The 113926-nt window shown below is 66.2% G+C and carries 105 protein-coding genes (2 of these 105 only partly in view); 47 read left to right on the top strand and 58 right to left on the bottom strand.

Annotated elements, in window-relative coordinates:
- Both BACI348_RS02080 and BACI348_RS02075 read left to right on the top strand, forming a co-directional pair.
- Positions 1 to 530: the final stretch of a putative bifunctional diguanylate cyclase/phosphodiesterase gene (locus BACI348_RS02080; protein ID WP_159823729.1), read on the top strand. It extends 1003 nt beyond the left edge of the window; only the last 530 of its 1533 coding nucleotides appear in the window; the start codon falls outside the window, past its left edge; its stop codon occupies positions 528 to 530.
- Positions 531 to 703: 173 nt separating this feature from the next.
- Positions 704 to 1768 (top strand): EAL domain-containing protein, encoded by a 1065-nt coding sequence (locus tag BACI348_RS02075; protein WP_159823728.1) that lies wholly within the window; start codon positions 704 to 706, stop codon positions 1766 to 1768.
- A gap of 32 nt (positions 1769 to 1800) precedes the next feature.
- On the opposite strand, the gene BACI348_RS02070 is transcribed toward BACI348_RS02075, so the two are convergent.
- Positions 1801 to 2004, bottom strand: coding sequence for a DUF6480 family protein (locus BACI348_RS02070; RefSeq protein ID WP_159823727.1), 204 nt, complete (start codon positions 2002 to 2004; stop codon positions 1801 to 1803).
- A gap of 140 nt (positions 2005 to 2144) precedes the next feature.
- On the opposite strand from BACI348_RS02070, the gene BACI348_RS02065 reads away from it, so the two are divergent.
- Complete coding sequence (locus BACI348_RS02065; protein ID WP_159823726.1) at positions 2145 to 2576, top strand: hypothetical protein; 432 nt, start codon at positions 2145 to 2147, stop codon at positions 2574 to 2576.
- An 81-nt stretch (positions 2577 to 2657) separates the two neighbouring features.
- Here BACI348_RS02065 and BACI348_RS02060 read toward each other — a convergent pair whose 3' ends face one another.
- The 6 genes from BACI348_RS02060 to BACI348_RS02035 all read right to left on the bottom strand — a co-directional run bounded on the left by BACI348_RS02060 (position 2658) and on the right by BACI348_RS02035 (position 8254).
- Complete coding sequence (locus tag BACI348_RS02060) at positions 2658 to 3470, bottom strand: glycerophosphodiester phosphodiesterase family protein (protein ID WP_236557360.1); 813 nt, start codon at positions 3468 to 3470, stop codon at positions 2658 to 2660.
- 47 nt (positions 3471 to 3517) lie between these two features.
- Entirely contained in the window at positions 3518 to 3766 is a 249-nt protein-coding gene (locus BACI348_RS02055; protein WP_159823725.1) for a hypothetical protein, read from the bottom strand.
- 96 nt (positions 3767 to 3862) lie between these two features.
- Positions 3863 to 4681, bottom strand: coding sequence for an HAD family hydrolase (locus BACI348_RS02050; protein ID WP_201298476.1), 819 nt, complete (start codon positions 4679 to 4681; stop codon positions 3863 to 3865).
- A 9-nt stretch (positions 4682 to 4690) separates the two neighbouring features.
- Positions 4691 to 5500 carry an IclR family transcriptional regulator gene (locus BACI348_RS02045; RefSeq protein WP_159823723.1) on the bottom strand — a complete coding sequence of 270 codons (810 nt, stop codon included), beginning with the start codon at positions 5498 to 5500 and terminating at the stop codon, positions 4691 to 4693.
- Between the two features lie 88 nt (positions 5501 to 5588).
- The gene (locus tag BACI348_RS02040) at positions 5589 to 6842 is read right to left on the bottom strand and encodes an aminopeptidase P family protein (protein ID WP_159823722.1); all 1254 of its coding nucleotides are present in this window, start codon (positions 6840 to 6842) and stop codon (positions 5589 to 5591) included.
- Positions 6843 to 6898: 56 nt separating this feature from the next.
- Positions 6899 to 8254 (bottom strand): MFS transporter, encoded by a 1356-nt coding sequence (locus BACI348_RS02035; RefSeq protein WP_159823721.1) that lies wholly within the window; start codon positions 8252 to 8254, stop codon positions 6899 to 6901.
- Positions 8255 to 8735: 481 nt separating this feature from the next.
- Here BACI348_RS02035 and BACI348_RS02030 point away from each other — a divergent pair, with 481 nt between their 5' ends.
- From BACI348_RS02030 to BACI348_RS02020, 3 genes are all read left to right on the top strand, one after another.
- Positions 8736 to 9821 carry an S-(hydroxymethyl)mycothiol dehydrogenase gene (locus BACI348_RS02030; protein WP_159823720.1) on the top strand — a complete coding sequence of 362 codons (1086 nt, stop codon included), beginning with the start codon at positions 8736 to 8738 and terminating at the stop codon, positions 9819 to 9821.
- Positions 9821 to 10441, top strand: a complete 621-nt coding sequence (locus tag BACI348_RS02025) for an MBL fold metallo-hydrolase (protein WP_159823719.1) — start codon at positions 9821 to 9823, stop codon at positions 10439 to 10441. The genes BACI348_RS02030 and BACI348_RS02025 overlap by 1 nt, the downstream gene beginning before the upstream one ends.
- 137 nt (positions 10442 to 10578) lie before the next feature.
- Positions 10579 to 12975, top strand: coding sequence for an FdhF/YdeP family oxidoreductase (locus BACI348_RS02020; RefSeq protein ID WP_159823718.1), 2397 nt, complete (start codon positions 10579 to 10581; stop codon positions 12973 to 12975).
- Here BACI348_RS02020 and BACI348_RS02015 read toward each other — a convergent pair.
- The 9 genes from BACI348_RS02015 to BACI348_RS01975 all read right to left on the bottom strand — a co-directional run bounded on the left by BACI348_RS02015 (position 12863) and on the right by BACI348_RS01975 (position 26940).
- Positions 12863 to 15007 carry an HNH endonuclease signature motif containing protein gene (locus tag BACI348_RS02015; protein WP_236557358.1) on the bottom strand — a complete coding sequence of 715 codons (2145 nt, stop codon included), beginning with the start codon at positions 15005 to 15007 and terminating at the stop codon, positions 12863 to 12865. The two genes, BACI348_RS02020 and BACI348_RS02015, sit on opposite strands and share 113 nt — an antisense overlap.
- A 286-nt stretch (positions 15008 to 15293) precedes the next feature.
- Positions 15294 to 17801, bottom strand: a complete 2508-nt coding sequence (locus BACI348_RS02010) for a GcvT family protein (protein WP_159823717.1) — start codon at positions 17799 to 17801, stop codon at positions 15294 to 15296.
- A 35-nt stretch (positions 17802 to 17836) separates the two neighbouring features.
- Positions 17837 to 18802, bottom strand: coding sequence for a formyltetrahydrofolate deformylase (gene purU / locus BACI348_RS02005; RefSeq protein WP_159823716.1), 966 nt, complete (start codon positions 18800 to 18802; stop codon positions 17837 to 17839).
- A 9-nt stretch (positions 18803 to 18811) separates the two neighbouring features.
- The gene (locus BACI348_RS02000; RefSeq protein WP_159823715.1) at positions 18812 to 20713 is read right to left on the bottom strand and encodes a BCCT family transporter; all 1902 of its coding nucleotides are present in this window, start codon (positions 20711 to 20713) and stop codon (positions 18812 to 18814) included.
- Entirely contained in the window at positions 20704 to 20964 is a 261-nt protein-coding gene (locus tag BACI348_RS01995; RefSeq protein WP_236557356.1) for a hypothetical protein, read from the bottom strand. Before BACI348_RS01995 ends, BACI348_RS02000 begins: the two co-directional genes overlap by 10 nt.
- Before the next feature lie 321 nt (positions 20965 to 21285).
- A complete protein-coding gene (locus tag BACI348_RS01990) occupies positions 21286 to 23049 on the bottom strand; it encodes an acetyl/propionyl/methylcrotonyl-CoA carboxylase subunit alpha (RefSeq protein WP_159829703.1) in 1764 nt (587 codons plus the stop codon).
- Between the two features lie 8 nt (positions 23050 to 23057).
- A complete protein-coding gene (locus BACI348_RS01985; RefSeq protein WP_159823714.1) occupies positions 23058 to 24752 on the bottom strand; it encodes a 5-oxoprolinase subunit B/C family protein in 1695 nt (564 codons plus the stop codon).
- Between the two features lie 19 nt (positions 24753 to 24771).
- Entirely contained in the window at positions 24772 to 26124 is a 1353-nt protein-coding gene (locus tag BACI348_RS01980) for an MFS transporter (RefSeq protein ID WP_159823713.1), read from the bottom strand.
- Positions 26125 to 26181: 57 nt separating this feature from the next.
- Entirely contained in the window at positions 26182 to 26940 is a 759-nt protein-coding gene (locus tag BACI348_RS01975) for a LamB/YcsF family protein (RefSeq protein ID WP_201298358.1), read from the bottom strand.
- A 106-nt stretch (positions 26941 to 27046) separates the two neighbouring features.
- Here BACI348_RS01975 and BACI348_RS01970 point away from each other — a divergent pair, with 106 nt between their 5' ends.
- Positions 27047 to 27760: a GntR family transcriptional regulator gene (locus tag BACI348_RS01970; protein ID WP_159823711.1), complete on the top strand. Its 714-nt coding sequence runs from the start codon at positions 27047 to 27049 to the stop codon at positions 27758 to 27760.
- A 36-nt stretch (positions 27761 to 27796) separates the two neighbouring features.
- On the top strand, positions 27797 to 28957 hold the full coding sequence (locus BACI348_RS01965; protein WP_159823710.1) for an MFS transporter: 1161 nt from the start codon (positions 27797 to 27799) through the stop codon (positions 28955 to 28957).
- On the opposite strand, the gene BACI348_RS01960 is transcribed toward BACI348_RS01965, so the two are convergent.
- The 3 genes from BACI348_RS01960 to BACI348_RS01950 form a co-directional block, all read right to left on the bottom strand.
- A complete protein-coding gene (locus tag BACI348_RS01960) occupies positions 28958 to 29764 on the bottom strand; it encodes an IclR family transcriptional regulator (RefSeq protein WP_159823709.1) in 807 nt (268 codons plus the stop codon).
- Between the two features lie 32 nt (positions 29765 to 29796).
- Entirely contained in the window at positions 29797 to 31068 is a 1272-nt protein-coding gene (locus tag BACI348_RS01955) for a helix-turn-helix domain-containing protein (RefSeq protein ID WP_236557354.1), read from the bottom strand.
- Positions 31069 to 31278: 210 nt separating this feature from the next.
- Complete coding sequence (locus tag BACI348_RS01950; protein WP_159823707.1) at positions 31279 to 32835, bottom strand: glycoside hydrolase family 32 protein; 1557 nt, start codon at positions 32833 to 32835, stop codon at positions 31279 to 31281.
- A gap of 270 nt (positions 32836 to 33105) precedes the next feature.
- Between BACI348_RS01950 and BACI348_RS01945 the strand changes: the two genes are divergently transcribed.
- The 5 genes from BACI348_RS01945 to BACI348_RS01925 all read left to right on the top strand — a co-directional run bounded on the left by BACI348_RS01945 (position 33106) and on the right by BACI348_RS01925 (position 38888).
- The gene (locus tag BACI348_RS01945; protein WP_159823706.1) at positions 33106 to 34557 is read left to right on the top strand and encodes a glycoside hydrolase family 32 protein; all 1452 of its coding nucleotides are present in this window, start codon (positions 33106 to 33108) and stop codon (positions 34555 to 34557) included.
- Positions 34558 to 34621: 64 nt separating this feature from the next.
- A complete protein-coding gene (locus BACI348_RS01940; RefSeq protein WP_159823705.1) occupies positions 34622 to 35956 on the top strand; it encodes an ABC transporter substrate-binding protein in 1335 nt (444 codons plus the stop codon).
- 24 nt (positions 35957 to 35980) lie between these two features.
- Positions 35981 to 36862, top strand: a complete 882-nt coding sequence (locus BACI348_RS01935) for a carbohydrate ABC transporter permease (RefSeq protein WP_159829701.1) — start codon at positions 35981 to 35983, stop codon at positions 36860 to 36862.
- Complete coding sequence (locus tag BACI348_RS01930; RefSeq protein ID WP_159823704.1) at positions 36859 to 37761, top strand: carbohydrate ABC transporter permease; 903 nt, start codon at positions 36859 to 36861, stop codon at positions 37759 to 37761. Before BACI348_RS01935 ends, BACI348_RS01930 begins: the two co-directional genes overlap by 4 nt.
- Before the next feature lie 38 nt (positions 37762 to 37799).
- Entirely contained in the window at positions 37800 to 38888 is a 1089-nt protein-coding gene (locus tag BACI348_RS01925) for a LacI family DNA-binding transcriptional regulator (protein WP_159823703.1), read from the top strand.
- A gap of 7 nt (positions 38889 to 38895) precedes the next feature.
- On the opposite strand, the gene BACI348_RS01920 is transcribed toward BACI348_RS01925, so the two are convergent.
- Positions 38896 to 40110, bottom strand: coding sequence for an MFS transporter (locus BACI348_RS01920; protein WP_236557353.1), 1215 nt, complete (start codon positions 40108 to 40110; stop codon positions 38896 to 38898).
- Positions 40111 to 40212: 102 nt separating this feature from the next.
- Complete coding sequence (locus BACI348_RS01915; RefSeq protein WP_159823702.1) at positions 40213 to 40884, bottom strand: GntR family transcriptional regulator; 672 nt, start codon at positions 40882 to 40884, stop codon at positions 40213 to 40215.
- Positions 40885 to 41038: 154 nt separating this feature from the next.
- Between BACI348_RS01915 and glyA the strand changes: the two genes are divergently transcribed.
- The 7 genes from glyA to purU (BACI348_RS01880) are packed head-to-tail and all read left to right on the top strand — an operon-like array spanning position 41039 to position 49885.
- On the top strand, positions 41039 to 42379 hold the full coding sequence (glyA, locus tag BACI348_RS01910) for a serine hydroxymethyltransferase (RefSeq protein WP_159823701.1): 1341 nt from the start codon (positions 41039 to 41041) through the stop codon (positions 42377 to 42379).
- Positions 42376 to 43596, top strand: coding sequence for a sarcosine oxidase subunit beta family protein (locus tag BACI348_RS01905; RefSeq protein WP_050056809.1), 1221 nt, complete (start codon positions 42376 to 42378; stop codon positions 43594 to 43596). Before glyA ends, BACI348_RS01905 begins: the two co-directional genes overlap by 4 nt.
- A gap of 31 nt (positions 43597 to 43627) precedes the next feature.
- On the top strand, positions 43628 to 44041 hold the full coding sequence (locus BACI348_RS01900) for a sarcosine oxidase subunit delta (RefSeq protein ID WP_159823700.1): 414 nt from the start codon (positions 43628 to 43630) through the stop codon (positions 44039 to 44041).
- The gene (locus BACI348_RS01895; protein WP_159823699.1) at positions 44038 to 46980 is read left to right on the top strand and encodes a sarcosine oxidase subunit alpha family protein; all 2943 of its coding nucleotides are present in this window, start codon (positions 44038 to 44040) and stop codon (positions 46978 to 46980) included. The genes BACI348_RS01900 and BACI348_RS01895 overlap by 4 nt, the downstream gene beginning before the upstream one ends.
- Entirely contained in the window at positions 46973 to 47611 is a 639-nt protein-coding gene (locus tag BACI348_RS01890; RefSeq protein ID WP_159823698.1) for a sarcosine oxidase subunit gamma, read from the top strand. The genes BACI348_RS01895 and BACI348_RS01890 overlap by 8 nt, the downstream gene beginning before the upstream one ends.
- The gene (locus BACI348_RS01885; RefSeq protein WP_159823697.1) at positions 47612 to 48985 is read left to right on the top strand and encodes an L-serine ammonia-lyase; all 1374 of its coding nucleotides are present in this window, start codon (positions 47612 to 47614) and stop codon (positions 48983 to 48985) included.
- 3 nt (positions 48986 to 48988) lie between these two features.
- Positions 48989 to 49885 (top strand): formyltetrahydrofolate deformylase, encoded by an 897-nt coding sequence (purU, locus tag BACI348_RS01880; RefSeq protein WP_159823696.1) that lies wholly within the window; start codon positions 48989 to 48991, stop codon positions 49883 to 49885.
- A gap of 142 nt (positions 49886 to 50027) precedes the next feature.
- On the opposite strand, the gene BACI348_RS01875 is transcribed toward purU (BACI348_RS01880), so the two are convergent.
- The 5 genes from BACI348_RS01875 to BACI348_RS01855 all read right to left on the bottom strand — a co-directional run bounded on the left by BACI348_RS01875 (position 50028) and on the right by BACI348_RS01855 (position 56576).
- A complete protein-coding gene (locus BACI348_RS01875) occupies positions 50028 to 50981 on the bottom strand; it encodes a DUF559 domain-containing protein (RefSeq protein ID WP_159823695.1) in 954 nt (317 codons plus the stop codon).
- Between the two features lie 221 nt (positions 50982 to 51202).
- Positions 51203 to 52693 (bottom strand): aldehyde dehydrogenase family protein, encoded by a 1491-nt coding sequence (locus BACI348_RS01870; protein WP_159823694.1) that lies wholly within the window; start codon positions 52691 to 52693, stop codon positions 51203 to 51205.
- Complete coding sequence (locus BACI348_RS01865; RefSeq protein ID WP_159823693.1) at positions 52690 to 54219, bottom strand: alanine/glycine:cation symporter family protein; 1530 nt, start codon at positions 54217 to 54219, stop codon at positions 52690 to 52692. The genes BACI348_RS01870 and BACI348_RS01865 overlap by 4 nt, the downstream gene beginning before the upstream one ends.
- 3 nt (positions 54220 to 54222) lie before the next feature.
- Positions 54223 to 55116 (bottom strand): 4-hydroxy-tetrahydrodipicolinate synthase, encoded by an 894-nt coding sequence (gene dapA / locus BACI348_RS01860; protein WP_159823692.1) that lies wholly within the window; start codon positions 55114 to 55116, stop codon positions 54223 to 54225.
- Between the two features lie 74 nt (positions 55117 to 55190).
- Positions 55191 to 56576 (bottom strand): protoporphyrinogen/coproporphyrinogen oxidase, encoded by a 1386-nt coding sequence (locus BACI348_RS01855; RefSeq protein WP_159823691.1) that lies wholly within the window; start codon positions 56574 to 56576, stop codon positions 55191 to 55193.
- Between the two features lie 329 nt (positions 56577 to 56905).
- Between BACI348_RS01855 and BACI348_RS01850 the strand changes: the two genes are divergently transcribed.
- The 7 genes from BACI348_RS01850 to BACI348_RS01820 all read left to right on the top strand — a co-directional run bounded on the left by BACI348_RS01850 (position 56906) and on the right by BACI348_RS01820 (position 62637).
- Positions 56906 to 57586, top strand: coding sequence for a GntR family transcriptional regulator (locus tag BACI348_RS01850; RefSeq protein ID WP_201298357.1), 681 nt, complete (start codon positions 56906 to 56908; stop codon positions 57584 to 57586).
- Positions 57587 to 57903: 317 nt separating this feature from the next.
- Positions 57904 to 58695, top strand: a complete 792-nt coding sequence (locus BACI348_RS01845) for an amino acid ABC transporter ATP-binding protein (protein WP_159823690.1) — start codon at positions 57904 to 57906, stop codon at positions 58693 to 58695.
- 7 nt (positions 58696 to 58702) lie between these two features.
- A complete protein-coding gene (locus BACI348_RS01840; RefSeq protein ID WP_159823689.1) occupies positions 58703 to 59350 on the top strand; it encodes an amino acid ABC transporter permease in 648 nt (215 codons plus the stop codon).
- A complete protein-coding gene (locus BACI348_RS01835) occupies positions 59350 to 60057 on the top strand; it encodes an amino acid ABC transporter permease (protein ID WP_159823688.1) in 708 nt (235 codons plus the stop codon). Before BACI348_RS01840 ends, BACI348_RS01835 begins: the two co-directional genes overlap by 1 nt.
- 13 nt (positions 60058 to 60070) lie before the next feature.
- Positions 60071 to 60937, top strand: a complete 867-nt coding sequence (locus BACI348_RS01830) for a substrate-binding periplasmic protein (protein ID WP_159823687.1) — start codon at positions 60071 to 60073, stop codon at positions 60935 to 60937.
- A 66-nt stretch (positions 60938 to 61003) separates the two neighbouring features.
- Positions 61004 to 61282 carry a universal stress protein gene (locus BACI348_RS01825; RefSeq protein ID WP_442858482.1) on the top strand — a complete coding sequence of 93 codons (279 nt, stop codon included), beginning with the start codon at positions 61004 to 61006 and terminating at the stop codon, positions 61280 to 61282.
- Positions 61283 to 61308: 26 nt separating this feature from the next.
- A complete protein-coding gene (locus tag BACI348_RS01820) occupies positions 61309 to 62637 on the top strand; it encodes a flavin monoamine oxidase family protein (RefSeq protein ID WP_159823686.1) in 1329 nt (442 codons plus the stop codon).
- A gap of 66 nt (positions 62638 to 62703) precedes the next feature.
- On the opposite strand, the gene BACI348_RS01815 is transcribed toward BACI348_RS01820, so the two are convergent.
- A complete protein-coding gene (locus tag BACI348_RS01815) occupies positions 62704 to 64263 on the bottom strand; it encodes a PucR family transcriptional regulator (protein ID WP_159823685.1) in 1560 nt (519 codons plus the stop codon).
- A gap of 109 nt (positions 64264 to 64372) precedes the next feature.
- Here BACI348_RS01815 and BACI348_RS01810 point away from each other — a divergent pair, with 109 nt between their 5' ends.
- The gene (locus BACI348_RS01810) at positions 64373 to 65887 is read left to right on the top strand and encodes a purine-cytosine permease family protein (RefSeq protein WP_159823684.1); all 1515 of its coding nucleotides are present in this window, start codon (positions 64373 to 64375) and stop codon (positions 65885 to 65887) included.
- Positions 65888 to 65922: 35 nt separating this feature from the next.
- Positions 65923 to 66876 (top strand): polysaccharide deacetylase family protein, encoded by a 954-nt coding sequence (locus BACI348_RS01805; RefSeq protein ID WP_159823683.1) that lies wholly within the window; start codon positions 65923 to 65925, stop codon positions 66874 to 66876.
- 105 nt (positions 66877 to 66981) lie between these two features.
- Here the strand turns inward: BACI348_RS01805 and BACI348_RS01800 are convergent, their stop codons facing one another.
- From BACI348_RS01800 to BACI348_RS01775, 6 genes are all read right to left on the bottom strand, one after another.
- Positions 66982 to 68613: an APC family permease gene (locus BACI348_RS01800; RefSeq protein ID WP_236557351.1), complete on the bottom strand. Its 1632-nt coding sequence runs from the start codon at positions 68611 to 68613 to the stop codon at positions 66982 to 66984.
- Positions 68614 to 68736: 123 nt separating this feature from the next.
- Complete coding sequence (locus BACI348_RS01795; protein WP_201298356.1) at positions 68737 to 70290, bottom strand: aldehyde dehydrogenase family protein; 1554 nt, start codon at positions 70288 to 70290, stop codon at positions 68737 to 68739.
- 72 nt (positions 70291 to 70362) lie between these two features.
- A complete protein-coding gene (gene betA, locus BACI348_RS01790) occupies positions 70363 to 72075 on the bottom strand; it encodes a choline dehydrogenase (protein ID WP_159823682.1) in 1713 nt (570 codons plus the stop codon).
- A 367-nt stretch (positions 72076 to 72442) separates the two neighbouring features.
- Positions 72443 to 73036 (bottom strand): TetR/AcrR family transcriptional regulator, encoded by a 594-nt coding sequence (locus tag BACI348_RS01785; RefSeq protein WP_201298355.1) that lies wholly within the window; start codon positions 73034 to 73036, stop codon positions 72443 to 72445.
- 73 nt (positions 73037 to 73109) lie between these two features.
- Positions 73110 to 73439: a DMT family transporter gene (locus tag BACI348_RS01780; RefSeq protein ID WP_159823681.1), complete on the bottom strand. Its 330-nt coding sequence runs from the start codon at positions 73437 to 73439 to the stop codon at positions 73110 to 73112.
- Positions 73436 to 73786, bottom strand: a complete 351-nt coding sequence (locus BACI348_RS01775; protein ID WP_159823680.1) for a DMT family transporter — start codon at positions 73784 to 73786, stop codon at positions 73436 to 73438. The genes BACI348_RS01780 and BACI348_RS01775 overlap by 4 nt, the downstream gene beginning before the upstream one ends.
- 261 nt (positions 73787 to 74047) lie before the next feature.
- Between BACI348_RS01775 and BACI348_RS01770 the strand changes: the two genes are divergently transcribed.
- Positions 74048 to 75232 carry an ABC transporter substrate-binding protein gene (locus tag BACI348_RS01770; protein ID WP_159823679.1) on the top strand — a complete coding sequence of 395 codons (1185 nt, stop codon included), beginning with the start codon at positions 74048 to 74050 and terminating at the stop codon, positions 75230 to 75232.
- A 218-nt stretch (positions 75233 to 75450) separates the two neighbouring features.
- On the opposite strand, the gene BACI348_RS01765 is transcribed toward BACI348_RS01770, so the two are convergent.
- Positions 75451 to 76014, bottom strand: coding sequence for a DoxX family protein (locus BACI348_RS01765; RefSeq protein ID WP_159823678.1), 564 nt, complete (start codon positions 76012 to 76014; stop codon positions 75451 to 75453).
- 207 nt (positions 76015 to 76221) lie between these two features.
- Here BACI348_RS01765 and BACI348_RS20575 point away from each other — a divergent pair, with 207 nt between their 5' ends.
- The gene (locus BACI348_RS20575) at positions 76222 to 76713 is read left to right on the top strand and encodes a ThuA domain-containing protein (RefSeq protein ID WP_236557350.1); all 492 of its coding nucleotides are present in this window, start codon (positions 76222 to 76224) and stop codon (positions 76711 to 76713) included.
- Positions 76714 to 76729: 16 nt separating this feature from the next.
- Here the strand turns inward: BACI348_RS20575 and BACI348_RS01755 are convergent, their stop codons facing one another.
- From BACI348_RS01755 to BACI348_RS01730, 6 genes are all read right to left on the bottom strand, one after another.
- Positions 76730 to 77671: a carbohydrate kinase family protein gene (locus BACI348_RS01755; RefSeq protein WP_159823677.1), complete on the bottom strand. Its 942-nt coding sequence runs from the start codon at positions 77669 to 77671 to the stop codon at positions 76730 to 76732.
- A gap of 79 nt (positions 77672 to 77750) precedes the next feature.
- Positions 77751 to 78551 carry an alpha/beta hydrolase gene (locus tag BACI348_RS01750; protein ID WP_159823676.1) on the bottom strand — a complete coding sequence of 267 codons (801 nt, stop codon included), beginning with the start codon at positions 78549 to 78551 and terminating at the stop codon, positions 77751 to 77753.
- A 26-nt stretch (positions 78552 to 78577) separates the two neighbouring features.
- A complete protein-coding gene (locus BACI348_RS01745) occupies positions 78578 to 79546 on the bottom strand; it encodes a ribokinase (protein WP_159823675.1) in 969 nt (322 codons plus the stop codon).
- Positions 79543 to 80970, bottom strand: a complete 1428-nt coding sequence (uriT, locus tag BACI348_RS01740; protein WP_159823674.1) for a uridine transporter UriT — start codon at positions 80968 to 80970, stop codon at positions 79543 to 79545. The genes BACI348_RS01745 and uriT overlap by 4 nt, the downstream gene beginning before the upstream one ends.
- The gene (gene uriH, locus BACI348_RS01735) at positions 80971 to 81948 is read right to left on the bottom strand and encodes a uridine-preferring nucleoside hydrolase UriH (RefSeq protein WP_442858481.1); all 978 of its coding nucleotides are present in this window, start codon (positions 81946 to 81948) and stop codon (positions 80971 to 80973) included.
- Between the two features lie 189 nt (positions 81949 to 82137).
- Complete coding sequence (locus BACI348_RS01730) at positions 82138 to 82353, bottom strand: hypothetical protein (RefSeq protein ID WP_159823672.1); 216 nt, start codon at positions 82351 to 82353, stop codon at positions 82138 to 82140.
- Between the two features lie 111 nt (positions 82354 to 82464).
- On the opposite strand from BACI348_RS01730, the gene BACI348_RS01725 reads away from it, so the two are divergent.
- From BACI348_RS01725 to BACI348_RS01715, 3 genes are all read left to right on the top strand, one after another.
- A complete protein-coding gene (locus tag BACI348_RS01725) occupies positions 82465 to 83067 on the top strand; it encodes a helix-turn-helix domain-containing protein (RefSeq protein ID WP_159823671.1) in 603 nt (200 codons plus the stop codon).
- Positions 83064 to 83963: an EamA family transporter gene (locus tag BACI348_RS01720; protein WP_159823670.1), complete on the top strand. Its 900-nt coding sequence runs from the start codon at positions 83064 to 83066 to the stop codon at positions 83961 to 83963. Before BACI348_RS01725 ends, BACI348_RS01720 begins: the two co-directional genes overlap by 4 nt.
- Before the next feature lie 87 nt (positions 83964 to 84050).
- Positions 84051 to 85040, top strand: a complete 990-nt coding sequence (locus tag BACI348_RS01715; RefSeq protein ID WP_201298474.1) for a LacI family DNA-binding transcriptional regulator — start codon at positions 84051 to 84053, stop codon at positions 85038 to 85040.
- Positions 85041 to 85082: 42 nt separating this feature from the next.
- On the opposite strand, the gene BACI348_RS01710 is transcribed toward BACI348_RS01715, so the two are convergent.
- Positions 85083 to 86546, bottom strand: a complete 1464-nt coding sequence (locus BACI348_RS01710) for a M1 family metallopeptidase (RefSeq protein ID WP_159823668.1) — start codon at positions 86544 to 86546, stop codon at positions 85083 to 85085.
- A 265-nt stretch (positions 86547 to 86811) separates the two neighbouring features.
- Between BACI348_RS01710 and BACI348_RS01705 the strand changes: the two genes are divergently transcribed.
- Entirely contained in the window at positions 86812 to 87918 is a 1107-nt protein-coding gene (locus tag BACI348_RS01705; protein WP_159823667.1) for a GTP pyrophosphokinase, read from the top strand.
- Positions 87919 to 87928: 10 nt separating this feature from the next.
- Here the strand turns inward: BACI348_RS01705 and BACI348_RS01700 are convergent, their stop codons facing one another.
- A complete protein-coding gene (locus tag BACI348_RS01700) occupies positions 87929 to 89458 on the bottom strand; it encodes a carboxylesterase/lipase family protein (protein WP_159823666.1) in 1530 nt (509 codons plus the stop codon).
- A gap of 169 nt (positions 89459 to 89627) precedes the next feature.
- Here BACI348_RS01700 and BACI348_RS01695 point away from each other — a divergent pair, with 169 nt between their 5' ends.
- A complete protein-coding gene (locus tag BACI348_RS01695) occupies positions 89628 to 90698 on the top strand; it encodes a quercetin 2,3-dioxygenase (protein WP_159823665.1) in 1071 nt (356 codons plus the stop codon).
- Positions 90699 to 90780: 82 nt separating this feature from the next.
- Here BACI348_RS01695 and BACI348_RS01690 read toward each other — a convergent pair whose 3' ends face one another.
- From BACI348_RS01690 to BACI348_RS01645, 10 genes are all read right to left on the bottom strand, one after another.
- Complete coding sequence (locus tag BACI348_RS01690) at positions 90781 to 92022, bottom strand: DUF3500 domain-containing protein (RefSeq protein WP_159823664.1); 1242 nt, start codon at positions 92020 to 92022, stop codon at positions 90781 to 90783.
- Positions 92000 to 93754 (bottom strand): FAD-dependent monooxygenase, encoded by a 1755-nt coding sequence (locus BACI348_RS01685; RefSeq protein ID WP_159823663.1) that lies wholly within the window; start codon positions 93752 to 93754, stop codon positions 92000 to 92002. Before BACI348_RS01685 ends, BACI348_RS01690 begins: the two co-directional genes overlap by 23 nt.
- The gene (locus BACI348_RS01680; RefSeq protein ID WP_159823662.1) at positions 93754 to 94611 is read right to left on the bottom strand and encodes a fumarylacetoacetate hydrolase family protein; all 858 of its coding nucleotides are present in this window, start codon (positions 94609 to 94611) and stop codon (positions 93754 to 93756) included. Before BACI348_RS01680 ends, BACI348_RS01685 begins: the two co-directional genes overlap by 1 nt.
- 16 nt (positions 94612 to 94627) lie before the next feature.
- Entirely contained in the window at positions 94628 to 95488 is an 861-nt protein-coding gene (locus BACI348_RS01675) for an alpha/beta hydrolase (RefSeq protein ID WP_159823661.1), read from the bottom strand.
- A 149-nt stretch (positions 95489 to 95637) separates the two neighbouring features.
- The gene (locus BACI348_RS01670; RefSeq protein WP_159823660.1) at positions 95638 to 96636 is read right to left on the bottom strand and encodes a bile acid:sodium symporter family protein; all 999 of its coding nucleotides are present in this window, start codon (positions 96634 to 96636) and stop codon (positions 95638 to 95640) included.
- A 77-nt stretch (positions 96637 to 96713) separates the two neighbouring features.
- On the bottom strand, positions 96714 to 97703 hold the full coding sequence (locus BACI348_RS01665; protein WP_236557348.1) for a sugar kinase: 990 nt from the start codon (positions 97701 to 97703) through the stop codon (positions 96714 to 96716).
- Positions 97700 to 98371 (bottom strand): bifunctional 4-hydroxy-2-oxoglutarate aldolase/2-dehydro-3-deoxy-phosphogluconate aldolase, encoded by a 672-nt coding sequence (locus BACI348_RS01660; RefSeq protein WP_159823659.1) that lies wholly within the window; start codon positions 98369 to 98371, stop codon positions 97700 to 97702. Before BACI348_RS01660 ends, BACI348_RS01665 begins: the two co-directional genes overlap by 4 nt.
- A 51-nt stretch (positions 98372 to 98422) precedes the next feature.
- Positions 98423 to 99571 (bottom strand): galactonate dehydratase, encoded by a 1149-nt coding sequence (gene dgoD, locus BACI348_RS01655; protein ID WP_159823658.1) that lies wholly within the window; start codon positions 99569 to 99571, stop codon positions 98423 to 98425.
- Positions 99572 to 99578: 7 nt separating this feature from the next.
- Entirely contained in the window at positions 99579 to 100460 is an 882-nt protein-coding gene (locus BACI348_RS01650; RefSeq protein WP_159823657.1) for a carbohydrate ABC transporter permease, read from the bottom strand.
- Entirely contained in the window at positions 100457 to 101350 is an 894-nt protein-coding gene (locus tag BACI348_RS01645) for a carbohydrate ABC transporter permease (RefSeq protein WP_236557346.1), read from the bottom strand. Before BACI348_RS01645 ends, BACI348_RS01650 begins: the two co-directional genes overlap by 4 nt.
- A gap of 224 nt (positions 101351 to 101574) precedes the next feature.
- On the opposite strand from BACI348_RS01645, the gene BACI348_RS01640 reads away from it, so the two are divergent.
- Genes BACI348_RS01640 through BACI348_RS20875 form a run of 3 tightly spaced genes read left to right on the top strand, consistent with a single transcriptional unit; the run spans position 101575 to position 102771 of the window.
- Positions 101575 to 101985: a phage holin family protein gene (locus BACI348_RS01640; protein WP_159829687.1), complete on the top strand. Its 411-nt coding sequence runs from the start codon at positions 101575 to 101577 to the stop codon at positions 101983 to 101985.
- Positions 101982 to 102644 (top strand): DUF3618 domain-containing protein, encoded by a 663-nt coding sequence (locus tag BACI348_RS01635; protein ID WP_159823656.1) that lies wholly within the window; start codon positions 101982 to 101984, stop codon positions 102642 to 102644. The genes BACI348_RS01640 and BACI348_RS01635 overlap by 4 nt, the downstream gene beginning before the upstream one ends.
- A gap of 4 nt (positions 102645 to 102648) precedes the next feature.
- Positions 102649 to 102771 (top strand): hypothetical protein, encoded by a 123-nt coding sequence (locus BACI348_RS20875; protein WP_268892324.1) that lies wholly within the window; start codon positions 102649 to 102651, stop codon positions 102769 to 102771.
- 80 nt (positions 102772 to 102851) lie between these two features.
- On the opposite strand, the gene BACI348_RS01630 is transcribed toward BACI348_RS20875, so the two are convergent.
- A complete protein-coding gene (locus BACI348_RS01630) occupies positions 102852 to 103688 on the bottom strand; it encodes a LysR substrate-binding domain-containing protein (RefSeq protein ID WP_236557345.1) in 837 nt (278 codons plus the stop codon).
- Between BACI348_RS01630 and BACI348_RS01625 the strand changes: the two genes are divergently transcribed.
- The 3 genes from BACI348_RS01625 to BACI348_RS01615 all read left to right on the top strand — a co-directional run bounded on the left by BACI348_RS01625 (position 103651) and on the right by BACI348_RS01615 (position 105449).
- Complete coding sequence (locus tag BACI348_RS01625; protein ID WP_159823655.1) at positions 103651 to 104046, top strand: DUF5997 family protein; 396 nt, start codon at positions 103651 to 103653, stop codon at positions 104044 to 104046. The genes BACI348_RS01630 and BACI348_RS01625 overlap by 38 nt on opposite strands.
- 131 nt (positions 104047 to 104177) lie before the next feature.
- A complete protein-coding gene (locus BACI348_RS01620) occupies positions 104178 to 104777 on the top strand; it encodes a hypothetical protein (RefSeq protein ID WP_159823654.1) in 600 nt (199 codons plus the stop codon).
- A gap of 72 nt (positions 104778 to 104849) precedes the next feature.
- Positions 104850 to 105449, top strand: a complete 600-nt coding sequence (locus BACI348_RS01615) for a DUF6919 domain-containing protein (protein ID WP_159823653.1) — start codon at positions 104850 to 104852, stop codon at positions 105447 to 105449.
- 5 nt (positions 105450 to 105454) lie between these two features.
- Here BACI348_RS01615 and BACI348_RS01610 read toward each other — a convergent pair whose 3' ends face one another.
- Together BACI348_RS01610 and BACI348_RS01605 are read right to left on the bottom strand one after the other, a co-directional pair.
- Positions 105455 to 105937 (bottom strand): pyridoxamine 5'-phosphate oxidase family protein, encoded by a 483-nt coding sequence (locus tag BACI348_RS01610; RefSeq protein ID WP_159823652.1) that lies wholly within the window; start codon positions 105935 to 105937, stop codon positions 105455 to 105457.
- Positions 105938 to 106028: 91 nt separating this feature from the next.
- Complete coding sequence (locus BACI348_RS01605) at positions 106029 to 107414, bottom strand: flavin monoamine oxidase family protein (RefSeq protein ID WP_159823651.1); 1386 nt, start codon at positions 107412 to 107414, stop codon at positions 106029 to 106031.
- Between the two features lie 138 nt (positions 107415 to 107552).
- Between BACI348_RS01605 and BACI348_RS01600 the strand changes: the two genes are divergently transcribed.
- A complete protein-coding gene (locus BACI348_RS01600; RefSeq protein ID WP_236557343.1) occupies positions 107553 to 108284 on the top strand; it encodes a TetR/AcrR family transcriptional regulator in 732 nt (243 codons plus the stop codon).
- Between the two features lie 110 nt (positions 108285 to 108394).
- Here BACI348_RS01600 and BACI348_RS01595 read toward each other — a convergent pair whose 3' ends face one another.
- Positions 108395 to 109024 (bottom strand): MBL fold metallo-hydrolase, encoded by a 630-nt coding sequence (locus tag BACI348_RS01595; protein ID WP_159823649.1) that lies wholly within the window; start codon positions 109022 to 109024, stop codon positions 108395 to 108397.
- Positions 109025 to 109257: 233 nt separating this feature from the next.
- Between BACI348_RS01595 and BACI348_RS01590 the strand changes: the two genes are divergently transcribed.
- Positions 109258 to 109404 carry a lmo0937 family membrane protein gene (locus BACI348_RS01590; RefSeq protein WP_159823648.1) on the top strand — a complete coding sequence of 49 codons (147 nt, stop codon included), beginning with the start codon at positions 109258 to 109260 and terminating at the stop codon, positions 109402 to 109404.
- A gap of 142 nt (positions 109405 to 109546) precedes the next feature.
- On the opposite strand, the gene BACI348_RS01585 is transcribed toward BACI348_RS01590, so the two are convergent.
- Both BACI348_RS01585 and BACI348_RS01580 read right to left on the bottom strand, forming a co-directional pair.
- Positions 109547 to 110773, bottom strand: coding sequence for a GAF domain-containing sensor histidine kinase (locus tag BACI348_RS01585; RefSeq protein ID WP_159823647.1), 1227 nt, complete (start codon positions 110771 to 110773; stop codon positions 109547 to 109549).
- Positions 110774 to 111081: 308 nt separating this feature from the next.
- The gene (locus tag BACI348_RS01580) at positions 111082 to 111879 is read right to left on the bottom strand and encodes an EAL domain-containing protein (protein WP_159823646.1); all 798 of its coding nucleotides are present in this window, start codon (positions 111877 to 111879) and stop codon (positions 111082 to 111084) included.
- 142 nt (positions 111880 to 112021) lie between these two features.
- Between BACI348_RS01580 and BACI348_RS01575 the strand changes: the two genes are divergently transcribed.
- The 3 genes from BACI348_RS01575 to BACI348_RS01565 all read left to right on the top strand — a co-directional run.
- The gene (locus BACI348_RS01575; protein ID WP_201298354.1) at positions 112022 to 112537 is read left to right on the top strand and encodes a hypothetical protein; all 516 of its coding nucleotides are present in this window, start codon (positions 112022 to 112024) and stop codon (positions 112535 to 112537) included.
- Between the two features lie 495 nt (positions 112538 to 113032).
- Positions 113033 to 113209, top strand: a complete 177-nt coding sequence (locus BACI348_RS01570; protein WP_159823645.1) for a CsbD family protein — start codon at positions 113033 to 113035, stop codon at positions 113207 to 113209.
- Positions 113210 to 113874: 665 nt separating this feature from the next.
- Positions 113875 to 113926, top strand: the 5' end (the start) of a protein-coding gene (locus BACI348_RS01565; protein WP_159823644.1) for a YceI family protein. 494 nt of this gene lie beyond the right edge of the window; the window shows 52 of its 546 coding nt (coding positions 1-52); the start codon lies at positions 113875 to 113877; its stop codon lies off the right edge, out of view.

Genomic DNA, 113926 nt, shown 5'->3' with positions numbered 1-113926 from the left:
TCGTGGACTCCCGGTTCTCCGTGCGCATCAATATCTCCGCCACGGACCTCCAAAGCCTGCAGTTCATCGAGGATGTGCGCAACGTCCTCAAGGAAACCGGCGTAAGGCCGGAACAGGTGGTGCTGGAACTGACGGAAGTGGCCATCGTCAAGGGCAACGAACTGGACCGTTATTCACTGGGCGGGCTGCGCGGCCTGGGCGTCGGAATCGAGATCGACGATTTCGGCACCGGCTATTCGTCCATCAGCTATCTCCGCCGGCTGCCGGTGGACCGGGTGAAGGTGGACCGCTCGCTGATCAACGGGCTGGGCACCGATCCCAGCCAGCCGGCGCTGGTGGCGGCCGTCCTCCAGCTCATCCGGGCGTGCGGCCTGGAGGCCGTGTGGGAGGGCGTGGAGACCGCTGAACAGGCCGCTATCCTCCAGGGCCTGGGCTGCCTGAGCGCCCAGGGCTACTACTTCAGCAGGCCGGTTCCGCCGGAGCAGGTTCCCGGGCTGTTGGGAGCCCAGCCGGAAAACGCCAACCAGTAAGGCGAAAACTACTGCACTTTTGCCCACCCCGATATACGATCATCGTGCTGGGTCTGTTTTCCGTCGCCGTGATATTTGCGGCTTCACCAGCAGCATTGGACTTTAAGAAGCGGTTGGAAATTGAACATCAAAGGGCCACAGGGTCATTACTTCGTCAACTGGGGGCGTAGCTAATGTCGGTTCGTGTACAGGCATGGGGAATCATCGCCGCTGTTTTGGCGGACCCGGATCCGTCCGGGGCGGCCGTCCGGCAACGCCTCAGCAAGAGCCTCGATGAGAATCCCGGCGTGCCCGAGCGGGCTTTGCTGGAGTATCTCCTGGAGACCCGACGCAGCGATGCCAATACCGTTGAAACGCTGGACAGTGCCAGGAAACTGCGCCTGGAGCCCAGCGCCATCCCGCCGCAGCTCGCGGAACGGATCGACGCCATCCGCAGCATGTCGCGCATCAGCGCGCTGCTTGAGAGCCAAATGCTGATGACGGCCTTCCAGCCCATTTACGGGCTGTCCGACGAGAACGTGGTGGGCGTTGAGGCGTTGTCACGCTTTGTCAGCGACGACGGCGCGGCCGCGGAACTGTGGTTCGCGGAAGCGGCCGCCGTGGGCCTGGGCGCCAACCTGGAGTTCTCCGCGCTGGGATCCGCCGCCGCCGCGGCCCGTGACCTGCCTGAAAACCTGTACGTTACGCTGAACATTTCGCCCACGTCATGCCTGGACCCGCGGCTGCCGGAACTGTTCGAGCACATCGACCTTCCCATCAACCGGGTGGTGCTCGAACTGACGGAATCAGTGAGCGACGAGGAATACCCGCAGTTCATTGCCGCCATCAACCCGCTGCGGGACCGCGGCCTGCGCATCGCCGTGGACGACACCCACTCCGGTGCCGGCGCGCTGAGCCGGATGGTGCACCTGCGCCCGGACTTCCTGAAGGTGGGCCGCAACGTCATCGCCGATGTGGACAACGACGGCATCCAGCGCGCCCTTGCCAGCTGCCTGGTGGACTTCGCGGAGCAGATCGGCACCACACTGATCGCGGAGGGCATTGAAACGGTTGGCGAACTGAGGGTCCTCACCGAGCTGGGCATCAGCGCCGGCCAGGGCTACCTCCTTGGCCGGCCATCCGTCCGGCCCCAGGACTGGGCCAGCTGGAACACTGACCTGGATATGGACGGCCTGAAGCGCCAGCTCGTCGGCCCGGAACAGGGAACCCACGTTTCACCGCCCAACCAGGCGCGCTGAGCCGAGGGACCGGCGCCGGCTGACCGGGGGGCTTATTCGTCGTGGCCCTGGTCCCCGCTCATCTGGTCCTCCGCAGGCGGAGTCTCACCGGGAGGCACTCCCCCTCCGGGCTCCAGCCCTGTGATGTTGCCTTCAGCGGGATCGGGATTGGCTGAACCGGCCGAGTCCCTGCCGGGCTGGTCCTTGCCCGGCCGGTCAGGGTTGGCGGGGTCGTTTTCCGGATGATAGCTGCTCACAGTGCGTATCCTTCCTGCCTGGCCGTGGCCTGCTGCCACGGCTCTGGACTAATTGTAAGCATGCTGATAATTCTGGGAGGGTAATGTTCCGGTCGTCCACTGGGGGCATCCGGAACGCAACGTCGAAAAGGAGCAGTCACATGGGTATCGGCGACAGCATCGGCAAGGCAGCAGAGAACGCCATGGAGGACCTCGCGGGGACAAGCGACCCCACGGAGAAACTGGATGTTCCTGAACCTTCGGACCCCAACAGCGACGTCGAAGTCCACTCCTCCCTCAGTGAGGGGTCCAATGCCATGGAAGCCGAGAAGCAGAAGGCTCCCGGGCTGAAGGCCGGCGCGGCGCCGGGACCGGTGTCGGAATCTCCCCTTGGCGGGGACGCGGACAACTCAGGCCGGTCGAACGACGACGGCGGGCCGGCCGGGAGCGCGGCAACAACTTCCGGCAGCACCACCGGCGCGCCGCGGGACGTTCCGGGTCCCGGCGGACTTCCGGACAGCGACCCTGATGAACTGCGGGCCGATCCCACCGAAGGCGACCAGGACCCCTCCACCAGCACCGGCCGCGGCTAGCGAAAACAGGCTAAACGGAAACAGGCTAACGGGACCGGGCCAACGGGACCAGGCGGACCAGAACAGGCTGGCCAGGAACGGTCAGGCGGGTGGCCCGGAAGGCCACTCGCCCCGGTCCCGCAGCACGTCCCGGAGCAGGTCCGCGCGGTCGGTGACGAGGCCGTCCACGCCGAGGTCCAGCAGGCGGCGCATCTCCGCCGGCTCGTTGATGGTCCAGACGTGGACCACCAGTCCCATAGCGTGGGCGCGCCGGACAAACCCGGGTGTGACCACTTCGATCCCGCCCCTGCGTGCGGGGACCTGAAGGGCCTGCACGTCGTGCAGGACCCGGCGCATGGTCCAGCGGAAGAGAGGTCCGGGCAACACGCGCCCCAGCACCGTGAACAAGGCCACCGGGACAACGCCGGCCGACGACGCCACCGGACTGCTCAGCAGCTTCAGCACCGCCCGCCGGCGTCGGTCCGAGAAGCTGGTCACCAGCACCCGGTGGTGTGCCTGGTGGCGTTCGATGGCGGCGGCGAGGCTGCGGACGGACTTCCAGTCCTTGACATCCACGTTGAGCCGGACGCCGGGCAGCCCGGTCACCAGGTCGTCAAAGGTGGGGACCGGCTCACGGCCGCCGATCTGCGCCCGGGCGACGTCCCCTGCCGTCAGGTCCGCGATCCGGCCGGCGCCGTCAGTCACCCGGTCCAGGGTCCGGTCGTGGAAAACGAGCACCACGCCGTCCGCGGTGGTGTGAACGTCAGTTTCCAGGTACTGGTAGCCGAGTTCGACGGCGGCGCGGAACGCGGCCATGGAGTTCTCCAGCCCTTCCCGCGAAAATCCGCGGTGGGCCATGGCCACCGGCGGCTGCAACCGGGCATCCCCGGAGTGGGTGAAGAACGGCAGGCTCACCCTGCGAGCGTACCCGAGCCACAGGCAAACAAGAACGTAAGCGGCAGTCAGTCCGCTTCCGGAATAATCTCCACGCCGTCGCTGCAGTGCAGCAGCGTACGCCCGCGGCCGCCGTCGAGGTTCACCCATACCGCAGAGTGGTCCCCGGTGATCGCGTCCACCGTGCCGCCGGTTTCAAACCCGGGCGTGAGGACCACCCGGACGCGGTCGCCCTGCCGCAGTTGCTTCCAGTGCGGAGCAGGCGTTGCCCTGCGCAGCGGCGCATCAACAGCGCCGTGTTTTACGTTTCGTGCCATCGTTACCCCTTGAGCCATAAAGGGGAGGTGTCGCCCCCTGCCTCCACGCTAGGGAACAAAGGTGAACGCAAGGTGAGCGCGCGCTGTGAAACAAGCTCAGGGAAGTTGGACACCCAGCGACGCCAGCCGTGCCTCCAGGACCTGGGCCACGCCGTCGTCGTCAAAATGCGGTGCCTGCTGACCCGCGGCAATGATCGCCTCGGGGTGGCCGCTGGCCATCGCATAGCCGTGGCCGGCCCAGCGGAGCATCTCGATATCGTTCGGCATGTCGCCGAAGGCCACCACATCGGCGGCGTCGATGCCCAGCGAGGACGCATATTCGGCCAGCGTCACCGCCTTGTTGACGCCGGGCAGGCACAGTTCCAGCATCGCCACGCCCGGCGAGGAGTGCGTCACGGCGGCGAGATGCCCGACGGCGGGCCGCACCTCCGCGAGAAAGTCGTCCGGGGTGCCCTCCCGGACAATAGCCAGGAACTTCACCACTGAATCATCTGTGGCGAGGGTCTCGGCGAGCGGCGCCGGGGTGAATTCGCTGAGCAGTTCGCTGGATTCGTTTTCGATGAAGCCGGGTTCCAGGTGGAAGCCGGTCAGCGTCTCCGCGGCGAACAGGGCGGCCGGGCGGAGATCCTTGATGATGCGCCGGACCTCCAGGACGGTGTTGATGGCCAGGGTGCGGGCGGACACCAGCTGCCCGGTTTCGAGGTCCCAGACCACCGCGCCGTTGGAACAGATGACGGTGCCGGTATGGCCCAGCTGTTCCTCCAGGGGGTGCAGCCAGCGGGGTGGCCGGCCGGTGACGAAAACGAGTTCGACGCCGGCGTCACGGCAGGCGTGGAAGGCGCGGACGGTGCGGTCACTGATTTTTCCATCGTGCCCAAGGATCGTTCCGTCTATATCGCTCGCTACCAACCGCATCATGCAAGTCTACGTGGCGGGCCCGCGGACCCTTCCGCCGAGCCGGGCCGTGACTTTGGCGGCAGCGGCAGCGCAGGCTTCGCCGAGCGCCTGCAGGCGGTCCTGTGAAACCCGGAACCGCGGCGCCGGGATCAGGACTGCTGCCACCACTTCGCCGCGGTGGTCATGGACAGGTGCCGCAAGCCCCACCTCGTCGATGGAGGTTTCGCCGTAGTTGATGGCCCAGCCTCGGCGGGCGTCGTCTTTCAGCCGGACCAGGTAGGCGTCCAGGCCGGGCTCATCCAGGCCGGGGTGGGTGATGGCGCCGCTGCTGAGGAGGGAACGGACACGGGGCTCGGGTTCCTGGGCAAGGAACACCTGCACCGAAGCGCTGAGGGCATCGTTGTAGCGGGCGCCCAGCGGGGTGGTGTGCTTGATCTGGTGCCGGCTGGCGATTTGTTCAACGCAGATTGACTCGTCACCGCTCCACACCATCAGGGCGCTGGTTTCGCCAGTCTGTTCGGACAGTTCACGCAGCACGGGGTAGGCCACGCGGCGTTCCTCCAGCTCTGCCAGCAGGGGGCCTGCCACGGCTATCAGCCCGAGTCCCAGCCGGAACCGGCGGGTTTCGGCGTCCCGCTCCACCAAGTGCTCCTGTTCAAAGGTGGCCAGGATCCTGGAGACGGTGCTTTTGTGCAGGCCTACACGGTTGGCGATCTCGGTAACCCCGAGGAGCGGCTCATCCGCCGTGAAGGTCCGGAGAACCGCGATGGCGTTGACGATGACGGAGGCGCCCTTGGTGTCGCCGTTGCCCGTGGTCTCGGATTCTGTTGAGCTCATGATGTAAACCATCATTCCCTAAGCGAGGCCGGAAGCGGCGCCAGTTGAGGGCTGGCGCCGCTTCCGGGCGGGACGGGGTTGAGGGCTCTTAGGCTCCGATGATGTTGTACTCGGGGCCGAACGGGAACTTGGTAATGTTTTCCGCGCCGTCTTCGCCCACCACCAGAATGTCGTGTTCGCGGTAGCCGCCCGCGCCCGGCTGGCCGTCGAGGACGGTGATCATTGGCTCCATGGAAACCACCATGCCCGGCTCCAGCACGGTGTCGATGTCCTCGCGCAGTTCCAGCCCGGCTTCGCGGCCGTAGTAGTGGCTGAGGACGCCGAAGGAGTGCCCGTAACCGAAGGTCCGGTTGGCCAGCAGGCCGTGGCTCACGTAGATCCCGTTCAGCTCAGCGGCGATGTCCTTGCAGACGGCCCCCGGCTTGATCAGTTCCAGGCCTCGCTTGTGGACCTCCACGTTGATGTTCCACAGCTCCAGGGAGCGGGCGTCCGGTTCGCCGTAGAACAGGGTGCGCTCCAATGCCGTGTAGTAGCCGGACGTCATGGGGAAGCAGTTCAGGGACAGGATGTCGTGTTCCTGGATCTTGCGGGTGGTGGCCCAGTTGTGTGCGCCGTCGGTGTTGATGCCGGACTGGAACCACACCCAGGTATCACGGATCTCGGAGTCGGGGAACGTCCGGGCGATTTCGTGGACCATGGCCTCGGTGCCGATCAGTGCCACTTCGTATTCGGTGATCCCGGCCGTGATGGCGTTGCGGATGGCCTCGCCGCCGAGGTCGCCGATGCGGGCGCCGTGCTTGATGACGTCAATTTCCTCGGCTGACTTGATCATCCGCTGGCGCATGGCGGCCTGTGCGACGTCCACCAGGGTGGCGGACGGGAACGCTGCCTGGATCTTGTTGCGGTTGTCCAGCGGCAGGGAATCGTCTTCGACGCCGAGCCGGCGGACGTTGATGCCGCGGGTGCGGAGCACCTCCTGGATGGCGAAGATGTAGTTGTCCCGGCGCCAGTCGGTGTAGACGATGTTGTCGCCGAAACTGCGGCGCCACGGCATGCCGGCGTCGATGTTGGCAGTGACGGTCACGGTGTCGTCCTGGGTGACCACCATGCCGTAGGAGCGGCCGAAGGTGGTGTAGAGGAAGTCGGAGTAGTACTTGATCGAGTGGTAGCTGGTGAGGACGACGGCGTCCAGTTCCTTCTCTGCCATGATGCGGCGGAGTCCCGCGACCCGGCGTTCAAACTCGGCGTCCGAGAAAGTGAGGCTGACCTTTTCGCCGTTCTTCAGGATTTTGGTGCGCTCGAGTTCGGTGACGGACGTTGCGTTCTCGGTGGTGATGGTCATCGCAGGGATGCCTTTCTGTTGGGTGCGTTTCTTGGGTGGGGTTGGTCTGGGGGAAGCTATTCGTGGCGCAGCGGTTCCCGGCAGGTTTCCCTGGACAGGGCCACAGCCACCAGGGAAACCAGGGAAGCGGCCACGAGGTACCAGGCCGGCGCCAGGTCATTGGCCGTGGCGGCGATCAGGAGGGTTGCCATAAAGGGGGCGGTGCCGCCGAACAGGGCATTGGAGAGGTTGAAGCTGACGGCGAAGCCGCTGTAGCGGACCCGGGTGGGGAACATCTCCGCCAGGAAACTGGGGAGCGTGCCGTCGTTGAGGGTGAGCATGGCCCCCAGCAGGATCTGGACCAGGACCACCACCAGGAAGTTGCCTGTTCCGAGCAGGGCGAACGCCGGCACGGTCAGCAGGATGAAGCTGATGGATGCTGCGAGCAGGACCTTCTTGCGGCCGTACCGGTCCGAGAGCATCCCGGTCAGGAAGATGAAGCCGATGTACGTCACCAGTGCCACGGTGGTGGCCAGGAACGATTCGGTGGCGCCCAGCCCCAGTTCGGAGGACAGGTACGTGGGCATGTAGCTGAGGATCACGTAGAAGCCGACGGCGTTGAGCAGCACTGCCCCGACGGCCTGGAGCAGCTGCCGCCAGTGGTTCTTGAAGAGGCTGGAGACGGGCGCCGCGGCAGCGTGGTCCCCGGCCTCCAGTTCCCGGAACACCGGGGTGTCTTCGAGTTTTGTGCGGATGTAGCGGCCGATAAGGCCCATGGGGGCGGCCAGCAGGAAGGGCAGCCGCCAGCCCCAGCTGTGCATTGCCTCTGGACTGAGCAGGGTGGTCAGCAGGCCGGCGAGCAGTGATCCAAGGAGCAGTCCTGCCGCCGTGCTGGCGGGAACGACGGCCGCATAGAGGCCGCGCCGGTTGGCGGGGGCGTACTCCACCAGGAACGCGGATGCGCCCGCATATTCGCCGGAGGCGGAGAAGCCCTGGACCACCCTGATGACCAGGAGCAGGACGGGTGCCCAGAGCCCGATCGCGTCGTATCCCGGGATCAGGGCAATGCAGAACGTGGCCCCGGACATGATCAGGATGGACAGCGAGAGGGCGGTTCGCCGGCCCACCCGGTCTCCGATATGCCCCCACACAAAGCCGCCAAGCGGGCGTACCAGGAACGAGATCGCAAACAGGGCGAACGTCAGGAGGAGCCCGGCCTGCGGATCGGAGTCGGGGAAAAAGACTGCCGCGATGGTGACAGCCAGGTAGCCGTACACGGCGTAGTCGAACCATTCGACAAAGTTTCCAATGAAGCTGGCCGCGATAACGCGGCGGCGCGTTTCCTTACTGACGGCGTTGTCAGCGAAAGGGCCTGCGCCGGACTCCGCAGCCAGCGACTGACTGTCCGGCACCGAGGAAGTTTCGTTACTCATGTCTCCACCAAAATTGTTGGGGTTGCATTCAGCGCAACGCTGTTGCAATAGCCTAAGCGTGATCTGGGCCACGGTCAATGGTCCTTTCCATACGCCCATTTTGCAGCTCTGGGGCAACATGGGATCCGCCGGCCCATGGCGCGGCATAGTGAAACAATGGGCAGGGGGTTGCACCAGAAGAACCCGCGTTGCGCCAAGAACTGCGAATTCAGCGGAATTCCGCGTGCTCGGCGGACGCAGCACAGGAGGTTCTCTTGACACCCCGCGTGACGGCTGACATATTCACGAGTACGCGCTATGTGAGTTGTGTTGTGCATTACGCAATAGAATCTGGCAGGGCGGGAGGATCGGGTGCCTGCCCGGACCATCCTTTGGGGTTGCCTGCCCACCCTTTTGGGTAGCCGCCCCGACGGGCCGCGGCTCCTAGAATTGTTAGTCGGGTCGGGATCCTCGTCCGGCCAACGAAAGGAACACAGGAATCATGGTTCACAAAGTCAAGGCAGTCATCGCCAAGGAAAAAAATGCTCCGGTGTCGTTGGAGACCATCCTGGTTCCGGACCCGGGCCCAGGCGAGGCTTTGGTGGATATCCTCACCTGCGGGGTGTGCCACACGGACCTGCATTACAAACAGGGCGGTATTGGCGATGACTTCCCGTACCTGCTCGGTCATGAAGCAACCGGCGTGGTATCTGCGGTGGGTGAGGGCGTGACGGAGGTAGCCCCCGGGGACCGCGTCATCCTGAACTGGCGCGCCGTGTGCGGGCAGTGCCGCGCCTGCGCCAAGGGGCAGCCGCAGTACTGTTTCAACACCGCCAACGCCACCCAGAAGATGACCCTGGAGGACGGCACCGAACTCTCCCCCGCACTGGGCATCGGCGCCTTCGCGGAGAAGACCCTCGTCGCGGCGGGCCAGTGCACCAAGGTTGACCCCGGGGCTGATGCTGCCGCCGTCGGGCTGCTGGGCTGCGGCGTGATGGCCGGCATCGGCGCCGCCATTAACACCGGTGAGGTCAAGCTCGGCGAGTCCGTGGCAGTCATCGGTTGCGGCGGCGTGGGCATCGCAGCGATCGCCGGCGCCAAGCTCGCCGGGGCCACCACCATCATCGCGGTGGACATCGACGCGAACAAGGTCGAAATGGCCAGGTCGCTGGGCGCCACGCACGGCATCGATTCCAGCAAAGAAGACCCCATCGAGGCTATCCGCGCCCTCACGGGAGGCAACGGAGCGGACGTGGTGATTGACGCCGTCGGCCGTCCCGAAACCTACAAGCAGGCGTTCTACGCCCGCGACCTCGCCGGCCGCGTGGTCCTGGTGGGCGTCCCCACGCCGGAGATGACGCTGGAACTGCCGCTGCTGGATGTCTTTGGCCGCGGCGGATCGCTGAAGTCCTCCTGGTACGGCGACTGCCTGCCCTCCCGGGACTTCCCCATGCTCGTCTCGCACTACAAGCAGGGGAACCTGGACCTGGACGCCTTCGTCACGGAGCGCATCACCATCGACCAGGTGGAGGAAGCCTTCGGGAAGATGCATGAAGGCAAGGTCCTGCGTTCGGTGGTGGAGCTCTAATGGCGCTCACCATCGAAAACCTCGTCACCTCGGGCACGTTTTCGCTCGACGGCGGCACCTGGGACGTGGACAACAATGTTTGGATCGTGGGCGACGACACCGAGTGCGTGATCATCGATTCCCCGCACGACGCTGCGGCGATCATCAACCAGGTCCGGGGCCGGAAGGTCCTGGCAATCCTGCAGACCCATGCGCACAACGACCACATCGGCGCCGCCCGTGAGGTCGCTGACGCCGTGGGCGCACCGATCTACCTCAACCCGGAAGACCTGGTCCTCTGGGAACAGGTCTACCCGGACGCCAAACCGGACCGGGATCTGCACGACGGCGACGTCTTCGAGGTGGGTGGGGCTGCCCTGCGGGCCATCCACACCCCAGGCCACTCCCCCGGTTCCACCTGCTTCTACCTGGAAAGCGAAGGAACGGTCTTCACCGGGGACACCCTGTTCAACGGGGGCCCCGGCGCCACCGGGCGGTCCTACAGCGACTACCCCACCATCCTCACCTCTATCCGCGAACGGCTGCTCACCCTCCCGGGCGAAACAGTGGTCCGCACCGGCCACGGCGACAACACCACCATCGCCGCGGAGCGAGAGACCCTGGCGAAGGTGGCTCAGTAGCAGCAGGTTCAACAGCAGTGCCGCCGGGGCGCGCCGGGAAAGCCCGGCGCGCCTTCTCGGTGGCATCAGCCGTGCAGCAGGACAACGAGCAGTGCAACAGGACGAGCAGGACGTATGCCGGTTAGGAAGTTGGAACGATGAAGTTCGGTAAGCAGCCCGCCCCCGTCGCGGATATCAACGAGGATGACCTCGAGGTCCATAAGCCCAAGAGCGAGGCCGCCGGCGTCAAGGCCGTGATGGTGGCGCTGGAACGCGCGGTGGCGCAGGCCGGCGTGGCCCGGACGGCCCATTCATTGCTGCGGTTGAACCAGCGGGGCGGTTTTGACTGCCCGGGCTGCGCGTGGCCCGAATCGGACAGGAAGCGCAAGGCGGCCGAGTTCTGCGAGAACGGCGCCAAGGCGGTGGCGGAGGAGAACACCCTGCGCACGGTTGGGTCGGAGTTCTGGGCCAAGCACTCGATCGCTGAGCTTTCGACGAAGACGGAGTACTGGCTGGGCAACCAGGGCCGGCTGAGCGAACCGGTGGTGATCCGGGCGGGCGAGACGCACTACTCGCCGATTTCCTGGGCTGAGGCGTTTGACCTGATCGGCGAACACGTCCGGGCGTCCACACCGGACCGGTGCGTCTTCTACACCTCCGGGCGGACCGCGAACGAGACCGCGTTTATGTACCAGCTCTATGCCCGGGCGATCGGCACCAACAACCTGCCGGACTGCTCCAACATGTGCCACGAGTCCTCCGGCTCGGCGCTGAACCCCACCATCGGCATCGGCAAGGGCACCGTGTCGCTGGACGATATCCACGACGCCGAGCTGATTTTTGTGGTGGGGCAGAACCCGGGCACCAACCACCCGCGCATGCTGTCGGCGTTGAAGGAGTGCAAGGACAAGGGCGGCAAGGTGGTGGCGGTCAACCCGCTGCCCGAGGCCGGCCTGTTCAACTTCAAGGACCCGCAGACCGTTTCCGGGGTCGTCGGCGGCGGCACGCCCCTCGCGGATGAGTACCTGCAGATCAAGGTGGGCGGTGACCTGGCACTGTTCCAGGCGCTTGGGCACCTGCTCCTGGCCGAGGAGGAGCGGAACCCGGGTTCCGTCGTCGACCATTCCTTCATCGACGCCCAGACCGACGGGTTCGACGCCTACCGCCAGGCGCGCGCCGAGCTGGACTGGGCCGAGACGGAGAAGGCCACCGGCCTCACCCGGGCCCAGATCGAGACCGTTGCCGGGATGCTGATCAAATCCAAGGCCAGTATTTTCTGCTGGGCCCTGGGCGTGACCCAGCAGCCGCACTCGGTGGACACCATCAAGGAAATGGTCAACGTCCTGCTGCTGCAGGGCAACTTCGGCAAGCCCGGTGCCGGCGCCTGCCCCGTCCGCGGACACTCCAACGTCCAGGGCGACCGGACCATGGGCATCTGGGAAAAGCCCAAGGAATGGCTCCTCGACGCGCTCGATACCGAGTTCGGGATCGCCTCCCCGCGGCACCACGGCTACGACGCCGTCGAGGCCATGGAAGCGTTCGAACGCGACGAGGTGGACGTGTTTGTCTCCATGGGCGGGAACTTCTCCCTGGCCTGCTCGGACACCGAAACGCTGGAAGCGGGCATGCAGCGGATCGGCCTGACCGTGCACATCTCCACCAAACCCAACCGCTCCCACATCGTCCACGGCCGCACCTCGCTGATCCTGCCCACGCTGGGCCGGACGGACAAGGACGACAAGCACCCCAAGGGAGCCCAGTTCCTGTCCGTGGAGGACTCCATGTCCGTGGTGCACTCCACGCAGGGCCGGCTGACCCCGGTCTCCGAGCACCTGCTCGCAGAGCCCGTCATTGTGGCGCGGATGGCTGAGGCTACGTTCGGCCCGGACCACTCGGTGGACTGGAAGGCGATGGCCGAGGACTACGACGTGATCCGCGACCACATCGCCCGTGTCCTGCCCGGCTTCGAGGACTTCAACACCCGGGTCCGGACCAAAAACGGGTTCGTCCTGCCCAACCCGCCACGCGACACCCGGTCCTTCAAAACGGACATCGGCCGCGGGCGCTTCACCGTCAGCCCGCTGGAGTACCTCACCCCGCCGGACGGGCACCTGGTCCTGCAGACCATCCGCAGCCACGACCAGTACAACACCACCTACTACGGCCTGGACGACCGCTACCGCGGCATCTCGGGCGGCCGTCGGGTGATCCTGATCCACCCCGAGGACCTGGTGGAGCTGGGTTTCAAGGACCGCGACCTCGTGGACGTGGTCAGCACCTTCCGCGGCCACGACAGGAAGGCGGACAAGTTCCGCCTCGTCGCCTACCCCACCGCCAAGGGCTGCGCGGCAGCGTACTTCCCCGAGGCCAACGCCCTGGTCCACAAGGAAAACGTGGCCCGCGAATCCAACACCCCCGGCTTCAAAGCCATGTTCGTCCGCTTCACCCCGCATGGTGCGGACGGCGCCGCGGAGGTTTCTTCGGAGGAACTGGAGCCTGCCACGGAGGGGCTAATCCCCGGGCGATCTTACAAGAGGGAGCCAGTAAGGACATGACGACGACGGCGACATGCGGCGAGTGCCCGCGTGTCGCCGTCGCCGGGTGGGTGAGCGCGCCCAACCCCAGAGCCGGTGGTTGAGCCTGTCGACCCGAAAACCCGTGGGTGACCAGGTCGAAACCCGGGCACGGTGAGCCGGTCGAAACCCAGAGCCGGTGGGTGAGCCGGTCGAAACCCCAGAGCCGGTGGTTGAGCCGGACGAAACCCGGAGCCCTGTGGGTGAGCCGGTCGAAACCCAGAGCCCTGTGGGTGAGCCCGTCCAAACCCAGAGCCGGTGGGTGAGCCCGTCGAAACCCGGGCACGGCGGGTGAGCCGGTCGAATCCCGGAGCCTGCTGGTGGGTGCTTCAGAGGGCGCAGGAGTGCGGTTGGTCAGGCGGGTGGGGCGTGCAGGAACCGCTCGAATCCCTCTTCGCCCGGGGAGAGCCTGGCGTAGATGAAGTCCGGAGGGCTGCCGGCGGTTTCCACGGTCCCGGACTGAAGGTGGTGGGGCCAGTGGGGTGGTTCCCAGTCGTGGTGTTCTGCTTTGTAATGCCTCTTCGCCCGGGGAGAGCCTGGCGTAGATGAAGTCCGGAGGGCTGCCGGCGGTTTCCACGGTCCCGGACTGAAGGTGGTGGGGCCAGTGGGGTGGTTCCCAGTCGTGGTGTTCTGCTTTGTAATGCCTGCCGGTGGGTGAGGTCCAGCCCGGCGGCGCGTTTTTCGTGGCTGGATCGGGTGTCCAGCCGCTGTTGTGTTTGAGCCGGTGATGTTTCGGGCAGAGCTGCGCCAGGTTGCTGATTCCGGTGGTTCCCCCGTGCTGCCAGGCCGTGAGGTGGTCGGCCTCGTTATCCAAGGAGGCGTTGCTGCAGCCGGGGAACGTGCATTTACCATCCCGAAGCTGCAAAGTCTTTTTCATGGCCCGGGTCAGCCGGTAGCTGGTGCGGCCGATCTCCAGCGGCGCCCCGTCACGCGGGTCCACGAGGACCCGGTAGAACGAGGTGGCCCCGTTGGCGACCAGCTGGCGGGCCATCGACGGCGGAATCGGCCCGTACCCGTCCAGGACCGCCGGCTCCTCGGTCAGGCCCAACAGGGAGAACACCGGCACGGTGACCAGCACCTGCGCCCGGACCTCCGAGAGACGGCCATCGGTTCCGGGACCGGTAACGTCACCGGCTCCGTGACTGGCTCCCGGACTGGTGGCTCCGGGACTGGTGGTTTCGGGAGCGGCGGTGGCTGGTCTGGTGGTGCCGCCGAGGAGCCACCCGGCATACAGGTCCGCCCGCAACTGCGTCAGGGTCCGGCCCGCCCCCGGCCCCTGCAGCCCCCGGCCGGCGGCGGTAAGCCGGTTCCAGACCGCCGTGGCCTGCCCCGCAGGCAAGTACGCCGAAAGCGAGGCCATCCCGTCCGGCTCCGGCCGGAACTCCACCCGCCGATCCGCCACACCCCTGGCATGGCGCTTCTCAATCGACGCCGCATGGTGGCGTTCCCGCCACGTCCGGGCCCTGGCCCTGAACCGGTACGCCGGCATCTCCCCCACCAACGCTGCCGTGGCCGGCCTCGGTACGTCCGGGTCCAGGAACTGCGCCTCCAGAGCCGCCGCACCGGCCCGGTCCAGGCCGACCGCCTCATCCACCATCACCAGCGCGTGCTGCCAGGTGATCGCCCCGTCCTGCAACGCCGACACCGTCAACGGCAACTCCCCTACCAGCGCATGCGACGCGGACAGAAACGCACCCGCGGCCCGGGAACCCAACGACAGCAGGGCCCCGATCTCCGCCGCGACAGCCATCTCCAAAGCCTGCACCGGAGCGTCCGGCGGCGCCGCAGCGTAGGCGGTCTCCGCGTACGCCGCGGCAGCCCGGGCCTTCAACCATGCGAACCCGGCCTCCGCCTCACGCGCCACCGCAAGAATATCCAAGCACCCATCCCCCAGCCCCGCCAACGGATCAACCTCCGAAAACGGCACCGCACCACGCTCAACCACCTCGGCATGAAGCACGGCAAGAGCAGCCCTGACATCACTCCTCGCCTTCACCACCGCCGCTTTCCCCATAAAACAATCATCACAAGGGGGTCTGACAAAACAGGGCCTGTAACCGGGTCCCCGGGAATTTTTCCTGAAATTTTTAGGGTCCGGTTCCACGACCCCCGCGGAGCGCCAGCGATTGCGCTCTTCAGGGTCACATCCGCTCCACCCCGCGAGCTGGCGGTTACCGGCAATCTTCGACGCCCGGACGGCCGCTAAGTTCCATCTCGCGGTGACACGAAAAACCGGGGGCCGCCAGTTGGCAGCCCCCGGTTTCCCGATGGGGTTTAGACAGGTTCAACCAGCGGGCTGGTCAGCCGCGGAGGCGCTCCATGCCGGGGTCGAAGAGCGGTTCGGGAGTGACAGTAGCGGCCACCCGGCGCCCGAAGTACTCGATTTCCACCGAGTCGCCCTCGGACACCGAGGCCGGCAGCCAGGCGTAAGCAATGGGCTTGCGCACCGTGTAGCCGTAGGCGGCACTGGTGACGTAACCGGCAGCCGAGCCGTTCACGTACACCGGTTCCTTGCCCAGCACGATGGACGTGCCGTCGTCGACCGTCAGGCACCGCAGTGCCCGCGTGGCAGGCTGCTCCTTGCGGGCGGCGAGAGCCTCGGCACCCACAAAACCGGTCTTGTCCTTGGCCACGGAGAAACCCAGGCCGGACTCGTACGGGTGGTGCTCGGACGTCATGTCCGTACCCCAGAGCCGGTAGCCCTTTTCGAGCCGCATGCTGTTGAAGGCGCCGCGGCCGGCCGCGATGATGCCGTGCTCCCGGCCCGCCTCGAACAGCAGGTCCCAGAGCTTGAGCCCGTGCTCGGCGGTGGTGTAAAGCTCCCAGCCCAGCTCGCCCACGTAGGAGAGCCGCATGGCTGTGACGGGAATGCCGCCCACGGAGATTTCCTTGGTCCGGAAGTACTTCAGGCCGTCATTGGTGAGGTCGTCGGCGCTGACCTTGCCGATCACCTCGCGGGCCAGCGGGCCCCACAGCCCGATGCAGCAGGTGCTGCCGGTGATGTCGGAGACATGCACCCACTGGGAAGGATCGGTGGCCGACTGCTTCCGCGCCTCCACCCGCAGGTAGTCAAAGTCCACGTTGCTGTTGACACCCAGCTGGAAGTCTTCCTCCGCCAGCCGTGCAACGGTCACGTCACTGCGGATGCCGCCGTCGTGCTCCAGCAGCAGGCAGTACGTCACGGCACCGGGCTTCTTGGCGATGTTGCCCGTGCTGAGCCGGTGCAGCAACGCCTGCGCGCCCGGGCCCACCACGGACAGCCGCTTCAGCGGCGTCATGTCGAAAAGTCCGACGGCGGTACGCGTCTTCCACGCCTCGGCGGCAGAGATGGGGGAAGAGAACATGGCGGACCAGGGGTCACGCTCCGGCGTCTGCCATTCGGCCGGCAGCTCCTCGAGCAGGCCGCGGTTGGCCTCGAACCAGTGCGGCCGCTCCCAGCCGGCGGACTCCAGGAAGAACGCCCCCAGTTCCTTCTGCCGGACGTTGAACGGGCTGACGCGCAGGTCCCGCGGGGATTCCTTGGGCTGCAGCGGGTGCAGGACATCGTAGATTTCCACGAAGTTCTGCTGGGACGTTTCGCTGACGTACGCATCGGAGGTCTGCACCTTCTCGAAGCGGGTGAGCTCACAGCCGTGCAGGTCGGTGTGCGGGTGGCCCTCGATCAGGAGCTCGGCCATGGCCTTGGCCACACCGGCGGAGTGCGTTACCCAGACCGCTTCGGCCACAAAAAGGCCCTCGACGTCCGGGGCCTCGCCGATGAGCGGGCCGCCGTCCGGGGTGAAGGAGAAAATGCCGTTGAAGCCGTCGTTGATCTGCGTGCCGTGCAGGGCCGGCAGCAGGTCCTGGCAGTCCTCCCAGGCCGGGGCGAAGTCCTCGAGGGTGAAGTCCAGGCGGGACGGCATGTGGTGGTCGGACATTTCCTCGGCGCCCACGCGCGGCAGGTTGGCCATGTCCACAGGCATGGGCTTGTGCGCGTAGCTGCCGATCCCGATCCGGTCCCCGTGCTCGCGGAAGTACAGGTCGCGGTCCTGGTAGCGCAGGATGGGCTTGCTGGCACCGTTGGGCAGTTCGTTGACACCGCGCAGCGCGTCCAGCGGTGTGGTCTTGACGTACTGGTGCGCCAGCGGCAGCAGCGGCACGCTGAGCCCGGCAAGCTTGCCGAGCTCACGGCCCCAGAATCCTGCACAGGAGACCACGATGTCCGCCGGGATGACACCGGATGAGGTCTCCACCCCGGTCACCTTGCCCCCCCACTGGGCGATGCCGGTGACGGCGGTGGAACCGAGGTAGGTAACCCCGGCGGCGCGGGTCTTGGCGATGAGCAGTTGCACGGCGCGGGCGGCGGATGCCAGGCCGTCGCTGGGCACGAGGAGGCCGCCCAGGATGCGGCGTCCGTCGGCAAGGGCACCCTTGTTCAGCAGCGGGTAGTGCTTCTCGCACTCGTCGGCGTCGATGATCCGGCCTTCAACGCCCCAGGAGGTGGCGTAGCCGAGCTTGCGCTTCAGGTCCTCCAGCCGGGTTTCCGTGGTGGCCAGTTCCAGCCCGCCCACCTGGTTGAAGCAGGAAACGCCGTCCGCGCTGAGCGAGAGCAGCTTTTCCACCGTGTAGCTGGCAAATTCGGTCATGGTCTTGGACGGGTTGGTCTGGAAGACCAGGCCCGGGGCGTGCGATGTGGAACCGCCCGCCAGCTCCAGGGGCCCCTGTTCCACCACCGTGATGTTGGTCCAGCCGCGGGTGGCGAGTTCGTCGGCAAGGTTGGTACCAACGATGCCGGCGCCGATGATGACAACGCGTGGTGATGCGCTCATAGATAGTTCTCCTGTTTGCTTTGCGGGCGTTCGCGTTAGCGGAATACGACAGTGCGGGTGTTGTTGAGCAGGACGCGGTGCTGGCAGTGCCACTTCACGGCACGGGCCAGCGCCTGCGTTTCGGCGTCCCGGCCCACGGTCACCAGCGCGTCTGCGTCCAGGCTGTGGTCCACGCGGAACACCTCCTGCTCGATGATGGGTCCCTCATCCAGGTCAGCCGTGACGTAGTGCGCGGTGGCGCCCACCAGCTTCACGCCGCGGTCGTAGGCCTGGTGGTAGGGCTTGGCACCCTTGAAGCCGGGCAGGAATGAGTGGTGGATGTTGATGGCCCGGCCGCGGAGGCTGGCGCAGAGGTCGTTGGACAGGACCTGCATGTAGCGGGCCAGGACCACCAGGTCCGCGTTGTACTCGGCCACGAGCTCCAGCAGCCGGGCTTCCGCCTCGGGCTTGGTGGCTGCAGTCACCGGGACGTGGATGAAGGTCAGCCCGGCGGCCTCCGCCATGGGGCGGAGGTCCTCGTGATTGGAAACCACGACGGCGATCTCCGCACCCAGGCTGCCGGCCTGCCACCGGAAGATGAGGTCGTTGAGGCAGTGCCCGAACTTCGAGACCATCACCAGCAGCCGCTGGGGCCTGCCGTCGTTGAAGGTGTAGTCCATGCCGAACTCACCGGCGATGGGCGCGAAGGCGGCTGAGAGGCTGTCCACGTCCTGGTAATTGAGCCCGTTCTCATGGTGGATGTCCGCGCCCAGGGTGAACGCGGTCCGCAGGTAAAGCTTTGCGCTGACGTGGTCGTCGAACTGCTGGTGCTCCACGATGTCGAAGCCGCGGTCTGCCAGGAAGGCGGTGACAGCACGGACGATCCCGGGCTGTTCGGGGCAGGACAAGGTGAGGACGAACTGGGCCCGGCGGGTGGTGGCACCTGCGGTCGCCGCGCCTGCTGCCGCGGTGGCGCCGGCAGTGGTGCTTCCTGACGGGATGTTCTCAAGAAGGATCGTCATGGTGTGCTCCTAAAGGTGTTGGGGGGAAGGCTTGCTGGCATCGGCGCCGGGGGCGTCGCCCGGACAGGTGCCGTCCGGGCAGCGTTCCCCGCACTCATGTTTGGTGACGAAGTCGAACTGGACGCCGCCGTGCTGGTCCACCCCTGTACGGATGGCGCGCTCCACGACGGAGTCAGCCAGCCGCCGTCGGAGGGAGAGCGGGTCCCGGCGCAGGTCCTTGACCAGGGCGAAACAGAGCAGCAGCATCACCAGCACGAACGGCAGGGCGGCCACGATGGTGATCCGTTGCAGTCCGGACAGCGCCTCGGAGGGCTCATCGCCGCCTGCCAGCATCATCACCGCGGCTACTGCGCCGGTGAGCAGGCCCCAGAAGATGACCAGCCCGCGCTTCGGGTCAGCGGATCCGTTGGAGCTCAGGGACGCCATGATGATCGACGCCGAGTCGGCACCGGTGATGAAGAAGATGGCTACCAGGACCATGGCCAGGACAATGACGGACGCGGTCAGCCACTCCGGCATGGACATGTTGCGGACCAGGTCGAACAGGGCTCCGTCGAAGTCGATGGACGGTGAACCGCTGGCCATGGACACCAGGCCGGGGGTACCCGCCTTGTCAGCTTCCTGCTGGACGTGGAAGGCGGTTCCGCCGAAGATGCCGAACCAGATGACGCTGACGATGCTGGGGACCAGCAGGACGCCGGTGACGAACTGGCGGATGGTGCGGCCGCGGCTGATGCGGGCAATGAACATGCCCACGAACGGCGTCCAGGATACCCACCAGGCCCAGTAAAAGATGGTCCAGCCGGACATCCAGGTCCGCAGCGCCTCGTCACCGACGGCCTCGGTGCGGGAGGACATCTCAGCCAGATCCCTGGCGTAGTCGCCCACTGCCGCGGGAATGAGGTTGAGGATAAACAGGGTGGGCCCGGCGATGAAGACGATGAGCGCCAGGACAACGGCAAGGACCATGTTGATGTTGGACAGCCACTGGATGCCGCGGCTGATGCCGGACACGGCCGAGGCCACGAAGCAGGCTGTCAGGACGGCGACGATGGCCACCAGGACGGGCGTGCCCACCTCGCCGATCCAGCCGTTGGAGGTAAGCCCGCTGCCGATCTGGAGGGCGCCAAGGCCCAAGGAGGCTGCCGTGCCGAAGAGGGTGGCGAAGATCGCCAGGATGTTGATGAACTTGCCCACCGGGCCTTCCACCGTCCTGATGCCGAACAGCGAAGTGAATGCTGCGGAGATCAACTGTCGGCGGCCCAGCCGGTAGGTGCCGTAGGCCATGGCGATGCCGACGACGGCGTACATGGCCCAGGGGTGCAGGGTCCAGTGGAAGATGGAGGTGGCCATCGCGGTCTGGATGGCCGCCGGAGTGCGTCCGTCCACCGTTCCGGGCGGCGGGGAGATGTAGTGGTAGAGCGGCTCTGCCACGCCGTAGAACATCAGGCCGATGCCCATGCCGGCGGCAAACATCATGGCGATCCAGGAGACCGTTTTGAATTCTGGCTTTTCGCCGTCCTTGCCGAGGGGGATGTTGCCCCACTTGCCGAGGGCAAGCCACAGGATAAAAACGACAAACAACGAGGCCAGGACCATAAAGAGCCAGCCCGTGTATTCCATCACCCAGTTGAGGGCGGTTGTTGACGTGGCCGCCAGGCTGTCCCGGCCCAGGAAGCCCCAGGCCACAAAGGCCAGGGCCACTGCACCGGTGATGCCGAAGGTGGCTTTGTCCAGGGTGAGCTTTCGGTTCCGGCGCTCCGCCACGGCCTGTTCGGCCTTGGTCTGGCGGAGTTCCTGCATGATCTGTTCGGTGTCTTCGGCCTCGGACGCGGGACCGTGGGAGGCGGGAAGGTTTTCGGCTTCGGGCCAGACGTCGTTGTCCGGACGGGTTTCACTGTTTAGAGCCATGAGCAGGTCCTTTGGTTCGGATTCACGGGCTGGCGCTTAGACTTGGCCGCCCATCCGCCGTGGGGGACGTTGGGGACGTCCGTCGATTCGGTGATCATGATGCGGCCTTCGATCACTGTTGTTTGGTGGTGGCGTACCGGCATTTTGGCCGGTGGCGCGTCGACGCTTACGTCACGGAGGCTGAACCCGGAGGTGTCCAGCTGCAGGGCTTCCCCGGGTGCCGGTTCGCTGAGCGGGCCTGCCTTGTGCACGATGGTCCTTTTTCTTTGTTCCAGGTTCCTCGGGGACAATTCGTGAGTTCCGTCATGAACAACAGCACTCGCAATAAGCAACAGAGTGCGCCACCTCACACCGCTTGTCAAGGGTTTTTGCTTCTATTGCGACCCCTCCGGCGCTTATTGCGGAGGCCTTGACAGCGGGCACAGCAAAGATCATCCTGTTTCAGATGACGGGGCCTGTTGCGTCAGCAGCAATCGATGACTGTGCACGAAAAAGGCCCCGGACGTTTTAGTCCAGGGCCTTTCCCCATAAGGCGGGCGCGGCACACCAGCCGACGGCCGCGCGATTCGGCTTCAGCCCGCGATCGTCGCCAGCACCGCCCCTGCCTTCACTACTCCGCCGGCTTGGGCCCGGACATCCGTGACGGTTCCCCCGCGGTGGGCGGCAACCTGCGTCTCCATCTTCATCGCCTCAAGCACCACCACAGGGTCCCCCGCCGACACCTCGGCGCCCGGCTCCACCAGCCACTTCACCACCGTCCCAGCCATCTCAGCCCGCAGCTCTCCGGGGGCGGCAGCTGCAGCCGCAGCGCCGCCGTCGTACTCCGCGTCGAGGGAAACCCCTGCGGGGACGGGGGCGCCCGAACGTGCCCAGCCGTCCAGCAGCGCTGCGGGAAGGCCGACGGCGAGGCGCCGGCCATCGACGTCCACGGTGATGGTGCGCCGCGCGCCTTCCGGAACGGTGGTGCCGAAGCCGGGATCTGCAGGGATGAATCCGGCAAAGTCGGTTTCGATCCAGCTGGTGTGGACGAGCAGCGCAGTCTCTGACGTGAAGTCCGGCGCCTCGACGACGGCGCGGTGGAACGGCAGGACGGTTGCCACGCCGGTGATCTCCATTTCGGCCAGGGCGCGGCGGGCGCGGCGCAGCGCCTGCTGCCGGTCCGCCCCGGTAACAATGAGTTTGGCCAGCAGGGAGTCGAACTGCGGCGCCACGATGGACCCTGCACGCACCCCGGAATCCAGCCGGATGCCCGGACCGGTGGGGCCGCTGAACGTGGCGATGGTTCCCGGCGAGGGCAGGAATCCGCGGCCCACGTCCTCGGCGTTGAGCCGGAATTCAAAGGAGTGGCCGCGGGGCTCGGGATCAGAGGCGAAGCGCAGGGTTTCACCGGCGGCGATCCGCAACTGCTCCTGGACCAGGTCCACGCCCGTTGTTTCCTCCGTGATGGGGTGCTCCACCTGGAGTCGGGTGTTCACCTCAAGGAAGGCCACCGTGCCGTCGGCGGCCACCAGGAACTCCACCGTCCCGGCCCCCGTATAGGCGGCTTCGCGGCAGACGGCTTTGGCGCCATCATAAATCTGCCGGGTCTGCTGCTCGGTGAGGAAGGGCGCCGGCGCCTCTTCCACCAGCTTCTGGTGCCGACGCTGGAGCGAGCAGTCGCGCGTTCCCACCACCACCACGTTCCCGTGCCGGTCCGCCAGGATCTGCGCCTCCACATGCCGGGGCCGGTCCAGGTACCGCTCCACAAAGCACTCGCCGCGGCCGAACGCCACTACGGCTTCGCGGACGGCGGAGTCGAATGCTTCCTCGATCTGATCCATCTCACGGACCACCTTGAGCCCCCGCCCGCCGCCGCCAAACGCGGCCTTGATGGCAATCGGAAGGCCGTGCTCTTCGGCAAAAGCCCTCGCCTCCGCAGCCGAGGCAACCGGCCCGTCGCTGCCAGCCACCAGGGGAGCGCCTGCGCGGACGGCGATCTCGCGGGCCGTAATCTTGTTGCCGAGCAGACGGATGGCTTCCGGGCCGGGTCCGATCCAGGTCAACCCGGCATCGAGGACAGCCTGGGCAAAGTCGGCGTTCTCGGACAGGAACCCGTACCCGGGGTGCACTGCGTCCGCTCCGGAGTCCGCGGCGACCCGCAGCAGCCTGGGGATATCAAGGTAGGTATCCGACGGCGCGTTGCCGGCCAGGCTGTAGGCCTCGGTGGCCGCCCCCACGTGCATGGCGTCGGCGTCCACGTCCGCATACACGGCGACAGACTCCAGGCCGGCGTCCTCGCAGGCGCGGGCGATGCGGACGGCGATTTCTCCGCGGTTGGCAATCAGGACCTTGCGCATTGTGCTGCTCACTTTTTCTTGGAAACGTTGGGGGAAGTGCTGGACAGCCCAAGGGGCGGGGCATACCCGGGGGCCCAGCGGAACCTGATGCGGCCGCCGATGGGGACCTGGGCGGCAAGGTCCAGCTGGTGGTCCACCACCACGCCCACCACGGGATAGCCACCGGTGATGGGATGGTCCGCCAGGAACAGCACGGGCTGCCCCTCCGGGGGGACCTGGATGGCGCCGGACATCGTTCCCTCGCTGGCCAGTTCCCCGTCCCGGCACCTCTTGAGGGGCTCGCCGTCCAAGCGCATCCCCACGCGGTTGGAGCGCGGGGTCACCGTCCAGTCCTGCGTGCAGAGTGATTCCAGCGCGGCGGCGTCGAACCACTCATCCCGGGGACCGGGGACGACGTCCAGGACGGTCACCCCGGCATCCGGATACTCCGGCTGGAGCTCCGGATTGCCCACCACGTTGGAGGACGTTGCGGCTCCGGCGGCAAGCAGCTGGCCCGCGGCCAACGGTGCCGGCCCAAGGCCGGCGAGCGTGTCGGTAGACCGGCTGCCCAGCACGCTTTCGGCGTCCGCGCCACCGCGGATGGCGAGGTAGCTGCGGCAGCCTCGTTCCGGCGCGCCAAGGGTCAGGATTTCGCCGTCCAGCAGGGCAAACGCCGTGGCCATGGGCACCTCGCGCACCTGCTCCGGCAGGCCGGCGTCATCTGTGTCACCGGCATTGACGTTCGACGGCGTGAGCACAGTAAGTGCCGCGGGCGCGCCTGTCACAGCAAGCACCTGGTCACCCACGGCCTGCACGCGCAGCCCGCCGGCGACGGTCTCCACGACGGCGGCGGAGGGCTGGTTGCCCACCACGCGGTTGGCGCGGCGCAGGGAAGAACGGTCAAGGGCGCCGGCCGCCGAGACTCCCAGCCCGCCGTGGCCGGGACGGCCGAGGTCCTGGACCAGGCTTTGAAGCCCGGGCGAGAGGATCCGCAGCCCGGCAGCTGTGCCGGCCTCACGCGCAACCGCAGCACCGGATTCCGCCGTGCCGGCGGACCCCGCGGAAACCTCCACCAGCTCCCGCACGGCCCGGAACTGCACCCGGTCCCCGGGCGCGGCCAAGGCAGGCTGCTCCCGGCTGAGGTCCCACATAGGTGCTGCGGTGCGGCCGATCAGTTGCCAGCCGCCCGGGGATTTGCGCGGGTATACGGCCGAGTAGTTGCCGGCCAGCGCCACCGAGCCCGCCGGAACAGCCGTCCGCGGCGAGCTCCGGCGCGGCACTTCCAGGACTTGGTTTTCGCCCACCATGTACCCGAAACCGGGTGCGAAACCGCCAAAGGCAACAGTCCAGACCTGCCCGGTATGGGCGGCCACCACTCCCTCGGCCCCCAGGCCGGTGAGCCGCCCCACTTCGGCGAGGTCCTCGCCGTTGTACACGGTCTCGATGGTGACCAGCATGCCCTCGGTGTGGGGCCGGACGGTCAGGTCCATCGCCATCAGGCGCTGGGCCATGCGGCGGGCGGCAGCAGGCGAATCCGCCGTGACCATCACGGTTTCGGCGGCGGCCAGGACGTCCACCTGGCCGTCCAGCGGTTCCTCCAGGAGGAGGGCCTGCAGTGCCAGGACGTCCTGGAGCCCGGAGAGTTGGGCGAGCACCGCCGTGGTGCCCACCGGCCGGACGGCGCGGACCCGGGCAGCAGTGCCGGGATTGGTGACAGTTTCCATGGGAATCAGGCCGCGCCGCTCAGGCGTGGCTGCCCTGCGCGGTGCCGTTGTGGAGCAGGTTGAGGTCCGCTTCCGGCTGCGGGTCTCGGCCCAGGCGCATGCCCACGATGGTGATGACGGCGGTCAGGGCGATGTAGCCGGCGATCAGGTACCAGCCGCCGGATGCCGCGCCGTAGAGAGCGGTGAAGATCAGCGGAGCCACGGCACCTCCGATGACACCGGCCAGGGTGTAGGCCAGCGAGCTGCCCGCGTAGCGGAGGCGGGCCGGGAACTGCTCGGTGATGAAGGCGGCCTGCGGGCCGTACATAAAGGCGTGCAGGGCCAGGCCGATCACCACGCCGATGGTCAGCATCGCCACGGACCTGCCCTGGATCATCAGGAAGAACAACGGGATGTAGGCGGCCGTTGCCGCGGCGGCAATGCCGTAGAGCCAGCGGCGGTTGAAACGGTCCGTCAGGGCGCCGGCGGCCGGGATGAGGAACAGCTGGAAAGCAGAGCCGATGAGGATGGCGGCAAGCACGTTGCCCGTGGTCATTCCCAGTTCCTTGGTGGCGTAGACGGCAACAAACACCGTGAACAGCGAATAGAGCACGTCGGGGCAAACCCGTGAGAGGGCAGCCGAGACCAGGGCCCGGGGTTCGGTGGTGAAGACTTCCTTGATGGGCGCCTTGGGACGGTCCCCCTTGGCCTGGATGGCTTTGAAGACCGGGGTTTCCTCCAGCTTGAGGCGGATCAGCAGGCCGAAGACCACCAGGACGGCCGAGGCGAGGAAGGCTACGCGCCAGCCCCAGGAGAGGAACGCCTCGGTGCTGAGCGAGGCCGCCAGGACGGCAAGGACGCCGTTGGCCATGAGGTTGCCGGCCGGCGGGCCGATCTGGGCCGCCGAGGACCAAAAGCCACGCTTGTTGGGGTCGCCGAATTCGCTGGACAGCAGTACCGCACCGCCCCATTCACCGCCGACGCCGATGCCTTGGGCCAGGCGCAGGAGCACCAGGATGGTGGGGGCTGCGACGCCGATGACCGAGTAGTCAGGCAGCGCACCGATGAGGACGGTGGCGATGCCGATCAGCACCAGGGTGAAAACGAGGACATACTTGCGGCCGATCTTGTCACCGAGGCGGCCGAAAATGACGCCGCCGATGGGGCGGGCCAGGTAGCCCACCGCGAAGGCCGAGAAGGAGAGGAGCAGCCCCACAAACTCGTCATCGGAGGGAAAGAAAATCTTGGGGAACACCAGCGCCGAGGCGACGGAGTAGATGGCGAAGTCGTAGTACTCGAGCGACGTGCCGGTGAGGCTGGCGATATACGCCTTGAGCGCGCCGGCCGGCGGCTTCCTTGCCGCAGTCCTTGCTGCCTTGTTGGTGCTGGTCATGTTTTCCTCCGGGGGTGAGGGGTGGTGCGAAAGGCCGGGAAGCGGCCGGGGATGGGTTTAGAGGAACGAGCCGATGGTGACACCGGCGTCCCCCAGAGCGGACTTCACCGCGGCGGCCATGGCTACGGCCCCCGGCGAGTCACCGTGCACGCAGATGCTTTCTGCGTGGATGTCCAGGATGGAACCGTCGATGGCCCGGACGGACCCTTCGGTGGCCATCCGCAGTACATGTTCCGCCACTTCCGCGGGATCGTGAAGGACCGCTCCGGGCTGCGACCGGGACACGAGTGTTCCGTCCGGGTTGTAGGCGCGGTCTGCGAACGCTTCTGTCACCGGCCGGAGCCCGGCTTCCGCCGCAAGCCGGAGGACTTCGGAACCGGGCAGGCCCATGATCGGCAGGCCGGGGTCAACGGCTTTCACGGCGTCGACGACGGCCTGGGCCTGGGCGGTGTGGTGGATGATGGCGTTGTAGAGGCCGCCGTGCGGCTTCACGTAACGCACTTCGGCTCCCTCAGCGGCCGCCAGCGCCTGCAGGGCACCGATCTGGTACACCACGTCGTCCGCGAGCTCGTTCGGTTGGATATCAAGGAAACGGCGGCCGAAGCCGGCGAGGTCCCGGTAGCCCACGTGCGCGCCGATGACCACACCGGCGGCAACAGCTTCACGGCAGGTCCGGCGGATGACGCTGGGGTCACCCGCATGGAAGCCGCAGGCCACATTCGCGCTGCTGACCGAGCGGAACATGGCGACATCGTCACCGAGCGTCCAGTTGCCGAACGATTCGCCGACGTCGCTGTTGAGGTCGATAAGTGCCACTTGTGATCTCCATCTCATGGGGCGGTTCATCTAGGATGCACTAAAACCAGCGATTGTTCAACAATCCTTCGATTCAACGATGTGACGATCATGTAAATTCATCCGTATGGCCACCGACCGCACCGACCGCACCGCTCCCGGCCGCCTCTCCGCCAGCCGCCTTCGCGTGGTTGTCCCGTCCGTGGCGGAACGGGTGGCCGACGAACTCCGCCTCCAGCTGGCCGAGGGGGCCCTGGTCCCGGGAGCCCGCCTCACCGAATCCACCATTGCCGAGGATTTGGGCGTATCGCGCAATACGGTCCGCGAGGCGTTCGCCGAGCTCGCGAGCGAACGGCTGGTGGTCCGCCACCCCAACCGGGGAGTCTTTGTGGCGAGCCTCGGTGCCGAGGACATCCACGATGTCTATACGGTCCGACGGGCGATCGAGGTCAGTGCCCTGCGCGCGGGCGGGAGTCCGGAAGACGTGGCCGCCGTCCGGGCCGCCGTCGAGGAAGGCAAACGGGCTGCTGCTGCCGGTGACGATGAGGCGGGGGGCACCGCCAACCAGCATTTCCACGGCGCGATCGTTGCCATGGCCAAAAGCCAGCGCCTGAACACCATCATGGCCCAGGTGCTGGCCGAGATGCGCCTGTTCTTCCACAAAGCCACCGCTGACGCCCTGTTCTACCAGCGTTACCTGCCGGACAACGAAGCGATCTGCGAGGCCCTGGAAGCCGGCCAACTGGACCGCGCCGCGGATCTCCTGCTGGCGTACCTGGACCGCTCCGAGGACAACCTCACCGAGGTGCACGGTGACGACGGCGGCGCCGATGCCGGGTGAGCGCATGACGCCACATCAGCGGCAGGGCACGGGCGGATGAGCGCTGCCGGATACCTTGCGGCTTCGGTGCCGCCCAGGCTGGCGATGGCCGGTTCCTCCGTCGCCATCCCCATCCTCGCCGTCCAGGAACTGAACGACGTCGGCATCGGCGGCGCGCTGGTGGCTGTCTCGCTCGGTCCCAGCGTCGTAGCGGCGCCAATGGTGGGTGCGGCCCTGGACCGCTCACGCCGGCCAGGGGCCCTGATCGCGGTGTCGGGTTTCCTGACCGCGGCCGCACTTATTACGGCGTCCTTCCTCGGCCAGGTCCCGCTGCCCTTGGTCTTTGTGTTGCTGGCCGTGGCCGGGGCAGTTTCGCCTTTTTACATGGGCGGACTCTCCAGCTTTGTGGCCGAGGAGATCCCGGACCAGCGGCGCGCCTTCGCCTACGACGCCCTCTCCTACAACATCTCCGCCGTCGCCGGGCCCGCACTCGTCGCCGTGATGGCCACCTTCCTTCCGGGCGGTGCCGCGCTCTGGGTGCTGTCCGCCGCTGCGCTCATTGGAGCCGTCAGCGCCGCAGCCACCGGACTCAAAGCCCGTGGCCGGACAGCAGGCTCCGTGTGGCAAACGGTCAAGTCCGGGCTGCACCGTATCCTCAGCCACCGGCCCCTCGCAGTGGTGACCGGAGCATCCACCCTGAGCCAGCTCGGCCAGGGCGGGCTGGCGGTGGCGGCCGTGGCACTGTCCATCGAACGGATCGGAAGCCCCGGCGAAGGCGCACTCCTGGTGACCGCGTTCGCCGTCGGCAGCCTCGCAGGGGCGCTGTTCGAAACCATCCGGCCCAGCCGTGCCCGCCCGCAGGCTGTGATGATGTTGGGCTTCCTGGCCACGGGACTGCTGACCATTGGCGCCGCCTTCGATTTCGGCACCGCCTGGACGGTGGCTGCCATCGGCCTGTCCGGAGTGTTCACTGCGTCCACTTCCGCGGCCATGCTCTTCCTCCGCAGCCACCTGAGCCCGCCGCACCTGCGGTCACAGATCTTCACCGTGGGTGCCGGCTTCCGTGCCACTGCGTCCGCTGCAGGCGCCGGCCTCGCGGCTTCGGCAACAGGCCTGGGCGGAGGAGCCGCCGTGGCAGGCATTGGCATGATCTGGGTGGTTTCGGCCGCGCTGATGGCCGGGTACCCGGCCGGCCCGGCCGCAACCAGCGCCCCGTAGCTAACGCCGGGTGTAGCCCATCCTGGCGCTGACCTGCAGTCCGGCCTGCTTTATGCCCTCGATGAGTCCGGGGATCTCCTCAGGCTCAAAGCGGAAGGCCGGCCCGGAGATGCTGATGGCCCCGATCACCGCGCCCAGGTGGTTATAGACCGGCGCTGCTACGGCGGTCAGGCCGATCTCGAATTCCTCCCGCACCACGCCGTACCCGTCGCGGGCGACGGCGAGCAGCTGGGTTTCGAGTTCCTTGCGGTTGGTGATGGTCCTGGGAGTCCGTGCCGGCAGCCCGGTCTCCTTCAGGATGCGGTCCCGGTCCTCTGCCGGCAGCGCAGCCAGCAGGACCTTACCGCTTGAGGTAGCGTGCAGCGGCGTCAGGTTGCCCACCCAGTCATAGGTGGCAAGGGTGGACGGGCCCATCGCCTGGTCCACGTTGACGGCATAATTGGAGCGGAGGACGGCCAGGTTCACCGTTTCCTTGAATTCCTCCGCGAGGGCCTCCAGCACGGGCCGGGCCTCGCGGACCAGGCTGAGCCGGCCTGGGATGGAACTGGCCAGCCGCAGGATGCCAAAACCCAGCTGGTACTTTCCTCGGTCGCTGTTCTGGTGGACCATTTCCCTGCTCACCAGCGAACCGAGCAGCCGGGAGACGGTGGATTTGTGGATGCCCATTTCCTCGGCGATGTCGCTGACGCCGGCATGGCCGTCCCGCGCCAGGATCTCCAGGACCGCGAGGGCACGGTCCACGGACTGCACGCCGCCATGGCCCGCCTCCGCCTCGACGTCGGGTTCGCGGTCAATGTTGGAAGCCATGCTCCATACTCTCAGGTAGGTGGCGGCTGATGTTAACGCCGGCCGTTGCTGTGGGCGAGCGCCATCGCTTCAGTGCGCGAGGTGGCGCCGATCTTCCGGTAGAGGTTGCGGAGGTGGAACTTCACTGTGTTTTCGCTGATGTGCAGTTTCGCGGCGATTCCCCGGTTCCGCTGGCCGGCGGCGAGCAGCTGCAGCACTTCGACTTCCCGTTCCCCCAGGTTCCAGTCAGCCACTTCGGCCAGCGGGCGGGCAGGCGGATCGAGCGGAATCACCACGGCGATATCGGAACCCCAGCCGGGCATCACGTCCACGCCCATGCTGCCGTTGAGCACCTCGACGCGCTGGACGAGGCGTGCCATGGCGGGCGATGACGCGGACAGTTCTCCGTGGCCGTCGTCGCGCACGTTGATCAGGAGGTTCACGCCGTCGCAATCCCACTGCGTCCGGACCCGGCGGACACCCTCCTGGTCCACCATGGCGAGGACCAAACCGCGCACGATCGCCCTGGCGGCGTGCGCCACCTCGCCGGGAAGCGCCCGGCCGTTGACCGGCGGCTCGATGAACTGGACGTCGATGCCGCTGAAGTTCATCAGCGGGCGCAGGTCCTCGCGGAGGCGCTGGAACGCGGAAGCAACGGGCTCCTCCACCAGGTCTGTGGTGCGGTCGCTGAGCGTGCGCAGCCCCACCAGGGCTTTGGCCGCGACGTCGGTGGCGGCCGTGCGGGCGGCGGCGGCGGTCAGTGCAGGTGACCGAAGTGCAGCCAGCAGGGCTTCGAGGGTGGTGGAGTGCTGGTCCACGAGTTCGGCAGTCACGCGCAGGCGCTCCGCGGAGGCGGCGCGGGATTCGATGAGGTACGACGGCGGTGCGTCCGCCACCTTTTCGCGGATCCGTTCAGCGGCCAGCGTCCAGAGGTAGTGGAGGATCCACTGCCCGTCCGGCCCGCCATGGGAGGCCGGGGCGGGCTGCGGGTCGGAGAGGACCAACAACGCGTTGCTGGGCGAAGTGACGGCAAGGAGCGGTCGCTTCTCACCGCCGAAAGCTGCTTCGCCGCGCCAGATGCCGGCGTTGGCGTCGAGGAGTGCCGCCCGGATGGCGTCGAGTTCGGCGATGGAGACCCGGCTGATGATGGCTTCATCCCCGGCTTTCTTCTGCGGCCGGCCGGTGCAGTCCTCGGTGAAAATCACCAGGGAACTTGAGGCCCAATAGGGGCTGAGGGCGGCCCGCAGGCGGTGGGCGATGTCCGGGAGGGGAGCAGTGGCCAGCGCGGCGACAGCTTCCAGCAGGGCAGTGTTGGGGCGGTCCACCTGCCCAGTGTACGGGCAGGCGGTGCTACCCGACCTGCCCCTTTGGGCGGCGGGGACCGCCCCTTCCCGGCGTTGGACCCATCTAGCGGACGGGTGGGCAAGCATTAATGCAGCCAGGCGGTGGGTGATTGAGCCTGTCGAAATCCGCGCCTGTCGAAATCACAATGGCGGCCCCACCTTTGCGTGCGGGCCGCCGTTGTGGCTTTTGGGCTATTCGAAGGACCGGATGGTGATACCGGAGAAGGTGGCGGGGCCGCCATCGGTGTAGAACGAAATCCCGGTGTCGCCGTCCGCGAAGTGCACCTGCTGCGAGAGCACGGTGTGGCCGGCGTTCACAAAAACTTCCACGCTCTGCGTGTCAACGAAAATCCGCAGGTGCACCGAGCGTGCCGCGGCGTCGATGGGCGCGGCCGCCCGCGTGAACGGCACCAGGGAGAAGCCGGCCAGGTCCGACGGCGCACGGTCCACGTAAAGTTCGTTGCCGTACTTGCCGATGTTCGTGTGGCGGGCGCCGTCGGCCGAGAGTCCCACCGAAACGCCGACGTTCGCTGCGGCATCCCAAGCGATGTCCAGCTCCAGTTCGTAGGCCCGCCCGCTCCACGGCAGCACCAAGCTTCCATTGACCGTGCGGTCCGGAAACGCGGTGGTGGAGGTGGCGTGCTGTGCCAGCGCGCCGATCGGGCTGCTGAGCAGCGAATACCAGCCGCCTGCCTGGCGTTCCAGGCGCAGCTCCCGCACGATCGAGTTCTGGCCGTTGTACCCGTCGGTGGCATCGGTGGGGAGATCGCGGGCGGCGTACTTCCAATTGTTCATCCAGCCGATCGCGTACCGGCGCGCTTCGGGGGCTTCCACCGCGGGCCAGGTCACGCCGCCGTACCAGTCCCAGCCCCAGTCGAGCCACTGCGGGTTGCTGACATCGTCGGCGAGGAACTGCTCGCCATTCCACGTTCCGGTCCAGTAGGCGTAGGTCATGGGAAGCCCGATGCTGTAGGCATCCATGCTGGCCCCGAGCACCCAGTGGCGGGTGCCGTCGTCCGCTGTCATTTCGAACAGGTCGGGACACTCGATCCCGCCGAGGGCGTGATTCGGAAAGTCGAAGTTGCGTTTGAGCTGCCAGTCGCGCAGGTTCGGGGACGTGTAGAAGGCGGCATAGCGGGCCCGGCCGATCACGCACACCCACTCGCCGCGGGCCGCATCCCAATGGATCTTGGGGTCGCGGAACCACTCCGCGTTCCCGATCTGCGCCTGGGTGCTGGCGGCCCTGCCGTCGGTGTTGACGATCACCGGCCCGGGCAGCGCGGTGAAGGTGTAGCCGCCGTCGGTGGACCAATACAGGTACTGCTCCTGGTATTTTCGGATGCCGCCCGTGGGCTGCGACGCGAGTGCCACAACGGCACCGGCACCGAAGCCAGCGGTGTTCGCGACGTCCACAACGGCTGAGCCCGACCACACGGGAAAGTCCGTCTGCAGCGGCAGTGCCACACCATGGTGGGTGAAGGCGACGCCGTCGGTGGTGGTGGCGTGGTCCCAGCCGCCTTGGCCGTTGTTTTGCGTGGAGTGCAGGTAGTACAGGTGGTAGGCGCCATCCAGGTAGACCGGGCGCTGCGGGTCGCAGAGCCAGCCGGACGGCGGCGTCATGTGGAAGACGGCCCGCAGGGAACCCTGGGCGAGGGCGGGATTGGCTGGCACGGTACTGCTCATCAACAGGGCGAGGGCTCCCGCCCCGGTTCCCTGCAGGACACGGCGACGCGAAATGGCATGAGTCATCATTGACTTCCTCTCGAGGGCTGCTTTGCCCAGCGCCCGGGTGCCGGAACCTTCGTTGATCCACGTCAGAGCACCATTTGATTAAGCGCTTTAGCACGAGAAGATACTCCGCCGCAAGCGAGTTGGTCAAGCGTTTAGGCAAGGAAACCCGAACAAGTAATTTGAGCGGCCAAGCAGGGAAATTTATATTGCTAAAACGCTTGATCATCAGCCATTTTGCGACTAGCTTCGAGGTGATCAAACGCTTTAGCAGAATGGACATCAGCGCCGATGAATCACCAGGTATTTTTCCAGCCCTCCGATGCATGGGTTGGTGACCTGATCCCCTTCCAGCACAACGGGGAGTTCTGGCTCTTCTACCTCCACGAGATCCGCGCAGACCCGAAACCGGGAACCGCCTGGAACCTCGTGACCACCAAGGACCTCATCCAGTTCCAGGACCAGGGAGTTGCCCTCCCCCACGGAACGGACACTGACCCGGACTTCAATGCCTACACCGGCAGCATCATCGCCGACGAATCAGGCGTCCACCACCTGTTCTACACCGGGCAGAATCCATCCAACCTGGGCACCGACGGCCTGCCCCTGCAGCTGGTCATGCACGCCACCAGCGCTGACGGGATGCGTACATGGGCCAAGCACCCGGAGCTCACGTTCGGCGCACCGTCCGGTTACGAGTCCGGCGACTGGCGGGACCCCTTCGTGTTCCGCGACGAACCGGCAGGCCTGTGGCGGATGCTTATTGCCGCCCGTCACTCCGAGGGACCGGAGCGGCGCCGCGGCGTCATCGCCCAGTGCACTTCCAGGGACCTGATGACCTGGGAGTACACGGACCCGTTCTGGGACCCCCGCCGCTACATCACCCACGAATGCCCGGACGTGTTCTCCTGGGGTGACTGGTGGTACCTGGTCTACTCCGAGTTCTCGGAAAACTTCACCACCAGGTACCGCATGGCCAAAAGCCCTGACGGCCCCTGGACTGTCCCGGCCCGGGACTCCATCGATGGGCGCGCCTTCTATGCCTCCAAAACGGCGGAACGGGACGGGCGGCGGTTCTTCTTCGGCTGGATCGCCAGCAAGGAAGGAAATTCCGACGACGGCGCCTGGCAGTGGGCGGGCACCATGGCAGTGCTGGAGGCCCGGCAGAACGCCGACGGGACATTGGCATTTGGCTTCGCCGACGAGTTGGTGGACAGCTTCTGGGACGAGGTGCCCCTGGAGCTGGACGGTGCCGCGCCTTTCCCTCCGCTGCCCCTCCGGCTGGACGTGCCGGACGGCTACCAGGCCGCCGTCACCGGCAACCGGATGCCCGCCCAGTTCCATGCCAGGGCGGTGTTCGACATCCAGGCCGGCACCACCGAATGCGGGCTGCTGCTGCGCTCCACCCCGGACGGCGACCACTCCTACGTCCTCCGCCTCGAACCGAAGCGTGGACGCCTGGTCTTCGACCGCTGGCCGCGGACGATTACCGGCGACGCGCAGTGGCAGGTCTCCGGCGATGTTCCTTTCGCCATCGAACTCGAGCGTCCCTGCAACCTCGTACCTGGAAGCCACACGCTGGAAGTCATCGTCGACGGCGACCTGTGCGTCGCCGTCGTGGACCGGCAGGTGGCGCTCAGCACGCGCATCTACGACCTGGGCGCCGGCGGAATCGGCGTCTTCGCCGGCGAAGGGTCCGTCACCGTCACCGATTTCGAAGTACGCAAGCGCACCGACACCTGAACACACCCTTTCATTCCACCCGACCCACCCAACCGATCCGCTCCAATCAAGGGAGATTGCCGCAATGAAAAACCTGCTCCGCGCTGCCGCCGTCGCAGCAGTCACCGCCCTCGCCCTCACCGGCTGCGGGGGCGGAGCCTCCACCAGTCCCACCAACGTCGCCCCCACCGGCGAGATCAAACCGCGGGAAATCTCGTGGCTCCTCTCCCGTCCCGCCGACGGGGCCGTCATCAACATCATGAAGAAGCTGGCCGACGACTACGGCAAGGACCACCCCGGCTTCAAGCTGAACCTGATCACCACCCCGGACCGGCCCTCGTACATCCAGAAGCTCGAGACCCTCGCCGCCGCCAACAAGCTGCCCGAGCTGTTTGATACCGACGCGACGCCCTTCGCCCAGCAGCTGGCCAAGCAAGGCAAGATGGTGGACGCCGAGAAGCTGTTGAAGACGCTGGACATCTACGACGACTACCGCCCCGGGGCCCTGGACTACCAGCGCTTCGACGACGGTTCCCTGTTCATGATTCCGTTCCAGTTCGAGCTGGAATTCATCTGGTACAACAAGGCCCTGCTGGAAAAGGCAGGTGTGGCTGTTCCGACGTCGCTGGATGACATCCCCACCATGTGCACCGCCCTGCGCAACGCGGGCATCACCCCCATCGCCATCGACGGCCAGGACCAGTGGCCGCTGGAGCGTTACATCGCCTACCAGCCGTTCCGGGCCGCCGGACCGGACTTCGTCCAAAAGCTGAAGAAGGGCGAAGCGAAGTTCGCCGATGCAGCGGGCCAGAAGACCGTGAACTGGATGGCGGACCTGGGCAAGGCCAAGTGTTTCCAGGACGGTTTCTCCGCCCAGGGCTACTCGGACGCGCAAAACCAGTTCACCTCAGGCCAGGCCGCCATGTACAACATCGGAACCTGGGAACTGCCCAGCCTGGCCACCGACAAACTGAACCCGGATGTCCGCGACGATATCGACTTCTTCACCCTGCCCACCACGGCGGGCTCCGCGACGTCGGCAAACGAGTTCGTCTCGCCGTCGGGCATTGGCATGGCGGTCAACGCGAAAACCTATGACCCGCTGGTCAGCGACTTCCTGAAGTTCGCCCTGCAGAAGTACCCCGCCGAATACGCGGCCACCGGCGCGCTCTCCCCCACCACCACCGTGGAAACCACCCTCCCGGCCAACGCCACGCCGCTCTACCGGAAAGCGCTGGACCAGGCCAAGGACCTGGGCTCGAAGCAGGCCATGCCCTGGGACACCCAGCTCGACCCCACCACCAACGGACGGCTGCAGCAGGAACTCGTCCTGCTGGTGCAGGGCAACATCTCGCCCGAGCAGTTCACCGCCACCATGGACAACACGATCGCCCAGAACGCGCCCAAGTTCTTCAAGTAAAGGCACTCCATGCAACCCAACAGGATGCTTCCCAACAGGTCGCGGACCTCGGTCCTGGTCTTCCTGCTTCCGCCGCTGCTGCTCTATGGCGCAGCCGTACTCTTCCCGATCCTCCAATCACTGTTCCTGAGCTTTTTCTCCTGGAACGGCATCAGCGACATGGAGTTTGTGGGGCTGGACAACTACGTCCGCATGTTTGTTGCCGACGACATCTTCTGGCGCGCGTTCCTGAACGCCCTGCTCTACCTGGCCATCTGCCTGGTCCTGCAGCTCGGCGGAGCGCTGCTGGTGGCCAGCCTGCTCACGTCCCTCCACCGGGGGCGGGAGCTCATCAAGACCCTTTACCTGTTGCCGGCAGTGATCTCCACCGTCGCCATCGCCTTCCTGTTCGTCCGGATCTACTCCATCGATCCGGTGGGCCTGCTCAACCAACTCCTGCACTGGATGGGACTGGGCAGCCTGGAACGCCCCTGGCTCTCGGACGTCAACACTGTCCTCGCCGCAGTATCGGCACCGGAGGGCTGGCGGTTCACCGGGCTGTACATGCTCATCATCTACGCGGCGCTGATCGCCGTGCCCAAGGAACTCGAGGAAGCGGCAGTCCTGGACGGCGCGTCCCGGTGGACCCTGTTCACAAAAATCCGCTTCCCGTACATCCGCCCGGTGTGGATCACCACCACCATCATGGCCACGACGTACGGCCTGCGCGGCTTCGACATCCCTTATCTGATGACCAACGGCGGGCCGGGACAGTCCTCCGAACTGCTGACCACCTACATGTACAAAACAGCGTTCACCAGCACCGATTTCGGCTACGCCAGCACCATCTCCGTTTTCATCGTTATTGAGTGCCTCGTCGCCGTCGGCCTCATCCTGTTCCTGCTCAAGCGGAAGGCAGACTCATGATTACCCAGGCCGCCCCAGCCAGCCCGCCCGAAGTGGTTCCGCCGCGGCCGGAAGTCTCCCGCCGCCGTCGTAAGCCCAACCTGTTCCGGACCCTGTCACGCGTGCTGATCATGCTCATCGTGATTGTGCAGGTGTACCCGCTCGCGTGGCTGTTCCTGACGAGCCTGCGCACCGAAGAGGACTTTGCCACCGGCGATCCCTTCGCCCTGCCCGGCTCCCTGACCTGGGAGAACTACGCCAGGGCCTTCGAAACGGGAGACCTGGGCCGGAACATCCTGAACAGCTTTGTGGTGACCATGGGCGCGAACGTCTTGATCGTCCTGCTGGGCATGATGGCCGCCTACGCCATCCAGGTGCTCGGGTTCCGGCTCAGCAAGCTGGTGCGCGGGCTGTTCCTGATCGGCATCATCGTCCCGGTGCAGATCGCGCTGGTCCCGCTCTTTATCGATTACTCGGCCGTGAACCTGCTGGACACCTACCAGTCGATGATCATTCCGCTGGCCGGCTTCTCCCTGCCGATGTCGGTGTACCTTTTTTGCTCGTTCTACGAGTACATCCCCAAGGAAACGTACGAGGCCGCGTCACTGGACGGGGCCGGGCCCTACCGGATTTTCGGGCTGATCACCCTGCCGTTGTCCCTCAACACGGTGGTGACGGTTGTGCTGGTGAACAGCATCTTCATCTGGAACGACTTCATCTTCGCCAACACCTTTGTGCTGTCCGAGGACCTGAAGACCATTCCACTGGGCCTGCAGAACTACATCGGCGCCATGGGCAAGGTGGACTGGACGGCCACCTTCGCCGCCGTGTGCGTCACCATCACGCCGCTGCTGCTGGTGTTCCTGGTGCTGAACAAAGCCATGATCCAGGGAATGGAGAGCGGGGCGACGAAGGGATGACGGCCGCAGCAGCCGGATATACTCCTGACGGAGGACAGATGAGTTCAATGGAGAAAAGCCCCGGGAAGCCGGCCCCGGCAGCCCCTTCCCCGCGGACCCCGGACCGGGCGCACCCTGTCACCCTCCGCGACGTAGCAGAGGCGGCAGGGGTTTCCACCGCCACCGTCTCCTTGATCGTCAACAAGAAAAAGAGCGCCCGAATCGCCGAAGAAACCCGGCAGCGGGTCAAGGACGCCATCCGGACCCTCGGCTACCGGCCCAACGCCATGGCCAAGACCCTGGTCAGCGGAACGTCGCGGTTTATCGGGCTGGTGGCCGACGGCGTTGCCACCACACCCTTCGCGGGCCAGATTATCCATGGCGCCCAGGATGAGGCGTGGAAGCACGGCTATGCGCTCCTGATCGCCAACACCGAGGGCGACGGCGAACTGGAGCAGGATGCCATCCAGATGATGCTCGAGTACAAAGTGCGCGGCATCCTCTACTCCACCTGGTTTCACCGGCAAACCGATATCCCGGCGCCGCTGCGGGAAGCGGACTTCGTGCTGGTGAACTGCTTCTCCCATGAGCCCGGAACCCGGGCCGTTGTGCCGGACGAAGTCCAGGGCGGGCGTTCAGCCACCGAGATTCTCCTACGGCAGGGCCACCGCCGCATCGCCTTCATTAATGCGACCATTCCCGCGCCGGCCAAGGACGGCCGCCTTCGCGGGTACCGTGACGCGCTGGAGGAGGCCGGCGTTCCGTTCGATCCCGCACTGGTGCTGGAGGCCTATCCGGACCAGGAGGGCGGGTACGGGGCCACGGCGGCCCTCCTCAAGCGCGACGTGACGGCGGTGTACTGCTACAACGACCGGATGGCCATGGGCCTCTACGACGGGCTGCGCGAGCGCGGCCTGTCCATCCCGGACGACATGGCCGTAGTGGGATTCGACAACCAGGAAGTCATTGCGGCGCACCTGCGCCCACCGCTGTCCACCGTCTCCCTGCCCCACTACGAACTCGGCGCGGCAGGGGTGCGGATGCTGCTGGAACTCGAAGGAGCACCCGAGGTAGCGGCGGACGGGGTGGCGAAGATGCACTGTCCCGCCGTGGAACGGACCTCAGTCAAAGCCCAGGCGCGGGCCTGACAGGGGTCTACGCCGAAGGGCTGATCACCCGGTTCCGCCCCGCGAGCAGGCCCGTCACGGCGAGGACCGCCATGATCCCCGCGGTGACCAGGAGCGGAAGCGTCCAATCTCCGCTCAGATCGCGAAGCCCGCCGAACATCACCGGCCCAACGGCAGCGAGGCCATAACCAACGGATTGGGCCATGCCGGACAACGATGCCGCCTGCGGATGGTTCACGGTCCTGAGGCTGAACAGCGACAGGGCAATGACAATGAGGCTTCCGCACCCGATTGCGCCCAGAACAACCCACATCAGAATAAGGTCCGGCGCGATCGCCAGGCCCAGGAACGTCACAACCATCACCGCTCCGCTGGCGAAGGAAACAAGCCGCTGGTCCGAACCGCGATGCAGAATTCCGCCTGCCCCGAGACTTGCGAAAACACTGACGAGCAGGAAAAGGGACAGATGGATTCCGGCGGTAGCGGCGGGGACCCCGCGGCTTTGTTCGATAGTTGGCAGCCAGGCCATCAGGACGTAGAAGGCGATCGACTGAAGTCCCATGAAGATGGTCACCTGCCAGCCCAAGGCTGATGCCCAAGGCGACCGGTACGAGGCCGCCGGCTTGGCGGAGTTCACAGTGCCGTAGCTGTGCCGGCGGAGCCATGGCAGGAGCACCGCCATGGCGATGAGGGCAAGTCCCACCCAGATACCGAGGGCAAGCCGCCACCCCCCGGGGGACGCTTGCGCCACGGGCACGACGACGGCGGCCCCCATGGCGGCGACGGCGGCCTGGGTGGCGGTGTAGCTCCCAGTCAATTGACTGACCCTCGTGGAAAAGTCGCGCTTGACGAAGGAGGGCAGCAGGACGTTGAGGAACGCGATGGCCAGGCCGATCAATGCTGTGCCCGCCCAGACCAGCCCGGGCACAGGCAGGGAGCGGAGCACAATGCCCGAGGCCAGGATCAGCAGGGACATCCACAGCGCACGGTCGAGGCCCAGGCGGGAAGCGAAGGCGGGCGCCACGGGTGAGAAGACTGCGAAAGCAATGAGCGGAAGCCCCGTCAGGAACCCTGCTGCAGCACTTGTCAGGTCAAGATCCCCGCTGATGTTGGCGAGCACCGGACCCACGCTGACAAAGGACACCCGAAGGTTGACGGCGATGAGCAAAACGCCGATGAAGGCGAAGCCGAACCTTACGGTGTGGTCCTGTGCGTTCCGGGTGGCAGCGGGCATGGTGCGCATTCCATCCTTTCAAGGGTGAGAGAGCGTCCCGGTTTATGCGGCGTTAGGTGAGAGAGCGTCGCGGTTTAGGCGACGTTAAGTGAGAGAGCGTCCCGGGGCGGGCTAGAGGATTTTGCGGATGGTTTCCTCGAAGCTGGTGACGTGGTGCAGGGCGAGCTCTCCCGCCTTGTCCGCGTCGCCGGCCGCCACCGCTTTCAGCAGGTCCACGTGTTCGGTGATGTGGCCTGTCACGGAAGGAACCTTGTCCAACACCACGCACCAGATGCGGGTGGCCAGGTTGTCATAGCGGATCAGGGTGTCTTCCAGGTGCGGGTTGGCCGCAGCCTTGTAGATCAGCCGGTGCACCATGAGGTCGTAGCGCATCAACTCGCGAGACTCCCCCGTCCCGGGATCGATGCCGGCAATGGCGTCCGCCACCTGCAGCAGTTCCCGGCGCATGCTTTCGTTGGCCCGGCCCGCAGCACGGCGGGCGGCAAGGGGCTCCAGCAACTCCCGGACCTCTGACACATCGGCCAACTCCGTGAAGTCCACAGTGGTGGCAAAGGTACCGCGGCGCGGATACGACACCACCAGGTGGTCCACCTCCAGCCGCTTGATCGCCTCGCGCACGGGGGTGCGGCTGAAGCCGAGTTCGGCCGCCAACTGGCCGTCATTAATGGGCTCGCCCGGGCGGATTTCCAACATGATCAGCTTGTCGCGCAGCTGCCGGTACGCCGCCTCAGCCTGCGAGGGGGCTTCCCCCTCCACCGGGCTCAGGGCAAGAAGTGCATTCAAGGCAACGCTCCATCCTTCGATACCCGCAGGATCCCAAGCGGTAGTTCTCCACCGCTTTCAGTCCGGCTATTGACTCTGCTGTGATCGCAATCATACCATTGTTCCCACACTGATATATCAGTAGTTGAACAAGTGGTATTTCAAAGGAGCATCCGTGGTTGAGCAGTTGAACGAGCGACTTTCCGCAGTCGATCCCGAGGTCCAGCAGGCAATTGCCCAGGAGCTGGTGCGCCAGCAGTCCACGCTGGAAATGATTGCCTCCGAGAATTTCGCCCCGTCCGCCGTTATGGAGGCGCAGGGTTCGGTCCTCACCAACAAGTACGCCGAGGGATACCCGGGCAAGCGCTACTACGGCGGCTGCGAGCACGTCGACGTGGTGGAGCAGCTGGCCATCGACCGCGTGAAGGCACTGTTCGGTGCCGAGTTCGCCAACGTCCAGCCGCACTCCGGGGCCCAGGCCAATGCCGCCGCCATGTTCGCCCTGCTCAACCCGGGCGACACCATCATGGGCCTGGACCTGGCCCACGGCGGCCACCTCACCCACGGCATGCGCATCAACTTCTCCGGCAAGCTCTACAACGTGGTCCCGTACCACGTCCGCGAATCCGATCTCCGGATCGACATGGCAGAGGTGGAAGCCCTGGCCCTCGAGCACCGCCCGCGCCTGATCGTGGCCGGCTGGTCCGCCTACTCCCGCCAGCTGGACTTCGCCGAGTTCCGCCGGATCGCCGACTCCGTGGGCGCCTACCTCATGGTGGACATGGCGCACTTCGCCGGACTGGTCGCAGCGGGCCTGCACCCCAACCCGGTCCCCTACGCGGACGTTGTTACCACCACCACGCACAAGACCCTCGGCGGCCCGCGCGGCGGCGTGATCCTCGCCAAGGAGCAGTACGGCAAGAAGATCAACAGCGCCGTTTTCCCCGGCCAGCAGGGCGGCCCGCTGGAACACGTCATCGCCGCCAAGGCCGTGGCCTTCAAGCTCGCCGGCAGCCCTGAATTCAAGGAACGCCAGGAACGCGTCCTGCAGGGCTCCAAGCTCCTGGCCGAACGGCTCCTCCAGGACGACGTGGCCGCAGCAGGAATCTCCGTGGTCAACGGCGGCACCGACGTCCACCTGGTCCTCGTGGACCTCCGCAACTCCGAGCTGGACGGACAGCAGGCCGAAGACGCCCTGCACAAGATCGGCATCACCGTGAACCGCAACGCCGTCCCCTTCGACCCCCGCCCGCCGATGGTCTCCTCCGGCCTCCGGATCGGCACCCCGGCGCTGGCCACCCGCGGCTTCGGCGCCACCGAGTTCGCCGAGGTTGCGGACATCATCGCGACGGCGCTCATCGCCGCTGCAGGCAGCGGCACCATTGGCGAGGCAACCGTCGCCGGACTCCGCGGCCGCGTCACGGCCCTTGCCGAACAGTTCCCCCTCTACCCCCACCTCAACGAAGGCACCACCGTTACCGCCTTTGAAGCAGACCTGATCGGAGCCACCAAGTGAGCACCCACCAGCTCCCCGAGCACCCCGACTTCCTCTGGCGCAACCCCGAGCCCAAGTCCTCCTACGACGCCGTGATCGTCGGCGGCGGCGGGCATGGCCTGGCCACCGCGTACTTCCTGGCGAAGAACCACGGAATGACCAACATCGCCGTCCTGGAAAAGGGCTGGCTGGCCGGCGGCAACATGGCCCGGAACACCACCATCATCCGCTCCAACTACCTCTGGGACGAGAGCGCGGCCATCTACGAGCACGCCCTCAAGCTCTGGGAAATCCTGCCCGAGGAGCTCGAGTACGACTTCCTCTTCAGCCAGCGCGGCGTGATGAACCTTGCCCACACCCTGGGCGACGTCCGCGAAAGCATGCGGCGCGTCGGCGCGAACAAGCTCAACGGTGTGGACGCCGAGTGGCTGGACCCGCAGCAGGTCAAGGAACTCTGCCCCATCCTGAACATCAGCGACAACATCCGCTACCCCGTGATGGGTGCCACCTACCAGCCGCGGGCCGGCATCGCCAAGCACGACCACGTGGCCTGGGCCTTCGCCCGCAAGTGCGACGAAATGGGCGTGGACATCATCCAGAACTGCGAAGTCACCGGCTTCGTCAAGGACGGCAACCGCGTGGTGGGCGTCAAGACCAACCGCGGCACCATCAACACCGAAAAGGTGGGCCTCGCCGCAGCCGGCCACAGCTCGGTGCTGGCCGAAATGGCCGGCTTCCGGCTCCCCATCCAGTCCCACCCGCTGCAGGCGCTGGTGTCCGAACTGCACGAACCGGTCCACCCCACCGTGGTGATGTCCAACCACGTGCATGTCTACGTTTCCCAGGCCCACAAGGGCGAACTGGTGATGGGCGCCGGCGTGGACTCCTACAACGGGTACGGCCAGCGCGGTTCGTTCCACGTGATCGAGCACCAGATGGCGGCCGCCGTCGAACTCTTCCCCATCTTCGCCCGGGCCCACGTGCTCCGGACCTGGGGCGGCATCGTGGACACCACGCTGGACGCCTCGCCGATTGTGGGCAACACCCCGGTGGAGAACATGTTTGTGAACTGCGGCTGGGGCACCGGCGGCTTCAAGGCCACCCCCGCCGCGGGCATGACCTTCGCCCACAACATCGCCACCGGTGAACCGCACAGGCTGAACAAGCCGTTCGCGCTGGAGCGCTTCGAGACCGGCGCCCTGATCGACGAACACGGCGCTGCCGCCGTCGCCCACTAGCCGCCCGACGCACTTTAGAAAGAAGACGCACATGCTGCTCATCTCCTGCCCCAACTGCGGCTCGCGCGACGAGACCGAGTTCCACTACGGCGGCCAGGCCCACGTGGCCTACCCGGAAAACCCGAACGAACTGACCGACCGCGAATGGGCCGAGTACCTGTTCTACCGGGACAACACCAAGGGCGCCTTCGCCGAGCGTTGGCTGCACAGCACGGGCTGCCGCCAGTGGTTCAACATGCTCCGCGACACCGTCACCTACGAGATCCAGGCGATCTACCCGATGGGCTCGCCCCGGCCGGATGCAGTGGGCAAGGTAACCGCCGAAACGGGCACCGCCAGCACCGCCGCCGACAGCACCACCACCGGAAGCGCGGCACCCAGCATCGCCGCAACCAGCGCCTCCCCCACTTCCAGCACCACCGCCCCGGAAGGAGCAACCAAGTGACTTCCCAGAACGCCCGGCTCGCCGCCGGCGGACGCATCGACCGCACCATCTCCTGGCGCTTCACCGTGGACGGCGAGGAGTTCACCGGTCACCCGGGAGACACCCTCGCCTCTGCCCTGCTGGCCAACGGGCGCGTCGCTGCCGGCAACTCGCTCTATGAGGACCGGCCTCGCGGCATTATGTCCGCCGGCGTGGAGGAAGCCAACGCGCTGGTCAAGGTGCAGCCCCGCTTCCCCGGGCACGTGGCCGAATCCATGCTCCCCGCCACCACCGTCACCCTGGTGGACGGGCTCAAGGCGGAGTACCTCAACGGCCTCGGCAAGCTGGATCCGGCTGATGACCGCGCCGAATACGACAAGAAGTACGTCCACACCGATGTCCTGGTGATCGGCGGCGGCCCCGCAGGCCTGGCAGCAGCCCGCGAGGCCGTCCGCAGCGGCGCCCGCGTGATGCTGCTGGACGACCAGCCCGAACTGGGCGGTTCCCTCCTCTCCGGTTCCACCGCACCGGGACTGGCTGAGACCATCGAAGGCAAGCCCGCCCTTGAATGGGTGGCTGACGTCGAGGCCGAGCTTGTCTCCGGCTCCGAGTCCACCGTCCTGAACCGCACCACGGCCTTCGGCGCCTACGACGCCAACTACGTCATCGCTGTCCAGAACCGGACCGATCACCTGTCCTCCCCTGCCGCTGCCGGAGTTTCCCGACAGCGTATTTGGCACATCCGTGCCAACCAGGTGGTCCTTGCTCCCGGCGCGCACGAACGCCCGCTGGTGTTCGAAAACAACGACCGGCCCGGCATCATGCTGGCCTCCGCCGTTCGCAGCTACCTCAACCGCTACGCCGTGGCAGCCGGGCAGCGCGTTGTCATCAGCACCACCAATGACAGCGCCTACGCCCTGGCCGCTGACCTGCGCGCCGCCGGCGTCAAGATCGCCGCCGTGGTGGACGCACGTCCGCAGCTGACCGACGTGGCAGCCGCCGCCGTCGACGCCGGCACCCGCGTGCTGATCGGCAGCGCGGTAGCCAACACCTCCGGTGATACCGACGGCCGCCTGGATGGCGTCACCGTCCGCAGCATCAACGGCGACGGCGAACTCACCTCGGGCATCGAAAAGATTACCTGCGACCTGCTGGCTGTGTCCGGCGGCTGGAGCCCGCTGGTGCACCTGCACTCACAGCGGCAGGGCAAGCTGCGCTGGGATGAAGACCTGGCCGCGTTTGTGCCCAGCACCGTAGTCCCCAACCAGCAGACCATCGGCTCGGGCCGCGGCTCCTTCACTACGGCAGACTGCCTGGCCGAGGGAACCTCCGCCGGCGCGAAGGCGGCCATCGCCGCGGGCTTCAGTTCCGCCGTCGAACCTTCCCCGCTGGGTGAGCCGAAGGTCTCCGCCCCCACCCGCCAGCTGTGGCTGGTCCCTGGTGAACAGGGCACCCCGGACGACTGGCACCACCACTTCGTGGACTTCCAGCGCGACCAGTCCGTGGCTGACGTGCTGCGTTCCACCGGAGCCGGCATGCGGTCCGTCGAGCACATCAAGCGGTACACCTCCATTTCCACCGCCAACGACCAGGGCAAGACCTCCGGCGTCAACGCGATCGGCGTCATTGCCGCCGCACTCCGTACCGCAGGAGAAGCCTCCCGCGGCATCGGCGACATCGGCACCACCACCTACCGGGCACCGTTCACCCCGGTGGCATTCGCGGCACTCGCCGGACGCCAGCGCGGCGAACTGTTCGACCCCGCCCGCGTCACCTCCATCCACCCCTGGCACGTCGCCAAGGGCGCCCTGTTCGAGGACGTGGGACAGTGGAAGCGGCCCTGGTACTACCCGCAGGCCGGCGAGGACATGGACACCGCCGTGCTCCGCGAATGCGCAGCCGTCCGCGAATCCGTGGGCTTTATGGATGCCACCACCCTGGGCAAGATCGAAATCCGGGGCAAGGACGCCGGCGAGTTCCTGAACCGGATCTACACCAACGCGTTCAAGAAGCTCGCCCCGGGTTCCGCCCGCTACGGCGTGATGTGCACCCCTGACGGCATGATCTTCGACGACGGCGTGACCCTGCGCCTTGACGAGGAAACCTTCTTCATGACCACCACCACCGGCGGTGCCGCCAAGGTGCTGGACTGGCTGGAGGAATGGCTGCAGACCGAGTGGCCGGAGCTGGACGTGCACTGCACCTCGGTAACCGAACAGTGGAGCACCATCGCCGTCGTCGGGCCCAAGTCCCGTGAGGTCCTGGCCAAGGTGGCACCGGAACTGGCCGTGAACGGCGGGCTGGAAGCCGAAGCCTTCCCCTTCATGACCTTCCGCGAAATCACCCTCGCCTCCGGTGTCCGTGCCCGGGTCTGCCGCATCTCCTTCTCCGGCGAACTCGCCTACGAGATCAACGTGCCGTCCTGGTACGGGCTCAACACATGGGAAGCCGTGGCAGCCGCCGGCGCCGAATTCAACATCACCCCTTACGGCACCGAAACCATGCACGTGCTCCGCGCCGAAAAGGGCTACCCGATCGTTGGCCAGGACACCGACGGCACCGTCACGCCGCAGGACGCGGGGATGGAATGGATTGTCTCCAAGGCCAAGGACTTCATCGGCAAGCGGTCCTACGCCCGGGTTGACGGACAGCGTGAGGACCGCAAGCACCTGGTGAGCGTCCTGCCGGTGGACGGCGGCATCAGGCTCCCCGAAGGCACCCAGCTCGTGGAGAAGGGCCGTTCCACCAACCCCGCCTACGGGCCGGTTCCGATGGAAGGCTTCGTCACCTCCAGCTACCACAGCGCAGCACTGGGCAGGTCATTCGGCCTGGCCCTGATCAAGAACGGCCGCAACCGGATCGGCGAAACCCTCGTGGCAGCCGCCGGCGACCAGCTGGTGGACGTTGTTGTCGCAGAAACCGTACTTTTTGACCCCGAAGGAGCCCGCAAAGATGGCTGAAACAGCAGCACCCGCAAACTCCGCCCAGAAGAACCTCTCCCTGCGCGTCAGCCCGGCCGCCCCGCTCGGCGAAGCTTTTGAATCCGGCTCCGTCCAGGGTGTGGTGGAACTGCACGAAGTCTCCTTCCTGACCATGGTGGGCCTCCGGGTTGACCGGAAGAGCGACGCCGGACAGCGCATAGCCGCCGTCACCGGCGGACTGCCCGCAGCATGCGGCGGCGTCAGTGGCACGGGCGATACCTCCGTCCTGTGGCTCGGCACCGAAGAATTCCTGGTGGTGGCACCGACGGAAGCCCACGAGTCCCTCGGCGGCGACCTGATCCAGGCACTGCACGAAGCCCTCGCGGACGGCGCAGGGCAGGTGGTTGATCTCTCCGCCAACCGCACCACGTTTGAGCTCACCGGCCCGCGGGCCGGTGCAGTCCTGGAAAAGGGCTGCTCGCTGGACCTGCACCCCCGCGTCCTGTCGGCCGGAACGGCGCTGTCCACCGAAATCGGCAACATCCCCGTGGTGCTGTGGAAGACCGGGGAGGAGTCCTTCCGGATCTTCCCCCGCGCCTCGTTCGCCGATTTCCTGGGCCGCTGGCTCCTGGACGCAATGCGGGAGTACGCCTCCCCCGAGGTCCCCTAAATGGCGCTCAGCGTCCTGGACCTGTTCTCCGTTGGCATCGGGCCGTCGTCCTCACACACGGTCGGCCCGATGCGGGCAGCGAAGCTGTTCGCCGACGGGCTCAAAGGCGAAGGACACCTGAGCTCCACCACCCGCGTCCAGGCCGAACTGTTCGGCTCGCTCGGCGCTACCGGGCGTGGCCACGGCTCGGACAAGGCCGTAGTCCTGGGCTTCAAGGGCCTGGACCCCGAAACCGTGGACACCTTCACCGCCGATGACCAGGTGGCCGCCGCGGCGCTCGACGCCGAACTGTTGATCTGCGGCGACCACCGGGTGGACTTTAACTGGGACGAGGACGTTGTCCTGCACCGGCGCAAGACCCTCCCGGCCCACCCGAACGGGATGACGTTCCGGGCGCTGGACCATACCGGCGCCGTGCTCAGCGAGCGGAGCTTCTACTCGATCGGCGGCGGCTTCGTGGTGGACGGGGACGCCGACGCCGGCGACCGCGTGGTGGCAGATTCGACTGTCCTCCCGTACCCGTTCAGCACGGCTGACGGGCTCCTTGAGACCTGCCGGCGCGAAGGCATGTCCATCTCCGACGTGATGCTCGCCAACGAGCTGGTGTGGCGGACCGAGGCGGAACTGCGGCAAGAACTGCTGAAGCTGTGGGCGGTGATGCGCGAATGCGTGGACAACGGCTGCGCCGCGGAAGGAATCCTTCCTGGCGGGCTCAACGTCCGCCGCCGCGCGCCGTCGTTATTCCAGACCCTGACAGCGGACACCGGCGAGACGGACCCGCTGCGGGCCATGGAGTGGGTGAACCTGTTCGCGCTGGCCGTAAACGAGGAGAACGCGGCCGGCGGGCGAATCGTCACGGCGCCCACCAACGGCGCCGCGGGCATCGTCCCGGCGGTGTTGCACTACTACGTGAAATTCGTCCCGGGAGCCAACGACGACGGCGTGGTCCGCTTCCTGCTGGCCGCGGCCGCCGTCGGAATCCTGTTCAAGATCAACGCCTCCATCTCCGGTGCCGAGGTGGGCTGCCAGGGTGAAGTGGGCTCGGCCTGCTCCATGGCCGCCGCCGGGCTCTGCGAGGTGCTGGGCGGGACGCCTGGCCAGGTGGAGAACGCCGCCGAGGTAGGCATTGAACACAACCTGGGCCTGACGTGCGACCCGGTGGGCGGGCTGGTGCAGATCCCCTGCATCGAGCGCAACGCCATCGCCAGCGTCAAGGCCATCAACGCCGCCCGCCTTGCCCTGCACGGCGACGGCAGCCACAAGGTATCCCTCGACAAAGCCATCAAAACGATGCGCGAAACAGGAGCCGACATGAAAACCAAGTACAAGGAAACCTCCCGCGGAGGCCTTGCCGTCAACGTAATCGAGTGCTGAGCCATGACTGCCATTGAGACTGAAACTGTCCCTGCCGCCACCCCCACCACCGTCGATCATGTCCTGACGCTGGACTGCTCTGAGTCACCCGGCATTGTCCATGCCGTGTCCGGGTTCCTGCTGGAGCACGGCTGCGACATCATCGACAACCAGCAGTTCGGCGAACGCTCCGAAGGACACTTCTTCATGCGGGTGCATTTCGCGTCCGACGGCGATGCCTCCACCGCGGACACGCTGCGGGCAGCTTTTGGTCCGGTTGCGGAAAAGTTTGGGATGCGCTGGCGGCTGGAACGGCACGGTTTCAAGCGGAAAGTCCTGATTATGGTGTCCAAGTTCGGGCATTGCCTCAATGACCTGCTGTTCCGTGCCCGGATCGGTGAACTGCCGGTGGACGTGGTGGCCGTGGTTTCCAACCATACCGACCACCAGGCCCTGGTGGAATGGCACGGGATTCCGTTCTTCCACGTACCCGTGACCCCTGACACCAAGCCCGCGGCGGAGGCCCGGCTGCTGGAACTGGTGGACGAGTTCGATGTGGAGCTTGTGGTGTTGGCCCGGTACATGCAGGTGCTCAGCGACAACCTGACCCGCACGCTGGACGGCAAGGCGATCAACATCCACCACTCGTTCCTGCCCAGCTTCAAGGGCGCCAAGCCGTACCACCAGGCGTACGCGCGCGGTGTGAAGACCGTGGGTGCCACCGCGCACTACGTGAACGCCGAACTGGACGAGGGACCGATCATCGCCCAGCAGACCGTGGAAGTGAACCACACCTACGGGCCCGAGGACCTGGTGGCTGCCGGCCGCGATACCGAGTGCAAGGCCCTGTCCAACGCGGTCCGCTGGCACTGCGAAGGCCGGGTCATCCTGCAGGGCAACCGCACGGTGGTCCTCCGGTAACCCCCCCCGGACGCTCTCTCACTTGATGCGGGTTTTGGCCGCACGCTCTCTCACTTGATGCGGGTTTTGGCCGGACGCTCTCTCACCGGGTGGGAGAGCGTCACGGCTTTAGGGGCTGCTGCAGTGCACGTTCCCGTATTGTCTAACCGTTGGCAAATCCTGACCCTTGGGGATGGTCAAGCCAGCCGTTCCGCAGCGCGCGTTTAACGAGTTTTACTGCGCCTTGGAAGTCGTCAGCAAGGTCCTCTTTGTCGAAGACCAGGACGGCCCAGCCGGCCGATTCGAAGGCCTTGTCCCGCCTCCTGTCGCTAAGGTTCCGGGCCTCACTCAGGTGATGGCCGCCGTCGTACTGGATCGCACGGCGACGATGGCGGTAACCGAGATCGGCCGACGGCGACCTCGCGTCTCTGGCGCGCAGCGGCACCTGTAGCTCCGGCTCGGGTAGGCCGGCGTCGGTAATAGCCAGCCGGAGCAGTGACTCCGGCACGGAGTCGGAACCCACCCGCATCAGATCCAGTGCTTCACGCGCCCTGACGATGCCTTGGAGATTCGAGTGACGGCCCACCAAAGTCCGAAGGCCGGGCACGGTGTCATAGGGCTGAAACCGGCCCTCAAAATCCATGCGCGGGATGCGGATCAGCTGGTCCCCCATGCACACCAAATCATTGAGCGGCAGGATCCGTGCCAGATCGAGCCAGGTGCGGGACCGGGTGCTCAGGCGGATGCCGTCCACCAGTTCAATCTCGTCGTCAAAAGCAGTGACGGTGTGGCCGAAAATGCCCTTCCTGCGAACCGACGGCAGCGAGCGCGGTTTGCTGAGATGCAACTCTGTAGAATCTGCAAGCCACGGGGGCAGCACTTGGCAGCGGAGCCGGGCCGCGGTCACATGGGATATCCAGGCGCCCGGCGATACTTGTGACAAGGCTCTGGCCGCCCCCTCCACATCAAAGTCCCAGTCTGCAGGCCGGTAAAGGCCGCGGCCGACGTTGATCGTGTCCTTGCGCCGGAGCCGATTGACCGTGACACCGGAAGCCCTGGCCGAGCTGAAGGTGAAGGGAGCTTCCGCCAATGAAGTGGGTAAGAGTTGCTTTCGCATGCTGGCATTGTGCCCCGATACAGCTGGATGCCGCAGAAGTTATCCACAGGCCTGCCGACGCTGCAGCGGAGGTGAGAGAGGGATGCCCAAAATGCGACATCGGGTGAGAGAGGATCATCGGAAAACGCACATCAAGTGCGGGAGGGTGGCAATTCCCCGGAACGACGAAGTGTGCACCCCGATACATTCCCGGGGTGCACACCGATGCCTGAAGGCACCGCTCAGCCGCGGTTGTACATCACGTGCTTGGTGCGGGAGAAGTCGTCCAGGGCGTAGCTGGAGAGGTCGCGGCCGTAGCCGGATCCCTTGAAGCCGCCCCACGGCATTTCGGTGGCGATGACCAGGTGGGAGTTGACCCAGACGGTGCCGAAGTCCAGCCGCCGGGGCGCGGTGAGCGAGCGGGCGGAATCCTTGGTCCATACCGAGGCTGCCAGCCCGTACATGGTTTCGTTGGCCCGGCTGAGGGCTTCCTCATCCGTGGTGAAGGTTTCCACGGAAACCACCGGGCCGAAGATTTCGTTGCAGGTGATCGGGGCTCCGGCGGGGACGTTGGTGACAACGGTGGGTTCGATGAAGTAGCCGGGCCCTTCGATGGCGTGGCCGCCGACGGCGATCGTCAGCCCGTCCTTGCGGACGTCGTCGAGTGCGGCGAGGACGCGCTCGTAGTGGGCTTTGGAGATCATGGAGCCGATCTCGACGTCGCCGGCACCGGGAGTGCCCACGGAGATTTCGTTGATCTCCCGGACCAGCAGCTCCGTGAACTCTTCAGCCACCGATTCGTGGACCAGGACACGGCATGCTGCTCCGCATTCCTGGCCACCGTTCCAGAACCCGGCACTGCGGACGCCCTTGGCAGCGGCCTCGAGGTCGGCGTCGGCAAAGATGACCACCGGCGCCTTGCCGCCGAGCTCAAGGTGGACCCGCTTGACGGACGCGGCTGCGCTGGCGGCGACTTTCTGGCCGCTGCCCACGCTCCCGGTGATGGCCACCAGATCCACGTCAGGGTGTTCCGAGAGCCTGTTCCCCACCACCCGTCCCGGGCCGGTAACGATGTTGACGACGCCGGCCGGAACCTCGCCGGCGATGAGTTCGGCCAGCTTCAGGGTGGTGAGCGGCGTCTGCTCCGAAGGCTTGAGGACCAGGGTGTTCCCAGCGCCCAGGACCGGGGCGATCTTCCAGGCGGCCATCAGCAGCGGGTAGTTCCACGGCGTGATGACACCGACCACGCCAACGGGCTCGCGGTGGATCACCGAGGTGTGGTTTTCGGCGTAGTCGTCCGCGCCGAGGGTGCTGTAGGCGCGGGCCGCGCCGGCGGAGAACCGGAAGGTGTCGATGGTGCTGGAGATGTCGTCTTCGGCCACCGCTGCCGGTTTGCCCGTGTTGGCGGCTTCCAGGGTTTCGAACACGTCCCGGTTCGCCTCGACGATGTCCGCGATGCGCAGCAGCACTGCGGCACGGTCCTTCGGCGTCTTCGCTGCCCAGGCCTCCTTGGCGGCGACGGCCGCAGCAACGGCCGCGTCCACGTCTTCAACCGAACCGGCGGGGACCTGCGTCAGGACTTCCTCCGTGGCCGGGTTGACGATATCGACGGTCGACGACGAAGTGGACGCTACGAATTCCCCGCCGATGAACTGGCCGAAGGGAGGAAGCGAGGGTGCTGGGGCGGTGTCCGCCCGGCGGACGGTGAACAGGGTCTTCTCTGCGGTTGTCATGGTTTGCCCGGTGTCCTTTCAGAGGGGTGGCTGGTGTGAAGGAGGTGATGGTGGTGGTGTTCGACGGGGACCGGTTTCTCCCAGAAGTCGGCTCCTTCGATGCCCAGGGCCTCGGGGTCGAAGGTGGGGTCCAGCCCGAGTTTCCGCTGCCGTTCGTAGTCGCGGTAGATCTTGCGGACCAACGGGAACAGGAAGACGAGGCAGATGAGGTTGACCCAGGCGATCAGGCCCAGCCCGATGTCGCCGGCGGCCCACATCAACTGGGCGTTGACGATGGATCCGAAGAACACGATGGCCATGGTGCCGAGCTTGAGGACCGTTTTCCAGCCGTGTCCGGGCCGTCCGTCCAGCAGGTAGAGGAGGTTGGAGTTGGCCACGTAGAAGTAGGCCAGCAGGCAAGTAAAACCGAAGAGGAGCACGGCGACGGCGACGAACCCGGCGCCCCAGCCGGGAACGAGGGTGTCGATGGCTTCCTGTGCCCAGTTGGCGCCGACCGGGACGCCCGGAAGGTTGTTGACGAGGTAGCCGCCGGACCCGTCCGAAACGTTGTACTTGCCGGAGACCACCATCATGAGCCCGGTGGCCATGCAGATCAGCAGCACATCGATGTAAATGCTGAAGGTCTGGACCAGGCCTTGCTTGCCCGGGTGGGAGGTGCGGGCCGCGGCTGCGGCGAAGGTGGCCTCGCCCAAGCCGTTGGATGATGCAAACACCGCACGGCGCACACCCCACGCGACGGCTGCACCGGCGATGCCGCCAAGGACCGGGTGCATGCCAATGGCGGACTGGAAGATCAGTGCCACGGCGGCGGGGACGCTGCCGATGTTGATGCCGATGACGGCCAGTGCCAGGAGCAGGTAGCCGATGGCCAGGACGGGAACGAGGGCCTGGGTTACTTTGACCAGGCGGGTGGTGCCGCCGAAGATGACCAGGGCGATCAGGACCGTGACCAGGATGGCCGGGATCCAGCTGTCCAGGCCGAAAGCGAGCTTGGCGCTGGCCGCGATCGTGTTGACCTGGAGTCCGGGGAAGATGAAGCCGTAGCCGACGACGCCGAGCACCGCGACGAGCGCTCCGACTTTGGGAAGTTTCAGGCCGTACTTGATGTAGTAGGGCATACCGCCGATGTCCTCGTTGGCGTCGCGGCGGTCCTCATCCTGGACCTGGCGCTTGAAGGTCTGGGACAGCGTTGCCTCGGCGTAGCCCACCGTGCAGCCCACCAGGCCGGTGATGGCCATCCAGACCAGGGCTCCCGGACCGCCGGCCCCCACGGCGGTGGCCACACCGGCGATGCTGCCCACGCCAACCCGGCTGGCCAGTGCCAGCACGAGGGCCTGGAAGGAGGAAAGGCCACCTTCCCCGCCTTCGCTGTCCTTCAGCTGGCGGAGCATGTCCGGAATCCGGCGGAACTGCACCCCCTTGGTAGCCACGGAGTAGATGACACCGAGGCCCAGGACCACGTAGGCCATGGGCGCCCAGATGGCATCGGAAACGCTGGAAAGAAATGCTTCGAAATCGCTGCCCATGGGTTATCCGACAGTCTGGTACAGGGCGGACAGGGCGCGCTTTATGCGCTCCTGATCTGCGGCATCGAGGTCAGCTGTGGGGCGCTTGGGCGAGCCGGCCGGCAGGCCCAGCAGGGTGAGGCCGGCCTTGACGGCCGGGATGAACGGCACCGAGAGCAGGGCGTCGATGACGGGGTAGACCTTCTTCCACTGCTCCAGAGCACCGGAGAGGTCACCTTCGGCGATTCGGCGGCTCACCGCGACAATCTCGTTGGGGACCACGTTGGCCGTGCCCGCCATGACGCCGGCGGCTCCCTCGACGAGAGCGCTGTAGAGGTAGACGTCCCAGCCGATGAAGGTGCCGATGACGTCGGGGTGGTGGTGGATCAGCTGGAGTGCCTGCTCCCAGTTGGCGCTGGAGTCCTTGATGTAGCGGATGTTCTCCACTTCTTCAGCCAGGGCACGGACGGTTGCCGGGTCCAGGTTGACGCCCGTGACGGCCGGGATGTTGTAGAGCATCACCGGGATCTTCACGGACCGGGCTACGTCCTTGATGTACGTGACCGTTTCTTCCAGCGACAGCGGCTCGTAGTAGGGGGTGATCAGCATGAGCACGTCCGCGCCCAGCTTCTCGGCGGCCTGTGACAGCCGGATGGCTTCGGCCGTGGAGGTGGCGCCGGTGTTGGCGATGACCGGCACGCGGCCGTTGGCCTGCTTGATGACGGTTTCGATGAGGAGCAGCCGCTCCTCCGAGGACAGTGCTCCCACCTCGCCGGTGGAACCCGCGGCGACGACGCCGTCGACGCCGGCGTCAATGGAGCGGTCCACGATCTTGCGCAGGGTGTCGACGTCGATCGTCTCGTCCTGGTTGAAGGGGGTGGACAGTGCGGTGAGGACACCGCGCAGGTTGTTGGCCATGAAAGATTCCTCTGCTGTGGGTACGTGGGGCTGTGAGTACGTGGGGACGGTCGGTCAGGTGGGGTCAGGTGGGGTCAGGCGACGACGGACAAGCCGGCGTGGGGCGGTGCCTGGCGGTGGGTGGCCAGTACGCTGGCGGCCTCCTGGGCTGCGGAAAACCCGGTGGTGATGGAGCTTTCCGTGTACAGGGTTCCCATGTAGTCGCCGGCCAGGAAGACGCGGTCAGTTCCACGCATCAGGGTGGACTGGATCTTGGCCCGGCCCGGGAAGCAGTAAGGCGATGCGTTCTTCCAGCGGTCCACCTTGGCCTCAACGACGCTGTCCGCGAAGCCGTGGCCGAGGACCTGGCCGAGGTCGGTGAGGTGCGTTTTGATGACTTCCTCCTCGCTCTTCTCCAGCAGGGCACGGCCCAGGCTGGCCGGGGAGAAGGTCATGAAGCTGCCGCCGGGCTTGCGCACGGACTCGGTGCCGCGGACAATGCTTGCCTGGTTCAGGGCGATCGCGAACGAGCGCTTGGGGGCAGCGATCGCGTAGATGTCATCCCAGGGACGGCCTGTGGTCTCGTTGGTCAGGAATGCGGTGCTGACGTGCGGGCCGTACTTGATCTGGCTCAGTGCCCCGCGCAGGTCCCCGGGAAGGTCCACGCCGATCTTGTGCGACACGTCTGCGGTGGTAGCCAGGACCACCGTGCGGGCCTCCACTTCGTGTTCCGCTCCGTTTTGGCGGTAGCGGACCACCACGGAATCCTTCTTGTGCACCACTTCGTGGACGGTGGCACCGAGTTGGATCCGGTGGCCCAGTGCGGCGGCGATGGATTCGGTCAGGGTGGACGGGCCGCCCACGATGCCCTGGCTGAGCCCCTGGCCAAACCCAAGGACCAGGCTGAAGTAGCCGATGCCGGCGCCGGCGGAGATCTCGTCCATGTCGCCGGCGGACCGGGTGACTGTGGTTTTGAACAGCGCTGCAGCATCCTCGGACAGGTTCCCGATGAAGTCCTGGAAGGAGGTGTCATTAGCAAAGTCATAGATGCGCTGCTGCCGCATGGCACCGGACTCCCCTACGCGCTTGCGTACCACGCCGGTGTACTTGGCCACCCCGCTCACCACTTTCATGCCGGCACGAAGGGTGTCCACACGGGAGGCCAGGGACATCGGAATACGGAACGGATATGTGGCGATGTGCCCCTTCTTGATGAACTTGCCGTTCATGGACAGGCCCTGCAGGGAGCCCGGGATCTGGACCGCCATGACGCCCACCTCATTGAGCAAAGCATCCGTGGAGGATCCGGCACCGGCGAAGACGTGCCCGCCCCAGTTCAGCCAGTAATCGCCGCGGCGTTCCGAGCGAATCCGTCCACCCACGCGGTCGCCGGACTCCAGGACAACCGTGTCCCAGTGCCGAAGCCGCCAGGCTGCCGAAAGTCCGGCGAGCCCGCCGCCGACGATTACTGCGTCTTTCATCTTCTCTATTCCTTGCTGTTGTTGCTTGTCTCTTGGTGTCGAAGGCGCCACCACGGGGGCGGTCCCCCGGAAGTTCATGGGGCTGAACTGACGCGTGCTTCCTGGACGTGCCCGCCTGCGCGGCCGCGCCGCCGTCGGGCGTTGCCGCTCCACCGGGCGCCCTGCCCCGGGGGCCAGGCTGGAAAGATCCGCTTGCGTCGGTGTGACACAAACCACCCTAAAATGTGATCACAGATCACACAACCCCTTTTCCGGAAATTTCTTCCTTCCCCGGAAGCGTTACTGCCCTCGGCGAATGGGCGCGGTCCTCCCGGCCGTATATTTGACTCGTGGTCATATCCAAGCGCGCTGAACCCACCCTGCTGACGGACCAGGTTTATGCGGTGATTCACGCCGCGATCCTCAGTGGGGACCTCCCTGCCGGCTCCCGGCTTAAGGTGCGGGACCTCGCCGAGCAGGTCGGAACCAGCGTGATGCCCGTGCGGGAGGCGATCCGCAGGCTCGAAGAGACGGGCCTCGCGGAGCGCCAACCCCACAAGGGTGCAGTGGTCAAGAGCCTGAGCTTCGAGGAACTGATCCACGTCTATGACGTCCGCCGCCTCCTGGAAACCGAAGCGGCGAGGCTGGGCAGCGAAAACGTCACGCCCCAGGACTGCGACCGGATGCAGTCCGAGTACGAATTGATGCGCAAGGCCATTGATGAACGCCAGGTCATTGCCCTGCTGGATCACGACGAAGCCATGCTGGCCATCCTTTACGAGGCCGCCGGCAACCCGGTCCTGCTCCAGATGATCAGGGCACTCTGGCAGCAATGCCGCGCTTACAAGATTGTTGGCGCCCAGGGGTCCCTCGATGCGGAAAATGACGATTCCTTGTGGCGGTACCAGCAGGATCTGGTGACCGCGGCCCGGAACGGCGACCCCGCAGCCGCCGCAGCCGTGAACGAGGCTTCCCTCCTTGATGCGAGCGAGCGGATCAAGAGCCGGCTCGCCGAACAGGGCGCGCCCTAAGCGGCCCATCAACCCGCAACTGGCCAGTCGGGAACACGGGCCCTGAGCTGGGCCTTCCCCTCTTCATCCCCGCCGTCCTCAACAGCACCCCACAACGTTGCTTCCCCGTGCCCTCATTGCGCCAAAAAATATTCTGTGATTTGTGATCACAGATCTAGACAAGGTCTCGTGTGACTGTCTAGGGTGATGTGCAGCACATGCGGTGACGCAAGCCACAGCCTGTTTCAACTCTGAGCAAGTCTTCAGCCCCCAGGCACGAAACCGCCGGCGGGCCCAATCTCAGGGTTATCTGCCTCATTTATCCAAAGGAACCAAAAATGAGCTTCAGTTTTGGCACTAAGACTCCCTCCATCGCGCTCTCGGGCGAAGTTGTGGTTTCCGGCCTCGGCAAGAGTTACGGAGCGGCCCGCGTCCTGTCGGATGTGAATCTGGTGATGAGCGAGGGCGAGGTGGTGTCGGTTATCGGGCCGTCGGGAGCGGGTAAGAGCACGTTCCTGCGCTGCCTCAACTACTTGGAGACACCAACGGAAGGCATCATCGAAATCGGCGGGGCGAAAGTTGTTGCCGGCGGGAAGCTGCCGGACAAGGCGAGCCTGGACCACCTCCGGCGCGTCACCGGGATGGTCTTCCAGAGCTTCAACCTGTTTCCCCACCTGACCGTCATGGAGAACATCACCCTGCCGCAGAGGAAAGTGCTCGGTGCGAGCAAGGAGCAAGCACAGGAGACCGCCAACAGGCTGCTCAAGCACGTTGGACTTCCCGACAAGGCCAACGCGTATCCCGCCCGGCTCTCAGGCGGCCAGCAGCAGCGCATCGCCATTGCGCGGGCCCTGGCACTGTCGCCCAAGGTCATGCTTTTCGACGAGCCGACGTCAGCCCTCGACCCTGAAATCGGCCTCGAGGTCCTCGCCGTGATGCGCGACCTCGCCGACGAGGGCATGACCATGCTCGTGGTCACCCATGAAATGCACTTCGCACGCGACGTCTCGGACCGCATCATGGTGATGGGCAACGGGGGCGTGCTGGAGATCGGACCGAGCAAGCAGGTGATGTCGGATCCGCAGAATGACCGCACCCGGCAGTTCCTCAAAGCCGTACTGGACAGGTGAGACTGCGATGATTGCAGAACTCCTGCCCGCGATCGCCCGCGGCGTCGGACTAACGCTTTACGTCACGGGCGCCTCGCTCGTTATCGGTGGCATCATCGGCCTGTCACTCGTCGGGGCCGCACGCTCACCGTTCGCCTTCGTCCGGGGTATCGCCACCTTGTACATCAACGTGGTCCGCGTCATCCCGCCGATTACGTGGCTGTTCCTGATCTACTTTGGCTTGCCCCAGTTCGCCCTGCGGCTGTCGACGATCCAGGCCGCAATCATCGGATTCTCGGTCATTGCCTCCGCGTTCATGGCCGAGATCTACCGGTCCGGCCTACTCAGCATCCCCGACGGGCCACGCGAGGCGGCCCACGCACTCGGACTCAGTGCTGCCACCACCGTCCGGCACATCATCACCCCGCAGGCATTCCGTGTGGCGCTGCCCGCCATCGCAACGTACGGCATCGGGCTGTTGAAGGACTCCGCCCTGGCCTCAACCATCGGGGTCCGTGAAATCACCTACTACGCCCAGCAAAGTGCGAAGCAGACGCATGAGGGGCTTCTCTCCTTCATCGTGGCCGGCGCGCTGTACATCGTGATCAGCCTCGTCGTCGCCCTCGTCTCACGGCAGGTCGACCTCGGGCTGCGCAAGAAGATCGGAGTGGCGTGATGGACATGCTGACCCAATGGCTCGGCTGGTTGCCGAGCCTCGCTCCAGGACTTCTTGTCAGCCTCCAACTGACCGGACTCTCGCTCCTTTTCGGATTCCCGCTCGGCTTGCTGTTCGCTGTCATGGCGGCGGCCAAATTCGCACCGCTGCAGTGGATTTCGTTCCTGTTCGTGGAGGTCGGCCGTGGCCTGCCGGCCCTGGTGCTGCTGTACCTGCTGTACTTCAGCCTCCCCGATGCCGGCATCACCCTGACATCCCTGACCACAGCCATCATCGCTTTGACCTGGAACACCGGCGCCTACGCCTCGGAGTACTTCCGCGCCGGGCTGGCCGCAGTACCTCTCGGGCAGAAAGAAGCAGCACTCACCTCCGGCCTCCGTGGCTGGACAGGGTTCCGGATCATCATCCTGCCGCAGGCACTGCGGATCTCCACCCCGCCCCTGGCCGGACTCGCCGTCCTCGTCTTCCAGGGCAGCGCCCTCGCTTTCGTGATCGCCGTGCCGGAACTGATGTCCAAGGGCTTCGAAATTGCATCCATCACCTTCGAATACCTCAGCGTCTACTTGCTCACCGCCGTGCTACGGGTCACTCACTCTCATTTTCCTGGGTCTGGTCCGGGTGCTGGAACGCCGCCTCGGCCGCCACCTGCAACGCAACTGACCTTCGCTCCACCCATCCAGGGCAATCCCGCCCCGCAACCTCAGTAAAGAAAGAAAAACCATGTCACGAACTCCCCGCACCCTGGTGCGCACACTGTCCGCCTGCGCCGCGGCCGGCCTGCTCACGGTCTCCCTCACCGCCTGCGGAGGCAACGACACCGCCGGCAGCGCCTCTGACTGCACACCGGCACACAGCGACCTCAACACCATCACCGAAGGCGAGCTGACAGTCGCCAGCTACGACTATGCACCCGCCACAATCCTGGAAGGCGAAGGCGTCACCGGGATGGAGGGTGACCTGATCAACGAGATCGCCAGGCTTGAGTGCCTCAAAGTCACGGTGAGCACCTCCGGCGGCGCAGGAGCGGTTATCCCGTCAGTGCAGTCAAAGCGCGTTGACATCGGCTCGGGAAACTGGCTGCGCACCAAGGAACGGACCAAGATCGTCTACATGAGCACGCCGCTTTGGAGCGACCCGCAGGCCATCGTCTCCACCACGGGGCTGACCAGCGACAATCTTGAAGGCAAGGTGATCGGCTCCGTGGCCGGCAACCTCTGGAACGACAGCATGCAGAAGTGGCTGGGAGATAAGTTCAAGATCTACCAGGACGACGAATCCATCTACGGCGATCTCAAGGCGGGCCGCATCGACGCACTGGTGGCATCCTCCGCATCCGCCAACTACCGGTTCAAAACAGCCCCCATCGAGGGTTCCACGGTGGTCGACGTGAAGCCGAACGCGAACGTCCCGCAGTTCGCGGCGGTGGGCCAGGTCATGTTGCCGTCCAGCCTCGATAATGACGCACTCGGAAAGGCACTGGACGAGGACATCAAGAAACTCCGGGAAGACGGCACTATCAAGAAGCTCCTTGAGAAGTATGCGATCGACCCCTCCGTCGGGGAGCCGGGCGCACCCAGCGAGCTCTGACCGCAGCGTCCTTCCACGTTGTTTCAGCCTTCGACGCTGAGCGTTCGGACGTCTTCAGCAGCGGCCGTGACAAATGGCTGGTCGTCGGACGCCGACAAGGCAGAACACGTCGCGAGGACCGTGGCTGACACCTTGGGCGGGGACATCAACATCACCTACTCCGTAGCCGGCGGCAGGCGGGCGGATGCCCGCATCAGAGAAGCGATCCGCAAGGAGGCCCGCGTCATCGTGGTGGGCAACCGCAGGATGCGGGGCATCGGACGCGTCCTGGGCAGCGCGGCCAACAGCGTGGCGCACAGTGCGCCCTGCGACGTCTACATTGCCAGCACGTACGACGCCGACTAAGCAGATTTTTCCAGAAGGAGCCACCAGTGCATGACGTGATTATTGTTGGAGCCGGCGCCGCAGGACTTGGTACTGCGTACTATCTGCGGGACACGGGCCTGGATGTCCTTGTCCTGGAGGTCGGTCCGGACATCGGCGGCCGGTCACGCACCGTCCAGTTGGCCGGAACGTCGGCGAACTCCGGCGCGATGTTCGTCTACAAGGGAACGAAATCAGAAGAGCTTGTAAACCAACTGGGCATCCAAACTGTGCCCTTCCTGCCCGAAACGTACGGTATCCACGTCAACGGCAAAACCGTAGTGGCGCATACCAACGAGGACCTGGTGGCCGGCCTTAGTCTCACGGAGTCCGAAAAGACGGAGCTGGTCAAGTTCATTGAAACCTCCCTTACGGAGTACCAGGACTACGTCAATGACCGGACAACAGCCGGCGGGCTCGACAAGCTGACAAGCGAGACCGTGGCGGAAAGAATCCGTGACCTGCAGCCGGCGGTCCGGGACATTATCGCCACCGCAATCCGCGGCGGCGCCGTGGGCGATCCGGCCAACCTCTCGGCGAAATACGCGCTGCGGTATTTCGCCAGCTACCTGGCACGGGAAAAGAACAACCGCCTGTTCGCGCTCGAAGGAATGCAGGCCATTCCACGCGCCATCCTGGAACGCCTGCCTGAGCACACCGTCCGCTGCAACACCCGGGTGACCGATGTTGCCTGGCTGGAGCAAGAGGGCGTCTACGAGGTGGCCGTTCAGGGCGAAAGCGGCACAGGCAACCTGACGGCAAAGCACGTAGTCCTGGCAGTTCCCGGGCCGGTGGTCCCGGATATCATCGGGGACCTGCCGGAATGGAAGAAGTCCGCGCTCACTAAGGTGGCCAGCCCCGGCAGCACCACGCTCAACATCGTGGCCGATATTGAAGGGCTCCCGGAGTTCAAGGACTGGGCGTTCATCGTCACCGTCGGCATGCCCTTCGACGCCATCATCAACCCTGTCCCGGGCGGTACAGAGGAGACCTCCCAGGCAAACATCCTGCAGCTGACCTGCTACGGAAACTCCTCGGGCTACCTGCCGGGGTTTGCCGACGACGAGCCGCGGGTCGCACAGTGGATGGAGGACGTCTACAGGGTGGCACCCCAGCTTCGCGGCCGCGTCCTCGGGGTGCACGCCCAGACCTGGCAGCACTGCTTCGCCCTGCTCAGTCCCGGGCGGGCGGCAGCTCTTCCGGAGCTTCAACGTTCGGTGGGGACACTGCACTTCGCGGGCGACTACACCTCCGAGACCGCAGGGACCCACGGGGCCTACACCGAGGCCGAACGCGTTGCAGCGCTGATCAAGGCGTCCCTGAAACCCACGGATTAGGCGGGAAGTGAAGGGCATCGGTCCAAAACCCGCGTCAGGTGGGAGAGGGTTGCCCGAAAACCCGCATCAAGTGAGAGAGCGTCCGGGCCGGGTAGCCTGGAGCGCGGCCATCCGGGCTGCGAGGTGCAGTGCCGGGAGCCGGCCGGTGCCGCGGGGATCACCGCCGCACAGGGAGAAAATCCGCTGCAGCCGCTGATGCATGGACTGCCGCTCCACATGCAGCTCCCTGGCGGTCTGCGCGGTGTTGCATCCCGAATCCAGCCAGACGCGCAGCGTCACTGCCAGCTGGGAGTGACGCTGCGCGTCGTGCTCCAGGACGGCGGCCAGCTGCTGGTTGACGAAGTCCCGCCGCCGGGCTTCGTCCATCACCTGGACCGCCAGCCGTTCCACGGCGAACGCCTGGGCGTCAAGCACCCGCCCCGGTGCGGTGGCCGCTGACCTGGAAGGGCCGACGTCGGAAGCCAGTTCCAGCGTGAGCCTCGCCTCGGACAGGGACCACGGAGCGGACGCTATCCCTGGCGCCACAGGCCCCACTGCACTCACCGTCCCCTCGGGCACCTCCAGCGACTGCAGGCCGTCCACAATCTTTTGCCGTTCATCCTGGACATTCCCCGAGCGGAGGACACCCAGCGCCAGGAGTTCCGCGTTGTCCGCATAGCTGGCGCCGTGCTGGCCGCCCGGATCGAGCAGGCGCTCCACATCCTTGCGGAGCTGCTTGGAGGCAGGGGAACGGACCACCACGGCCACTACCTGTGCGGTCACCGCAATGCCCGCCGCAGGAGCCAGTTCCTGGAGTCGCCAGTTCTGTTTTCCCGAATCCATCGCCCGGATCAGCGCCGCGCCTGCCATCTCCTTCAACCCCGGAGGCATGCGCTGCAGCAGGGCAAGAGCCAGGATGTCCACAGAACGGTTCGCGGCAATCCTGGCAAGGTTCACGTCAGCGTCACCGCGGACGTACACCGTCAACCGGGCAGACGGAATGCCCCGCACCGGCACCTCCACGTGGATGGTGTTTCCGTCTTCACCGGAGGACGCCGGGCCCGGTTCATTCAGGTGCCCGTTGGGCTCGGCGCTGGCCAGCGCCGCACCGGCCGTGGAGGTCAGCACCACCTCCGAACGCGTTGCCGCAGCCAGGACCGCCAGGATGCGGTCAAGGCTTCCGCCGTGGGCCAGTTCCACCGCCATGGCATGGCTGGCCTGGTCCGCCTGCTGCAAGTGCGCCGCGGACTCGCTGACCAGCTGTGAGTTGATGGCCTCCATAACCCCCACGAACGGGACCACCTTGCGCAGCTCGATCAGGGGAAGTCCGGCCTCCTCAGCGGCCAGGATCATCGAGGACGGAATGGACGGCAGCACACTTCCCGTCTCCACGGCGAGCGCCGCCACCCCACGCTCCGCAAGATCCCGGATGTACACGGTGCGGCGCTCATCGGAAGCGGACACAAGGGCCTGTCCCCCCGTCAGCAGTAGCTCACCGCCCCCGAGCAGCGACGCAATATCCAGGACCTCGCTGGAGTGGATCCACCGGAGCTGGGTCTGCGGTACCACTCCCGCGGCTGCGCGGACCACCGGATCGGCGGCCCGGACAGTGGAATGCCGAAGGACATCTTCCAAACGAACCGGCATGACACTCCGTCATATAGAAGGGGAAAGCTTAGGACACATTGTAGCTAGTCGATGTGTCCCCCGACACATAACCTTGAAGAATCCCCATCCCCTCAAAGAAGAGGCCCCGATGCAACAACAACCCACTCCAGGAGTCGAGCAATCCGCCCACGCGGAAGACGTCGAAGCCTGGCTCCAGCCCATCCCCGAGTCCCGGCGCACCCACAAAGTTTCGGGCCAGTTCTGGATCTGGGCGGGCGCCAACCTGGCACCGATCAACTGGGTCCTGGGCGCCCTCGGAATCCATCTGGGGCTGGGTTTCGCGGACACCGTGACAGTCCTGGTCCTGGGCAACCTGATCGGTATGCTGCTGTTCGGCTGCTTTGTCCTGCTGGGCCAGAAGACCGGCGCCACCGGCATGGTGCTCGCCCGGGCTGCCTTCGGCCGCCGCGGCAACTACCTCCCGGCAGCCATCCAGGCGCTCCTGGTGATCGGCTGGTGCGCCGTCAACACCTGGATCATTCTGGACCTGGTGATGGCGCTGTTCGGCACCCTCGGCTGGGTGGATCCCACCGCCCACAACTACGGCTGGAAGATCGGCGTGGCCACGGTCATCATGGCCGCGCAGGTGGCCATCGCCTGGTTCGGCTACAGGGCGATCGCCGCCTTCGAGAAGTGGACCGTTCCGCCCACCATCATCATCCTCGCCGTGATGTCCGCTGTGGCCTGGATCGGAATGAAGATCGACTGGTCCTACGCCGGGCCTGCGGGCAACATCCTTGAAGGATCGGAGCGGATCGCGGCAATGAGCGCCGTGATGACCGCCATCGGCATCGGCTGGGGCATCACCTGGTTCACGTACGCGGCGGACTACTCCCGCTTTGTCAGCACCGAAGTCCCCAGGAAGAAGGTCTACCTGGCCTCCGTCCTGGGCCAGTTCATCCCCGTGGTCTGGCTCGGCGTCCTCGGCGCAAGCCTTGCCACCAACAGCGGCGAGATCGATCCCGGGAAGCTCATCGTCCAGAACTTCGGCGTGATGGCGCTGCCGGTCCTCCTGATGGTGCTGCACGGCCCCATCGCCACCAACATCCTGAACATCTACACCTTCTCGGTGGCCACGCAGGCGCTGGACATCACCATCAGCCGCCGCAAGCTCAACCTGTTCGTCGGGGTCTTCTCGCTCGGCGCCGTCGTCTTCTTCATCTTCCAGGAAGACTTCGCCGCCGTCCTGGACGCCTGGCTCATCGGCCTCGTGGCCTGGGTGGCCGCCTGGGGCGGCGTGATGCTGGTGCACTACTTCTGGATTGACAAGCGTTGGCCCGGGAATCCGGACAGGCTGTTCGACGGCGTCGGCACCAGCCGGCTTCCGGGCGTCAACTGGGCGGGCGTCACCTCCCTCCTGGTGGGCATCTTCGCCACCTGGCTGTTTATGTACGGTCTCGTCCCCGCCATGCAGGGCCCCATCGCCGTGGCCCTGGGCGGCTGGGACTTGTCCTGGCTCGCCGGCGGCCTGGCCAGCGCCGCCAGCTACGCCATCCTGGGCCCGAAAGTGCACCGCAGATTCCTCTCCGCTTCGGCCCCGGCCCCGCAGGGGCCCACCGAGCTGACCGGAGCGTCCGCTCCCGGTGCGCCGGCCGCCTCCTGACCCGCTTCCGAACTTCCAAAGATCCTAGGAACACCGTGAACCTTGAAGCCTTCCCCGATTCCGCCCACCCCATCACCTGGCCCGAAGGAAAGCGCGCCGCAGCGTCCTTCACCTTCGATGTGGACGCCGAATCCTGCACCATCGCCCACGATCCCAAGAGCACCGGCCGAATGTCGCTGATGACGCACCAGTCCTACGGGCCCAAGGTGGCCGTTCCCCGGCTGCTGCAGATCCTCCGGCGGCAGGACATCCGCGCCACGTTCTTTGTTCCCGGCTTCACAGCCGAGTGCTACCCGGACACCGTCCGCCGGATCGTGGACGCCGGACACGAGGTGGCCCACCACGGCTACCTGCACGAGCCCATGCAGGGCATTGACGCCGACACCGAGGCCCGCTACATGGACCGTGGACTCGAGGCGCTGGCCAAGGCCGCCGGGGTTCAGCCGGCAGGCTACCGGGCACCCTGGTGGGAGCTGAACTGGCACTCCGCGGGGCTCCTCGCGGACCGCGGCTTCCTCTACGACTCCAGCCTGCTCGACGGCGATGCCCCCTACCGCTTCAGCGTCGCCCCGGGTGACTCCCGGGACATCGTGGAGATTCCCGTGGACTGGGCCCTCGACGACTGGGAGCAGTACGCCTTCTACCCGGGCGTGACCGGCAGCGGAGTCATCGAAAGCCCCGCGAAGGTCCTCGAAATGTGGACGCTCGAGGCCGAGGCGCACCTCGCGCAGGGCAGCTGCTTCGTCCTGACCAACCACCCCTTCATCTCCGGCCGGCCCTCCAAGGCGGTGGCGCTGGAACGGCTGATCGAGCGGGTGAAGGGGATGGACGGCATGTGGGTGGCCACCATGGAGGAGATCGCCGGGCATACCCGGCGGACAGTCCGTGAGGTGCACACGCACGCCCGGATCGACGTGCCTGCCTTCCCGGATACGGGAGCCCGGTTCACGCCGTCGCTCATTCGCGAACCATCGGCCGCCGCAGGCTGACGTTCGAGAGCCGGCCCCCGGCCCAGGACATCCCGTGGTACACGACGACGGGCATCCCTCCGCCGCCCGGGGTTGGCGGAGGGATGCCCGTCAAGGCCGCAGGTGCTACCTGGCCGCGTCCAGCACGGACGGCGCGTCCGCGGCACCGGCCGGCGCAGAAACCGGCCCGGGATGAACCCCAACGGGCGCTTCTAAGGGCGCCGGTGTGGAGTTACCCGGGGCGGCCGCGGCGTGCTCGGCGAGGACGCGGGTCTGGTGCCTGAGCTTCGTGCGGTACAGCAGGGCCCCGCCCACGGTGACGGCACCGACGAACAGCACGCCGCCCCACTGGAGGTACCACTCAAACGGCGGTACCGAGTTGTAGATTTCCTGCCGCGGCCAGATGAGGTTCAGCGTCATGGCACCGCCCCACAGGACCGCGAGGATGTTCACGGGCAGGCCCCACTTGCCCATGCTGAACCCGACGTCGGAATCCTCTCCCGGCCACTTCCCGAGGAGCCGCTTCTTGAGCAGGGGCACGGTGACCAGCAGGTAGGACAGGTAGATCAGGACGATGCTGATGCTGGACATGATGGTAAAGATCGCCGGCTGCATGACGTTCACCAGGAGCGGTATGACGGCAAGGACACCGATGACGATGGCCGCCACCGTGGGCGTTTTCCGCACCGGGTCCACCTTGCTCAGCTGGCGGCTGAACGGCAGATTGTTGTCCCGTGCCATCGCGAACATCATCCGGATGGCAGCGGCGTGGACGGCCAGGGTGCAGACCACCACGGCCACCACGATGCACGCCAGGAATGCCTTACCGAAAGGCCCGCCAAGGACACTGAGCACGATGTACTGCAGGCCACCGTCGGCAGATCCCACCTTGGGGTCGGACAGGTCAGGCGCGGCCAGGATGCCGAAGAGCAGGATCAGGCCGCCCAGCAGGAAGGACGCGGTGACCGCGCGGAGGATCGCCTTCGGCGCGGTCCGCTTGGGGTCCTTGGTTTCCTCGCCGAGGGAACTGGCGGTGTCGAAGCCGTACATCACGTAGCCGGAGGCCATGGCGCCGATCAGGAAGACGCCGAAGAAGCCAAGGTCGTGCCCTTCGCCGAAGCCGGCGGTGTCGAAGAAGACCTCGGGGCCGCGCACCACGTGGAAGCCGAGGGCGAGGATCAGCAGCACGGCGGCGATCAGTTCCACAAAGACGCCGATGCTGTTGATCCTGGTCATCAGCTTCACCCCGAAGGCGTTGATCAGCGTGGAGATGCCGATCATGATGCTCGCCAGCAGGACGCCGTTGAGGGCGAAGTCATACGTGCCAGTGCCGTCCCCGATGATCTGGAACCCCGACCAGAGCTGAGGCAGCGTGATTTGCAGCGCCAGGGCGACGGCGCCAAGCGCCACCATGGAGGAGATCAGCAGCAGCCAGCCTGCCAGCCACGAAAACGTGCCGGAGGTGAGCCGTTTGGCCCAGTTGTAGACGGACCCGGCCACGGGATAGCGGCCGGCCAGCTCGGCGAAGCAGAGCGCCACCATCAGCTGGCCGACGAACACGATGGGCCAGGACCACGCGTACGCGGGGCCGGCCATGGAGAAACCAAAGTAGAACAGTTGAAAAACGCCGGTGAGGATGGAAATGTAGCTGACTCCGGCCGCGAAGCTGGCGAACTTGCCGATACTGCGGTCCAAAGTCTGGGCATAGCCGAATTCGTCCATGCCGCTTGAATCAGTACTCTTGCTGGGTTCCAACATCTGAACTCCTAAGTCAGAAAAGCACAGTGGTGTTGACCTGCGGCCGCCGTTGGACGCAGGTGATGCAACCGGCGGGGCACCGCGTGCGCACTGCCCCGCCGTTCCCCCGTTGCTGTTTGATGCCTACTCGGCAGCGGCAGCCCCCGGTTCCTGCGGAGGCGAGCCGAACCAGCCACTGGGTGCGGGCTGGATGTTCTGCCAGATATGTTTTGCCTCGCGGTACTCGTTGAGGCCTGCGCTGCCGAGCTCGCGGCCGATCCCCGACTTTCCGAAACCGCCCCACTCCGCCTGCGGGACATACGGGTGGTAGTCGTTGATCCACACCGTTCCGTGCCGGAGCCCGGAAGCGACCCGCTGCGCCTTCGAGGCGTCCGAGGTCCAGACAGCACCGGCCAGGCCGTACTCCGTGTCGTTCGCGATCGCCACAGCCTCGTCCTCCGTGCGGAACGTTTCCACCGTGAGTACGGGTCCGAACGACTCCTCCCGCAGCACGCTCATGCCCGAACGGCAGTTGCCGAGGACGGTGGGCGGGTAGAAGAAGCCGTCGGCGAGCGGGCCAACGTCCGGGATGTACCCGCCGCAGAGCAGTTCCGCACCTTCCGAAATGCCGGCCTGGACGTAGGCGTGGACCTGGTCACGGTGCTTTGCGGAGATGAGCGGCCCCGTCTCCGCTTGCGGATCGAACGGTCCGCCCATCCGGATCTTCTTGGCCCGTTCCACCACTTCGGCCACAAAGCGCCCGGCGATCGTCTCCTCGACAACGAGCCGCGCTCCTGCCGAGCACACCTGGCCGGAGTGCAGGAAGACCGCTGTCAGGGCATTGTCGACGGCGGCGTCCCAGTCCGCGTCTGCGAAGACGACGTTGGGGTTCTTCCCGCCAAGTTCGAAGGCGACGCGCTTCACGGTTTCTGCGGCGGCGGCCATGATGGTCTGGCCGGTGGCCAGGCTCCCGGTCAGGGAAACCAGGTCGACGCGCGGGTCCGAGCTGAGCGGGCCGCCCACCCTGGATCCGGAGCCGGCAACGAGGTTCGCGACGCCGGCAGGAACGCCGGCCTCCGCGAGGGTCTCCATGAGCAGGATAGAGGTCGACGGCGTCAGCTCGCTGGGCTTGAGCACAAACGCGTTCCCCGCCACGAGGGCCGGAGCCACCTTCCATGCCGCCTGCAGGAGCGGGTAGTTCCAGGGGGCGATGAGGGCGCACACGCCGAGCGGTTCGTACACCACGCGGCTGATGGCGTTCGGCCGGCCCGTATCGATCACCCTCCCGGCGTCCAGGCCCGCGATCTTTCCGTAGTAACGGAAGCAGGCGGCAATGTCGTCGATGTCATACTCGGCCTCGACGAGCCGCTTGCCGGTGTCCAGCGCCTCGGCCCGGGCGTAGGCAGCTTTATCCCGTTCCAGCAGGTCCGCTATGCGCAGGAGGACCGCGCCGCGCTCGAGGTCGGTCAGCCGCCGCCAGGGGCCGCTGTCAAAAGCCGAGCGCGCAGCCGCGATCGCCCGTTCTGCGTCATCCGCCGTCGCGGATGCCACCACCGCCACCTCCTGCCCGTCCGCAGGGCAGCGCACAACTGTTGTGCCGCCGTCGGACGCTTCCTGCCAGGCGCCGCCGATGTAGAGGCCCTTGATCACGTCCCCGGCCGTCCCGGCCTGGTGACGCCGCTCAGCGGTGGCGGTCATGGTGTCTCCTATGTGTTGTGGTGCCTGTGTGTTGTGGTGCCTGGTCCAGGGAGTCCTTTATACCCAGCATGCCTAGGCCTTTGCTGCCGCGGCTACGGTTCCCCGGGCACTGTTACGCTCGAGCGGGCTGGCGCCGTGCCGGTAGAACTCCGAATGCTGCGGCGCCAGGGGTGCCTTGCCGGCGATGAGGTCGGCGGCCTTTTCGGCAAGCATCATGACGGGCGCGTAGATGTTCCCGTTGGTGACATATGGCATGGCGGAGGCGTCTACCACGCGCAGGCCGGTGGTGCCGTGGACTGTCATGTCCAGCGGGTTGACCACGGCCATGGGGTCGGAGTCCGGGCCCATCTTCGCTGTGCAGGATGGGTGAAGCGCCGTCTCGGCGTCGCGGGCAACCCAGTCAAGGATCTCGGCGTCCGTCTGTACGGCGCGGCCCGGGGAAAGCTCGCCGCCGTTGAACGGCGACATGGCGGACTGGCCCAGGATGTCGCGGGCAACATGGATGGCCTCCACCCATTCGCGCCGGTCCTGGTCCGTGGACAGGTAGTTGAACACCATGGACGGGTGGACAGTGGGGTCCGTGGACTTGATCTTCAGGGTGCCGCGGGCGTCGGAGTACATGGGGCCGATGTGCACCTGGTAGCCGTGCTTCGCATCGGCCTTCTGGCCGTCGTAGCGGACGGCAACCGGCAGGAAGTGGAACATCAGGTTGGGGTAGGCAACATCCTCGTTGGAGCGGACAAAGCCGCCTCCTTCGAAGTGGTTGGTGGCCGCCGGGCCCTTGCGGCCGAAGAGCCACTGCATGCCGATCCACGGCATGCGCCAGACGTCGAGGGCCGGCTGCATGGAGACCGGCTGGGTGCAGGCGTGCTGGATGTAGACCTCGAGGTGGTCCTGGAGGTTTTCGCCGACGCCGGGCAGGTTGGCCACCGTGTTGATGCCCAGCGGGTTCAGGTGGGCCGCGTCGCCCACGCCGCTGAGCTGCAGCAGCTGCGGGGTGTTGATGGCGCCGCCGGCCAGGATCACTTCACCGGCGTTGACCTGGTGCGTCTTGCCGTTGCGGCGGTAGGTCACGCCCGTTGCCACGTTGCCCTTGAAATTGACCTTCGTTGCAAGGGCCCGGGTCAGGACGGTGAGGTTTTTCCGCGAGGAGTTGGGCCGGAGGTGCGCCCTGGAGGCCGAGAGCCGCTGGCCCTTGTGGACATTGCGGTCAAAGGGAGCGAAGCCTTCCTGGCGGTAGCCGTTGACGTCGTCGGTCATCGGGTAGCCGGCCTCCTGGGCCGCCTTGAAGAACGCCTGGAAGAGCGGATTCGTGGCGGGACCCCGCTCAAGGACCAGAGGGCCCCCGTGCCCGCGGAGCTCGTCATCGGGATCCGCTGCCAGCGCGTTTTCCATCCTGTTGAAGTAGGGAAGGCAGTGGGCGAAGTCCCAGGTTTCCATTCCGGCATCGGCGCCCCAGCGCTCGTAGTCCAGCGGGTTTCCGCGCTGGAAGATCATGCCGTTGATGGAGCTGGAGCCGCCCAGGACCTTGCCGCGGGCGTGGGCCACGCGGCGGCCGCCCATGTACGGCTCGGGATCCGACTGGTAGCGCCAGTCATAGAGCGGGTTGCCGCTGGGGAAGGTCAGCGCGGCGGGCATCTGGATGAACAGGTCCCATGGGTAGTCGCTTCGCCCTGCCTCGAGAACCAGGACGCTGCTCTGGCCTCCTTCGCTCAGGCGGTTGGCCAGCACCGAACCGGCGCTTCCACCACCGACGATGACGTAGTCATAGTGGGTTTTTGTCATGCTGCAAACTCTCCTTCTACCTGGTGCCGCTCACAGCGGCCCAGGGCGGGTCGTCGTTCTTTCTCAAGCGAAAGGTTGACCGTGTTAGCCGGAGAATCCGGGGTATTCCCTGGTGTGGCGTAGGTCATATTCAAGGAGAGTAATGCACCTTGAACGAGTGTTCAATAGAAAAACTGGTCAAACGTTCAAAATTTACGCCGGCGAAACATCAACGGGCCCCCGGGCTGCGGAAACGGGGGTCGGAGGCACCAAAATGTCTGGCTCCCGCCCGATTGTGACAGTGCGACGGGCTTGGGCGCGACGGGGACCGCACGGCCCCTGCGGGCCCACTGAAAGAACGGCGGAGAGGGAGGAGGCAGCCGCCGCTTTAAGCGGCGAAGGCGATCTCTTCGGTCCGGGCGATGCTGCGCCGGATGGATTCCTTGTCCACGCCCAGGAGCGCGGTCAGCCACACCCCGTTCTGCACAACAACGATGTCTGCCGCCCGCTCCTTGCAGTCCATGGCCGACAGCTCCGGCCTGGCATTCCCGATCAGGGCTGCGAGCCCATCAAGGTAGCGGGCGAACGCTGCCGCATTGATGAGGGCGAAGTCCTCGTCCGCCCTCGCAAGCGCCCATAGATGAAGGCGCAGGGACAGGTACCGCGTGGTCAGGAGCTCCGGACCCGCAACCCGGCGAAGGGCATTGCGCAACTGCTCCTCCGGGGGCAGGGCGGGATCCTGCGCAACCAACGCAAGGTCGTGCTCGTCCACTCTGCGCAGGGCCGCACGGATCAGGCTCGATTTGTCCTCGTAGTAGTAGTTCACCAGGCCGAGGGCGACTCCCGCCTCGCGGGCCACCGCGCGCATGCTGACACCCGAAATCCCGTGGCGCGACAGCAGTTCCAGCGCTGCTTCAAGAATGCGCGACTGCCTGTCAACCTGCCCGCCCTGTCCGCGGGTGTTCACGGTGCCTGTATCCACCCGGCCAGCCTATGGTGAAAGCGGTGCCGGTGCATCCCGCGCCGCCTGACCGTGAACTTACCGGACATTGCCGCTACAGCGCGTGGCCGGCGCCGATCTCGACAATGAGCACTCCCACGGAAATGAGCAGGATCCCGGCTGCCATGGTCGGCGTCAGCGGTTCCTTGAACAGGATCCTGCTGGCGATTGCGGTCAGCGCAACGCCGCATGCCACCCAGATGCCGTACCCCACACCCAGGGGAAGCCCTTCGGCAAGCGCCAGGCCGAGGAAACTGAAGGCGCTGACATAGCCCGCCACGATGGGAATGAGCCAGAGCTTCTTCTTCAGCCCCTCCGAGGCACGCAGGGACATGGTGGCAGCGACTTCCGTCAGAATGGCGAGGATGAGGAACAGCCAGGTCATGCCTGTTCGCGTTCCTGCCTGGCGTGGGCCTTCTGCGAACCCACTTCAACGGTGATGACGCCCGCCAGGATCAGTGCCATGCCGCAACCCATCAGCCACGTGAGCGGCTCATCGAAGATGCTGGCAGAAAGCAGGGCGGTGGCGGTGACCCCGCCTGCGCCCCATGCGCCGTAGGCGACGCTGATGGTCATCCCCAGCCGGAGGCATACGCTCAGCAGGAAGAACGCGGTGACGTATCCGAAGACCACCAGCACGTACCAGACCGGCGCTTCGAGAGCCGCCTTCAGGGCCAAGGTAGCACTGACCTCCGTGATGATCGCTCCGCCCAGGCACAACCACTGCTTCATTCCCGGTCTCCATCGCCGATCCAGCCACCAGCCCAGGTCCGTGGGCAGCACCAAACTTTACCATCCGGACGGTATGGAATCCGTTTGCTTTTCATCACCCCCGACCGCCGGAATAAGACGTCCTGCGACGTTTCTTGACGCTGCGCTACCTCCTGTTGAGCGTTCGCGACGCCCCGTGAACGCCCGCTACGGGATTGATTGTGGGGCTGCCGGGGGCTCCGTAATCTCATCTCAGCACCCGCCCCAGCAAAGGAATCCCCCATGTCAGACCCCTCGAACAAGAGCTCCGGGAACCAGGATGGCTCCACCCGCATCGTCGCCGGGCAGTCCAACAAACCCAAGCGTCCCCTGGGCCAGAAGATCGGCATCGCCGCCGTCCTCCTCGCCCTGGTGGGAGGCGGCGCGGCCGTCGCCGCCACCGTGAACGGCGGCAACAGCGCCCCCGCTGCCGCGGGGGAAACCGCCCCCTCCGGCAACCCGGCCGCCGAACTGAAGCTCGGCTATTTCGGCAATGTCACCCATGCCCCCGCCCTCGTGGGCGTCAGCAAGGGCTACATCGCCGACGAGCTTGGCGACACCAAGCTGACCACCCAGGTGTTCAACGCCGGCCCTGCCGCCGTCGAAGCCCTGAACGCCGGCGCCATCGACGCCACCTACATCGGACCCAACCCCGCCATCAACTCCTTCGTCAAGAGCGGCGGTGAGTCCATCAACATCATCGCCGGCGCTGCTGCCGGCGGCGCACAGCTGGTGGTCAAGCCGGAGATCAACTCCGCGGCCGACCTCAAGGGGAAGACTCTCGCTTCCCCGCAGCTCGGCGGCACGCAGGACGTGGCATTGCGCGCCTGGCTTACCGCCCAGGGCTACAAGACCAACGTGGACGGAAGCGGCGACGTGGCCATCAACCCCACGGAGAACGCCCAGACCCTGAAACTGTTCCAGGACGGAAAGCTCGACGGCGCGTGGCTGCCTGAGCCCTGGGCCTCCCGCCTGGTGCTGACCGCCGGCGCCAAAGTGCTGGTGGATGAAAAGGACCTGTGGGACGGCTCGCTGTCCGGCAAGCCGGGCGAGTTCCCCACCACCATCCTGATCGTCAACCAGAAGTTCGCCGCAGACCATCCGGACACCGTCAAGGCACTGCTGAAGGGCCACGTGAAGTCGGTTGAGTGGCTGAACCAGGCGGCCGCCGGCGAGAAGGCCTCCGTCATCAACGCAGCACTCAAGGAAGCCGCCGGCGCCGAGCTGAAGGCCGACGTGATCGACCGGTCCCTGAAGAACATCGTGTTCACGGTGGACCCCCTCGCCGGGACCTACCAGAAGCTTCTGGCCGACGGCGTGACAGCCGGCACCACCAAGCAGGCTGACATCAACGGCATCTTCGACCTGCGGCAGCTCAACAGCGTCTCCGGAGAGAAGACCTCGGCAGCGAAGCTTGGCAAGGAGTAACCGTCAACCAGCAACGCTCTCTCACTTAATGCATCGTCCAGGCCAACGCTCTCTCACTTTCCTGAAGAAAGTGAGAGAGCGTTGGCGATTTAAGCGCATCAAGTGAGAGAGCATCACTCCTCCAGGTATCAGGGGGGCGGATACTTCGCAGGGGTGGGCCGGGAGCGGAACGGCGGGTCGGCTCTGGGTGGTATCCGCGGCACGGATAGCCACCCGGTTCACCCTTCGTCTGGGGCGGTGCCTGTGGCCGGCGCAGCAGCGTCGGCGGCCAGGGCCTGGCGCCGGCGGTACACCTGGATCGCGATGGCTGTGGGAATCACTGCCAGTGCCGTGATCCGCATCCAGGGCCGGTCCAGGACATGACCGGTGAGCTCATCCACCGAGAAGGGCCCGGAACCGCCAATAGTGAAGGCCGCTGCTGCCATGCCCAGCACCGCGGGATACTCGAGGCCGCCTTCGGTGGCGAAGAAGCCGTTCGGGGCGTGAACGCTGGCCGCCACGCCCATGGTGGTTGCAGCAGCGGCGCCGGCGGCAGGGGTGGCCAGCCCGAGGGCCAGGGCCAACCCGGCTCCTGCTTCACCCACGCCCGCAAGGACGGCGCTGGGTTTTGCGGGGCGGAACCCCATGGCGTGCATCCCCTTACTGGTGCCTTCTACGCCTCCCCCGCCGAACCAGCCGAACAGCTTTTGGGTTCCGTGCGCGACGAGCACGCCTCCCAGCGCGACCCGGAACAGGGTCTGCGCTGCGGCGGCCGCCTCAGGGCTGGTGGTTATGTTGCTCATAACAGTCCTCCTCGATTACCGAGTCGCTGCACGGCTCGCTTGGAGCTCGATTCTACGTCCGGGCAGTGTCCGGCGCGCGGGCAGTCAGATGCCAATGCTCACCGGGTGGGATGTAACCGGGAAGAGTTCATGCAGCCTGGCACATGACCGTTGGACCACGGACCTGCCGGCAGTTCCGCGCCGAACTCTTCGTCCAGGAGGGATCGGATGGCCTCCCCAACCTTCGAATCGGCGAACGCGGCGCTGTGGACGTGCAGCAGCTGTTTGGCGTCCTCAATCAGCCCGTCCCACTCGTCATCGGCGATGGAGCGAATTTTCTCGCTGAAGGCGGGCGACGGCGACGCGCAGGTCCCGTGCGCACCCTGGCTCCCTACGTTGGTGTGCGCAGCCGCTGCCGGGAAGGAGGGGGCGTGGGCGGAACCCGCGCCGCCGAAGTCGAGGAGGTGGGAAGAGGGCATCGAGGGTCTTCCCGGCATCAACACCCTGCAGCCCCTTGCGTGGATCAACAACTACGGCGAAGGCCGCAGCTTCACCATTACCATCGGGCACGACATCGACACCTTCCGCCGGATCGAGTTCATCCGGATGTTCCCCCGCGGCGTGGAGTGGGCCGCCAGCGGCAAAGTCACAATAGAAGGACCCGACCGGCGCGGTGAGCGCCGCTTCCTGCCGTGGCCTTACTACAACCACGAGGGATAACGCAGGGAAATCCGGCCTAGCTTTCCCCGGAGGAACCGTTCAGTTCGGCACGTGTGGGCGGGTTGGCGCCAGGCCGTGACACGGTAACGGCCGCAGCCTTTGCCGCATGTGCCAGCAGTTCAGCCAGGCCTTCGGCCGGCAGTTCCCGCAGGTCCTTGCGGTTCTGGGCGCCATCGAGGCCGCGGTCCACCAGGCCGGAGAGCAGCGCGGCCATAAAGGAGTCGCCGGCGCCCACGGTGTCCGCCACCTCAACCCGCGGAGCCTCCACCTGCGACTCGCCCGCCCGGGTCACACCCCACGGCCCCTCGGCTCCGCGGGTGACCACCACCATGGCAGGGCCTTCGTTGCCGCCCAGTTCCAGCCACTTGCGCGCCGATTCCAGCACATCCTGCCCCGGGTAGAGCCAGGCGAGGTCCTCGTCGGATGCCTTCACCACGTCCGCCAGCGAGACAAATTTCTCGGTGTGGCGGCGGGCGTAGTCCACGTCCGTGATGATGGTGGGCCGGCAGTTGGGGTCAAAGCTGATGGTGGCGTGCGGGTGGGCGTATTCGACGGCGGCAAGCACGTCGGTGGCACCGGGCGCCAGCATCGTGGCAATGGATCCGGTGTGCAGCAGGGTGGTGCCCTGCAGCATAAAGGCCAGCCGGTCGGCGATGCCGGGAAGCTCCCAGGCGAGGTCGAATGTGTAGGTGGCGGCGCCGTCGTCGTCGATCAGCGCGGTGGCCACGCTGGTGGGCAGGTCATCCGGCCCCAGCGGCAGCATCACGGAGCTGGCGCGCAGGTGCGCCGCCACGGAATCGCCGTACGCGTCCCGCCCGTAGCGGCCGATGAACTGCACGGGGTGGTCGAGGCGGGCCAGGCCCACCGCGACGTTCAGCGGGCTGCCGCCCACGTGGGCTTCGATTCCGGAGGCGCGCTGGACAACGTCGACGAGGCCTTCGCCAATAACTGTGAGCATGCTCATACTCTGCCAGAGGAGCGGCTGACCAGCACGTTGCTAAGCACCATGACGCCTTGCCGGCCAGATGGGACTCGCCTTAGGCCAGCAGTTCCCGGACCAGTTCCCGGCACTTTGCGTATGCTTCCGCGCCGGGATCGATCAGCGCAAAGTGGTCCCCGGGCACCAGGACCAACCAGGCGGGCTTGGAACCGGACCGGCTTGCGTCCACGTACGACGTGGACATGGCCGGCGGCACGTCCTCGTCTTCCGTTGCGTGGACGGCGAAGACGGGAAGGTCGAGGGGCAGCGCGGCCATCGGGTCCGCGTACCGGTGCCTGCCGGGAAATTCCGACGACGGCCCGCCCAGCAGGTTGGCCACCGCACCGTTGCTGAGGTTGAGCCTTTCAGCGGCCGCCAGGTCCAGGACGCCGGACTGGCTGACCACGCCGGTGAGCCGGACGCCGGCCTCCCTGGCGCCGACCTCGCGTTGCTCCGCGGCCAGTCCCAGTTGGCCCAGGCGGTCCCGGCCCGCCGCCCACACCGCGAGGTGCCCGCCTGCGGAGTGGCCCAGTGCCGCCACTTTGGCCAGGTTGAGGGAGTGGCGCTCGGCGAGCCCGGCCAGTTTGTCGATCCCGGCCAGGATGTCCACGAAAGTGTGGGGCCAGCCACCGCCGTTTCCCGCGCGGCGGTACTCCAGGTTCCAGGCCGCCATCCCGCGGGCCGCCAGGTCTGCTGCCAGCGGCTCCCCCAGTTCGGCCCCGTACTGCTGGCGCCAGTAGCCGCCGTGAATCACCACCACCACGCCGCGGTGGGTGCCGCCATCGGGCAGTTCCGGGAGGAACAGCTCACCCCACTGGCTGGGGTCATCACCGTAGCTGTACTTGTGCCGTTCAACCATGTGCCGAGCGTACAGGGGCCGGTGGGCTACACCCTGCCCAGCCGCCGCACGTCCGCCGCTTCCGGGTACGCCGCCTGCGTCCCCTTGCGGGTGGTTGCCAAAGCAGCGGCAACGGAGGCAAACGCGGCAGCATCGGCGAGGGCATCCCCCGCCGCAAGCCGGACGGCCACGGCACCGGTGAAGGCGTCGCCTGCCCCGGTGGTGTCCACGGCATCAACCTTGGTGGGCTGCACATAAACCACCTGGGAAGCCGCGGGAGCCAACGAATCCAGCACCACCGAACCGTGCGAACCGAGCGTCACCAGGACCTGCCGGATCCCCCGCTCAGCGAACCTTCTCCGCACCTTGTCCCAGTCCGCACCCGGGGAATCAGGGCCGGGAACGGCGGCACCGTCACCCAGGAACAGTGCAGCCTCATGCGCGTTGACCAGCAGGACATCGGTGAGGGCCGACAGTTCCTCGGGCACCTCCCCGTACGGCGAGAGGTTCAACAAAACTGTGGCGCCGGCGTCGTGCCCTGCCCGGGCAGCGGCGAGCACCGTTTCCATGCTGACCTCCAGGCACAGGCACACCACGGAGGCGCCCTCCAGCACGTCGGCAGCCTGGGCCACGTCAGCGGGAGACAGGGTGCCGTTGGCTCCGGCGGAGATGATGATGTTGTTCTCGCCGCGGGCGTCCACGGCGATGACCGCAACTCCTGTGGGCTCGGACGATGTCCGCACATGCCCCACACCCACCCCTGCACGCGCCGCCGAGGACAGGAGCATGTCGCCGTTGGGGTCCTCGCCCACCGCGCCCACCAGGCTGACCCTCCCGCCGAGCCGGCTGGCGGCCACGGCCTGGTTGGCGCTCTTGCCGCCCGGGTTCACGGCGAAGCCGTTGCCGTGCACCGTCTCGCCGGGCAGCGGGAGGCGCTCGCAGTAGATGGTCAGATCGGCATTCAGTGAACCGACGACGACGATGCTGCCTTTGGTCCCGGGCGCTGCCTCGCTCATTCCGCCACCTCGGCTTCCACCGGCTTGGGGATCAGCAGCGAGGCGGCGAAGGCAGCCACCGTGAGTGCCAGGCCCACCACCACAACGGTCAGGCAGGACGCCTGCGCATCCCCGAGGGCCGGCGTTGCCACCAGTACAGCGGGCAGCACCAGGAAGCTGAGCCCGGCGCCGAGGTTGAAGGCGCCGGCGTTCACGCCGGGAAGGAAGCCGGGATTCCCGGCGGGCGAGAGGACAACACCGAGTCCGTTGAGCATGATGTTGACCGTACCGGCGTACATGATGCCCAGCAACACGGTGCCGGCAATCATCAGGGGCAGGCTGTTCAGGCCGAAGAACGCGATGATGGCCAGCGCCGCGATGCTGCCCACGAGCCCGATGCGCAGAACCTTGGTGTAGCCCAGCACGGGCGCGAGCTTCCCGCTGAGCGGCCCCACGATCCAGCCCAGCAGCGCATACGGCGTGAGGATGATCAGCGACATCTCGGTGGGGCCGAGGCCAAAGCCGGGATCGGCAGCCTGGACGTATGCCGGGACGATGCCGTTGATGACGGCGAAGATGCCGGTCATGGTCAAGGTGGTGGTCAGCAGCGGCGCCCAGGTGGAGCGCTGGCGCAGATGCATGGTTTCCACCATCGGCTGGCCGGACCGCTTTTCCACCGTCCAGAAGGCATAAAACGCGGCTGCGGACACCAGGACCAGCGCAAGACTAAGCATCAGGGTGCCGGACGAGAAGGCGCCCACCAGCTTGGCTCCTTCGTTCAAAGCGGTGAGCAGCGCGCCCACGGCCACCACGATGAAGAACACGCCCAGCCAGTCCATCCGGGTACCGGCCGCCGGCTTGCTTTCGCCGGCCAGGAAGGCGATGAGGGCAGTGGCTGCCAGGGCCAGCACCACCATGAGCCAGAAGATGCTGCGGAAGCCGAAGTGCTCGGCGAAGTAGCCGCCCACGAAGGAGTCCACGCCGGCCACGCCGCCGTTAACAGCGGTGATGAGGCCCATCAGCGTGCCGTACTTGCGCGGGTTGCTCACCGCGGAGCGCAGCATGATCAGGCAGAGCGGAACGGTGGGGCCGCTGACGCCCTGGATGATGCGGCCCACGAACAGCCAAGTGACGTCCGGGGCGAGGGCGGCGATAACCGAACCGGCGGCCATCAGCAGCATCATGCCCACCAATACCTTCTTGCGGCCCACAATGTCGCTCAGGCGAGGCAGGAACAGCGAGAACAGGGCGGCCGCGGTGAAGAACCAGGTCTGCGACAGACCGATCACCGCCTGATCCGTGTTGAGCTCCTCGCCCATGGTCACCAGGGCAGGGCTAAGCATGGACGCATTGAGCTGGAAGGCAACGCACGCTGCCAGCAGGGCGACCATCAGGGCGGTGACGTTGCCCCGACTTGTTTTTACTTCAGTAAGGGTGGCAGTCATTTACTTGACCCCTCCCGGCTCGCCGATGCGGACCAGTGCGTCCGTGACGAGGTTCCAGAACCTCTCGTGGTCCAGGTCTACGGCCACGCTGGTGCGGCAGTCCGCCGGGGCGGGCGCACGGAAGTCAGCCACCGTCATGCCGAGCGTGAGGGTGCCCTGCAGCTCGATGTTGACCGGCACTTTCCGGGTGCTGACGATGCTGGGGTCGATCACGTACGCGACGGCGCACGGATCGTGGACGGGCGGGTGGTCGAAGCCCTGGGCGTCCTTGTACGTGTGGGCGAAGAAGTCCATCAGCTCGGTGACGAACGTCGCCGGCCTGGTGCCGATGGCGGCTATCTTTTCCACCACGTCAGGAGTGGCGAGTGCCTGGTGGGTGAGGTCCAGACCCACCATCACCACCGGCCACTTCTCGTTGAAGACGATGTGCGCGGCTTCGGGGTCGATGATGATGTTGAACTCGGCCACGGCGCTCCAGTTGCCCACGTGGTAGCCGCCGCCCATGAGGACAACTTCCTTCACGCGTTCCACAATGCGGGGTTCTTTACGGGCTGCCAGGGCGATGTTGGTCAGGCCGGCGGTGGGCACCAGGGTGACGGTGCCGGGTTCGTGGGCCATGACGGTATCGATGATGAGGTCGACGGCGTGGCGCGGGTCCAGCCCGATGGTCGACTGGGGCAGGGCGGGGCCGTCCATGCCGGACTCGCCGTGGATGTCCGGGGCGGTTTCAATGCTGCGGACCAGCGGGCGGTCGCAGCCGGCGGCGAAGGGAACGCCGGTGATGCCGGCGATGGTGCCGACGGCAAGGGCGTTGCGGGTGACTTTTTCGAGGGTCTGGTTGCCCACCACGGTGGTGACGGCCAGCAGTTCGATGTCCGGATTGCCGTGCGCGAGCAGCAACGCCACAGCGTCGTCATGCCCGGGGTCGCAGTCAAGAATGATTTTCTTGCGGTCAGGGGTTCGGGGATGGGGTTCCACGATGATCTCCACGTCATTGGGGCCCGCACCTGTGCAAGGGGCAGCAGGGAGGGGAGCGAAAGCGTTCAGGAGAGATCATGGCAACATTGCGCACGTCACGTCAAACGCTTGACGTTGCTGCAGGTCAAGCGCTTGACGCCAGCGGGTGCTTGCCGTTCGTCGTTTTTTAACTTGTGTGCCGTCGAGCCGCTAAGGCTGACCGGCGATCGGCTGGACGGCTTCTTTTTCAGTCGCGGCTTCGGGGTGCTCGCCCTTATGCCGGGCCTCCTGGAGATGGTGCTCCAGCTTCTCTTCCGCGTCCCGCCGGCGCTGTCCGACGGTCCTCATCTGCTGGGTACTGGGTGCTGCGTGGGCATGCTGGTGCGGACCAAGGTCCCGCGGGTTCCCCTGGCTTGTGTCGCTCATAAGGGCATCGTCCCACTGGAAACCCTCTTCAGGAAGGCCTGGGCCACCCCTCTTTTCAGCGGGAATCACGCTCGCTCCCGTAATGCACTTCCAGTGCAGTATGATGCACTAATGGATAAGAGCACATCAGCCCTGGCCGCTGCGATCGGTGGCCGGGTCCGGCAGGAACGGCAGGCGCGGGGCTGGACCCTGGACCAGCTGGCAGACGCCGCGGGAGTCAGCCGCCGCATGGTGGTCAACGTGGAGCAAGGTGCCGCCAATCCCAGCGTGGGCACCTTGCTTCGCATCAGCGACGCGCTGGGCATCGGCCTGCCCGCGCTGGTTGATTCGCCGCGGCCCAAGCCCGTGTCTGTCACGCGAAGCGGAGAGGGCGCGGCCCTGTGGAGTTCCGCTGCGGGCGGCCGCGGTGTGCTGGTGGCCGGCACAGGGTCACCGGACGTGGTGGAGCTCTGGGACTGGACGCTGGCGTCCGGCGACGAGCATAAAAGTGAGGCCCACGCGGCGGGAACCAAGGAACTGCTTCAGGTCCGCCAGGGATCGCTCACGGTAGTGGTTGCCGACGAGGCTTTTGCCCTCGAGGCAGGCGACGCCCTGTCCTTCCCGGGGGACGTTGAGCACTCATATTCCAACGCCGGCCCAGAGCCGGCGGCCTTCGCCTTGGCCGTCTTCGAACCGGGCGTCGGTTCGGGCCACCATAAAGAGGAGCTGTCATGACCACGGCAAACGCGTTCAACGTCCCGGTCCCGCCGTGGGGCCTGGCGGTCACGGCGATCCTGTCCGTCCAGCTGGGCTCGGCCCTGTCCGTAAATATGATCGAAACCGTCGGCCCGGCGGGAACGGCATGGCTGCGGCTCAGCATGGGCGCCATCATCCTCCTGGTCATTGGCCGACCCCCGCTGCGATCCATCCGCCGCCAGGACGTGCTGCCGCTGTTGGGCCTCGGGATCACCACCGGCGTGATGACCGTCGGGTTCCTCGCCGCCGTGGAACACATCCATCTGGGCACCGCCGTTGCCATCGAGTTCCTTGGGCCGCTGACCGTGGCAGCCATTCGCAGCCACAACAGGAGGGCCCTCGCCTGGCCCGCTTTGGCGCTGGTGGGCGTCGTGCTGCTGACCCAACCCTGGCAGGGCGACTTCAACCTGGTGGGGGTGGCCTGGGCCGCTCTGGCCGCTGTCGGCTGGGGCGTCTACATCCTGCTCACTCAACGGATCGGCGACAGGTTCAGCGGCATCGGTGCGCTGACACTGACGGTGCCGGTTGCAGCGGTGGCGGCCGCCGTCGTCGGAATTCCGCAGGCTGCAGGCCACCTCAGCCTGGAGATCCTGGCGGCCGCGGCCGGACTGGCCATCCTGCTGCCCGTGCTGCCGTTCGCGCTGGAAATGCTCGCGCTGCGCCGGATGACGCCCTCGGCGTTCGGAACGCTGATGGCCCTCGAACCCGCCGTCGGCGTCCTGCTCGGCCTGCTTATCCTGCACCAGCAGCCCTCAGCCATCCAGGTTTTGGGGATAGTCCTGGTGGTCCTCGCCGGCGCCGCCGCGCAGCGCGGCGGCAAGCGCCCGGCCAAGAAGCACCAGGGCAGCCCGGCGGACCTGGACTTCGTGGGCTGAAGCGCGCGCCGCGCCCATTACGATCGACGTATGGAATCCGCGCAACAGTTGCAGCAGCCCGCGCGTTCGCGGCGGATCACCGCGGCAATGGTGGCCGCCCGGGCCGGCGTCTCCACCGCGACTGTCTCGCTGGTGGCCAACGGCAAGACGGCCGGGCGGGTCTCTGAGGACAACATTTCCCGGGTGCGCGAAGCCATCGCCGAACTGGGCTACGTGGTGGACGGGATCGGCAGTTCGCTGGCCAAAGGCGTCAGCTCGATCGTGATCCTGGTGGCACCGGACATCTCCAACCCCTTCTTCGCGAAGGTCATCGCCGGAGTGCGGGAGTCGCTGGGCCCGGAGTACCAGCTGCTGCTGTCCGTCACCGAGGCGGGCGAGTTTCCGGAGGCCGACGACGTCCGGCGGCTGATGTCCCTGCGCCCCGCCGGGCTCCTGGTGGACGCACCCAGTGCGGGCTTCCTCGAGGACCTCGCGTCGCCGTCGCCCCTGGTGCTGCTGGACGCGCCCGGGCTGGAGTCCTACGCCCCGGCGGTGAACCTGGACGTGGCAAGCGGTGCGCGCCAACTTGCCGCGCACCTGGCCGAGGCCGGGCACCGGGAGGTGGCGTACGTGGACAGTGTCACCGGCACCGAAACCTTTGCCCTCCGCCGCCAGGCCTTCCTGGCCGAGGCCGACGCCCGCGGCATCACGGTGGGTGCGGACCGCGTCATCAGTACCACCATCGACGTCGGCACCGCGGCTTCCGCGTTCGCCGCCGCCTGGCCGGCGTGGCAGCGCGCGGGGGTGACCGCAGTGGTCTGCGGTACGGATACGCACGCCTACGGCGTGCTGCAGGAGGCACGCGTGGCGGGCGTGCAGATTCCGGCGGAACTGGCGGTGGCCGGCTTCGACGACCTCCCCTATTCGGCTACGAGCAATCCGGGGCTTACCAGCGTCCACCTGCCCGCCACTCCCCTGGGCCTGAAAGCCGGGGAGCAGCTGCGCCGCCTCATGGAGGGGAAGGCGCTGGAACAGAACGAGGTCACCCTGGAAAGCTCACTCGTGGTGCGCGGCTCCACAGCTGCCGCGGAAGGCTGAAGGCTCCCGGCGCCGTCGTACTGTACGTCTTACGGCATGTCGTTACGGCATCGCTGGCCGGTCACCCTCCCTCAGCCAGTCATTGAAGAACGCGCCGAGCTCCTGGCCCGAGGCTTCCTCCATCACGGCCTGGAAGTGTTCCGTTGTGGCCGAGGAACCGTCAAACCGGTCCAGCCATTCCCGTGCGCCCTCAAGGAACGCGTCGTCCCCCACCTTCGCGCGCAATGCGTAGAGGGCTGCAGCACCGCGGAGGTAGACCTGCCCCGCAAACAGGTTGTCCCGTCCTGGGTCGGCGATGTTCAGCGCCCAGCGGTTGTTCGCATCCAGCAGCGTCACCGCATCCGTGAATTGCCGGGCCGCGGTTGCTGTTCCCCGGTGCTCGGCCCACAACCACTCGATGTAGGTGGCCCAGCCCTCGTTGAGCCAGATGTCCTGCCAGTCCGCCGGGCTCACAGCGTTTCCGAACCATTGGTGACCCAGTTCGTGCACCACGGTGCCTTCGCTCGCGGCCCCCGAGTAGACCGGCCGCGTCTGTGTCTCCAGCGCGTAGTCAACGCTGTCGTCGTCAACGGTTGCGCCGAAGGCCTCGAACGGATAACGGCCAAAGCGGTCCTCAAGGAATGCGACCATTTGGGGCTGCAGTGCGAGGGACGCACTGGTCTGCGTCAGTGCCTGGCCTGCCACGTCCGCGTCGATGGCGTTGATGATGGGGAGCCCGCCGGGACCTTCGTCGTAGGACAGCGCGAAGTTGCCGATGCCCGCCGTCGAAAGGTAGCTGGCCATGGGATCCGACGCTTCCCAGCTCCACGTGGTCCAGCCGTCCTTGGTCTGGGGGCGTCCGTCGGGCAGGCCGTTGGCAACGGCGGTTTTGCCTTCCGGTACCGTGACGGCAAAGGTGTAGGTGGCCTTGTCTTCCGGGTCGTCGTTGACCGGGTACCAGGTGGCGGCGCCGTCGGGCTCGTTGACCACTATCGCGCCGTCTGCGGTGGTGACCCACCCGTAGAGCGCCCCGGTGGTATCGACGGGCCGTCCGGTATTGCCGCCGTACTCGATCTGGATGGTTGCCTCCCGGCCTGCCTTCAGCTTGGGCTTCGGGCTGATGGTCACTTCCCACACCCGGTTGGCGTCGTCCTGCGTTTGGGTCCAGCCCGTGTCTTTGCCGTCCACCCTGACTGCGGTGACAGCGAGGCCGCGCAGGTCGAAGTTGAGGGCTTCGAGCTCCTCTTCTGCGCGCAGGGTGATGGTTGCCGCGGCGCTGAGTTTTCCTGCCAGCACACTGGGGTCCGACGGCGGGGTGTACCGGAGGTCGAGGCCGTAGTGGAGGACGTCGTACCCGCCGTTGCCGGCGTTGGGGAAGTACGGATCGCCGCTGCCTGCCGCGCCGGCTGCGAAACGGGTCTCCGTACTCCGGCTGGTGGCCTGCGACGGGGTGCCGATCCCGGCAACCCCTGCCGTCACCAGCATCACGGCCGTGGCGCGCCGGAAATTGCTCATCAAATTGGTCATGGTTGTGGTCCTGGGCTGGGCAGAAGTCGGGCGGTGTCTCGCTCTCGGATCTGCACGGGCAAGCAGATGAGTGCCTTCGCGGCGACGAGACCAACCCCAGCGGCTTCAGGTGCCGCTCCCCCAACAGTTGGGTAGAAATGTAGGCCCCGCCGTGGATCATGTCAACGCTTCGCGCTGAACTTGCCCGCTGCCCGGCCCGGCGGACATTGGAACGGCGGCTTCGCGCCGCCGTCGTTCTGTCAGTGGCCGGCCGTAAGCTGGAATTATGCCAAGTAACTGGGAGAGCCTGGACGCGGACCTGCGCGAGTCCGTGCAGCGGAACGTGGAGATTTACGAGCGCGTCCGGCCTGCCCTGAAGCTCGTCACACGCGATGTCCTGCTGCTGATGCGGGACATGCTGAAGGACAGCGAGGTCACACCGCTGTTCGTCACCGGCCGGACCAAAACGGTGGAGTCGTTCAGGGAGAAGATCTCCCGGACGGAGGAGCCGCTGGAGCCTGGCGGGCCCCGGGTGCTGAAGTTCCCGGACCCGTTCCGCACACTGAATGACATGGTGGGCATCCGCGTCATCACCAAGCTGCCGGCCGAGAACGCCGCGGTGGCCAACATCATCAAGCGCCAGCGCCAGCTCTTCGATTGCCGCGGGGACCGTGAAAAGGACATCGGCTCCATCGAGTCGGGCACCTACGGCTATTCGAGCCGGCACCTGATCCTGCGGACCATCCAGAACGAGGCTGTCAAGGAGTACCAGCAGGTCTTCAACCCGGACGCCCAGCCCAACGGCAGCTACTTCTTCGAATGCCAGATCCGTACGATTTTCGCGCACGCGTGGAGCGAGATCGAGCACGATATCCGGTTCAAGGCCGAGGACCCACGGGCCTGGACGCCGCACTTCGACCGGCAGTTCACGGCCACTGCGGCGATGTTGGAAACGGTCGAAACGGCCTTCGCCGACCTGCATGAGCGGTACGAGGAAGTGCGCAGTTTCTGGGATACCGAGGGCGAAGGCGCCGCACCGCTGACGCCCAACCGCATCCGGGACGTCTGGCGCACCCTCCTCCCGCACGTGGACCGTAAGGTGGACGACGATTGGGGCTGGGCCGCGGAGCTCCTCGCCGCCCACGGACTCAACCAGACCATGGCTCTGGCCGGGCTGCTGAGCGCCAACCGGATCACCGAGGTGCGCAAAGCCCTGGACCACCGCTACTCGCCCGGCCCGGACCGGCTCCTCGATGACCTGCTGCTCTGGCAGTACGGCACCAAGCACATCGACCTCACCGCCGAACCGGCCGACGCCGTCCCCCACCCCCGGCGCGACAGCCTCCTGCGGCGGTTGAAGCAGATCGAACGGTACCGGCTGACGAAGAAGTAGGGGACCTGAGCTACCCCGCCCAGAACTGGCGCAGCTCCGTGCGGGGATCATCCTCCACCCGCGGCTCCTCATCAAGAATCAGTGTGCGTCGGCTCTGTCCGTACTCGGGCCACTCCTGCAGGCCCGGTCCAGCCGGCATGCCGGTGCGCGCGAAAGCGGCCCAGGAAGTACTCATCATGTCGCTGAGGCCCTGCGGTGCGGTTCCGCGGGTGAGGAACTCCGCTTCCGGCGAGACCAACCGCCGGAACACGAAGGGGATGTCCAGCGCGTGGCACGCGCCGAGCCTGCCGCCCATGGCGGGGCTCCGCCACGTGAAAAGGTACGCGAAATTCTTCCCGGCGGAGCCCTGCCGGGCGTCCAGGAGGCGGTTGCTGGGTTGCCTGTACACACCATCGGAGATAGCGGCTTCGAGCAGCTGCTTGCCGCCGGGCCCGGCACCCGCGGCAGCTGCGAGCGCCTGCGTGTACTCGGCCTCCCGTCCGGAAGCGCCGAACTCAGCCAGCACTGCCGCAACACGCTCTGCGTGCGGCGGCTGCGCCGGACTCTTCGGCCGCATCTCCACCGCGAAGGACCCCTCGTTCAGGTTCGTCCCGATCAGCAGGTCCACTCCTGAATTAAGGCCATTCCGCACCGCATCCAGCGGCGGCACCGGAAGCGACGGCGTTCCCACGGTGGGCTGGAACGGCAACGCCACCGCAAATGTGTCAGCGCCACACCGCTGCACCAGCTTCTCCTGGGCCTCGAGCAGCCGCTCCACCGGAAGGGTCAGCACATCCGCGGCCTGGGCGGCATCCAGTCCACACTGCGAGAGGAACTCCCGGCTGATCCGGGACGAGCAGTCCGCCGTCCGGAACCTCTCCGCTGTCCCGCTCTGCATGATCGCCCGCCGGAACAAGCCCTGCGCCGCACGCATCCCCAGCAACGTCCCCACCGCCGCAGCCCCAGCCGACTCACCAAAGACCGTCACGTTCCCCGAGTCGCCGCCAAACGCACCGATGTTCCGCTGAACCCAGCGCAGCGCCTCGACCACATCCAGCAGCGCCACGTTCGATGACTCCGCGTACTCCGGCCCCAGCAACTCCTCAAGGTGCAAAAAGCCAAGGGCGCCGAGCCGGTAATTGACCGTCACTACAACGGTGCCGGTGGCAGCCGCGAGATTGCCGCCGTCGTACATTCCGTCACTGTTGGCGCCGGACACATACGCGCCGCCGTGGATCCAGACCATCACGGGCGACCCCGAACCGCCCGCAGCAGGCGTCCAGACGTTCAGGTTCAGGCAACCGCTTTCACTCCACGTCCGCGGCTTCCGGCCAGGCGGGGCAGGAACCTCGGGGTTCTGCGGCGCCGCCGGCCCTGGCAGGGTACAGTCGCGCACCCCCGTCCACGGCGGGACGGGAACCGGCGGGCGGAAACGGCCGGAGCCGGCCGGCGACCCTGCATAGGGAATCCCCAGGAAGCGGCTGACCTCGCGCGCTTCAGCCGCGAATGAAGTGCCGCGGATGCTGCCTTCGGCAAGGTTGACAGTGGAGGAAAGGCTCATGCCGGCAAAGACTCCTGGGTGACTTAGGTCCAACTGCCAGCATCCCAGCTCCGCCGGTACCAGCACAGTTGGCTTTCAACCATTGAAATTTCGGCTCGTGGCTGCGGCGGGCACCGGCAATGATGGAGGTCACATTCCGGCCCGGCCGGACGACTGGAAAGAAGGAACAATGTCCCTCAGCGTGGAGGAAATGAACCAGCACCTGCCGGCGGCCAACACCCTGCCCGGAGAAGCTGTCCCCTACTACATGGCGTCAGGCGAGGGCGCCCGTTATGAGATCAACGGCCAGCTGGTCACTGTGATCGCCCGCGCGGCGGACACCGGTGGCATCTTCAGCGCCGCCTACATCTCCGGCGGCATGGGCGCGGAATCGCCGTTCGTCAGCCACACGGTGGAGCACAAAACCCTCTACGTCTTCGACGGCATCCTGCACGTCTGGCTCCCCGGCGAAAGCCGCATCCTCACGCCCGGCGACTCCGTGGTGATCCCGCCCAACACGCCCCACGCCTACCGGATGGCGAGCCACTACACCCGCTTCCTCAACTGGATGACGCCGGGCGGCGCCGAGGCCTACTACGAGCGCGTCGGCACCCCCATCGGCTCCCACGTCCCGCCCGTCCGCGCCGGCCGCACGGCCAGCCTCCAGGAACAGGCGGAAGTGGGCGCCGAGTTCGGCATCACGTTCCCGGACGTTGAGCGCGTCACTCCCACGTTCAAGCACGACGCCGGCCTGCCGCCCACGCTGAGCCCCTACTTCCTGAGTGCGCATGAGGGTGAGCGGCTGGTCAGCTACCAGACCATGTTCACCTACCTGTCCCGGCCGGCGAACACCGGCTCGAACTACTTTGCAGTGCACACCAAGGGTGCCAAGACGCCGTACATCCCGCTGCACTTCCACGAGCAGCACACGGAGAACTTCCTGGTCACCGAGGGCCGGATGTGGTTGTATGCCAACGGCCGGGAGATGCTGCTGACCAAGGGCGACTTCGTGCACGCCCCGGCCGGCACCATCCACTCCTTCGCCCTGGATTCGCACAACACCCAGATGCTGGGCTTCCTCACGCCGTCGGTCTTCAACGGCTTCTTCGAGTACTTCAACAAGCCCACGGAGGACTACATGTACACCGAGGGCGGCGAGCCGTACATGGACATGGAAGGCTTCGGCCGCGCCCAGGCCGAAATGGACCTCACCGTGGTGGGCCCGCCGCCACAGCGCCGCACCGCCCTCGAAATCTCCTAGCGTTTCAAAGGCGATGGCCCGGACTTCCCTAAGGAAGTCCGGGCCATCGCCTTGTTGCAGCGTCCAGTCGCCAGCGTCGATCCTAGCCGCCAGCCAGCGCCTGCTTAACCAGTTCGCGGCCGTAGTCGTTGCCGTTGGGGGTGCGGACCACGGTGTGCATGTGGAACGGGGCTGGCTCGTCGTTGCTGAGGAACACCCCGGCATGGTGGTCGAGTTCCAGGATCACCACCGGACTCTGCAGGCGGAAGTAGAACGCCTCCTGCCCCTCCCAGCCGCCAATCCAGCTGAAGAAGGTTTCGCCGTAGTGCTCCTGGATCTCCTGGCGCCGGGCAGCCCGGGGACCGTCCGGCAGGTAGGCGATGAAGTCGTCCACCACAGCGTCCAGGAGGGCGCGGGCTTCCGCCGGCATGTCCGCCACCCGGATGCCCTCATAGGGAATCACCCGGTTGTCCTGGAAGCAGCCGCCCAGGTGCCGTTCGTCGCCGGCGTGAAGGCGGCCCTCGGGCATCGCGGAATCCACCATGGATTCATAAACAGTGGCCGAAGCGCGCAGCCCGGCAGGCAGCGCCCCCATCAGCTTGCGTGTCAAGGCAATGCGCTCCTTGAACACCACCACGCCCTTGTACGGCCCGGCGTCGATCACATCGGGTTCGGCCCCCATGAACACCGGCGAAATCACCAACTGCGTGCCGGCCACCAGGCAGTTCAGTGCCGCGTGGTGGCCGAACAGCTGCCACCCCCACGGCTCGGTTTCGGACGGCTCGCCATACAGCGCGAAGTTGTAGCTGAACTCGTTCATCAACAGGGGCAGCTCCACCAGCTCACCGAGGAAGCCGTTGATCCTCATGAGGTTGCGGACCAACTCAAACCCGGCAGGGCTCAGGGATGCTTCCACCACGGCCAACACGGCATCGCGCACCGTAGCGTCCAGCTCATCCAGGCGGAGCCCGGTATCGTGCTGCATAAACTCCGGGTTCGCCCAGCTCTGCCACTCAGGCGCATCCACGGCGTAGCCCAGCCGGGACGCCTGCTCAAGGGACAAGCCCTCCAGGAGCTTCCGGGCCGCCGCCGCCATCTCCGCAGTGGGCGCCTCCTCCCCGGCCCGCGCGGGAGCGAGCGGAAACAGCCCCGGCCGGACGACGCCGTCGTTCGTGATGCCCCTGAACGGCTGCGGATACAGCTTCTTCCAGCCCTCGATCATGGGCCCGGCGAACGAGTCCCTGGTGGCCGCCTCGGCGTACCTGCGCGCATCCAGGCCGCGGATCTCCGCCACGCGGGGGTGGTCAGGGGCGAAAAGATAATCACGGAACGACGACTCGGACACGGGCCTTCCCTTCCTGCTCAGTGGGCTGGTGCAGCTGCTGTCCCGGGTCGGCCGTGAGCCGAAGGCCGGCGGCCACGGCCAGCGCGGCCGCCGCCGTCTCAGCCGAAGTCCCGCGCCAGGCCACATGCTGGTCCGGGCGGACCAGGACGGCGTCGGCTCCCCACAGCTCGGACGGTGACGTCCCGTCGTCGAACGGCCCGACGGCGGCAATCGCCACCGGGATCCCCGTTCGGTTAGCGGCCGCAGTCACGGAGGCAAACGACTCTTCAACCGGCCTGCCGGCGAGCGCTGCCGCGTCAACCAGCAGCGTAAAACCCTGGCCCAGAAGGTCATAGACGGAGGCGGCACTGTCCAGCCAGGCGTGCGGAAGCAAGGCTCCCGGGCTGGCGGACGGGACGTACACGATGGGGTCCTCCACCGGTGCCGGTGACCCGTCAGGGACCACAACGGGCGAGTCCCCGTAGGCGTATCCCAGGACCAGGCCCAGGGAATCGAACTCGCTCTGTTTGACCGCAAGGGCTTCGTGGGCAGCAGCCCTCGCGGAAGCCCCGGCAGGACCGGAAGCCAGGAGCGCAGCATCGGCGAAGTGGTAGGCGAGCGCCTTGCCGTTGGCGGCGGCATCGCTGATGGTGCGGGCGGCCACCGGGCGGCGCTCAAATTCATAGCTGTCCAGCAGGTTCGCGCCGGCCCACCCGGCGAGCACCGCGGCGAGCTTCCACGCCAGGTTGGCGGCGTCCCCCACGCAGGTGTTGAACCCGTGCCCGCCCCACGGCGGATTGAGGTGCGCGGCATCGCCCACCAGGAACACTCCCCCGCGGCGGTACTCCGGGGCCAGCAGCATGCGCGCCGTCCACGGGTCGGTGGCCAGGACGTCAATGTCGACGTCGGCCCCCACCAGGGAACGGACCATCCCGCCGGCCGTGGCGGGATCCACTGCCTCCTGCGGGTCGACGCCCTGGATGATGGCCCACCAAGTCCCGTCCAGGGCCATCGGACCCACCATCCCGGAGGTTCCAGCGCCCACCACCCAGTACTGCACGGCCGGGTCCAGCGCCACAGCGGACGCAAGCCCCGGGGACCGGAACAGGATGCTGATGTTGGACAGGGACGCAGACCCGCCTTCGAGGCGGATGCCGAGGCTGCGGCGCACGGCGGAGGACGCGCCATCGGCACCGATCACGAAGTCGGCGGAAAGGGTGCGCCGGGCACCGGAAGCATCGAAAATCACGGCGGTGTACCCGGTCCCGGAATCCGCAACCGACTCCACGCTCCAGCCCGTCACCATCCTCGCCAGGGGCGATCGGGCGACGGCGGCGCGCAGCACTTCCTCGAGCACGGGCTGCGGAACCTGCTGGCCGCACTCCGGCTGCGGCCCGTACCGGCCGGGCACCAGCTGGAAAGCGTTCCGGAACCGGCGCAGTTCATGGGCGCCCGGACCGGTCAGTCCGGTGCAGAAGCTGACGTCCTGCGAGTACTCCACGGGCAGCGGGGATGCCGCGCGCAGGGCATCGGCCAGGCCCAGCCGGCGCAGGTGCGTCATGGTGCGGGCGTTGGTGGTTTTGGCCCGGGGCCGGGCGTGGTCCACGGAATCCCGCGGCTCCACCACCAGGCTCGGGATGCCCCGCGAGGCGAGGTCCAGCGCCAGGAACAGGCCACTCGGTCCGCCGCCGGAAATCAGGATCTGCACCTGCCCGGGGATCTGGTCCGGGGAGGCGAAACGATGGGCGCCCATCAGGCCCGGCTCCGCAGGGACGGCTCGCCCACCGGTGTGGTCAGCGTGCCGAGCTTGTCGATTTCCACCTCGACGGTATCGCCGGGCTGCAGCAGCCACTGCGGGTTCCGGGCGTAGCCCACGCCTTCCGGAGTGCCGGTGGCGATGACGTCGCCGGGGTGCAGCGTCAGGGTCTGGCTAATCAGGGAGATGATGGCAGGGACGGAGAAGATCATGTCCCGGGTGTTGCCGTTCTGCGCCTCGATGCCGTTCACCCGGGTGCGCACCTGCAGGCCGTCGCGGAGGTCACCCACGTCGTCCCTGCTGACCAGGGGCCCGAGCGGGCCGGTGAAGTCGCCGTTCTTGCCCAGGGTCCACTGCGTGGTGAGCTTCTGCGCCCGGCGGGCGGTGATGTCGTTGAAGGTGGAGTAGCCGAAGACCGCGTCCGCAGCCTCGGCCTCGTCAGCGGACTCCACGCGCCGGCCGATGTAGGCGGCGACTTCGCCTTCCCAATCCAGCCCGTCCTCGCCGGCCGGCACGGGCACCGGAACGTTGCCCACCGAGAGCGACGCCGTCCAGCGCCCGAACAGCGTGGGGTGGTCCGGCAGATCCTGGTCCTTGTAGCTGCCCTCGGCAACGTGCGCCTTGTAGTTAAGGCCCACGCAGATCACGCGGGCCGCGGCGGGGACGAGTGGCACTTCGGTGACGCTGCCGCGCTCAAGCAAGGCGCCGGCGTCGGCCGTCAGCGTGACCGCCTTGTCCTGCCAGCCGGCAGGGTCCGCCCAGAATTCGGCGACCGGTGCGAGCGGAAAAAGGCGCGTGTCCGCGAGGGCCGCGGCCCAGGATTCGCCTTGGTGGGTGATGCCAACAAACTGCATGGAAGGGCCTTTCAGATCAGGGTTTGTGTGCCTGGCGGCGGAAAAAGTCGATGGTGGCGTCGGCGGCCTGTACTGCGGCGGCAGGGTCCTGTCCGGGCAGTTGCCACATGTGGTCCGCGCCTTCAATGAGCAGGAGTTCGACGTCGGTGCCCGCGGCTTCCAGCGCCGCGGCCAGCGAGGTGGACTGGGCCGGCGGGACGAAGCGGTCCGCGGTGCCGTGGGCCAGGAAAAAGGGCGGGGCGGGGTTGCCCGCATAGGTGAGGGGGCTGGCGGCGGCTGCCTTGTCCGGAGCGTCGGCCGGCTGGGCCCCGAGGAGGAGCGCCTCGCGGGAGCCGGGATCGTCGGCGCCGGCGGCGGCGTTCGGGAGGCGTTGTCCGCCCATCCGCAGGAGGTCAGTGGGCGGGTACCAGGCCGCGACGGCGGCAACCGTGTCGCCCACATCACGACCCGCGCCGGCCTTGGATCCGGCGGTCAGCCCCACCAGGCTGGCAAGGTGGCCGCCGGCGGAATCACCCCACGCGTAGATCCTGTCCGGGTCCACGTTGTAGTCCGCGGCATGCGCCCGGAGCCAGCGGACGGCAGCCTTGGCGTCCAGCAGCTGGGCCGGGAAGAGCGCTGCGGAACTTAGCCGGTAGTCGGCGGAAGCCACCACAAACCCGGCGTCCACCAGGCGCTCGATCGGGCTCAGTCCCAGGGAGTCCACCTGCGGGCCGAGGGAAGAGCGTCCGCCGACGCGCCAGCCGCCGCCGTGGAAGTGGACCACCGCGGGCAGGGCTTCGGACTGCGGGGCGACGGGGAGGTACAGGTCAAGCAGCAGCGGCGCTGAGCCCTCCGGGTGGGCAAACTCGACGCCCTTCAGGACCCGTCCTGCCGTCATCCTTGACTCCATGTCTTACCGCGCCGTTTCGTTCATGCGCCGGGCCACCAGTGTGGACCGCGTCACGACTCAACTTTCGCGCACAGGGAGTCCGCTCCGCATGGCCGGTTTCACTGAATGAAACGGCTTCGGGGACGCGTGTTGGCCGGTCAGGGCTTGGTGTCCCCGAGCGGCCGGCGTGCCAGCCAGGCAGCCACGATGGCCCCGGAAATGTTGTGCCACAGCGAGAACACGGCCGACGGCAGGGCAGCCAGCGGGCTGAAGTGGGTGGTGGCCAGCGTCGCCGCGAGCCCGGAGTTCTGCATGCCCACCTCGAACGCCAGGGCCCGGCGCGCCTTGCTGTCCAGCCGGCCGATCTTGCCCGCAAGGTAACCCAGGCCCAGTCCGAAGCCGTTGTGCAGCACAACCGCCAGGAACACAATGGCGCCCGCCGCAACGATCTTCCCCGCACTGCCGGCCACCACAATGGCCACAATCAGGGAAATCACGACGGCGGAGGCCCAGGGAAGCGCCGGCAGCACCTTCGCGACGAGCTTCTTGAGGAACAGGCGGGCCAGCAGGCCGGCGACCACCGGCAGGAGGACCGTCTTGGCGATGTCCAGGACCATGCCCGCGGCGTCGATCTGGAGGTAGGAGCCTGCGAGGAACAGGACCAGCAGCGGGGTGACGATCGGGGCGATGAGCGTGGAGACGGAGGCGACCGCCACCGAAAGGGCCACGTCCCCCTTGGCCAGGAAGGCCATCACGTTGGAGGCGGTGCCGGACGGCGCGCAGCCCACCAGGATCAGGCCGACGGCCAGTTCCGGCTCCAGGTTGAGGGCGGCGGCGATCAGCCAGCCCGCGCCGGGCATGATGATGTAGTGCGCCACGATTCCCAAGGCCACGGCCCAGGGACGCTTTGCGACGGCGGCGAAGTCCGGCGGGGTCAGCGTGAGGCCCATGCAGAACATAATGATCCCCAGCAGGTAGGGAACGGTGGGTGCCAGCGGTTTGAAGGCGCCGGGCGCCAGGAACCCCACGACGCCGGCAACCACCACCAGGATCGGAAACACCGTCACCGCAACGCGCGCGATCTTGCTTTCCGCGGCCAGGGCCGGGTTAACGGGCGTTTCTTCGGTGGTGTTCGGGGAGTTTGTTGCCTCAAGCATCCAATTATGGTGGCACCTGGCGGCAGCCCAAGGCGAATCCGTGACCCCGTCCGGTAACACCCGCCCCTGGGCACGGGTCAGCGCTGGGTGGTTCCACCCGGCGTGGTCCCGAGCAGGGCAAGTTCCGCCCGTGCGGGCAGGCCCTCCCAGTCCCCTGCCGTGCTCACGGCAAAAGCACCCAGCAGGGCGCCGCGCTGCAGGCGGCCGGCCACGTCCTCGCCGTCGAGCAACGCCGAAAGGTAGCCGGCGGTGAAGGCGTCACCGGCGCCGACGGTGTCGATGCTGGTGACGGGCACGGCGGGGGCTTCCCACCGGCCATCTGTGGTGTGGACGCCGGCGCCGGCAGCTCCGCGCTTCACCACTACCTCGCGCACGCCGCGCCCCAGCAGTTCGGCAGCCGCCGCTGTTTCCAGCGCATCGCTGTCCCGCCCAGCGGCCGGTGAGGCGGCTACCAGGCCAAGTTCGTCGTCGGACGCAATGATGATGGTGGCATGCGGGACGAGGGGCACGAGCGCTTCCCGCGCTTCTTCCCGCGACCAGAGCTTGCTGCGGTAGTTGACGTCAAGGGATACCGTGATGCCCGCGGCGGTGGCACGCTCTGCGGCGTACTCCACCGCTTTCCGGGACTCGGCACTGAGCGCCGGCGTGATACCGGTCAGATGGAGGATGCGGGCGCCGGGTTGCAGGGCGCGGTCCACGTCCTCCCGGCGGAGCGTCGATCCTGCGGAGCCGGAACGGTAGTAGAAGGCCCGGGTGAGGTCCGCAGTGCGCTGTTCGAGGAACATCACCCCGGTCCGGCGGGACGGGTCCTCGCGCTGGTGTAACTGCACACCCTCGGCCCGGAGCTGGCGGAGGATGAACTCGCCGTGCGGGTCCGCCCCCACCACACCGGCCCAGCTGACCGTGTGCCCGAGCCGGGTGACACCCACGGCCACGTTGGACTCGGCGCCGGCCACATGCATCGTCAGCGCACCACCTGCAGAGAGCGGTCCCGCAGAGCGCAGCGAGACCATGGACTCGCCGAAGGTCAGGAGGTCCACTGCAGGAAGTCCGACGGCGGCAGTCACCGCAGGTTCCCCGCGGGCCGGCCGCTGTATTCCCCCGCCAAGGCAACAAATTTGCGCGCGCGTTCGCGCATGGGAGCAAGGTCACCCCCGGATGCGGCGTCGCCGAACAGTGGTCCACCAAGTCCGACGGCGATCGCACCGGCCGCCCAATATCCGGCAGCCTCGTCGAGGCCCACGCCACCCACGGCGATGAAGGGAATGTCAGGGAACGGGTCGCGCACGGCCTTGAGGTAGCCCGGCCCGCCGATGGAGGCCGGAAAAAGCTTCACGGCCGTGGCGCCGCGGTTCATGGCTTCGAAGGCCTCGCTCGGGGTCAGTGCCCCGGCGAGGACGGGGATGCCGCGCCCGGCGGCTGCCTCGATGGACGGCGCGAGTGACGGGGTCACGATGAACTGGCCGCCCGCGGCGGCCACGTCGTCCACATCCTGCTTGCCCAGTACCGTGCCTGCGCCGACAAAGGATCCGGCGGGGGCAGCTGCGCGCACTGAGGTGATGGCCTCGAGGGCGTCCGGGGTGGTGAGGGCAATTTCGACGTAGGCGAAGCCTTCCTCCATGGCCGCCAGCGCGGCCTGCGCGGCAGCGGCGCCGTCATTTCCGCGCACGATCGCTACGAGCCGGCTGTGACGGACGCCGGCGAGCAGCGCCTCCGGGGCCAGGGTGTTCTCCAAGGGTTTCTCCTTATTAGGGGGTGTCCATCTCCATGCCCGGCGCCCAGGCCGTCACCATTCGGCGAAGGCGCCATCCGGCTGGCGCCAGACGGGACCGCGCCACGTGTGCCCGCGCTTGTCTGCGGCACGGACCACGGCTTCATCAATCTCGATGCCCAGGCCCGGGCCGGTGAGCCGTTCGATGTGCCCGTCCACAAACTTCAGCGGCCTCTTGTCCACCACGTAGTCCAGGACCTCGGCGCCCTGGTTGTAGTGGATACCGATGCTTTGTTCCTGGATGAGGAAGTTGGGCGTCGCGAAGCCAACCTGCAGGCACGCGGCCAGCGCCAGCGGCCCCAGCGGGCAGTGCGGCGCGAGCTGCACCTCATAGATCTCGGCCAGTGAGGCGATCTTGCGCACCTCCGTGATGCCGCCGGCATGGGAGAGGTCCGGCTGGGCCACGGCGATGCCGGCCTGCAGCGCAGGAAGGAATTCCTGCCGGCTGTAGAGCCGCTCGCCGCTGGAGACCGGCGTGGTGGTGGACGAGGTGAATTCCCGCAGCAGGTGCGTGTTTTCCGGGACCACTGGTTCTTCGAGGAAGAACGGCCGGTACGGTTCCAGCAAGGGGGCCACGCGCCGGGCGTTGGCGAGGCTGAAGCGCCCATGGAAGTCCACCGCAACGTCCCGGTGTTCGCCCAGGACTTCGCGGGCGGCGGCCACCCGGCTTACCACGCCGTCGAGCTCTGCCACGGAGGCGATGGGGCTCATCCGGCCGCTCGCGTTCATTTTGACGGCCGTCAGGCCAACCTCCAGCTGGGCGCTTATCTGGTCAGCGACCTCGTTCGGTTCGTCGCCGCCCACCCAGCCGTACATCCGGATCCGGTCCCGGACGTGGCCGCCCAGCAGCTGGTGCACCGGAGTGTTGAAGTGCTTGCCCGCGATGTCCCACAACGCCTGGTCCAGGCCGGACACCGCGCTGGCCAGGATGGGGCCGCCGCGGTAGAAGGAGCCCTTGGTCATCACCTGCCAGTGGTCTTCGATCCGGAGCGCGTCGTTGCCGATCAGCAGTTCCGATAGTTGGTCGACGGCGGTGCGGACCGTCTCGCTGCGGCCCTCGCACGTCGCTTCGCCCCACCCGACGATCCCGCTGTCCGTCTCGATGCGGACAAAGAGCCAGCGCGGGGCGACGAGGAAGGTTTCTATCCTGCTGATGAGTGTCATCTAATGCCTAGCCCTTGGTGGCGCCGGCGGTGAGGCCGGACACGATGTATTTCTGCGTGAAAAGCGCAATGATCATGATCGGGATGGTCACTACGGTGGCCGCGGCCATGAGACCACCCCAGTCGATGCTGGCGTAGGAGACAAAGTCGAAGATGGCCACGGGCAGCGTCTTGGTATTGGAGCCTGAGAGCACCAGGGCAAACATGAAGTTGTTCCAGGAGAAGATGAACGACAGGATGCCGGCGGTGGCGATTCCGGAGACCGCGAGCGGCAGCGTGATGAGGCGGAACGCGCCGATGGGGGTGAGTCCGTCCACCTGGGCGGATTCTTCCAGCTCCAGCGGCAGCGAATCGAAGTAGCTCATCATGATGTAGACGATCAGCGGCAGTGCCACGAACATGTGGCTGAGGATCAGCACCTCGAACTTGCCCACCATCCGCAGATTCGAGAACACGTAGTACCAGGGCACCAGCAGGGAAACGCCCGGGATGACGCGGGCCATGAGGACCACCAGCGCTGAGCGGTGCATGGTGAACCGGCTCATGGCGTAGGCGGCCGGAACACCCAGGACGATCGAGAGCGCGGTGGACACGAAGGCCACCCAGAAGCTGTTGAAGATGAAGACGAAGTAGTTGTTCCGCTGCAGGACGTTCGCGTAGTTCTCCCCGGTGGGGCTGAAAAACAGGGCCTTGCCGGTGTCGTAGATGTCCACGTTGGTCTTGAAGGAGGCAAGGAGCATCCAGAACAGCGGGGCGATAAGGAAGAGCACCACGACGATGAGCGCCACAACACGGAATACCTTGTAGAGGCGTGTGGGCAGGGGCTTACGACGGCGGCGGATCACCTGGGGTGTGGCGGCGGAGGTCTGGTTGGGGGTCGCGACGGTCATTTGCTTACCGCTTTCTTGCGCATGGTCAGCAGCCACATGGAGCCGATGATGATCATAAAGAACAGGATCAGCACCGCTGAGGACAGCCCGTACTGGTTGTAGTCGAAGCTCAGGCCGTACGCGTAAACGTTCAGGGTCTCCACTTCGTGGAAGGACCCGCCGCCCTTGCCCTTGGTGGCGTACAGGATGTCGAAGGTTTTGAGGGCGTCGATGCCCCGGAGCAGGATGGCAACAATGACGGTGGGCATCATGAGCGGCAGGGTGATGTAGAAGAAGCGCTGGAAGGAGTTGGCGCCGTCAACCCGCGCCGCCTCGTCAGGTTCGTCCGAAAGTGATGTCAGGCCGGCGAGCAGGATCAGCACCACCATGGGGGTCCACTGCCACACGTCCATGAAGATGGTGGTACCGAGCGCGGTGTCCTGCCCGGAGAGCCAGGGCTGGGCCGGAATGCCGACCATCCCGAGCAACTGGTTGGCGAAGCCGATGTTCGGATCGAAGATCAGCCGCCACATCATGCCGACGGCCACGGGGGTGGCCACCAGCGGGAGCAGGATGGCCACCCGGACCCACTTTTCGCCGCGGAAGGGCCGCCACAGCAGCAGGGCGACGCACATTCCGAGTACCACTTCACAGACCAGCGCAACGCCGGTGAACGAGAGCGTGCGGCCCACTGCTGGCCAGAACCGCTCGGTGTCGGTGAGGACGGTGAGGTAGTTCTCAAGGCCGATGAACTCCGTGGCCGCGCGGACGGACCCCTGCGAATCGGTCAGACTCAGGTACAGGGTCCAAGCCAGCGGGAAGACAATCAGGACCCCGACGAAGATCATCGCAGGGGCGGCAAACAGCCATTTGCGGTGCCGGTTTGACCAGGCGGAGAAGTTACCGCCCATGCTCGGAGGTCGGCCGGCGCTTCGCGCCGGGGCGCTGCCGGGAGCGTTTGTTACAGACATGGTTCACCTAAGCGTTGGGGTGAGATAGGAGCGGTGCCCGGCGNGGACAGCCCCCTGCGGTTCGAAGACGACCCCTACCGGGATGAGAACGGAAGCTACCACGCAGCTGACGGCACGTACCGGTCAACGGAGGGACGCCAGCTGTGAGCAGCCAGATTCCGGAGATGCCGCCGAGTGAGGCGCATGTGAAGGCGGACAACGCGTCGCTGGGTGAGTTGCTGGGTGATGTCACCCGGGACCTGTCCACCCTGATGCGCCAGGAAGTGGAGCTCGCCAAGGCCGAACTGAAACAATCCGCCACCAGGGCAGGCAAAGGCTCCGGCATGCTCGCCGGAGCCGGCGTCGCCGGGCACTTCGTCCTGATCTTCCTGTCCCTGGCCCTGATGTTCGCCCTCGGCGCGCTGATGCCGCTGGGCTGGGCCGCAGTGATCGTCGCCGTAATCTGGGGCATCATCGCCGCGGTCCTGGCCTCGATCGGCCGCAAGGAACTCAAACAAATCAAAGGCCTGCCCCAGACAGGCGAAACACTCTCCGAAATTCCCCCAACCCTCAAACCAGGTGAGGTAAACCGATGAGCGAAAACCCGGACGCAATCCGCGCCGACATAGAAGCCACCCGCGCCCGCCTGGGCACCAACGTGGACGCCGTGGCAGACAAAGTCACCCCGTCCAACATCGTCCACCGCCAGACCGACAAGGTAAAAGACGCCGTTGTCGGGGTGAAGGAGAAAATCATGGGAGCAGCAGACACCGCCAGCAGCACCGCCCACAACGCGGCCCACACCGGCGCGGGGCACACCACCAACGCCCTGCACAGCACCGGCGAGACCCTGCACGACGCCAAAGACAACGTCGCCACCAAACTCTCCGACGCCGGCACCGCGATCAGCCACACCCCGGACCAGGTCAAAGCCAAAGCCCAGGGCAACCCCCTGGCCGCCGGCCTGATCGCGTTCGGCGCCGGGATGCTCATCTCGTCCCTGATCCCCCCGAGCGCGAAGGAACGCGAAGCGGCCCAGCAACTCAAAACCGCCGCCGAACCCCTCGTCAGCCAAGTCACCGACGCCGCCAAAACCGTGGCCCAGGACCTGAAGGAACCGGCCCAGGAAGCAGTGGAAAACGTCAAAGCCACCGCCACCGACGCCGCCCAAAACGTCAAAGCCGAAGGCCAGGACGCCGTCACCGACGTCAAAGACCGCGCCACCGACGCCAAAGACCACGTCCAAAACACCTAAGCCAGTGGAAAACGTCAAAGCCACCGCCACCGACGCCGCCCAAAACGTCAAAGCCGAAGGCCAGGACGCCGTCACCGACGTCAAAGACCGCGCCACCGACGCCAAAGACCACGTCCAAAACACCTAAGCACTCTTAGGTACGGGAAGGCCGGCTCCGCAAGGAGCCGGCCTTCGTGTGCCCTCGCCTCGTTCAGAGCGCGGGCAGTGCTAGCGCTTGCCCTTTTTCCGGGAACCCTTGCCGCGGCCCTTGTCCGGATTGGGGGCGTAGCGCTGGGCAACCTTGGGAGCCTTCTTCGCTCCGGTGCCGCGCCGGTCCGGCTTGGGGTCCTTCTTGACCTTGACGGGCTGGGCGGACGGCTGCCGGGAGCTTTGGGCCGTCCGGCCGCGCACGATCCCGATGAACTCCTCGATCACCTCGTCCGTGGAATTTGAAGGCCATGCAACGGCGATCCCGGTAGTGGGTGCCCCGGACAGCCGCCTGGCCACCGTGTCCTTGACATTGAAGTGCCGGGCCACGGACATCGGCAGGATCACCAGCCCGGCGCCGGTGGCCACCACCTGCAAGGCGGCCTCCGGACCGCCGAGCGCGGTCACGTCCAGGAATGATTCCTCTTCCAGGTCGGCGTACGCCACTTCCTCGAACACCGAAATCTCGTGGCCCTTGGGAGCAACCACCACGGGCTGCTCCTCATAGAGCGGAATCACGCTGAGGCCCTCGCGCTCCACGGGGAGGCGGACGAAGCTGAGGTCTGCGGAACCGTCACGCAGCACCTGGACCTGCGCGCCGTCGTCGGACATAAACGCCTGAAGGGGAACGTGCTGCACCCGCTCCTCCCACCGGCGGATCCACTTGCCAGGCGTCACTCCCGCCACGTAGGCGATGCGGAGGACGCGGGGGGCGTCCGGTTCGGCCGGCTCGGCAGAGCCCGTTGGAGCGGCGTCTGGCTGGGGGGTGTTGTCGGTGGGCACGTCTTCACAGTACCGTCCGCCCGGATACCCTTGAAGCATGACCTCTGCAAACTCCCAGTCCATGAAGCCGGCCACCGTTGCCAAGAAACTTGGCATCTACCTGCCCGCAACACCGCAGGAGTTCCAGGATTCAACCATCACGCGCGAGGAGTTCGCTGAGCTCCAGGCCAACCCGCCGGAGTGGCTCGCCGAGCTCCGCCGCAACGGGCCTCACCCCCGCCCGGTGGTGGCGCAGAAGCTCAACATCTCCATCAGCGGCCTGGCCCGCGGCGGGGTCGAGGACGCCCTCACGACGGCGGACATCACCGCGCTGCTGCAGGCTCCCCCGCAGTGGCTGGTCACCGAACGCACCACCCACGCCGCTGTCCGGGCCGAGGCCCAGCGAGTGAAGGAAGAAGCTGCGAAGAAGGAAGCCAAGCGCGCCCGCGCCTAGCCTGACGTTCGCCCCTCCTGCACCGCTGCTTCCCAGGCGGGCGGCCCCATTGACCGGCGCCCGGGAAGGCGATCCAATGGAAGGACCAGCCCGGCGCTTGGTCTCCGGGCCTGTGGACGTGGAGGTGCAAGGTGGCAGCCATCGCAGAATCCCTGTTCCAGGGGGCGTGGGTCCTTCTGCTGTGCGGATCAGTGCTGGTGGTGAGTGTTGCCGCCACCGTGTTCCAGGTCCGGCGGCGGGCGCTGGCCGGGCCGGACGCGGACCCGGAACGCCCGGACCAGCTGTTCTGGGACCTCTTTATGGGCTCGGCGGTGGCCCTGCCCGCCCTGCTGATCTCCACTCTTTCCTCTGCCTGGGCCGGGCTTTTCCTCACGGGAGCTGCCGTGGCATCGGGTGTCGCCGCCTACCGCGGCAGCCCGCGGCTGGCGGCCTGGCTGTCCAAACGGCGCCAACGCCGCGAGTACGCGCCCCTCTATACTGCGGCGCAGGCTGAGCACACCATGCTGCTCGAACGCTGGCGGCGGTACGAGCTGGATCCGGCGTACTGCATCGACTACCCGGCCATGACCGACGTCCGGCTGCCCCAGACCGCTGAGGTGATCAAGGCCATGCGGGAGGCCGAGCAGCTGCGGGCTGCACGGCACCAGGGGTACCCGCCCGCCGTCGACCGCTTTGGCCGTGCCCTCGCCGCTGCGGAAAAGGCGGTGGGGATCCCCGTCCGCGGGCACTGACTGTTGCTTCGCGCGTTAACTGCTGTGTCGCCGTCGCTGGAGTCCGGCGCCGGGGCGCCGTAGCATCCGAGGATGGAGCCTCAAGAAACGGAAGACCGTGATCAGTTCGGCAGGCGGCTGGAGGACCGGGGCGCCTGGCGCCAGGCCACCACGATTGCCGCCGCGGGCGAGCTGACGGCGCGCTGGCTGGAAGGGCAGAGCGAGTTCCAGCCTGCCACGTTCACGGCAACGTACGACGCCGAGACCGCACCTATCGCTGTGGAGCTCGCTGCCCTGAACCGGAACGGATTGTTCACGAAGGAGTCCCAGCCCGGGCTGCGGTCCGCTGACATCGTGCAGCGCGAATACGTCACCGCGTTCTGCAGTGCCGAAGTCGCCGCCGAACTCCTGGCACTGTCCACCCGGACCGAGCTGGTGACTGTGGCCCACGCGCCGGGCGAATCCAGCAACGCCGCCATCCCCGTGACGGTGGACGGCGGCGAAGTTGTGACCGTCCTGGGCTCCAGCGAGAACCCCGTGACGGAGGAGCAGATCCGGGACTGGGCCGATGAGACCAACGAATCACTGGCCCTGCTGCTGGCCGACTCCTGGTATGTGGAGATCCTGGACCCGGCCTGGGGCCGGGACAACGTGCTGCTGCCCGCCGTCCTCGGCGCCCTGACCGGTTCGTAGGTTTCCTACAGCTCTACGGTGCCGCTTTCGCCCACGCTCATCCGGCTGTGGGTGACCTTGGACTTGACCCACTGGAGGACCGTCGCGGCGGTCCCGCCCGGGCTGGTCCAGTATTCGGCGGAGTCGGAGTCAACGCGGAGCAGGCACACCTCCGGGGTGTCCGGCCCGTCCGGGAACCATGCTTCTACGGCCTGGTTCCACTTTTCGCGGATCGTTTCCCGGTCCGTCACTACCTCGGCGGTGCCGGCGACGGAAACCCACTCGGTGTTCTTGCCAAAGGAGACGTTCACGCGCGGGTCGGCCCGGACATGGGCGACCTGTGAGGTGCCGAGCCCGGTGAAGAACCACATGTCGCCGTCGTCCTTCACCTCCTGGACGGCCAGCGGCCGGCTGACGAGCGCGCCTTCTTCGTTGATGGTGGACATCATTCCGATGTGGGAATGGTTGATGATGTCCGTAACCTTGCTGATGCTCCCGGTGTCAGTCATGTCTCACCTCGTTCGTCTGCATGCGGGGACGCTCCCCACCGCCCAGCCTATTGGTAAGCATGCTTAGAATCTACCCGGCGCACTGCCCCGGCTAGGCCGGGACGGCGACCTTCGCCGCTTCGCAGATGCTGGCGGCGGTGCGCAGGCCCATCCGGATGGCGCCGTCCACGTGCTGGTAGCCTTCGGCGGCGAGGTCCGAGGAGGACCAGTAGATGGGGCCCACTGGGACGTGCTGGTCCTTGCCGTAGCGATGAAGGCCGCCGAGGTCGTAGCTGGAGGCGTAGGCGCCCCGGGTCCATTCCTCCGAGCCCCAGTCGGACTCGTAGTAGACCTCCGGCTCCAGGGCTTCGGCGCCGAGGAACCCGGCGATGGACTCCAGGACGGCGCGCTTGCGGTCATCGGCACTCAGCTCGAAGACGGCGTCGGCCTTTTCATCGGAAATGAAGCCCACCAGGGTGCCACGGGTATCGCCGAAGTTGGTGTTGTCGTAGACCTCCTGGACCAGGGAACCTGCGCCGAAGCACGTCCCGGAGAGGCCGGAGTTCCGCCAGAACGGCCGGCTGTAGACCGCGTGGACCTTGATGACCAGGCCGAGCGACTGGTGCTGGTGCATCTGGTGCTGGCGGCGCGGCAGCGGCGGGTTGAAGGAGACGCGCGAGTAGAGGTTGGGCGGGACGGCCATGATCACAAACCGGGCGTTGACGGTGGCCCGCTCAGATTGGACAGTGACGCGGTGCCCGCCGTCAGTGTCCGGCTCCCAGTTGATGGTGCGAACCGGGGAGTTAAGGACGACGTCGGCCCCCAGCTCCTGCGCGAGCAGCAGGGAAACCTGCTGCATGCCGCCCACCACGCGGCGGTCCAGGATGAAGTCCTCGTCGGTGAGGTGGGTGAAGGAGCCTGCGGAGGCCGCCATCAGGACGGCCTGCAGCGCGGAGAAGGCGTGGGCAGGCTTGGTGAGCATTCCGCCGGCAATGAAGAGGCCGATGTTGTTGCAGGCTTCCTCGTTCGTGGAGTGCTGCCGCAGCCAGTGGTGGAACGAGATGGTGTCCAGTTCACGTGCCTTCGGGTGGGCCCACGGTTCGGTGGGGCCGATCTCCGCGGCGAGGCCGTCCAGCAGGGCGATGAGTTTGTTCATCTCGGCTTCCGTGTCCGCATCCACGGGGAAGGTGTCGCCGGTATAGCGGACCGGAATGCCGTCCTTGCCGATGTACATCGATTCGCCGTCGCGGTAGCGCGGGTAGGTCTGCAGCTTCAGTTCCTGGAGGAGGTCCAGGAGGACGGTTTGGTCCGGCGAGACCCACTGGCCGCCGATCTCCAGCACGGCGCCGTCCACGGTGTCGGTCCAGGTGCGGCCGCCCACGCGGTCGCGGGCTTCGAGCACGGCGACCGTGAGGCCGGCCTTCTTGAGTTCGCGGGCTGCGGTGAGCCCCGAGGGCCCGGCTCCGACGACCACAACGTCGCGGTTCAGGTTCAGCATGATGTCCTCTCTCGGCTCCCCCATGTGACGGGAAGCACTAAATGAATGCCATTCATTTATTAGAACTATAGCTGCTTGACGCCGGGACCGGAAGTGCCGGGTGGAATAATGCTGGAGACCACCAGAGAAAGGCCAGTGATGCCGGCAGTACCAGCCGTACAGGGACGCTCCGCGGGGGCCGCCGCCGGAAACGGTGATGCCGCCGGAACCGGAACCTCGAGGAGGCGGGCGGGGCGGCCGTCGGCCGCACTGCTGGATAAGGCCGGAATCACCACTGCCGCTCTGGAGCTGATCAACCGCAAGGGCTACGATGGCTTGACGATGGCGGGCCTGGCCAAGGAACTGGACGTGGCGCCGTCGGCCCTCTACAACCATGTGGCCTCGAAACGCGACGTCCTGCTCCTGGTGGAGGACCACCTCACCTCGCTGGTGGATGTGTCTGACTTTAGCGCGGCGCCCTGGGAGGACGCCGTGCGCAGCTGGGCGTGGAGCTACCGGAACGTCTTCGCCGAGCACACGCCCCTGATTCCGGTCATTGCCGTGCTGCCGGTTACCGATGCGCCGCAGACGCTGGCGATGTACGAGACAGTGAGCAAGGGCTTCCTCGACGCCGGATTCCCGCAGGAGCGGATTGTGTCCTCGATCGTGGCGTTGGAGTCGTTCATCTTCGGCTCGGCGTACGACGTGACGGCGCCGGAGGACATCTTCGATTCCGGGTCCATGGCGGAGTCGACGCCCCACTTCACGGCTGCGGTGCGGAGCGCCTCCTCCGGCCGGGCCTTGGTGCGCCCGGCGGATGTGGCGTTCGAGCTGGGACTCGAGGCGCTGATTTCGGGGCTGGGTGCGCTGCGGGCGGCAAAGAAACAATGACAGGACGAAGGCCCGTACTTACTTGGGGGGAGCTGTTCGATTCCACCAATTCGTGCAGCACAGGCCTCTGACCTGCCATGCGACAGATGTAGCTACGTCTACTCCTGTGCTTAAAGCGGGCGCTTCGTCGGCGTCCATGGCGCCGGCGCGTGCGTGAGCCAAACCTTTTCGGGGTTCAGGGCGCGCACCAGTTGCTGGCCCTCTGTGTGCGGGTTATCCAGTTCATTGAAAAAGACGGCCGTATCTCCGGCGATGATGGTGGGGCCCTTGTCGCCGGCGATGACAACGATCTGTGAGCCTCGGGTGTGCCCTGGTGCCGGAAGGAGTCTCAGCCCGGGAAGCAGGTCGAGTTCGCCGTCAACCGGAACGTAGCGCACCCCGGGTGGATCCACCCATTCAGGGATGGTGTAGTGGACCTGGTTCCTGGCGTCATCAAGTTCCTGGCGCTGGACGTAGGTGGGCTTGCCGGCGAAAAGGTGATTGCCTCCGCAGTGGTCAAAGTGCAGGTGCGTGTTGACGACGATGTCGACACTTTGAATGTCGAAGCCCTGCTCCTTCAGCGGGTAAAGGCGGGGATCCATATCGGCCACCGCCGGGTGAAGCTGAGTCAGGCCGGTATCGACGAGCACCCGCGCGTCGGGGTGGTCAATGACGTGCACGTAGACCGGCAGAGGCTGACCTTCGGGCACCAGTTCGGCCACACGAATGGCCTTAACGGTGATTGCAGCAGCGGTATTCATGTCTTTACCTCATTCTCAAAGTGGCGCCCATGACATGCCCCGGAGCATAAGACAGACGAGCCTCGCTGCTCCTTTATTGCCCGAAACCAGAATCCCATGCACCAACGGACCCGTCGAGGAACTCTGAGTTTTTATCCATCTCTTCGGGCAGCCACAGACGTAGGATGAGCGAACCATAAGAAGTGCGGGCGGGGCGCAGTATTCCATCCGCAGAGGAACGAAGGAGATAAGTCATGTTGCTTTGGATAGCCATCGCAATCGCCGTGCTCTGGTTACTCGGCCTGCTTACCAACATCGGCGGCGGCCTCATCCACATCCTTCTGGTCGTCGCCGTGATCGTATTGATCGTTCACTTCATCCAAGGCAGATCGCGCGTCTAACTGAAGCCCGCAAAAAGGAAAGCCCGTGTCACTGACATGGGTTTTCCTTTTGCCCTCAATTCTGGGGAACGCCGGATTCGCAGAGGGCTGGTCGCCGCAGATTTGGGGGTGGTTGGGCCCCTCCAAATGGCCCTAAAGCGATTCAGCCAGCTGGAAAGCTGACGGCAACGGTGGTTCCGCCACCCGGGGTGTCTGAAAGGAGGAGGTCGCCGCCGTGGGCTTTGGCGATGCTGCAGCAAGTGGCCAGGCCCAGGCCTGTGCCGGCACCGTCGCCTTCACGGTGGAGCCGCACCAGTGGTTCCAGGACTTTCGCCCGGTCCTCCGCGGGGATGCCCTTGCCGTTGTCGGCGACCAAAACGGTGGAGCCGTGGTAGTTGGAGACTCCGCTGATGCTGATGTGAAGATCCCGGTGGGGGCTGCGGTAGTTCATCGCGTTGCAGAGCAGGTTTTGCAACAGCGTGCGCAGCTGACCCGGGTCGGCGTAGATCGTCAAATCCTGTACTTCCACCATGTTCTGGTCGTTTATGCCCAGGTCCAGCATCACTTCGGTGGCAGCATGCCGGACAGATACGTACTCGGGACGGATGCCGCCGCCGACGCGGGAGTAGCTCAGGACGTCTTCGAGCGTCGCGAGCATACGGCGCCCTGACGCGTCGATCATGTCCAGGTCCTGGGCCGCACCGGGAACAGCCTGGATCCGGGGGTCGTCCTGCAGCATTTCGAGGTAGCCCAGCATTGTGGTCAACGGGGAACGTAGATCATGGCTGACACGGCCGGCGAAACCCGCGAGCCGGGCGTTGCTCTCCTCCAGCTCAGCGTATGCCCGGTCGAGCTGGGCTGTCCGGTGCTGGAGCTCCAACAGCTCAACGACCTGCCTGCCGAGGACCTCCAGCATGTCCACTTGCGCGGGGCTCAGTTCCTGGACAGCCTCGGAGAAGACACACAAGGTTCCCGGCACGAACCCGGAGGACGTTTCCAGCGGAACTGAGGCGTAGAAACGCACCCTGCCGATCTCACCGGTAACAAAGGGGCTGTCCGCGAAACGGGGGTCCCGGGAAGCGTCTGAAACTACGGTTTTTTCCTGGGACAGGAAGACTTTGGCGCACATTGAATCCTCGCGGGAGCACACCCCAGGGTCTACTCCCCAGGCCCCGATCTGGTGCTGATGCCCGGCACTGATGATATTAACAACGCCGAACGGAGCACCGCACAACTGGCTGGCCACCCTGACCAGATTCTGCAATGCATTCATCACGGCCGCGTTGGGTAGCACTGGTGAGTCCAAGGACGGGTCAAGCCCGTACTCCATCAGCTCAAAGTCGCGGCCGATGTCATTGCTGAAAGCCAGTCGTCCCGCTGCTCCTGTCATTACGAACCCCCAGACCGTTGTGTGCTTTCGCGATCATACCCGCACCCATAAAAGGCTGGCATCGAATGCGACATCCCAGTTGGAACATAACCAACCGCAACGAGATCAGGAATCAGAGCACCAAGCCGGCCAGCCTTGCAGAAAATTTATTGTCGGCTCTGTATAGCAGGCGGGGCAGTGGTGCGAAGGCTTGTTTTCTGCCGCAATCTTCCTCAGGTGGGTTTGGGTGGGGTGGACAGGGGTGAAATGGGAACAGCGCGCCCGGTGGCAGCCAGTGGAATAGCGCGGAGATTTCCTGTGGTTGGGAATTAAGATGTTTCTGGGCGAGGTGAGCCGGTTGCAGTGCCGGGTGTCCGGTTTTCGGCGAGGAGCTGCCGAATCTGTGGTAGCTCCTCGAAAGCAGGCTTCGCGAACCAATATCCCTGGAACAAGCGGATGCCGGCCGCCTTGAGGGCCAGGAACTCCGCCTCGGTCTCGATACCTTCCGCGAGCACGGCGATGTCGAGCTCCTTGGTGATGCCTACTATGCCGGCCACGACGGCCTGACGGGCTCGGCTCGTATCGATTCCCCGAATGAGCTTCATATCGATCTTGATGAGGTCTGGCTGGAATTCGACGAGGAGCCCCAGCCCTGCGTGACCTGCACCGAAGTCGTCGATGGCGGTCGTGAAACCATGCTTGCGATACTCCGTGATAATGCCGTTAAGGTGACCGGTATCCGAGACTTCCTCATTCTCGGTGAACTCGAAGATGATTGACGACGTCGGAAACCTGCACCGCCTGGCTGCAAGTAACGTCGCGCGAAGACATGCGGCGGGTTCGTAGACGGCGTTCGGCATGAAGTTGATCGACAGCTTCAAATCCTCCCCGGCAGGAAACAAACGCGATGCCAACTCGATTGCCTTGACGCGGCAGTCCTGGTCGAAGCGATACTTCTGTTCCGGTGAGACCTTTGACAGGACCTCGGAGGCACCTTCGCCCGACAAGCCTCTGACCAACGCCTCGTAGCCCCACACGCGACTGGCCACGGCGTCATAGATCGGTTGGAATGCCATGCTGAAATCGAAGTCGAGCTTTGAAGATGTGGCGCAGCCTTCGCAGGCCATAGGGGTTCCTCTCCCTGGTTACTCCACCGTATGGTACGACAGGTGTTGCCGACATCTCGGCCAATCCGTGCCGAAATCCGGCTCCTCCGTTTCCGCCCGGTGGCGGAGAATCGCTCACAAAATGTTCTGGCAAAATCACTGGGTGCCAGCGGTCCATGCCGTTCAAGCCCGCGGCTTGACCAAGACGCCGGGGATCCACGCCGGCGTGGTCACCTCCCTTGCCGTGTTGCTGGGTATCACCGTGCCGGCCGAAGCCACCGGCAGGGCGGAGATCAGGTTGAGTGCTGCTGCAGGTCCTGCCGGAGCCTCAGTGATGGTGACCGGTTCCGGTTTTGCCCGGCGTAGCTCGGGCATGTTGACTGCCGGGTCGGCGGCTGTTCCCTTTACCGTCGGGGCCGATGGCTCCTTCCGCGCCCCTGTCGTCATTGAACCAACGGTTTCGGCACCGGTTCCGGTGACAGCGGCAACCGGGAAGGTCTCGGCGTCGGCGCGGTACACCGTAACGTACAGCTCGGCATCCCTCACCGCCAGGCAAGAGACCACTGCCGATGTCACCGGCTTCGTCTGGTTCCACCACAACAAGGAAGTCGACTGGCGAATCAACAGCACCACCACCTCCGCCGACACCCTTGCCACCGCGCTGGCGGCCAGAAACTAACCCTCGTCAACCGTGCCCGCCCGTTTCAAGCTGGTGAAGCGGGCGCGCAAGCCCTGCCCGTTCACCGGCCTGAAGATGGTGCATGCATCGGGAACCGGCTTGGCGGCAAGAACGCCGCCGTTGCCACGTCCCTTTCTCCCTCAGCGATTCTGCAAGAGGGGAATGACGAAGGGCCCGGCGCGGAGCCTAACGGCAGCTTGACGGAAGCACCATTATCGGCTCCTAAAGCACAGGAGTAGAAGTGGCTGGGGAAGCCCCCCTTCCACGGCGAATGCGAGGGTTTTTTGACCGAAGCTGGGGCTTGCTTGGCGTTGATGCCAGCTGAGGCGGGTGGTTGCTCCATTCAGTGCATGGTGCTACGGCAGGTGCGTCACGCCGCTTAGCCTTCCCAACTTTAATCGAGAATCAGATGCAGACTTGGCAACCCGACCCTAAGCATGCTTATCATGTTGGTAGCCGAATGCGAACGGCTGCCGAACCAGAGGAGGAAACACCATGGGATTGGGCGACAAGATTGAAAACGCCGCAGAGAAGGCCGGCGGCAAGGGTAAGGAAGCGGCAGGCGCCGCCACGGGCGATGAGAGCCTGCGGGCCGAGGGCCAGGCAGACCAAGCCAAAGGCGATCTGAAGCAGGCCGGCGAGAAGGTCAAGGACGCTTTCAAGAAGGACTGACCAGTCCGCAGCGAAGGACGCGCTCAGCGAACGGGGCGCGTCCTTTTGCTTGCCCGGAATAGCAAGGAGCGCGAACGGGTCCACGCCGTTTCCGAGCCGTCCGCTGGAAGGTCTGCGGCCTTTCGGCGTACGCCTACTAAATGCGTATGCGCATTCGCGGGAATCGAGTACCTGTTACCCGGGCGTCCTTCAGCTGGCAGCCGTACCGTGGACAGCGGAGCCGGCGGCGAAGATCTACGGCCGAGACCCCGTGCATCTCCCCCAGCCGCCGCCGGCCCCACCAGTATCACCTTTCGTGAAGGTGAAAATTCAGACCGCGCCCTGGGTGCTTCCTCAAGACCCAGCCGGCCCCCGACTGGCGACAGCAGCATCAGGGGTATGTACTCCCGGCTCCAAGCGGCTAATACTCTACTGAGGCAGCCAAATATGTGTGAACGAACGGCGGCCAGCACGCCGGACCGAACCCCTGGCTCAGCATGGGTCATGGCCGGGGAGGAAAACTACATCGAGCACGCCCTGTGTCTGGAGTTGTGCTGCTGATCACGTTTCCTGAACTGACACTCGGGTGACTCCCGGCCGGCTCGGTCTCTGGACAAAAAATCCTGCGTGCAGCAGTGTGGGGGGTGGTCATCCTGACCGGTTTCCACTGCTAAGGAGATGCAAAAGTGACTCTGCCACACGGAATAACCTCAGGCGTCTGGGTTCTTGACATGTCGC

The sequence above is a fragment of the Arthrobacter sp. 9AX genome, from assembly GCF_902506095.1.
Classification (GTDB): Bacteria; Actinomycetota; Actinomycetes; order Actinomycetales; family Micrococcaceae; genus Arthrobacter.
Note: the sequence above shows the minus strand (reverse complement) of the source record. Positions and strands in the feature narration are given on the sequence as shown.

Coding starts and splice junctions, on each gene's coding strand:
- BACI348_RS02075 (WP_159823728.1), top strand. CDS start 704: ATGTCGGTTCGTGTACAGGCATGGGGAATCATCGCCGCTGTTTTGGCG.
- BACI348_RS02065 (WP_159823726.1), top strand. CDS start 2,145: ATGGGTATCGGCGACAGCATCGGCAAGGCAGCAGAGAACGCCATGGAG.
- BACI348_RS02055 (WP_159823725.1), bottom strand. CDS start 3,766: ATGGCACGAAACGTAAAACACGGCGCTGTTGATGCGCCGCTGCGCAGG.
- BACI348_RS02050 (WP_201298476.1), bottom strand. CDS start 4,681: ATGCGGTTGGTAGCGAGCGATATAGACGGAACGATCCTTGGGCACGAT.
- BACI348_RS02045 (WP_159823723.1), bottom strand. CDS start 5,500: ATGAGCTCAACAGAATCCGAGACCACGGGCAACGGCGACACCAAGGGC.
- BACI348_RS02040 (WP_159823722.1), bottom strand. CDS start 6,842: ATGACCATCACCACCGAGAACGCAACGTCCGTCACCGAACTCGAGCGC.
- BACI348_RS02035 (WP_159823721.1), bottom strand. CDS start 8,254: ATGAGTAACGAAACTTCCTCGGTGCCGGACAGTCAGTCGCTGGCTGCG.
- BACI348_RS02030 (WP_159823720.1), top strand. CDS start 8,736: ATGGTTCACAAAGTCAAGGCAGTCATCGCCAAGGAAAAAAATGCTCCG.
- BACI348_RS02025 (WP_159823719.1), top strand. CDS start 9,821: ATGGCGCTCACCATCGAAAACCTCGTCACCTCGGGCACGTTTTCGCTC.
- BACI348_RS02020 (WP_159823718.1), top strand. CDS start 10,579: ATGAAGTTCGGTAAGCAGCCCGCCCCCGTCGCGGATATCAACGAGGAT.
- BACI348_RS02015 (WP_236557358.1), bottom strand. CDS start 15,007: ATGGGGAAAGCGGCGGTGGTGAAGGCGAGGAGTGATGTCAGGGCTGCT.
- BACI348_RS02010 (WP_159823717.1), bottom strand. CDS start 17,801: ATGAGCGCATCACCACGCGTTGTCATCATCGGCGCCGGCATCGTTGGT.
- purU (WP_159823716.1), bottom strand. CDS start 18,802: ATGACGATCCTTCTTGAGAACATCCCGTCAGGAAGCACCACTGCCGGC.
- BACI348_RS02000 (WP_159823715.1), bottom strand. CDS start 20,713: ATGGCTCTAAACAGTGAAACCCGTCCGGACAACGACGTCTGGCCCGAA.
- BACI348_RS01990 (WP_159829703.1), bottom strand. CDS start 23,049: ATGCGCAAGGTCCTGATTGCCAACCGCGGAGAAATCGCCGTCCGCATC.
- BACI348_RS01985 (WP_159823714.1), bottom strand. CDS start 24,752: ATGGAAACTGTCACCAATCCCGGCACTGCTGCCCGGGTCCGCGCCGTC.
- BACI348_RS01980 (WP_159823713.1), bottom strand. CDS start 26,124: ATGACCAGCACCAACAAGGCAGCAAGGACTGCGGCAAGGAAGCCGCCG.
- BACI348_RS01970 (WP_159823711.1), top strand. CDS start 27,047: ATGGCCACCGACCGCACCGACCGCACCGCTCCCGGCCGCCTCTCCGCC.
- BACI348_RS01965 (WP_159823710.1), top strand. CDS start 27,797: ATGAGCGCTGCCGGATACCTTGCGGCTTCGGTGCCGCCCAGGCTGGCG.
- BACI348_RS01960 (WP_159823709.1), bottom strand. CDS start 29,764: ATGGCTTCCAACATTGACCGCGAACCCGACGTCGAGGCGGAGGCGGGC.
- BACI348_RS01950 (WP_159823707.1), bottom strand. CDS start 32,835: ATGACTCATGCCATTTCGCGTCGCCGTGTCCTGCAGGGAACCGGGGCG.
- BACI348_RS01945 (WP_159823706.1), top strand. CDS start 33,106: ATGAATCACCAGGTATTTTTCCAGCCCTCCGATGCATGGGTTGGTGAC.
- BACI348_RS01940 (WP_159823705.1), top strand. CDS start 34,622: ATGAAAAACCTGCTCCGCGCTGCCGCCGTCGCAGCAGTCACCGCCCTC.
- BACI348_RS01935 (WP_159829701.1), top strand. CDS start 35,981: ATGCTTCCCAACAGGTCGCGGACCTCGGTCCTGGTCTTCCTGCTTCCG.
- BACI348_RS01930 (WP_159823704.1), top strand. CDS start 36,859: ATGATTACCCAGGCCGCCCCAGCCAGCCCGCCCGAAGTGGTTCCGCCG.
- BACI348_RS01925 (WP_159823703.1), top strand. CDS start 37,800: ATGAGTTCAATGGAGAAAAGCCCCGGGAAGCCGGCCCCGGCAGCCCCT.
- BACI348_RS01920 (WP_236557353.1), bottom strand. CDS start 40,110: ATGCGCACCATGCCCGCTGCCACCCGGAACGCACAGGACCACACCGTA.
- BACI348_RS01900 (WP_159823700.1), top strand. CDS start 43,628: ATGCTGCTCATCTCCTGCCCCAACTGCGGCTCGCGCGACGAGACCGAG.
- BACI348_RS01890 (WP_159823698.1), top strand. CDS start 46,973: ATGGCTGAAACAGCAGCACCCGCAAACTCCGCCCAGAAGAACCTCTCC.
- BACI348_RS01885 (WP_159823697.1), top strand. CDS start 47,612: ATGGCGCTCAGCGTCCTGGACCTGTTCTCCGTTGGCATCGGGCCGTCG.
- purU (WP_159823696.1), top strand. CDS start 48,989: ATGACTGCCATTGAGACTGAAACTGTCCCTGCCGCCACCCCCACCACC.
- BACI348_RS01875 (WP_159823695.1), bottom strand. CDS start 50,981: ATGCGAAAGCAACTCTTACCCACTTCATTGGCGGAAGCTCCCTTCACC.
- BACI348_RS01870 (WP_159823694.1), bottom strand. CDS start 52,693: ATGACAACCGCAGAGAAGACCCTGTTCACCGTCCGCCGGGCGGACACC.
- BACI348_RS01865 (WP_159823693.1), bottom strand. CDS start 54,219: ATGGGCAGCGATTTCGAAGCATTTCTTTCCAGCGTTTCCGATGCCATC.
- dapA (WP_159823692.1), bottom strand. CDS start 55,116: ATGGCCAACAACCTGCGCGGTGTCCTCACCGCACTGTCCACCCCCTTC.
- BACI348_RS01855 (WP_159823691.1), bottom strand. CDS start 56,576: ATGAAAGACGCAGTAATCGTCGGCGGCGGGCTCGCCGGACTTTCGGCA.
- BACI348_RS01845 (WP_159823690.1), top strand. CDS start 57,904: ATGAGCTTCAGTTTTGGCACTAAGACTCCCTCCATCGCGCTCTCGGGC.
- BACI348_RS01840 (WP_159823689.1), top strand. CDS start 58,703: ATGATTGCAGAACTCCTGCCCGCGATCGCCCGCGGCGTCGGACTAACG.
- BACI348_RS01835 (WP_159823688.1), top strand. CDS start 59,350: ATGGACATGCTGACCCAATGGCTCGGCTGGTTGCCGAGCCTCGCTCCA.
- BACI348_RS01830 (WP_159823687.1), top strand. CDS start 60,071: ATGTCACGAACTCCCCGCACCCTGGTGCGCACACTGTCCGCCTGCGCC.
- BACI348_RS01815 (WP_159823685.1), bottom strand. CDS start 64,263: ATGCCGGTTCGTTTGGAAGATGTCCTTCGGCATTCCACTGTCCGGGCC.
- BACI348_RS01810 (WP_159823684.1), top strand. CDS start 64,373: ATGCAACAACAACCCACTCCAGGAGTCGAGCAATCCGCCCACGCGGAA.
- BACI348_RS01800 (WP_236557351.1), bottom strand. CDS start 68,613: ATGTTGGAACCCAGCAAGAGTACTGATTCAAGCGGCATGGACGAATTC.
- BACI348_RS01795 (WP_201298356.1), bottom strand. CDS start 70,290: ATGACCGCCACCGCTGAGCGGCGTCACCAGGCCGGGACGGCCGGGGAC.
- betA (WP_159823682.1), bottom strand. CDS start 72,075: ATGACAAAAACCCACTATGACTACGTCATCGTCGGTGGTGGAAGCGCC.
- BACI348_RS01780 (WP_159823681.1), bottom strand. CDS start 73,439: ATGACCTGGCTGTTCCTCATCCTCGCCATTCTGACGGAAGTCGCTGCC.
- BACI348_RS01775 (WP_159823680.1), bottom strand. CDS start 73,786: ATGAAGCAGTGGTTGTGCCTGGGCGGAGCGATCATCACGGAGGTCAGT.
- BACI348_RS01770 (WP_159823679.1), top strand. CDS start 74,048: ATGTCAGACCCCTCGAACAAGAGCTCCGGGAACCAGGATGGCTCCACC.
- BACI348_RS01765 (WP_159823678.1), bottom strand. CDS start 76,014: ATGAGCAACATAACCACCAGCCCTGAGGCGGCCGCCGCAGCGCAGACC.
- BACI348_RS20575 (WP_236557350.1), top strand. CDS start 76,222: ATGGCCTCCCCAACCTTCGAATCGGCGAACGCGGCGCTGTGGACGTGC.
- BACI348_RS01755 (WP_159823677.1), bottom strand. CDS start 77,671: ATGCTCACAGTTATTGGCGAAGGCCTCGTCGACGTTGTCCAGCGCGCC.
- BACI348_RS01750 (WP_159823676.1), bottom strand. CDS start 78,551: ATGGTTGAACGGCACAAGTACAGCTACGGTGATGACCCCAGCCAGTGG.
- BACI348_RS01745 (WP_159823675.1), bottom strand. CDS start 79,546: ATGAGCGAGGCAGCGCCCGGGACCAAAGGCAGCATCGTCGTCGTCGGT.
- uriT (WP_159823674.1), bottom strand. CDS start 80,970: ATGACTGCCACCCTTACTGAAGTAAAAACAAGTCGGGGCAACGTCACC.
- BACI348_RS01730 (WP_159823672.1), bottom strand. CDS start 82,353: ATGAGCGACACAAGCCAGGGGAACCCGCGGGACCTTGGTCCGCACCAG.
- BACI348_RS01725 (WP_159823671.1), top strand. CDS start 82,465: ATGGATAAGAGCACATCAGCCCTGGCCGCTGCGATCGGTGGCCGGGTC.
- BACI348_RS01720 (WP_159823670.1), top strand. CDS start 83,064: ATGACCACGGCAAACGCGTTCAACGTCCCGGTCCCGCCGTGGGGCCTG.
- BACI348_RS01715 (WP_201298474.1), top strand. CDS start 84,051: ATGGTGGCCGCCCGGGCCGGCGTCTCCACCGCGACTGTCTCGCTGGTG.
- BACI348_RS01710 (WP_159823668.1), bottom strand. CDS start 86,546: ATGACCAATTTGATGAGCAATTTCCGGCGCGCCACGGCCGTGATGCTG.
- BACI348_RS01705 (WP_159823667.1), top strand. CDS start 86,812: ATGCCAAGTAACTGGGAGAGCCTGGACGCGGACCTGCGCGAGTCCGTG.
- BACI348_RS01700 (WP_159823666.1), bottom strand. CDS start 89,458: ATGAGCCTTTCCTCCACTGTCAACCTTGCCGAAGGCAGCATCCGCGGC.
- BACI348_RS01695 (WP_159823665.1), top strand. CDS start 89,628: ATGTCCCTCAGCGTGGAGGAAATGAACCAGCACCTGCCGGCGGCCAAC.
- BACI348_RS01685 (WP_159823663.1), bottom strand. CDS start 93,754: ATGGGCGCCCATCGTTTCGCCTCCCCGGACCAGATCCCCGGGCAGGTG.
- BACI348_RS01680 (WP_159823662.1), bottom strand. CDS start 94,611: ATGCAGTTTGTTGGCATCACCCACCAAGGCGAATCCTGGGCCGCGGCC.
- BACI348_RS01675 (WP_159823661.1), bottom strand. CDS start 95,488: ATGACGGCAGGACGGGTCCTGAAGGGCGTCGAGTTTGCCCACCCGGAG.
- BACI348_RS01670 (WP_159823660.1), bottom strand. CDS start 96,636: ATGCTTGAGGCAACAAACTCCCCGAACACCACCGAAGAAACGCCCGTT.
- dgoD (WP_159823658.1), bottom strand. CDS start 99,571: ATGACACTCATCAGCAGGATAGAAACCTTCCTCGTCGCCCCGCGCTGG.
- BACI348_RS01650 (WP_159823657.1), bottom strand. CDS start 100,460: ATGACCGTCGCGACCCCCAACCAGACCTCCGCCGCCACACCCCAGGTG.
- BACI348_RS01645 (WP_236557346.1), bottom strand. CDS start 101,350: ATGGGCGGTAACTTCTCCGCCTGGTCAAACCGGCACCGCAAATGGCTG.
- BACI348_RS01640 (WP_159829687.1), top strand. CDS start 101,575: ATGCCGCCGAGTGAGGCGCATGTGAAGGCGGACAACGCGTCGCTGGGT.
- BACI348_RS01635 (WP_159823656.1), top strand. CDS start 101,982: ATGAGCGAAAACCCGGACGCAATCCGCGCCGACATAGAAGCCACCCGC.
- BACI348_RS01625 (WP_159823655.1), top strand. CDS start 103,651: ATGACCTCTGCAAACTCCCAGTCCATGAAGCCGGCCACCGTTGCCAAG.
- BACI348_RS01615 (WP_159823653.1), top strand. CDS start 104,850: ATGGAGCCTCAAGAAACGGAAGACCGTGATCAGTTCGGCAGGCGGCTG.
- BACI348_RS01610 (WP_159823652.1), bottom strand. CDS start 105,937: ATGACTGACACCGGGAGCATCAGCAAGGTTACGGACATCATCAACCAT.
- BACI348_RS01605 (WP_159823651.1), bottom strand. CDS start 107,414: ATGCTGAACCTGAACCGCGACGTTGTGGTCGTCGGAGCCGGGCCCTCG.
- BACI348_RS01600 (WP_236557343.1), top strand. CDS start 107,553: ATGCCGGCAGTACCAGCCGTACAGGGACGCTCCGCGGGGGCCGCCGCC.
- BACI348_RS01595 (WP_159823649.1), bottom strand. CDS start 109,024: ATGAATACCGCTGCTGCAATCACCGTTAAGGCCATTCGTGTGGCCGAA.
- BACI348_RS01590 (WP_159823648.1), top strand. CDS start 109,258: ATGTTGCTTTGGATAGCCATCGCAATCGCCGTGCTCTGGTTACTCGGC.
- BACI348_RS01585 (WP_159823647.1), bottom strand. CDS start 110,773: ATGACAGGAGCAGCGGGACGACTGGCTTTCAGCAATGACATCGGCCGC.
- BACI348_RS01580 (WP_159823646.1), bottom strand. CDS start 111,879: ATGGCCTGCGAAGGCTGCGCCACATCTTCAAAGCTCGACTTCGATTTC.
- BACI348_RS01570 (WP_159823645.1), top strand. CDS start 113,033: ATGGGATTGGGCGACAAGATTGAAAACGCCGCAGAGAAGGCCGGCGGC.